We start from the raw sequence: 115,343 nt of genomic DNA, 5'->3' as shown, positions 1-115,343 counted from the left end.
ACAGTTTCAAGAGCGACGACACGAGCCAGTCCATGCGCTCGAGTTGTGTGTGGAGATTGCGGATGAATTCACTGCGTTTCGCATCACTCAACTCGCTGTCGCGAAGCAGATCCGCCATGACCATCATTGAGGTGAGCGGCGTTTTTAATTGATGGGAGATATCCGAAATGGCGTTCGTCAGTTTGCCTTTGTCTTCACTAAGCAGCGCACCGTGTTCCGACAGCATCTTCGTCACTTTGTAGATTTGGGTTTTGAGGAGGCTCAACTCGCCTTCCCGGTTGTCGCGCACATCGAGCTGGAAATCGCCGCTGCTGATTTTTTGCAGGAAGCCGGACAAACGCTCGATTTCCCGGTAGCGCCACCAGGTGAAAGCAATGGCTGTGGCACTGAGCAGTAGCGATACGCCGAGCACGAACCACGCGGCCGTAGTGGAAACGAAAATCGTTGAGAGAATCGTGCCGAGTGCGCTGATCGAGATGAGTATGACGAGCAACAAGCGGATTTCACGGTTGCGCAGCATCGTCACTCACCCGCCTTATAGCCCATGCCGCGGACCGTTTTGATGAGTTCCGGGCGCACCGGATCGTCTTCTAATTTCTCGCGCAACCGTTTGATATAGACGGTCAAGGTGTTGTCGTTGACGAAATCGCCGCCGACGTCCCAGATGCGGTCGAGCAATTGAGCTCTCGTCAGCACTTGGCCTAAGTGATTGGCGAAAATGAGCAACAGGCGGTATTCAAGCGCTGTGAGGAGAATTTCAGTGCCCGCTTTATGGACTTTCCCGTCGGATGTATTGATGTGTACGTCTCCGAGTTCGACGACCGTTTTCGGCTGGGTCTGGCGCTGGTAGCGGCGCAGCACGGAATTGATGCGCGACAGCAGTTCACGCACGCGGAACGGCTTGGTGATGTAATCGTCCGCTCCCATGTCGAGCCCCATGACGACATTCACTTCGTCATCAAACGCCGTCAGGAAAATGACCGGGATGTCGCGTTTCTTTTTCACCAGCGCACATAAGTCATAGCCGCTGCCGTCTGGCAAGGACAGATCGAATAAGCAGAGATCGATTGTGCCGAGCTGTTGCTCGATCGCCGCCGTGGCGTCTTTGGCGGTATGACAGAGTAAGGTCGTAAAGCCTTCTTGTTCGAGAGAATATGTCAGGCCGGAAGCGATGGTCCGGTCGTCTTCGACTACGAGTATGTTCATCTGTATTCCCCTATCTTTTTTGAAATGAAAAAAGCCTGTACCGGTAGATTTGTTATCATCTACGATACAGGCTTTCGGTTTCATTGACTAGTTATTACAGATGACTCAAACGAAAAAGAAAGCTCCTCCAGTAAGTAGTGAAGGCAAAATGAAAATCAAAAACAAGCCTGAAAATGTATACAGCATATACTTGCTTCTGTCATGGCCCAGCCTTAATTCCCAAATGCCAAGTGTCACCAGATAAATGCCTACAAGCATGATGATTAACGAAAAGATGATTGCTAAGTCCATGTCGTTTCGCTCCCCGTTCTGATAGTATAGTTGAACCGCTGTTAGAGACTCTTGTTTCATTGTTCTTCATTTTCTTGTTCATCTTGCATGAGGAAATACGTAATCCCGATAGTCATGAAGACGATGCCCAATATCGGCGCTTGGTCACTAGTCAGGCTGATGACCCAAAAAACAACGCTCATGATGAGAAAGGTTATTCCGATACTCTTCATCGTCACACCCCTTTTTTGTTGGATTCGATGCTACTCGCTATTGTGTTATTCTACGCTTGGACTTGGAAAAAGTTTCATGTCGCACAAGAGGTCTGACGTCCGTCGAATTTAAGCTTGCACTTCGTAAACTCCTGTAGTAAGCTATTTGAAAAGCAATATCTATATGTATTACCCTCTGTATAACCTTAAGAATACGGCTTAAGGGTCTCTACCAGGAACCGCAAAATCCTGATTACAGAAAGCGAATCTTTCGTTTTCTGTAATCAGGATTTTTTTGTTTTCTGAGATTTTTGCTAAAGGCTTTCTAATCTAGACGGTCGTTTCTAAGTGGAATCTCCTCTTCAGCCGACATTCCGCAAAACCGCTGCGAAACCCTTGCTCCCACATTTACTGCGTAAATGCGTCGCAAATGAATTAGCTCAGCTAACCCTTCGCTAATTCATTTCCTGCGGGCGAGCGCCAAGCCTCCTCAGAAGCTTCGCTTCTTCCGGGGTCTCGGCTGTCTCGCTTTCCCGCGGGAGTCTCCGCAGTTTTGCTCCATATCTTATTCGCTAATAGCTATAGTGATCAAATCGACTCCATAGCAAGCATTCATTAAAAATGTATTTCACCAGTTAAAGTTTTATAAACGAAAGGAAGCGTATTGTTATGAATTTGAAAGTGTATATTTTAGCCCTCGCGACGGTTGCGGTCGGGCTTGTGGAATTGATCGTTGGCGGCATCTTGCCGACCATCGCCGAAGAATTTGGGGTCTCGTTAAGCGCAGCCGGTCAATTGATCACGTTGTTCGCCTTGATTTACGCAATCGCCGGGCCGGTCTTATTGGTAGCGACCAGCCGGTTTGAACGTAAGAAAGTATATTTGATTTCCTTGTTCATCTTTTTCCTCGGCAATATCATGACCTTCTTCAGCCCTGACTTCACGTGGATGGTCATCGCGCGCATCATTACGGCCGCGAGCACGGCACTCATTGTCGTGTTGTCCTTGACAATCGCTGCAAAAATCGTTGAGCCGCCTTACCGCGCGAAAGCAATCGGCCTGATCTTTATGGGCATCAGTTCGTCGCTCGTGCTCGGCGTGCCGCTTGGCATTTTGATCGCCGATGCATTCGGCTGGCGCGTCATCTTCCTCGCCATCGCCGCGTTGTCGGTCGGGTCGATGATCTTGATCGCGCTCTATATCCAGCCGATTCCAGGAGGCACACCGGTACCGCTCAAGCAGCAAGTCAAAGCGGTGGCCAGTTCCAAAATCGGTACGGCGCATCTGGCGACGATGTTTATGCTGGCGGGACATTATACGGTATACGCGTATTTCACGCCGTTTCTTGAGACGACCATGCAACTCAATCCTTTCTGGGTCAGCCTGTGTTACCTCATCTTCGGCATCGCGGCAGTGAGCGGCGGTGCAATCGGCGGCACGATGTCGGATGCGATCGGTTCGAAAAAAAGCATCGTGATCGTCATCTCGGCGTTTGCAACCGCTTTGTTCTTGCTGCCGTTTACGACCTTCTCACTGTTCGTATTCTTGCCGGTCATGGTCGTTTGGGCCGCGCTCAGCTGGGCACTCGCCCCACCGCAGCAAAGCTATTTGATCGAAACAGATCCCGAAACGTCCGATATCCAGCAAAGCTTCAATAACTCTGCGCTGCAAGTCGGTATCGCGCTAGGCTCCGCAATTGGTGGCTTCACTTTGACGCAAACCGGTTCGGTCACGAGCACTGCCTGGGTCGGCGCAGCCGTCGCACTCATCGCACTCGGCTGCGCAGTGTTCTCACTGACACGGCCGGTGATCTCGCGCAGCGTCCGTGGTTATAAAAACTCAGAAAGCCTGTAATGAAATAACGTATAGAACTCCTGTGGACAAACAAGCAGCTGCTATAGTAAATAAACTTTATTGACACAGATGACTTTTTTAATAACTTCACATACTAGATGATGGGAGTGGAAGCGGCGAACGAATGTGCGAAGTGAAACTGAGCACATTCGTTTGCGACGCATCTGCCTAGCAGATGTGGGAGCAACGTCCTTAAATTGACGCTTAAACGCAATAGTATAGCGAACTCCTATGGACAAGAAAGCGTCCGCTGAAATGGACATCATCCATCACTATAAAAACACAAAAGAGCTATCCCGAAATGTCATTTTCCATGACTTTCTGGGACAGCTCTTTTCCTATTCACGGAATCCCGCTTCACTCATCACTCTTACGTACGGCCCTTCCGGCAAAGCTTCTTCAAGACTGCGGATCAACTCCAGCAAATCGCGCGTGAACGCTTCGTACTCTTCAGGCGGCGATACGGCTTTCAATAGCTTGATGAGCGACGCCGTCGTGCCGTTTGTGACACTGCCCTTGTCTTGATGCAGTTCGCTTTCTAGTCTCGAAAGCTCGAGCGGCGAGCGCAAGCGGAACGGATACAGCACTTCTTCGTGCGCCGCCTTGTTGCGGAACGGGAACGCGATCGACAAGATCTCATCGAGTTCCTTGGCGCTCAATGAAATGCCGTGCACGCCGGTATCGTCGGCAAAATCCTGTGCGATACGCGCGCGTAAGTCTTGGTCGATGACCGTGTAGAAATTGGTGATCTGGCCGAGCGACAGGAAATTGACCAGCACCCATAGCGGCAAGTTCTTATGCTTCTCGTAAAACTCACGGAGTTCCGGATAGCGCACGCGGTGGCGCTTTTTATGGCTTTCGATCAAATTGTTCAAGGTCGCCGTGATGCGGTCGCGTTCGTGGAAATGCGCTTTGTCCGCACTATAGTTGGCGCTTTCCAAAAAGCTGTCGACGTCCGGAAAGCGTTCGGAAAAACGGTATGCCAGCTTGGACTTGATGCTGCGTTCGAACTTCAGCAATTCCCCGAGCACAAGCATGCGCAGCTTACGGTCGAATTGATAAAGCGCCAGAATGTGGCCGAAGCGGCTGCCCTGTTCGTACAGCTCTTCGCCGTATGGATTTTTCAGTTCGTCCCGTTCAAGGAATGGCTCTTTATAGCCGTCGATTAGCGCGTAATAATTGTCGCGCGACAAGACGCGTTTCGCCGCCGCCTCATCGTCGATAAGGAGTCCGCGGCTTTTTAAAATAGCGAGCTGCTCGTCGTGGGTCGCAAAACTTTTCATGTCCACATCTCCCCGTTTAGTCATTGCCGAATAACCGGTCGACGACGCCTGAGACATTGCTTTCGTCTTCCATCATGACCGCAATCGACATATTGCCGTCATTCGGGTCATACCCGGCGAACCAGCCCATATCCTCGCCGTCTACCGGCAGCGTTGCCGTTTTCCCGGCATAGCCATGGCCGTTTTCTGCCCCGTCTTCAACGAGAATGCTGCGCATCAATTCCGCTTGTGCTGCAGTGACGAGGTCTTGTTTCAAGGTTTCATGCTCAGCGTCTGTGAACAGGAGCGGTTTTTTCATTTCACCGTCCGCTAAAAACGTGCCGTACAAAAGTGCGGTGTGCAGCACGTTCATCCGCACTTGGCCTTCGCCGTTTGCGGCACTGGCAAGCTGGCCTTCCGATCCGAACTCGCCGTTTTCGGAAATGCGCGACGCGCTAAGCGGCAGCGGGTAATCGAACGACTGGCCGAAGCCAAGCTCGCTCAAGCCTTCGCGGAACGAATCATCCGGCATATTGGTCGCTTGGATGGCGAAATAAATGCTGTCTGAATGGACGACCGCTTTTTCCAAGTCGATCGGATTGCTGACGCCGGGGTTCGGTCGCGTGATGCGGAAATCATTCCACGATGGGAACTTCTGCCACGTCTCACCGGTAATGTCGATGCCTTCGCTCGGGTCAAGCGTGCCTTGCTTCACGGCAGCGGCTGCCGTGATCGGCTGCATGATATGTGACGGCGGATAGGCCGCAGCGGAGCGGTTAAAGAACGGCTCGCCCGGGTCGTCCGCCAGTGCACGGTAGACGCTGTCTTTAATGCCCGGAATAAAATCGTTCGGGTTGAAGCTTGGTGAACTGACCAATACATGCGTCTCGCCGGTATAAGGGTCGATTGCCGCGGCAGTGCCCGGCTCGCCCCCCATTTCACGGTATACTTGTCGCTGCAGGTCGGCATCGATCGTCAGCGCAATCGTCTCTCCTGCTGCAGCTGAATTGTCGATGGCGGTGATCGTTTCATTGACACTCGTTTTCTCGATAAAGATTTTGCCGCCGCGGTCGCCGCGCAACTCGCTTTCGAATAACGCTTCCAAACCTTCACGGCCAATGACAGCGTCCGGGCTATAGCCTTGGCCGCTGCGTTCTTCGAGTTGCTCGGCGGTAATCGATGCGATATAGCCGGTCAAATGCGCCAGCGATTCGCCGTACGGATATTCGCGCATTGTCACTTTGGTCCGTTTCGTGCCAGGAATCGCGAACAGCCGGTTGAGCGTGTCGCGGTCCGGGCGGATGGTTCCGAGCGGCACGTAATAATGCGGCTGGACCCATGGCTTGTCGAGTTCTGCGTCAATTTCTTCAGGCGTCAAATCGAGCAAGCCCGCGAGCCGCTCGGTTTGGTTTTGGCGGTCGAAATTGCCCGGCACGACGCCGATTTCATACGCTTCCGCATTGCCGGCGACGACGCGGCCGTTGCGGTCGACGATTTCACCGCGTTCGGTGTCGCTGATTTGGACGGAAATGTTATCGCCTTTTGACAAGTTCGGCAAGATGAACGATGGGTCCCATTCCGCGAACCATTGGCCTTCGCCGTCGATTTCTTCGTAAACGAAACTCATCGTGTTGTCGAAGGCCACTTCGCCCACGACGCTATCCATTGTGATGGTGAACGGAAAATCCGCCGGCTGTTCTCTTGGCCACTCTTCGCTTGCCGGTGCCCAATCGATTTGGCGGTTCGACAGCGCCAATTGCTCCTCAAGCTGTTCTTGCCAGTCGATGAACGTTTCCTCGCCGTATGCTTGTTGTGCCCGCTCTGTCAGAAATTCTTCGTACAGCGTTTCGTATTCGCCCGCTTGCCACAGCTCGACAAATTGCTCTGCTCGCGGCTCAGGCGACGCCACTTGTTGTTGCGTTTGCGGCTCTTCCGGCACCGCCGGCTCTGCTTCCTCTTCCGTACAACCGGCGAGCATGACGACCCCGAATCCGGCTATCCACAGCTTCCCTTTCCCCATAATGCATCCCTCCGTCTCAATCACCTTTTCTATCATCTTACCCTTAAACGGCTGCCTTCAATACGGAAATTTCATTCCAATTGAAACAAATCGCTGTCTTTTCCGTATACTTGATAGTAGAAAAGGAGGGCGCTTTATGTTCACCGAAATGAAATCGCGTTATTTGATTCTTTTTTCCATACTGGGCGTCATCGCGACTGCGCTCATCTTCACCTTGATCGGGGCCGACACGGTCACAATGGAAATCGCGGTGCAGCTTGCCTTTTATATTGTCGTGCCGTACTTTTTCTTTCATTATTATTGGACCCAAAATCCCGACTGGTCGTTCAGCGAAGTGATCACCACCAAAGGCGTCAAAACGTGGCTTCCCGGCATCGCCGGCATGGTCCTCGTGTCGATCGCGTTTTCACTGACGATGTTTTGGCTTCAGCTGGCCATCCTGTATCCGGTGTTCCCGTGGTTTGCGGAACTATTGCTCGAACCGGGTGAGATGCCGGGCGGGCTCGGCTATGAATTGTTCATGCTATTGACCCTCGTCGTGCTCGCGCCGGTCGTCGAAGAGTTCGTGTTCCGCGGCGTATTCTTGACGCGCTTTGCGGCGAAGACTTCGATGTGGGGCGGGATTTTGCTGTCGAGCTTGTTGTTCGGTTTGTTGCATCTCGACTTTGTCGGTTCGTTTTTGTTCGGTATCATCGCATCGCTCCTGTATTTGCGCACCGGCAATTTGCTGTTGCCGATTTTGTTCCACATGTTCAATAACGCCCTTGCCGCTTTGTCGGTGTATGTGCCGATCGGCTGGTTTGCTGCCATTGACTGGTTCCTCGTATCGAGCACAGCGGATATCCAAAGCAAAGCATTGGCCAATGTCATCGTGCTGATCATCAGTGCGCTGCTGACGGCGTGGATCATTTACCGGCTCGCTAAAGGGCTGGGCGAAAAAATGGCCGAGCGCACAAGGGATGTGCCGGTCGCTGATCAGGATTTCCGCTAACGCCCAAATTGTCGATGATCTGTCACGTCCCGTTCATATGCAGTTTATATTGACGCGTTATGATGAACATACGATCAACCGGGCATGCAGTTTTTGTTATGCTGCCCCAAGCTATAGGAGGATTTTCATGAACAGCACAACAGAAAAGAAATTCAACAACAAGCTCGAGAAAAAATGGAGTTTGCGCCTCATTCAAGTAGCGGCCATCTTCGGTTTTATCGGCACGTACATGGGCTCGCAAATGGCCGGCACGATGGACTACGCCTTACGCCCGATCCACGCACATATCCTGCTCGTCGGCTGGCTATCGGTATTCGCCTGGGGCATTTTCTACCGTTTGTATACGATCAAATACAAAAAGCTCGTCACGGCACACGGCATTCTGTCACTCGTCGGCGCCATAGGCTTAACGACGGGCATGTGGTTTTATAATTTAAACCCGTTCAATATGAATGACACATTCGTCCTCATTTACTTTATCGTCGGCGGCTCGATCTTGCTCATTGCGTTCGCCTTGTTTGCGGTCATTACGTTCTTCACGGAAAAAGATTATTGATGGAAATGTCTGGTTTAAAATCCAGGCATTTTTTCATTTCCCAGCGATGATGTAAATGCCGTATAATGGAAACATCGTTTAACGGAAGGGGAAATTGTATGACCCTAAAAAATATCATTCAAAAGCGCATGCTCGTGCTGATTGGCCTGATAGTGGCGGCCGTCTTGATCATCGCACTCGTGCAAACTTCAGATAGCGCCGAATCGGCTGAACTAGCGGTGACGGAGAGCCACGACAATATCACCTTAACGCCGGTGTACGAGTTGAACGGAAAAGCGCTGTTTTTCTTTATGCGTGGCAGCAGCGGCTTCGGGGCTGCAACAGCGACCGAAAACTGGTCTGGCTGGCGCTTGGAAACCAAAAGCGAAAGCTCGATTCCCTCGCTCAATGACCCGGATCGCATCGACAGCTATATGAGCAACGGCGACGGATTTATCTACGGCTTGTTCGACCCTTCGAATGACCGAAGCGTCCAAATCGGCGGCATGCCTGCCGATCAATTGCTGCTCGATGAACGCTTCCCGGAAGACATATTGGCAGAAGCCGGACTTACTGGCAAAGCGGTTTGGTTCACCGAAAACGCACCGGAAAACCGCCCGCTCCAACTGCAGCTGCTGGACGGAAACGGGCAGGAATTGCATTTACTGGAGATGTATTAATAAGAAAAAAGCCGTCAACTTGCAGATTTCCACTGCGGTTGACGGCTTTTTCATTCACTTTTCACGCTTTCTGTTTTTCCGATTGAGAAGCCTTCGAACAGACGGCCGCCGAATGGTTGTAAAATCCGGTCGACAAATGCGATGACGGGCTCGGTTTCGTCGTTTTTATAAAAGCGGTCGAACACGTCGACAAATTCATCGGCGAGTTGTTGGTCGTGTTCTTGCAGCGAGCGGATGACCCATTTGGACGAACCGATCCACTTCTGTTCGGTGCGCAAGATGAATTCACTCACCAAATCAGAAAGGGCATTGACGCAAAACATGCGCTCTCTCCGGTCTTCGCTGCCGCGCAAGTCATCCAGCACGTCGGTGATAAAATAGCGCTTCGTGCGGATCGTATCCTCCGTCCATTGTTGCGGCCCTGCTTCAAGCAGCGCTTTTGCTTCTAGTTGGATGTCTTCCATGATGCCGGTATCTTTTATGATGATTCCTTCACTGACCATGCGCGGCATGCTTGGTTTAGCGGCTTTCCGGTCATTTTCGAAAAAATGCTTGTATGAGTGTAAATTATAGACGAACACTTCGATTGGCCATCCGAATGCGACGATTGATTCGCGGTATGAATGCAATAGCGTTTCATCAAAGACGACGATATCCAAATCCGACGTGGCGGTTTCCTGCCCCCGCACGACACTTCCTGCAAGCAAGGCGCCCCGGCAATGGCGGAAATTAGTTTTGACAAATACGGTTGCCGCGTGGATCGGCTCTAAACGTTGTTTCATTTTTTATCCCCCGGCCTCTTTTTTCTTCTATGTATGCTCTTAGCATACCCTAACTTGAGCAATTAAGCGCATAAAAATACAGACACGCCAATTTTCTGCATGTCTGCACACATCAATTATTTAAATCGGCTAATGCCGAGCCCAGCAATGGGTAGCGGAACTGGAAGCCTTCCTTCTGCAATCGCTCGGGCAGCACCCAGCGGCTTTTCAAGATCAGTTCCGGCTCAGTGCGCAGCAATAACGCGCCTGTTTGGAGCATCCATTTGGCTGCCGGCAGCCCCGCGCGGCGATTCATCGACCCCCGCAGCGCCTTCATCCATTCTTTATTGGTGACAGGTGCTGGGGCCGCGGCATTGAATACGCCTTCGAGTTCATCCCGGTGCTGCATAAAACGCATGATGCGGTACAAGTCTTCGATGTGGATCCAGCTGAACATCTGGCGGCCGTTGCCCTGCTTGCCGCTGAGACGGTATTTGACGAGATTGCGGTATGGCTCCATGACTCCGCCATCCCCGAGCACGATGGCGATGCGCAGCGCCACTTGGCGCGTGTTCGGGAGTTCGAATGAAAACAAGCTGCGTTCCCATGCTTTCGCGACTTCGACAGAAAATCCGTGGCCGATCTCACCGTCCGTTTCTGTCATCGGACGGTCTTCGGCGTGGCGGTATATGGTCGCCGTACTGGCGTTGATCCAAAGTTCGGGAGGCTGGCTGCAATGTTCGATCGCACGGCCGAGTATTTCGGTCGTCACGGTGCGGGAATTGAAAATCTCACGTTTATTCGCTTCCGTATAGCGGCAATTGACCGATTTCCCGGCCAAATTGATTAGCAGCTTAGCTCCGTCCAAAACCCGACGGATGCCTTGCTCATCGCTCCACTGGATGTCGCCGTGTTGTCTCGATATGATATAAACCCTGTAACCAAGGCGTTCATATTTTTCTTTTAAATACGAACCGATAAACCCTGTGCCGCCTGCGATAACTGCTTTCTTACCCATATTTTTACCTCTTTTCGCCGTAATTCTATCATCTAAGACGACCCATCTATGGGAATAGTTGCAGTTTTTTAGGAAATCCCTTCCCAAGCAGAGGGGTCTGTTGAAACTGTTGCTTTTCGCGCTCTTCGAGTACACTTATTTTTATGCAATTGCTAAAATAAAGAAAGTGGGTGGACCGATTGAAGAAAAAGAAAGGCTTAACGTTTAAAGTGATCAGCGCTTTGATACTAGGTGCGCTCACAGGACTTCTTTTGAATTTATTCGCACCGGACGTATTCGCAGTATTGAATCCATACGTCTTTGTGCCGCTTGGCCAGATTTTCCTGGCACTCATCAGCATGCTGGTTGTGCCGCTCGTGTTCTTATCGATCGTGCTCGGAACAGCGGGTCTTGGCGATCCGGCGAAACTCGGCCGCATCGGTGTCAAGACGATCGGTTATTTTTTGGTGACAACAACGATTGCTATCACTATCGGGCTCGGCTTGTCTGCTGTCGTCCAACCGGGGGCAGCGGGTGATTTTGATATCGACGCGGCAACGTACAGCCCGGATGACGCGCCGACAATCGCGGATACGCTGCTAAACATCATCCCAAAAAATCCGCTTGAAGCGATGACCGAAGGCAATATGCTCCAGATCATCGTCTTTGCGGTATTTGTCGGCCTTGCCTTAACGGCGCTTGGCGACAAGACAAAAGGCATTTTGAAAATCGTCGAAGAAGGCAATGATGTGATGATGTATCTCGTCGGCCTCGTCATGCGCTTTGCTCCTTACGGCACGTTCGGTTTGATTGCCACAGCAATCGGCTCCCAAGGCCTCGCCGCCATTCAGGCGATGGGCTCGTATATGCTAGTCGTTATCGGCGCATTGTTGATTCATGCGGCGTTTACGTACGGCGGTACGGTTTACTTTTTCGCAAAAAAGAGCCCGATTTGGTTTTTCAAAACTTTCTTGCCTGCCATGACCGTTGCGTTCAGTACATCGAGCAGCACGGGCACGCTTCCGGTATCGATGGAAGTGGCGCAGCGTGATTTGAAAGTACCGAAGTCTGTCAGTTCATTCGTCCAGCCGTTAGGCGCGACGATCAATATGGACGGCACGGCAATCATGCAAGGGGCGGCGACGATGTTCATCGCCCAGGCATTCATGGTCGACTTGACGGTCGGACAGCTATTGACGGTCGTCTTGACGGCGGTTCTTGCGAGTATCGGGACAGCCGGTGTCCCAGGCGTTGGCTTGATCATGCTGGCGATGGTGTTGTCGAGTGTCGGATTGCCAGTCGAAGGCATCGGACTTGTACTCGGTATCGACCGTTTACTCGATATGTCGCGTACAGCGATCAATATTTCCGGAGATGCGGCTTGTGCCATGATGGTCGCGGAAACAGAGAAAAAGCACGGCTTGGAAGAAGTAGAAGAAGTTTACGTGCAACAACCAGAACGCGCATAACGGAAAAAGTCACTCGGCGATGTCGAGTGGCTTTTTTTGTGGAAATATTTTGTGCTATGAGACTGCGCTTCGGGCGGACGCTTGCCTAGGGGCGGGAATCGAGCCTCCTCGTCGCGCCAAAAACGCGCTCCTACGGGGTCTCTCAAACCCGCTGATCCCTCAGGCGTCGCCGCCCTATGCTCCGTCTCAAGAGTTATATTTGCGGGATTTTTCTTCATTCCCTCACACTAAGTAAATGAAGATATCTCTTTGTTAACACAATTGATGCCCAAGGTGAGCCCGTTAACTATTCATTATGATTTCAGTAGGGAAGTGAGTTCCCAACCTGTGGACGAAACCTACAAAGAAAGCACAACTTTAACAGCTTAGAATCAAAGAAAATGTAAAGCCGCCTAGCGCTCACGGGTGAGCCGACGCAATGAGACAAGTGGTTTTCTTGGCTCATTGTTAAAGGCCATCCCCAAGCAAGGCGGCGACTCCATTCGTGATGCTCCGAAAAAGGACATTCCATTTCCGCACATCCATTCCAACTCATTTCCCCACTATCCTTGCCTAGGGAAGCGATTTCCCAACCAACGGACGAAACCTACAAAGAAAGCACAACCTATACAGCTTAGAATCAATGAAAACGTAAAGCCGCCTAGCGCTCACGGGTGAGCCGAAGAAATAAGACAGCGGTTTTTGCTGGCTTATTTCGAAAGGCCATCCCTAAGCAAGGCGGCGGATAGCCAGTTGATGACAAAAACAAACAGCTTTCCATTTCCACACATCAATTCTAATTCTCTATTTAAATCGCCGTCCAACCGCCGTCGACTTTGATCGTTTCGCCGGTGACGAAATTCGATAGGTCGGATGCTAAATACAACACCGCGCCCGATGTGTCTCTCGGCTGTGACAACCCGTCGAGCAGGATGCGGCTGTTGACGTCATCTTTGAACGCTTGGTCCGCAAACTGCTTTTCCGTGAACTCGGTTTCGACGAACGTCGGCGCCACCGCATTGACGCGGATCCCCGACTTCGCCCACTCGACCGCCAGCGCTTTCGTCATCTGTACCATGCCGCCCTTGCTCGAACAATAAGCGGCACGCTTAATATAACCGACAAACGCCATTTGCGAAGCGATATTGATGATGCGGCCGCTGCTTTGTGCGAGCATGTATTTCGCCGCTGCCTGGCTGGCGAAAAAAGCGCTTTTCAAATTCAGATCAAGCACCGTGTCCCAGTCTTCTTCGGTCACATCCATCGCCGGTTTCGCGATATTGACGCCGGCGTTATTGACCAACACATCGATGCCGCCGAATTCTTCGGCGGCGGTGTCGATCAACTTCCGAACTTGTTCGATATCGCTTAAATCCCCTGACACCGCGATGCACTTCGGATTATGGATGTGCAATTGCTCGAGTGTATCATCAAGCGCTTCTTGGTCTCTGCCGGAAATGGCCACGTTCGCCCCGAGTTTTGCAAAAGTCAGCGCGATGTCTTTGCCGATGCCTTTGCTACCGCCGGTGACGACCACAGCCTGCCCTTTTAATTCGGAAAAATAACTGGTCATTCATTTCCCTCCTGTGCCAAATCGTTTTTCAAAAACTGGATCAAGGTTTTTTCGCGTTGTTGGTTGATGGCTTTTGACACCTCGGGCTCCCATGAATAAAACCCTTCTCCGGTTTTATCACCGAGCTTCTGCGCTTCCGCTAATTTGGATAAGGTTTCTCCGGAGCGTTGGTCGTTCGCAAGATCCTCGAACAAATAATTCGAAATGGCAGAGAACACGTCAAGCCCGCCCATGTCAGCGGTCATCAACGGCCCTGTCACCGGCAAGCGGCGGCCGATGCTGTAAGTGACCGCAGCATCGATGTCTTCTTTGCTGGCAGCTCCTGCATCAAGCAGCGCCTGTGCTTCGCGGAACAGCGCATATTGCAGGCGGTTGCCGATAAAGCCCGGCAATTCCTTGTTCAAAAGAATTGGCTTTTTCTTCATCGCGTGTAGCAAGGCCATCGTGCGATCGGTCGTCTGTTGATCGGTGTGTTCGCCGTTGACGACCTCGACCAAGGGAATGAGATGCCCCGGATTCCAAAAATGCGCGACAATGAAACGGTTCGGATGCTCCATGTCCGCCGCGAGCAGCGATGGCTTAAAGCCGGACGTATTGCTGGCGATGACGACGGACGGTTCGACCAAATTTTCCAGCTGCTTGTAGAGCTTTTTCTTCAGCTCCAACACTTCCGGAACGACTTCCAAAATGAAAGTCGCCTCCTTCACGGCTTGTTCGATCGAAGTCGTAAAGCGGATGCGTGTGCGGATTTTTTGAGCTTCTTGTTCATCGAATAACTCATTATCGGCCATCACCCCAAGTTTATCCGCCAAACCTTTGTCGGCGTTTTCGAGATCTTGGTCGTTGATGCCGTAAACCATAACGGCTTGGCCGGCCCAAGCTGCGGACAACGCGATCGAATGACCCATCGTTCCTGCCCCTAAAATTGAAAGCTTTTCCATTACTCCACCTCTTTTTTATTGTTTATACAAAGATACCCAACAACTCATTTGTTCAATTAGTTGTTGGGCATGGATTCTTAAAAGTTCTGCATTACTGTTTGCCGTATCTTCTCACTCTCAGCAATGCCTGTTCAGCATGTCCGGCAAAGTTCTCAAGCTGGCACAAACGCGCCGCGTATTCACCGATATAGGCACTGGCTTCAGGCGTCGTGACTTTCTGGTACGTGACGGTTTTGATGAACTTGCCGACCCACAGTCCGCCGGTATAACGGGCTGCGCCTTTTGTCGGTAAGGTATGGTTGGTGCCGATGACTTTGTCGCCGTATGCGACATTCGTCTCCGGCCCGAGGAACAGGCAACCGTAGTTGGTCATATGCTCAAGGAAATAATCAGGGTTCTCCGTCAAGATTTCCACGTGCTCGAATGCCAGGCGGTCTGCTTCGATGCGCGCTTCTTCGATGGAATCGACAAGCAGGATCTGCCCGTAATCTTCCCACGATACGCGTGCAATATCCGCAGTCGCCAAGGTTTCCAGCTGGCGCTCGATTTCTTTGACGGTTTCGTTGGCCAACTCTTCGGACGTCGTGATCAGTGCGCCAGGTGAAGTCGGGCCATGCTCGCCTTGTCCGAGGATGTCTGTGGCGACCATTTCCGCATCGGCCGTGTGATCGGCGACCACCAAAGTTTCAGTCGGACCTGCGAACAAGTCGATGCCGACACGGCCATACAATTGACGCTTCGCTTCTGCGACAAACGCATTGCCCGGTCCGACGATCATATCGACGGGTTCGACTGTTTCAGTGCCGAGCGCCATGGCTGCCATGGCTTGGATGCCGCCGAGCAAGTAGATTTCGTCCGCTCCTGCCAGTGACATCGCCGCGATTGTGGCGTGCGGGATTTCTCCGTTCATCGGCGGCGTGCACGCAATTACCCGTTTGACGCCAGCTACTTTCGCCGTCAACACGCTCATATGCGCTGAAGCGACCATTGGATAGCGGCCGCCCGGTACGTAGCAGCCGACACTGTTGACTGGAATGTTCTTATGCCCCAAAATGACGCCCGGAATATGCTCCACTTCGATGTCATTCATGGAATCAAGCTGCGCTTCGGCGAAGGCTTTGATGTTTTTCTGTGCGAATTTGATATCTTCGATGACACTATCCGGAACTTTGGAAACGATTTCATTTATTTCCGCATCAGATAGGCGGAACGATTCAGGTGCCCATTTATCGAATTTCTCGGACAGCTCACGCACCGCTCTATCTCCGCGCATTTCCACGTCTTTCAATGCATCTGCAACAATTTGCGATACTTTCGAATCGTTCGCGCTCACTTCTTCCTGTGATTTACCGGCTTTCAGTACTTTGACCATAACGGAATCCCTCCATATCGTTTTGTTTCGCACAATTACTCATTTTTTGAATACGTATGCAAAACACTCATTATCAACAACAATATTTTAATTTTTCCGCAAAGTCAATCATTTTCACGTGGTCGATCGTTCCACAAAACTGCCTTCCACTTCGACAGCTTGCGCCTGTCCTGTGTATTCGTCAATTTCCGAGAGTAAGTAATTTACCGTTTCATCGACCATTTCGTCGATTGGCTGTTCCCAGGTCGTCAGTTGATACGCTGGCCAAGATGCCATGTCGATATTGTCGAACCCGACCACTTTCACTTGTTCCGGAATCTTCACCCCGCTTTTGCGCAGTGCATCGATGACACCGAGCGCCATAATATCATTTGCAGCGAAAACAGCAGCCGGTGCGTCGCCTTCAGAAAGCATTCTTCGTGCCGTTTCATAGCCTCCATCGTAAGTGAAATCAGATGTGTATTTTTGGTAAGGAATGCCGCGCTGTTCGAGCACTTCTGCAAAACCTTGTTCGCGCTCACGGCTTGTCGAGGTGTCTTCATTTCCGGAAATATAGACCATTGGGCCTTCGCCGCGCGCTGTCAGAAACTCGGCGATCTTGCGGCTGGCGTTCAAGTTGTTGCAGCAGACCGAGTAAAAATCACTCGTCGTCAGCTTGCGGTTAAAGAACACGAGCGGGATGTGATTTGCCTTGAATGCTTCTGCGACATTCATCGACATCGTAGCGTCGGTGATGATGACGCCGGCGACGTTATAATTCAGCAAAGTTTCGATGTCTTCGTTCTGGATTTCATCGTTGTTCGTATGGACGAACAGGATGCTGTAACCGTATTTTTTAAATGAAGTGGTAAATTGTTTGAGGACTTGCGGATAAAACGGATTGTGAATGCCTTTCATAACGAGGCCGATGATTCGGGTGCTGTTGGTGATCAGGCTTCTAGCGTATTCGTTCGGTCGGTAACCGAGCTCTTGTGCGGCGGCAAGCACTTTTTGGCGCGTTTTTTCCGTCACTTTGGCTCCATCAAAAAACACTCGAGAAACCGAGGATTGGGAGACACCCGCGAGCTTTGCGACATCCTTGGCGTTAACGGTCGGTTTCATCTATGTTCACCCTTTTCACTTGATCTAGTAGGCTTTCAGATTACACCAAAGCTGTGTCTTTTGCATCTGTTTCAAAGCAAGATGGATCTCTTTCCATCCACTGCAATCGCTAACTATCCCTTCCCCCGTTTTCTTTTCTTTGAATGTTTATAAACAACAATTTCTAGAAATCGCTTCTGAATTGATGAAATATTTTGATATAATGGCTAGAAGTTTAGGGGGGTGAGCAGATGACATTCGGAATGGTTCTGGGGCTTATTTTGATTCCTGCAGCGATTTTAGCTTTAGGAATCGTGTTTTACTTTACGACCGGTCATTACGATCAGGAAGACAATTCATAAGGGATGGGAGGGCTTTGAAAAATGGTAGCGACAACGACTTGGGTTGTGCTGATTCTTTATTTTCTATTGTTAATCGGTATCGGATTTTATAGTTCGAAAAGAAGTTCCGGCGGTCTGACGGATTTCTTTCTAGCAGGGCGCGGACTGAACAAATGGACAGTTGCGCTGAGCGCGGTCAGTTCGGGGCGCAGTTCCTGGCTAATCTTAGGGGTTACAGGTACGGCATACATAGGTGGCCTGCAGGCGGTTTGGGCGCTGGCAGGATTTATCACAGTTGAAGTGTTCATGTTCTTCTTCTTGGCGCGCCGCTTCCGGCGGTTCAGCCAGAAATACAATGCGATCACCATTCCGGATATTCTGGAAAAACGCTTCGCGGACAAGACGCATCTATTGCGCATCGTCAGTGCACTCATTCTTGTGTTTTTCATGGTGGCTTATGTCGGCTCGCAAATTGTCGGCGGCGGCATCGCGTTTTCATCGACGCTCGGATTCTCGCAAACCGGCGGCATGTGGTTTATGGCTGGCATCCTGTTGTTCTATACAGTCGTCGGCGGATTCTTTGCGGTTAGCCGTACCGACGTGCTGCAAGCAGGGTTTATGATGTTCTCGCTCATTTTGCTGCCGTTGATCGCCATCACTAATCTTGGCGGCATCGGCGCGGTCTTTGAAATGATGCGGACGCAAGGTGCCGGTTTTGTAGATCCGTTCTACTTTAGCTTCGGCGCGATCATCGGTTTGCTTGGGATCGGTTTCGGCAGTCCTGGCAATCCGCAGATCATGGTTCGTTACATGTCCTTAAAAAATGTGAAAGAAATGCGCCAAGCCGCCCTCATTTCAACGTTTTGGAATGTCTTGATGGGCTGGGGCGCTGTCATGACGGGATTGTCAGCAAGAGTCTATTTCCCGGACGTCGAACTTTTGCCGAACGCCAACCAAGAAACAGCGTTCACCGCTCTCGGCGCGGAAGTATTGCCGCCGGTTTTATTCGGCGTCATGGTCGTAGCGGTTCTTGCGGCCATTATGTCGAGTGCTGACAGCCAGCTGCTAGTTGGAGCGTCGAGTTTAGTTCGGGACATTTATTCCGAAACACTCGGGCGTGGAAAAACCATTAGCAATGAACGGCTCGTCTGGTACAGCCGCTTGGCGATCGTCGTGATTATGGGACTCGCCATCGTGTTGGCCTTCCAAGCGACTGAACTGGTCTTTTGGATGGTGCTGTTCGCCTTCGGAGGGCTCGGTGCCTGCTTTGGCCCGGCATTGATTTTATCGTTTTACTGGAGAGGCTTGTCAAAAGCCGGCGTATTAAGCGGCATGATCGTCGGCTTGATCGTCGTCATTTTGGTCAAGCAACAGCCAGAATGGACATTGGCATTTTTGCCGAACATCCAGCAGCTATTGACGGATTATTTCTTCGGCATCACATATGAAGCCGTTCCTGCATTTCTCGCTTCACTAATTGTCACCATCGTCGTCAGCTTATTCACAAAGAAACCTGACTTCGCAGATGAAATGCTGGCAGACCTTGAGCTGGGGACTAAAAAGTAAATGAATTTTCCCAAGGCTAGAGGTTGAATGTTGGAGTGATGTGAATAGCTAACAGCTCACTAACTCCCCAATACTTGTCTAAGGAAGCGATTCCCCCTCCAGCGGATGCAAACTATAAAACCACTGACTACCTAGATTCACTAAATACAATGAAATCTAACAGCCGCCTAGCGCTCACGGGTGAGCCGAAGAAATAAGACAGCGGTCTTTGCTGGCTTATTTCGAAAGGCCATCCCTAAGCAAGGCGGCGTTTTTTTCGCGAAGCCCCTGAAAAACACCATCCCATTTCCGCACCCCATCACCAACTCACTCACCCATACTTGTCTAAGGAAGCGATTCCCCCTCAGCTGTCGAAAGCTACAATGGCAATCGAAATTTCTAATCATACAATTCAATGAAATCTAACAGCCGCCTAGCGCATACGGGTGAGCCGAAGAAATAAGACAGCGGTCTTTGCTGGCTTATTTCGAAAGGCCATCCCCAAGCAAGGCGGCGATTTTTTTCGCGAAGCCCCTGAAAAACACCATCCCATTTCCGCACCCCATCACCAACTCACCCCATACTTGTCTAAGGAAGCGATTCCCCCTCCACAAATCCACAAAAAAAACACCACAACCCAAAACATCGGTTGCGGTGCTTCGCTATTCATCGCGCTCGTTTTTCCGGAACACATCCCAGCTGCCATCTTGACGCTTGGCAAGGAGCACATCGGGATCTTCGTTGGTCCTGTAAATCTCTGCCCCTTCACTGAGGAAATTGGACGAAAAATCTGCGGCCGGCATCACTTCCGGCGGCGTCGAGCGTGTCACCGCACCTAGCCTCGCCGCTTCACTGAACTCGCTGCCTTTCAGTTCGCCTTCCCATAAATATTCCTCGCCTGACACAATCAAGATGCCGGCGTAAGAACCGGTTTGCTCCTTATTGGTAAACGTCTGTTCACCGCATGCGGCAAGCAACAACACAAGGCTCAGAAGGCCGATCGCTTTCATCACCTGGTTCATTCACATGCCCCCCTCTCTATTGTCCATTGGACGCTTGGTTCAGGAGTTTCGTTTCACACCCGAAGCAAACTTCCATCAGCCGTATTTTTTCTGATGCTCTTTTTTGCGCCGCAAATAATCTTCGTCTTCGCGGATCTCATCCCATTTCTTTTTGAAAATGGCGGCGGATTCCGCTTTGACTTCATCGATTTCGCGCTCCTTGATGGAACCGTCTTCGTTGTATTTGCGCCCGCCTTTATAATTCGTGTAGCGCCGGGCGCGTGTGTAGCCCATCTGGATAAATTTGCGCGCCATGTCCATGCCGACGAAATCATCTTTCTCCCGGTACTCCTCGAACATCTCGGACAATTTGTCGCATGACTCCTGTGCAATGTCCGGCGTCTTGAAACGCCAATGGGGCAGGATTTCGCTTTTGTACGGCTCGACCATCAACACGCCCTGCTCGCCTTTGCCGACGCGGTATAGTTCCGGGTTTTTCCGGAGGTCCAAGTTTTTATAATCCAAATCATAATCGAATGCCATCATGCATCGCTCCTTTGCTGGACTATACCCTGTCGGAACACTCGAAAAACGGCAGAAAAAAACCGCCGTGCAGGCGGGTTTCATCTACAGCATTAGGTGGTCGATGTGGAAAAGGCTTGAATGTCTTTGATGACGTCTTTTAAGATGTCGATCGATTTGATCGGGTCTCCCGCAAAGTCCATGCCGTGGTTGACGTTCGGCAATACATGCGCGTCGAGATGCCCGTTTTGCTCGAGCTGTTCCATGCGGGTGCGTTCGAAATATTGGTCTTTGTCGCCGATAAAACTGATGGCCGGGTTTTCACTTTGTTTCATCGCGTTAAAGACTTCTTCGTATTTCATGAGCGGCGTCAGCCAGACGACTTTCGCGTCTTTGAACACTTTGCGATCGAGTTCATTGGCCAGTGCGATGGTGCCGAGCGATTTACCGACGATGAAAAATCGTTCGTAAATGCTGCCCTTTAACGCTTGGTCGATAACGCGCTTGACGTCGAACTTGACCGCTTCCTCGATTTCAGCCATCGTGAACTGGTCATAGAACGGATTCATGTAATCGTAGTTGACGCGCAAAATATCGTATTCCTGTTCGAGCAGCAAGCGCTCCGTGTAATGGAATAACGGGCTTTTTGCTGTATAGCCGATGCCCGGCAAAAAAATCGCTAGTTTCCTCGTTTGGTCTTGATTGAATACGTGTGTGTAGTTGATGTTTTGGTCTTGGTACCCCTTGATGGTTCGGTTGATCGCTTTCATTTTTCCCACTCCTTTCCTAATAGTATAAAGTTTTTCCTGTAAAGTGGGTGTAAATTTTTTAAAGATTTAAAAAATCATCTTTCTTTTAGGTATTTCTGTTCTGTTATAATAAGTAAAAAACAAGAAGACGGAGGCGATCGCATGTGGAAAGGCATTCGCTGGACGGCATTTTCGGTCCTCATGGTCATCAGTATCCTGTTCGCCATCAAAGGTGTCGAAGTGTGGATGTTGCGCCATGCCACGGAGCCGGTCGCCATCCGGTTTTATTTATTCGAACTTAGCGAAGGCGTGCTGCCGGGCAACCTCGTATCATACGCAGTGGCATTTTTTGTTGCCGCGTTCATCACGGCTGTGGCTGCATTTGCGTTTATTGCCAAGCGGCTGTTCGGATTTCAATGACCACAAGAAAGAGGGATGACGATGGGTATGCATACCGAGAAAGACAAAATGCTGGCAGGGACGCTTTATAGAGCCGATGATCCAGTATTGGTGCGCGAGCGCTTGAACGCCAAGCGTTTGCTGCGCCTGTTCAATAAATCAGCGGAAATGGACGGCCAGGAACGTAAGCGCTATATGGCGCAATTGCTCGGATCGAGCGGCGACCATTTGTATATCGAGCCGAATTTCCGCTGCGATTATGGCTATAACATCCATGTCGGGCATCAATTTTTCGCGAATTTCGACTGCGTCTTCTTAGACGTCTGCGACATCCGCATCGGCGACAATTGCCTGGTCGGGCCTGGCGTCCACATCTACACAGCGACGCATCCGATTGATATTGACCAACGCCTCGCAGGACTCGAATACGGCAAAGCGGTGCGCATCGGCAACAACGTCTGGATCGGCGGGCGCGCTGTCATCAATCCCGGCGTGACGATTGGCGACAATGCGGTCATCGCCTCAGGTGCTGTCGTGACAAGAGACGTACCGGCGAACACGGTGGTCGGCGGCAATCCGGCCCGCTTCATCAAAAACGTTTAAAATCTTCATTGTTTAACGACAGGCCTTACAGGTAATAAGGCTTTAAAGGGCTGTTTCACACAGCCGCATGCTGGGGGGACAGTTCATGCCAAAAACTAGATGGTTTCTATTCCTATACAGCGTCGTACTCATATTGATTATTATGTATTTGGCCGTCCGCATGCCGTTTCTTCTGTATCCTTTTCGCGTCATCTTCTCGACCGTTGCCCCGACGATCATCGTTGGGGGAATCCTGTATTACATCTTCCGCCCGCTTGTCCGGTTGCTTGAAAAGCGTACGGGCCGCGTCACCGCCATCCTGTCGATTTTTATGATTTTTACGATCATCATGTTCTTTCTTGGCACTTGGCTCGGGCCGTTATTGGCCGATCAGGTCATGATGCTCGTCAATAACTTCCCGACCATCGTCGACCGTGTGCAGAACTGGATCGATATGGCGCTCGAAAGCGATTGGTGGGAGTATATCGAACAACAAGACGTCATGCCGGCGCTCCAGCCCTCGACATTGATGGATAATTTCTTTGCCACTTCCGCGGGCTTCGGCTCTACTTTTCTTGCCTTTCTCGGCAGCTTTTTCAGCTTGGTGTCGAAACTCGTCATCGTGCCGTTCGTGTTGTTTTTCCTATTGAAAGATGGCGAGCGTTTGCCTGACCGGTTCTTGAAGATTCTGCCGCAGGATTCGCGTGATGAAGGGCGCAAAATCTTGCAGGACATGGATGACAATTTGAGTGCCTATATTCAAGGACAGGCCATTGTCAGCTTGTTTGTCGGCGTGCTGAGCTTGATCGCTTATATGCTGCTTGGCTTGCAATATGCCGTCATCTTGGCTTTGGTCGCCCTGTTCACCAATTTGATCCCGTTTCTTGGGCCGTTCATCGGCGCTGTGCCGGTGCTTATTGTGGCTTTTTTCCAAGATCCGATCTTGGCGGTGTGGACGGCCATCGCGATCATCATCATCCAGCAATTGGAGAGCAATCTCATCTCGCCGAATGTCATGGGCCATAAACTTGAAGTCCATCCGGTCACCATCATCTTTCTGCTTTATATCGGGGGCAGTTTTGCCGGCATCGTCGGCATGATCCTGGTCATCCCGGTTTATGCTGTCGGCAAGGCCATCATGCAGAACGTTTATCGGCTAGCCCGTTTGAGGTTCCCGGCGCTGCGGTAAACGGCCTTTGCAACTCAATGCCACACGCATTTCTTTTTTATCTTCAGTCACCATTTACTGTGTTGACAGAACAAAACGGATTCGTTAAGATTAGCTCAATAGAATACCCGTAAAATTAGAAATAATAGCCATGTGCCACAAAAACTTGAGCAGGCAGCTAATGAATCGTTCATTGGCTGAATGAAAAAGTCGCGAAAGCCTTGGTTAAGATTACGATGAGACGGTATATTCCTATTCCTGTATTTCAAGCGGGAGCAGGCGTATGCCGTTTTTTTCTATATAAAGGAGAGTTGTTGGATGAATCACGTGAAATGGACAAAAGGATCACTTGAAGCCGAAATCAGCAAAACTTTGACGCAATGGGAAAAAGACTATTTGGGACGGGGTTCTGTTTCTGTAAAAACAGATATTCTCCGGGATATGCTGGTGGTTTCGCTAAGCGGGATATTGACCCCGGCAGAATATAAATTATGCACGACGAAAGAAGGCTTATTATCGGTCAAGCGGATCCGTTCGGATTTAGTGGAATCGGGCCGGGATCATCTACGGAGTGTTATCGGCGATCTGACGGGTGAAAAAGTAATCAGCTTCCACACGGATATCAGTACACATACAGGAGAACGCATCATGGTGTTTAGGTTGTCCGGCAATTTACAGGATAAACTGCACTAATAGTTTGGAAGACCTTCAGTACAGTGCAAACTCAGCTGCAGGTAAACCGGTCTGACTCATGCGCATCGATGATTTTTCATCGTGTGCAATTGAGGATGCCGGTTTTTTTATGCAGCAATTTACTACAAATAAAGATGCCAAAGGAGACCTGTTCACTATGTTCGATATCATCATTCAAAACCTCATCTCCCCTGTTGTATTGTTTTTTGTACTCGGGGTCCTTGCTGCTATTGTCAAATCCGACTTAAAATTCCCTCCCGGCTTGAGTGAAGCGCTGAGTATTTATTTGTTGGTGGCCATTGGGATCAAAGGAGGCATGGAGCTTTCCCATTATGAGCTCCATACTTTAATTAAGCCTATTCTCGGGACATTATTTTTAGGGTTTTCCATCCCCTTGCTTATCCTGGCAGTTCTTCGGTTCACGAAAATGGATTTCCATAACGCTATCGGCCTGGCGGCAACCTATGGTTCTGTCAGCATCGTTACATACGGGGCAGCCATTTCCTTTCTGGAGAAAAAAGCCATAAGCTACGAAGGTTTTATGAATGTGCTCGTGGTGCTGATGGAAAGTCCCGCTATATTCATCTCCCTTCTTTTGTTGCGGATAGCCCAAAAAACTAAAGACAATGAGCTCGGTTCGGTTCCTTCAAATCCGAGAAACGCCCATAACTTAGGATTTGCACATGGCTATATTGATCCGGAAGTCGTGCGGGATAGCCTCTTTGGAAAAAGCGTCTTGCTGCTGATGGGCAGTCTCATAATCGGATGGATTGTCGGCCATAATGCTGAATCGCTTGTCAAACCATTATTCATTGATTTATACGGAAGCATCTTGATCCTCTTCTTGCTGAATATGGGATTGATTGCAGGCGAGCGCCTTCCGGAAGTGCGTAAACACGGCTGGAAGATTATCTTATTCGGTCTTTGTGTGCCGCTCATAGCCGGAAGCCTCGGTGTCTTGGTAGGAGCTGTAGTCGGCTTATCGGTGGGCGGTATTGTGCTCATGGGCGTACTCGCAGGAAGCTCTTCTTATATCGCAGCTCCTGCAGCTCTAAGATCCTCGGTTCCTGAGGCGAACCCGTCGATATACCTTGGATTGTCGCTCGGCGTCACTTTTCCCTTCAACTTGATCGTCGGCATTCCGTTCTATTTCGCTTTAGCGCAATTCATTCACTAACAGATTCGATAATGGACATGGCCGCTGTTTTTTCTGTCATTCGCCTAGTTGCGCTGCGCCAACCCTGGGATCAAAAATTGATTGACAGGATTTGGTTTCCTACGCTAATATATGAGTTAACTAATATTAAAAATAAGTTAACTCATATGAAAAGGGGATTTGCCACGTGACAGAATCGAATGTGAAATTGAGAATGATGATTGTGACCGCCTTGTTTGCCGCCATTATAGGAGTGCTCGCGCAAGTGACGATTCCGTTGCCGCTCGTTCCGATTACCGGACAAACATTGGCAATCGGACTTGCTGCGACAATTCTTGGGGCTCGTTACGGAACGATGTCCATTTTGGTTTATTTGGGAATCGGCGCAGTCGGCATACCTGTCTTTGCCCAAATGTCGGGCGGCTTAGGCAGTTTATTCGGACCGACAGGCGGCTATTTATTCGGATTTATTCCGACCGCCTTTATTATCGGTTATTACCTCGAGAAGACCAGTTTCACAGTAATGAATGCGATCATCGCAAACATCATCGGCATGTTTGTCGCATTGATATTCGGAACGGTTTGGCTGAAGGTATTCGCTGAACTTACCTGGACAGGCGCATTTGTTGGCGGGTTCTTGCCGTTTCTGTTAGTCGGCGTCATTAAGGCTGTCCTTGCTGCATGGATTGGCATTTCGGTCCGAAACCGATTGAAATCAGCGAATCTTTTATATGTAAACGACAAGAAATCATTCGTGTCCTAATGCACAGGGAGTCTGTTTTCCGCATCGATATAAACATTTCTCATAACAGCAAAAAAAAACGATAATCAAAACGCTCAGGGCAAATATTCCCTGAGCGTTTTTTATTTGAATGAATGGGACTTTCTATAGACGCTGTTTCCTAATGATTCAACCTATTAGCAGTTATTTTAATCAATAAAGTATATTTATAGTATTAATTTGTAAGAAAATTCCTATTATTTTATACAAAGGTATCGATTCAACTATCTTACTCAGTTTACATAAAGTAAAATAGTGGTACATGGAATTAATGCCTCTCAGAATGATTGTTTGTCAATATCTACAGTTCGAGTGAAAAGCATATTTTTAGTTATCAAAGGAGTTCGGTTAGAGTGACTTACTTTTCGCGAAAAATGGGACATGACATATTAGGTTCTACAGCTCTTTTCGACTTGGTCCAAGACCCGGTCTTTTTGTTCGAAGACGACCAAGGTTCGTTTCGCAATATTTATGCCAATCCAGCCGCTTTAGCTTTGCTGCCGGACCAAGAATTGATCGGCAGCCGGATTGAAGAACTGCTATTGCCTGAACAAAGCCACAAAGCCCTCCAATATTTCCATTCAGCACAATCGACCCAAAGCTCTCTAGCGTTTATCGACGCCATTAAACTTCCGCAAGGAGAATTCACCGGAGAAACGACATTGCAGCCGCTGGTGACCGAAGACGGGCACTGCCATTATATTCTAGCGACCGTCAAAGACATGACCGCAAGCGTGCGTAAACAGCATGAGCTTGACCAGTCAGACGTTGAACATAACAAACTCAAATCGTTAATCCAGCTCAATGCCGATGCCATATTTGAAATGAACACGAATCAAGAGATCATCCAGGTCAATAAAACGGCTTGCCGAGCGACGGGAATGCGAGAAAACCAGCTGCTCGGACAATCGTTCCTGAGCTTAGTTGCTGCGAGTTCCTCCGAACAAGCGCAATCGCATATTAAGCAGGTGCTCACTGGGACGCCGGTAGAATTTGAGATGGGTATCGATAGCGGAGCCAAGCCGGCCACCTTGCTGACGAGCCTGACCCCTATCGTGATTGATAGCCGTGTCACGGGCTTTTTTGCCCATGCCAAAACCATGACTGAACAGAAACAAACAGAGCAGCGCTTGCAGCGTGATGTCCAGCGCTATAAATCGCTATTTGATAACCACCCTCATGGACTGTTCACTTTTGACCCGACCGGAAAACTCGAAAGCATCACTGCCTCGACAGAAAACATCACCGGCTACACACTCCAAGAATTGCAGGACGAAACATTATTGTCGGTCATCTTGCCTGAGGATATAGAAAAAGTACGGCGCCATTTTTACAAAACGATCCATCATAAGAAATCCGAGCGCTTTGAATTGTCATTCCGCCACAAAAACGGCCAGCTGATCGACCTGCAAGCGATCAACATCCCGATCATCGTGGACGGGGAATTGGCGGGAATCCACAGCATTGTCACCGATGTCACGAAGGCCAATTGCGCGCAAAAAACCTTGAACGAAACGATTGAAATGCTGGAAATTTTCTGGGAAAACTCCATCGACCCCATCTTTTCGATCGACACTAAGGGAGATATCTTAAAAGTGAACCCAGCCTTCGAAAAGACCTTTGGGTTTACGGAAAAAGAAATGGTCACGGGAAAAGGGACGATCATTCCGCCTAATATGAGGTTCGACCAAGACCAGATTGTGGAACGGATCTTGAACGGGGAAACGGTCAATTCCCATGATACGCTGCGCATCACCAAGTCAGGCGAGCAGCTGAACATCATTTCCTCTTATTCACTCGTCCGAAATGCGAACAAAGAAATCATCGGTTCGACCATCATCTACAAAAACGTGACAGAACTGAAAAAAGCTGAACGCGAGCTGCAGAAAAGCCAAGAGAAATACCGGCTGATCACGGAAAGTACGTTCGACATCATTACACTGATCAATTTGTCGGGCTCCATCGAATACGTTTCGCCTGCACATGAGAAACTGCTCGGCTATTCCGGCGACGTCCATATTGGAAGTCCCTTCACCCGGAATGTACATCCAGACGATGCATTCGAATTGATCGAGAGCGTGGCGTCATTGATGAATGGCGGTGAACCGGTGACTATTGAAGTCCGATTTGTCCATCAGGACGGCCATTCTATTTGGATGGAAGTTACGCCCACCCCCGTCATTGTGGGTAACGATGTGGTTCAATTGTTCACGATTGCCAGAGACATTACAGAGCGTCGGAAGCTTCAGCACGAAATCGCGAAAATGGCTTTTTATGACCATCTGTCGGGCATCCCGAACCGCCGGACATTTGACGACAAATTGCAAAAAGCGATCCAGCAAGCCGATGAATCCGGAAAGAAAGTCGGCGTCTTGATGCTCGACGGACGCAAGTTCAAACAAATCAACGATAGATTCGGCCATGATGCGGGTGACGCTGTCATCAAGGAAATGGCCCAACGACTCGAGTCCTGCCTCCGCCCGATCGACACACCTGCCCGTTTAGGCGGCGACGAAATGGGTGCTGTCTTCCCAGAACTCGATTCCGTGGAGCTGCTGGAAGAGACGGCGAAACGGATTTTGACATCATTTGAAACGCCGCTCCTGTTCAATGGATTTGAAATTGCCATAGGCGTGGGAATCGGGCTGGCCATCTACCCTGATGATGCCGCCAATGAAAAGCAATTGGTCAAATGCGCTGATACGGCGTTATATAAGGCGAAAGAATCCCAGTACAACGACTATCGGATTTATAGTTGATATGAATAACAGCGGACAGATTAAAAAACCTGAGAGGAAGCCATTCGGTGGTTTCTTCTCAGGTTTTTCGCCGTAAGATGACGAAACTCACTTAATATTGAGGCATGCTCCAACTGGAATTTCCGTTTACCTATCTGGGAATGGCCTATGAAATACTGGATAAAAATAGCCATTTTTGTTTAAGGATGGGGCCAGCCGGGGTATGTATCGTGAATACACTTAAAATAACAGATACAGAATATACTAGGAGGAATTTTTTAATGACTAGTGAAAAAATACTAATTACCGGTGCTGGCACTGGTTTTGGCAAAAATATTGCATTCAGCTTGGCAGAACAAGGCAAATCCGTAATCGCGGGTGTTGAAATCATTTCCCAGGTTTCTGCTTTGGAACAAGAAGCGAAAGAACGCGGCGTGTCGATGCAAATCGAGAAATTGGATGTCACGAACCCGAAAGACCGCGAAAAAGCTTGGACATGGGACATTGATGTCTTGGTGAACAATGCGGCAGTATCGGAAGGCGGATCGCTCGTCGATATCCCAGAAGAAAATCTGCGCCATCAATTCGAGGTCAATGTCTTCGGCCCGATCCTCTTGACGAAAGGTTTTGCGCGCCAACTGGTGGAAAAACGATCCGGCCGCATCGTCTTTGTCTCTTCTGTTTCCGGGCTGATGTCAGATCCATTGATGGGGCCTTATTGCGGAACGAAACATGCGACTGAAGCCTTCGCGGATTCCTTGAGCAAAGAGCTGCAGGAATTCAATGTGGAAGTGGCGACAATCAACCCAGGACCATATTTGACGGGCTTCAACGACCGCGAGTTTGAAACGTGGAAAAACTGGCAGTCTGATTCGGAAAACACAGTCTTCGACTACGAAAAGGCGGCTTTCCCATACGAACAATTCGACCCGAAAGAAGTTACCGAACCTTCGGTAAAAGTCATTCTCGGAGAGACCAAGCAATACCGCAACGTCATCCCGGAAAAAATGATTCCGCAAGTGAAGGAACGCATGGAAGACATGTGGAGCAAAACAACCGATGAAGGGCTTGGCGAACGCGACGAAACCGTCCAGAAATCATACGACATCGCACCAGGCACACCAGCCGAGTAATCTTTAGTTAATACTCTCTTTATCAAAAACGTCCTGAGATAGGCAAACTGCAGCTGCTTTGTTAGGCACAACTGACAATGCAGCTGCAGTTTTTTCTATGGCTAAATTTACTGTTGGAGCTGCGCTTAGCGCGCGCCAAGGGCATTCAAGTGATGCACAATCGAAACCCAATACAGACAAAACGAAAAAACATGAACCCAGTTGAATACCGGACTCATGTACACACAGTTGCTTTATTTTGACTAAGTTCTTCAGATAAGTCTTATTTGTTCATTTGCATGAAGAATTCTTCAAATGAATGCTCCCCTTGTGAAAATTGCATGACTATTAGATGGCGTCTGAAGCTTCCTGTTGTTCCTCCGTATGCCATTTCTTCTTTAATTGCTTGAACAGCTTGTACCCTGTGATGTATTGGTCATAATCGCACATCTCCCAATTGAATGTCTCTTGTACTTCCACTGATAGATAATTTTCCATGATAAACTCCTCTTTTCGTATAAGAATTTGGACGTTTTCTTGAATGTCGATTATTTGAATTCCTCACAACCTACTGCTGAAGCAACCGCATTTCCCTCGCTTGAAGACATTGAATACATCCGCCTTCACGTCGCGCTGAGCACTGCCCTTTCTCTTCCTTATACTCTTTATAGCCTTGTATGTACTCTTTGTAGCTTTGCTGGTGCCGTGTATTCACACGTGTCATCTTCATCGTTTTTTTCAACTCAACAGCCATTGTGCTCATCTCCATTTTCTTGGTTTTCTTGTTCATACCGATTGGATTTAATTGAAAATAAAATCGATTGGACGAAGTTACTGGGAATCTTTAATTCCATGGTTCAGGCGTACTAGCGTGAAGTTTCCTCTTGCTATTTTTCTGTTCTTGCTTGTATTTTATGCCATCTGTCTCTTTTCCACTGTGACATTTCTCACGCCTGAAGCGTGTTTCTGGAATATCGACAAACTTCAGACAAAAAATCGGCAATTGATAGAATTCTCAACTGATCGATTTAACACGCGATCCGCGCGAACCATGTCCGTCTCTTTTAGCACAGCCAATCTCTCCCGCTCCCCCATCCCCAACTCTGGCATTCGTAAATCTTTTGAAAAATAAGGATTCGAAAGTGGAGAGAATTTTTCTGTTACAATCAACTGAGAAAGAGCATTTGGCTCAACGAAAGCAAACGGATGTCCGGATTGGAGGGTTTCGATGTGAGGCGATTATTCAAAGATAAGACAGCGCTACAGCTCTCCTTGTTGGCGTTGCTAGTGCTCAGTTTTATCGGCTCCATGATTTTCATTAATTTCAATTATGGATTTTATGATGAACCGATCGCGAAAATTACAGAAGCAGCCAGCGAAGAATCGCAGCAGCTCTCGGATATATACGGCAATGAAGATGTGTTATACAGCCAGCGCTTAGAAGGCGAAATCCAGAACGGCGAATTCAAAGGGCAAACGATCGAGATTGCCAATGAATTCTCGGCATCGGGTGCGAACGACCATGAATACCGTATCGGGCAAGACCTCTTTGTTTTTATTGACGGTGCAGCAGAAAATGGTGCGGCGCTGACGGGCACGATCGACGATGTGAAGCGCGATAAATACGTGGTCGCATTGACATGGATATTCATTTTCGTCCTGCTCATCATCGGGAAAAAGCAAGGCTTCTATTCGATTGTCAGCTTAGCGCTCAATGCCTTGATCTTGTCCTACGCTTTGGATATATACATCCGGACGGAAAACGCCAACTTGCTGTTCATTGCAGGCATCAGCGTATTATTGTTCACCGTCACTTCCCTTTTGCTCGTCAACGGTTTGAACGAAAAAACCTATGCGGCGATCGTGTCGACGATTGTCGGGGTGTTCGTCGCGCTGTTGCTCGCGTCATTCGCCATCTGGGCATCCGGCGGCAATGGCTTGAACTACGAGGAAATGCAGTTTCTCTCCAGGCCCTATGAAGTTGTGTTCATGGCAGGGCTGTTCATCGGCTCGCTCGGCGCGGTGATGGACGTCGGCATCACGATGTCGGCATCGATTTTTACGCTATACGAAAAAGACCCGGACATTTCCATCGAAGCGATGAAAAGTTCAGGCATTGAAATCGGCAAAGATATTATGGGCACGATGACCAATATTTTGTTTTTCGTTTATATTAGCGGCTCGATCCCGATGCTGCTGCTGTATTTGGCGAATGGCGCCGGCTGGCCGTTTTCGTTTTCGATCAATTTGTCTTTGGAAATCGCCCGCGCGCTTGCAGGTGGCCTGGGCATCGTGCTGACCATCCCGATCGGCATCTATACATCGATTTTCTTCGTTAAGAGAAAGAGGGCGGCGCAATGAATGTACTCATCCTATTAGCCGTCATGTTGTGTATGGCCATGGTGATGATCGGGGGAAAAAAGGGAGCGGTCTCCTTTCTCAGCTTGTTCATCAACTTTTTGATCTTGTTGTTCACGGTTTTCATGATGTCCAATCCGGACAATGACCCGATCTTGTGGGTCATCATCGCGTGTGTCGCCATCAGCTGCGTCAATTTGTTTTTCATCAATGGCATCAACAACACAACGATTGCTGCGTTTTTATCGACAGTGATTACGATGATTGTGCTGTTGTTTTTCATCGTCATCACGACCGATTTGACGATGATCAATGGCTTCGGCGAAGAGGAAATCGATGAACTGAGCATGTTCTCACTGTTTATCGGCATCAGCTTTGTCGAACTGGCCGCAGTGGTCATCATCATCAGTACGATCGGCGCGATCACCGATATCGCCATTTCGATCACGTCTCCGATGCGTGAAGTCCATTTGCACAATCCCGGCATCAGCCGCCGCGAACTCGTTCACGCCGGTTTCGCCATCGGCCGCGACTTGCTCGGCACAAGCACGAACACTTTGTTCTTCGCTTTTTTTGGCAGCTACTTAGGCTTATTGATTTGGTTCAAAGATTTGTCCTACTCGCTCGGCAACATCGTCAATTCCAAAGTGTTCACCGCCGAAATGATCACCATCCTATGTGCCGGTATCGGCATTGCGCTAGTCATCCCGATTGCGTCGTGGATCACTGCGTATTTGCTGACACGAAAAAGCTCTTCGGTGAAATGAATTGGGCGTGTTTCACTAGTTCTTTTCATGAGAGAGTGCAAGTTTGCATAGTAGAATAACTAAAAGCCAGGCGGACTAATTCGCGTCCTCCTGGCTTTTTTATTGGTTTTATTTCGAAACTCGCAATCCAAAAACTATTTGCTATTTCGTCTCTTGTTCTTCACTTCCTGTTCATCCGGCCAATCCAATTTAACGACGGCAAAGCCCAGTTTCATCAACAGCAATAGCATGGCTCCTACCCCGACAATGAGATACATCATCGTAAACACTTTGCTGATGGTCGTATCCGGGACGAGACCCGTATCGACGCCTGTTGGAATCAGGCTGACCAGCGCAAAGTAAAAGGAATCAAACAGTGACCATCCTTCTAGTTGGTAATAGAACAATGTTCCCGAAACCAAAATGAGGCTCAACGTAAATAACAAGGTTTTAAACAACGGTTCTTTTCCGATCCGGAAAATGGCAGACAAAAGCCGTTTTAAAGTCAAGAATAGTGAAATCATCTTTTCGCCCCCCTTTCTTCAATTTAAAAAGCGATCTACCTGTTTTCTAAATAGTATATATGAAATCCAGTCGAATAGATGAAACATGCCATCAAAAAATGCATGCAGTTAATTTGCCGCTTATATTCACGCCGCCATTTTTCGTCTTCAAAACACAAAAAAACGCTCAGAGGCACGCCTCCAAGCGTTTTTGTCTAGTCAATTATGTGCGATGGCCTCAAAAGTGACGGCACGCTCAGCGTTTTTCGGGTATTGCCCGTATTCGTAATTGGACGAGACGATGATGTCTTCAAAGTTTTGGCTGCCGAGCAAGAGCTTGAACTCTTCGACGCCATACCAACGCATCGGAAAGCGTTCGAGTTCGGTTTGGATCAGCTTGCCGCCTTGCCATTTTTCGTATCGGTTATGCGACACGGAATACTGCTTGATCCAATCGACTTCGACCGTCTTGCTCTCGAGCGTGATCACTTCGCCTTTTTTCGTCTGCCACGTCCGCGTTTTCGGCCGGTCGATTTCAAAGCCTTGCGGGACGTACAAATCAATCAGCAAACGGCCGCCCGGTGCGAGATGCTTGCGGAAGTTCTTCAGCGCTTTGATCGCCTGCTCGCGTCCGGCTAATAGCTGAAATGTGCCGGCCGGCAAAATGATGGCATCGTATTGCACATCGATGCGGAACGTTTCCATGTCCGCTTCGAACAGCTTCGGGTGCAAGCCGCGTTCTTTGCAATGGGCGCGGCAAATATCAAGCATTTCCGCTGAACTGTCAAAGCCGTCGATATGCAACCCGTCTTCAATCAGCGGCACGAGCAAGCGCCCGGTGCCGGAGGCGGGCTCTAGAATGCGCCCTTCACTTCCGGCGAGGCGCTCCCGGTAGAATTCCACATCGCCGAACGATTTGCCGATCGGCTTATCCAGGTCGTACACTTCCGCAGACAACGAACTATAATAGCTGAGCATGACATCCCCCTCTTTCGTTTAAGAAAGTATGAACAAGCCGACAAGTGCTACGATCAAGTTCGGCAAGGCAAACAATACCAAGTTTCTTACTTTGCCGTTGCGAGCCTGTTGTGCACGGCGGCGCTCTGAACTGGTGTTGAACGATGAATTCACTTGCTTGCCTGCCGTGACGGACGTAACGACCGCCCAGACAAGTGCGATTACCGCAACCGCTCCGCCGATCGGGAACAATAGCGACCAGTCATTCGCCAGAAAACCGATCAACGCGATAAGGCCTGCAACCACAAGGCCGATTAGAAGATGCTTCATAAGTAGTATTCCTCCTGAGATTCTAGTTTCCTTTATATTTTACTAAACGAACAAGCTTGTGGGAAACTTTGCGGCAAAAAAATTCCGCCATCGTTTCGGGAAGTTCATTTTCTGTCCGATGATGCCCATTCCGATTGCAGCATGCCATAGACGACGCTGTCGACTAAATGGTCATAGAGCCATTCGCCTTGGCGGATCGTGCCTTCTTCTATGTAGCCGAGGCGCTTGGGGATGGCGCGGCTTTTTTCATTGCCTATAGCTGCGCGGATTTCGACCTTGTTCAGTCCCTGCTCCGTCAATGCGTAATCGGTCAATGCCGCTGCCACACGCGTCATGATGCCCTTGCCTTGGTAGTTTTCATCCAGCCAATAGCCGATATAAGCGGTTTTTTTCGCTTGGTTGATTTCGTTGAATCCTGCGATGCCCACCAATTTCCCTTTGTACACGATGGCGCAATTGAGGCTCTTGCCGAGCGCGAAGTCGCCGAGTGCGTGAGCGATGAAGTTTTTCGTATCATCAATCGTTATCGTAAAGTCGAGCCACGGCAGCCATTCACGCAAACCGCTCCGAGAACGGTCCGTGAGTTCGAAAATACGCTCAGCATCGCTCCGTTCCACCAATTTCAATGACACTTCTTCATCTATGTTGTGGACGAACATCCAAAATCCCCCTTTGATTGAAATTACTATCTAGCGTATCACAATGTGCGGCCGGTGAAACCAATGATTTCCAAATCCATGAAACGTTTTTTCCGGCCTTTTTGTAGTACACTGAAGGCAAAACAAGCGAACGGAGTGAGCGCTCATGTCCGGGCTCTTTATTGTCCTCATCCCCTTGATGGTCGTACTGATCGTCCTATGCCTCGTATTGTTTTACGTCCGCCACAAACCGCATCAACTGCCGCCGCCTCATCACGAAGCGCAGCTGTTGAAAGAGCAGTATACTCGCGGGGAACTATCGGAAGAAGAATACCGCAAACGCGTGCAGGAATTGGGCTGCAAGCCTGCTGTCAGCGACACCGACGATTCCCCACCGTAAACGATTGTTTAATTTCCTGTAGGCCGGGAATTTCAGAGAGTAGTGAACGACACTAAATTACGGGAGGTTTTACACGATGGTCGAACATGCGAAACACGCAGAACTATCGAACACACTCTACGAATGCATGGTGGCGTGCAATCATTGCTTTGATGCTTGCCTACAGGAAGATGACGTCAAGATGATGGCCGAGTGCATCCGGCTTGACCGGGAATGCGCGGACATGTGTAGTTATTTGATGCAAGCGGTTGAGCGCAATTCACCGTTCGTTTCAGAGCTTGCAAAAGTTTGCGCCGCGATTTGCGAAGCGTGCGGCAACGAATGCAAAAACCACGATCATGACCACTGCCAGAAATGCGCGGAAGCGTGCTTCAAATGCGCAGAAGCGTGCAAGCAAGTGGCGTAAGTTGTTATGCGCCCGGCCGTTATGCCGGGCTTTTTTTCATGGAAGAAAAGGGGTGGAATTTTGGCGAAACGCATTTTGGTCATCGGCGCAGGCATCGGTGGCCTGACGGCAGGCTCATTATTGGCAAAAGAAGGCTACGATGTTTTAGTGCTTGAAGCAGCGACAGAACTTGGCGGCTGTGCCGGCAAATACAAGCGTTATCCATATTTGTTTCCGGTCGGTGCGACGCTTGGCATGGGGCTCGAGCCCGGCGGCATCCACGAGCGGGTGTTCCGCCATCTCGGCAAACCACTCGACATCGAACCGCTCGATCGCGTCATGGACATGGTCCATCCGACAGGCGTGTTCACTTTCCATAAAGACCGCACCACGCATGTCGAGCAATTGGCTGCGCACTTCCCCGAACACCGGGCATCGATTTTATCGTTTTACGCAGAACTGTACCACACAGCGCGCATTACACGGACATTGATGGGCCCGCTCCCTGCCTTGCCGCCTCAAAACGCGCGGGAATGGGCTGCACTCACCGCTGCGCTGCGGCCGAAGCATATGCGCTTATTGCCGCATTTCCATCAAACGCTCGGACAGCGTTTGAAAAAACACGGGCTTCACGAGCTCCACGCGTTTCGCCATGTGCTCGACGGTTTGCTGATCGACAGTATGCAAACAACGAGTGAAGACGTGTCGTATTTGCTTTCGGCAGTGGCACTCGATATTTACCACGAAGGCGCCTATTACGTGCCCGGTGGCTTGTACCGCTTTGCAGAAGTCATGGCGCAAAGCATTAAAGAAAACGGCGGCCACGTGAAAAAGCCGCGTACCGTCCAAACGCTCGATTACCGCAATGGCCTGTGGTATGCGACCGACCAGCGCGGCAATTCCTACGAAGCAGATGCGGTCGTTTTCAACGCGCCGATCCAGTTGTTGCCGCAACTGCTGCCGTCGCCATTGCATCGCCAGTTGAAGCGTCCCTTAAGGGAAGGCATCGAGACCCCGACATGGACGACATTGACTTTGTATTTGGCGGTCGATACCGCCAAACTCGAGGCTCCGCTCCCGGAATTCCGCCAGCTATCGAGCGGTGAGGCGATGGACGAAGGACATCATTTTTTCATGTCGGCATCGCGCCCCGACGACCGCTTGAGAGCACCGGCCGGCTTTCAGACCGTGACCGTTTCGACCCATTCGAACCCGAATTACTGGCAGACGCCAGAAGATTACGAAGCGATGCGCACACAACTGTCCGAGCGCATGCTCGCATTAATCGAACAAGCTGTCCCGGGCTTTCGCAACGCGGTCGTCCATTCGGAAAGCGGCGCTCCGCTCGCCTGGAAACGCTATACCGGACGACCCAATGGCTATGTCGGAGGATTCGCGCAAACACCAGGCGCCGCATTGTTCAATGCCATTTCGCACCATAGCGGATTGCCTGAGCTTTACGTCTGCGGCGACCACATCTTCCCCGGCGGCGGAACCATCGGCGCGGCTGCAAGCGGCATCCACTGCGCGCGCTCCGTTTCCGGTAAAGCACTGCTAACATAAAAAATGCCCAGCCTTTAGCAGGCTGGGCGTTTTTTTAGAGTGTTGAAGAAGTCTATAATCCGCTGAACATCAAAAAATAGTAGTCGCTATTCTGCATCAAAAATCAATGATCTGTCTAAGTATTTGGAGAAGCGTTCGCTCGACTCCTGTGGGACTAGCGGGTTTGAGAGACCCCGCAGGAACAAAGTGACGAGGAGGCTCGATTCCCGCCCCACGGAAAGCGAGCGATAAGCTTCGGAAAATACGATTTTCTGGAGTTTATCGACATCCTGAAAAAATGCCCAGCCTTTAGCAGGCTGGGCATTTTTTATGTGTCGCGATGGACTCTATAGAACAAGATAACATCCTCCACTTTCTAGCTTATTGCACTTGTCCCGCGTCCAGAATCTTCGTCCAGTCGCTTCCTGCATCCTGCGTCAACCACGCGTGGCCTTGTGCAGTATAGATTGCTAATTGTTCTGTATTTGCCGGATGCTGCGCTATATAAATAACGCCATCTTCTGTCATCTCCGGCAGCGCTATGTCTTGTTGTTCCCCGGAAAGCGCACGCTTCACCAGTTTCGCTTCACCGTCGTATGTCGCATAAAACAGCGCATCTTCGCTAAAGAATGCAGCTGTTCCAAATTCACCTTCTGTAATGGTCGAAAAACTCTCCCCGCCGTCTTCGGACAAAAAGATTCCTTCATTCGACACGGCGGCGATCATCTCGGAATCGTCCGGATGCATCGCCAAATAAGTCACCGTTCCAGCGATCCCGTCCGCAGCGGCTGGCTGCCACGATTCGCCGGCATCGTCGCTGCGGTAAAAGCCAGTTTCCATTTCGGAATTCGGCTGCGGCGCAAAGACGAACAAGTTTCCGCTATTGTAACCAACTGCCATTTCATGGAAATCGGTCTCTCCTTCAAATCCAAGGTCATCAAAATTCGCTCCGCCGTCTGCACTGCGTTTGATGCCGAGCGGGTTTTCCATATCCGACTGCATGTCCGGATGACCTGAAGTCACAAATCCTTCTGCCGTCGCGTTAAATCCCATAAAATCATGGAATTGGTCCGCGATTTCTGTCCACGCTCCGTCCCGGTGGATTTTCAATCCGTGATGCGAAGCAAAATACAAACCGCCGTTTTCTTCGATATATCCCATGCCATGGACATGGTCCATCGACCCGTCAAATGGCACTTCGAGTTCCATTGCTGCACTATCTACCGCTGTTTCCGTTTGTTCTGTCGTTTCCGCTGCCTCTTGCGATTCTTCGCCATCCTGTTGAACAGTTTCTGCTCCGCAAGCCGAGACGATCAACCCGGCTGCCATTACCGGCCATAACCAGTTCTTTTTCATTGCTCAATCTTCCTTTCTAGATGTATCTGCCATAGTTTCATGGTACCAAAATATTGACGAATACTTAATCAAAACGACCGATTCAAGCAAATTCGTACATGTCACGCCAATATTCAGGGTATACTATAGAAACGACTATTTTACGGAAGAGGGAATTCAATGATTAGAAAACGAGTCCTGTTCGTAAGCATCGTCCTTGCGATAGTATTCAGTTTAGGGGCTTGCTTTGACGGAATCGGAGAAGACACTACCCAACCGGAGTATTCGGCGCTGCCGGACGAGAACGCGCAGACTGAACAAGCGGACATGGTTGGGGATCATCAAGAGATGAACCATTCATCCGGCGAAGTTCCAGACGATTTGGAGGAAGCGGCGAATCCGGCTTATCCAGTCGATAGTACAGCTACCATTCAAGCAGATCACATGCCGGGCATGGACGGGGCTACAGCGACCATCGGCGGTGCTTATGAAACAACTGCCTATAGCGTCAGCTACACACCGGTAAACGGCGGCGAAGCAGTCGAAAACCATAGATGGATCATTCACGAAGAGCTGCAAGATGCACAAGCTTATCCTTATGCAGAAGGAGCAGCTGTAAATCTCGATGCCGAGCATATGCCGGGCATGAAAGGCGCCAGCGCAGCGGTTGACTCTGTCCAACAAACGACCGTCTACATGGTCGATTTCCTAGACACTGAAACCGGTGAGGAAATCACCAATCACCAATGGGTAACTGAAAACGAACTGTCACCATAACAAAAACGCCTTGGATCTCGATCCAAGGCGTTTTTTCATTTTTTGAAAAAAGCGATCTCGCCACGGCACAAGGTCAAATCGACCGCCAACTGCGGCGAAAGCATCACTATATCCGCATCCATGCCTTTGGCGATGCGGCCTTTTTTGGACAAGCCGAGTGATTGTGCTGCATTGTAAGAACTCATGCTCACCAATTCCGGCAAGCCGCAAATGGAGATGAGCTGGAACTTAGGTGCTGATAAGGGGGAGCTTTCTTGGTGGATTGCGTCCGCTGGTCGGTAAATCGCTTCTTTGGAATTGGATCGGGATGCGATGAGCTAGAAGTTGTGTGCGGAAGTATTTCTTCTCTATTTGAGTATCCTGAATGGTTTCTCCGCCTTGCTTTGGGTTGGCCTTTGGCAGCAAGCCAGGAAATGCACCTGTCTCACTGCGTCGGCTCACCCGTGAACGCTAGGCGGCTTTTCGTTTTCTTTGACTTGAGTTTGTTTAGGATGAGCTTTCTTTGAAGTTTTGTCCACTGTTTGGGGAATCGCTTCTTTGGAATTGTATCGGGATGCGATGAGCTAGAAGTTGTGTGCGGAAGTAATTCTTCTCTATATGAGCATCCTGAATGCTTTCGCCGCCTTGCTTTGGGTTGGCCTTTGGCAGCAAGCCAGGAAATGCGCCTGTCTCACTGCGTCGGCTCACCCGTGAACGCTAGGCGGCTTGTCGTTTTCTTTGACTTGAGTTTGTTTAGGATGAGCTTTCTTTGAAGTTTATATCCGCTGGTTGGGGAATCGCTTCCCTAGCAGAGCGTCCTAAATTGAAAACGAAATTTCCTGGTTCAGTAAATAGTGAGCACATTTTTGACATTTCTAATTTTCGCTAGTACTTCAACAAGAGATATTGCTGACCACAGTGAAATGACGCTGTCACAAACTACTTTGAGAAGTTGTAAACACATACCAACTACTCTAAATCTAGAGACGGAGTGGAAGGGGCCGACGCCTGGGGGACCGCGCGGGCTGGCGAAACAAATGTGCCGCGCCCTTTGCGGCACATTGGCTCAACACCCGCCCCCCGGCAAGCGTGCCACTAAAGGGCAGTCTCACAGCGCAAGCCATTTTAAGATGAAAATTTAGGGAGCTCTTTCCTTGCTAATTAGTAAACCCCAAGGAAACTACTCAACACCTAAAAAAGCCGCCGAGAAAATTCTCGGCGGCTCATTTTGATCTATCAAGCTGTTTTCGGCGTTTGATTTTCTTTGCGTGCGTTGAAATAGTTCAATGCGAAAATCCCTAGCACAATCGCCAGTCCGATTGTGTCCGTCAATGGCTCAGGGAAGATCGTCATCAATGCGCCGACGCCAAGCAGAATCCGCGTCACGACATTCATGCGCGTTTTAAAGTAACCCTCTGCACAAGCGCTCAGAGCGATGATTCCGATAATCGCCGTCACCGTGATCAACAAAATATCGAATATCGGCGGCAAGGCGAACTCTGTTGCATTGACCGCGATATCCGTCGTATCGATCATCAGCATCGCTGGATTATACACAAACAGGTACGGAATGATGAACCCGGCAATCGCGAGCTTCAATGCGTTGAAGCCGGTGCGCATCGGATCCCCTCCGGAAACACCAGCGCCCGCAAAGGCGGCCAGCGCGACAGGAGGCGTGATATTCGCGAAAATCCCGAAATAGAACACGAACAAATGTGCAACGAGAACCGGAATACCGAACTCGGCAAGTGCCGGTGCTGTCATTGTCGCTGTAATGATATACGCCGGGATGGACGGCAAGCCCATGCCAAGGACGATCGATGCGATCATCGTCAAGAACAAGGTGAAGAACAGTGAACCTGCACCGAATGCTGTGATGGCAGATGTCATAACTGTACCGAAGCTCGTCAAGCTGACGACGCCGATGATGATGCCGACGACCGCACAGGCGATCATGACGGAAAGCGATTGGCGTGCGCCGTTTTCCATTGCTTCCAAGATGTCACGAGGGCCCATGCGCGTCGATTTGCGGAATGCCGCAACAACGACTGTCAAGACGATCGTATAGAATGCCGCGTAGGCAATCGGCATGCCTGTATAAAGCATGAACACGAGGCCGACGATCGGCAGCAGCAAATGGCCTTTTTCTTTCAATACTTCTTTTGTGCGCGGCAAGTCGGCTTTCGGTATGCCTTTTAAATTATCTTTGCCGGCACGGAAATGCACTTGCATGATGACGCCGAGGAAATACAGGACCGCTGGAAGGAGCGCAGCAAGTGCGATCGTTCCGTAGGAGATGCCTGTCGTTTCGGCCATGATGAAGGCACTCGCTCCCATGATCGGTGGCAAAATCTGACCGCCGACCGAGGCACTCGCTTCGACTGCACCGGCAAAGTTCCGGTGGTAGCCAATTTTTTTCATCAGCGGAATGGTGAAGGCACCGGTTCCGACAACGTTGGCGATGGCAGAACCGTTGATGCTTCCCATGAAGCCGGATGAAATGACCGCAACTTTGGCCGGCCCGCCTTGCTTGGATCCGGCAAGAGCCATCGCCAAGTCATTGAACAATTGCCCCATGCCGGATTTTGCGAGAAACGCACCGAACAGGATGAACAGGAAGATAAACTGCAGAGAAGCGGAAATCGCCGTCGAGTACAGCCCTTCCGTCTTCAAGTACAATTGGCCAAAAATATCACCAAGGTCGAACGGCCGTGTCATGAGCATATTCGGCATCCAGCCAAAGTGGCTGATGAACGGATACACTAAAAATACGAGCGCCAAAATCGGCAAGATGATGCCGGTGACGCGGCGGGCCGCTTCAAGAACGAGCACCACAGTCGCGATGGCCATGATGATGTCGAGCGTATTCGGAATCCCGCCGCGTGTCGTCATGATTGCTTGGTATTCAACGATCAAGTAGCCGGCGGTCCCTAAACTGAAGAGAAACAAGAGCCAATCGTAAAATGGAATGCGCGTCCGGTCTTGCTTTTTGAATGACGGATAGATGAGGTATACTAGCCCCATCCCGACCGCTACGTGGATCGAACGTGCCTGAAGTGCCGGTAGCGGGTTGAATGTCACCCATAAGTGAAAAATCGAGTAGGCGATCGCAATCGCCGCGATAAGAAAGACGAAATTGCGGTTGCGCAGCTTTCGGACCTTGGCATCCGTATCGTATTTCTCCAACACTTCCTGGTTGACGGATTTATCTTCCGAATGCGCCGAGATGCTTTCGGTATCCAAATCACGGTTGTCTTTGGTCATAATGTCTTCCCTCCCACATAGTTCCATAAATGAATGTATTCGACCGAAATCTGGAAAGTTTCGTAATCGTCGATTAGTGTAAATAATTGAATTTCACGGCCGCCGCTGCGAATCGTCGTTTGGGCATTTTCCGAGACGGTCAAATTCATGTTCTCCATCTCGCGGTCGATCTGCATATGGATGAATCCGTCATCGGACGGCAAAATGGTGCCATCCGACGGCACGCCGGCCCCGAATGTCTTGAAATGGGTTTCCGTCAATACGAGCGTTCCCCCGTCCCTTTCGTAAAACTCGCGCCATTCTTCTTTTTCGACCGAATGGATCCACGACAGTTCGAACGCCTTTTCCTTCAAATAAAACTGCTCACCTGCTGATTCGAATGAGATGACCGGCAGCTTTATTAGCAGGAAAAAAAGGAGCACCAACAAGAATGCCCCTCCTCCCAAAAGCTTATTGTTCACTGTAATAGCGTTCAGCACCTGGATGCAATGGCGCTACTAGGCCTTCTTGGGCTTCTTCTAGCGTAATGTCAGTCGCTGCCTGATGGGAATTCCCTAGAGTTTCGAGGTTATCGAAGAAAGTCTGCGTCAATTTATAAACATCGTCTTCGCTCATGTCCGAGTGTACAATCAATGCGTTCATGATCGCCGCTGTCGGCACGGCTTCTTCGTTGCCGTATGTGTCTGCAGGAATATCAAGTGCGACGAAATAGCTCTCGTCTTGTGCAATGTTTTCCACATCTTCAGGGTCTACAGATACCATGCGGATATCGAGTGTTTCAGACAATTCCAGAAGGGATGCGTTCGGCAATCCGCTCGTCAAGAATGCTGCGTCAAGTTGACCCGCGCGCAGGCCATCTGCCGCTTCAGCGTAGCCGAGGTAATCGACTTGGATATCGTCATATGTGATGCCGTGGCCTTCGAGGAGTGTACGGGCATTGACTTCAACGCCGGAGTTCTGGTCGCCGACTGCGATGCGCTTGCCCACTAGGTCATCAAAAGTTTCGATGCCGGAATCAGCTGTTGTGACGATTTGGACGTAGTTCGGGTAAAGTGCTGCGATTTGGCTGATTTTATCCGTCGGCTCCGTGAAGCTTTCCGTTCCGTCAACCGCTTGGCTGACGACATCGCTCATCGTGAATGCCATTTCGATTTTGTCTTCTTTCATTAAGTTGACGTTTTCAACAGATGCCCCTGTTGTTTGCGTACGGGAGTTAACGCCGTATTCGTTGCTATACACGTCCGCAAGCGTTGAACCGATGATGTTGTAAGGGCCGGATGCACCGCCCGTAGCAATCGTTACAATGTTCGTATCAAGGCCTTCACCGCCGCCCTCATCGCCCGATCCGCCTTCGTCACCGCCGCATGCAGCAAGTGTCATTGCGCCGGCAACTACAGCTGTGAAAGCGCTTAATTTATATTTATTCATATTGTTTCCTCCTCGTGGTTTTTTATCATTATAAAGGACATTTTCCTTAAATAAAAGGCAATATTGCATATTCTCTGTTTTTATAATATTTTCTGAATACTTATTCGCCTAAACTATCCCATTATCAGGGAAAATTTAAGAAATATTGACTGATAATGGATGTTTATTCAGTCATTGACAGCATTTCGCAAAGCGCGCGTACTTCACGAAAGCGCAAATGCCTCAGCCAATAATTGCACAGTCTTCATGCGATTGGCGTGTCCGGCGATATTCGGGATGATGGTGATTTCATCTGCCCCGAATTCCTCAGCGACCGTTTCAATCTGCTGCTTGACCTGCTCAGCCGTGCCGACGAGCAGACGGCTGCGGTTTCTCGCGACACGCTCTTTTTCGGAAGCGCTCAAGCGGCGCTGCCCTGCAGTCTCGACCGACGGGTAATAAGGCGGCTGGAAATCTGATTCGACGAACAGCAGCCACAAATCAAAGGCTTTGGCGAGCTGTTCTGCCTGTTCTTCCGTTTCGCCGACAACCGCAAAGACCGCCACCGACACATGCGCTTGGTCACGCAGGCCAGACGGGCGAAATGCTTCGCGGAAACGGTTGACGACTTCGATCCCCGCTTTTTCCGGACGCGCAAAATGGGCAAATGCATAGGCCATGCCACGCTCGGCTGCAAGTTGCGCTGAACCTTCGCCAGTGCCGAGCAGCCATAATTCGGGAGCGGTCTCGGTGATCGGCGTCGCCTTCAGCTTTTGGAAGCGGTGCTCGCTGTCGACATCATCGGTAAAGTATTTCTCCAAATCGATGAGCTGCTGCTCATAAGGTACGCGTCGGCCCTTTGATTCGTTCAATGCTTGATTGACCAGTCGGAAGCTCGGCGAACGCCCGACACCGAGATCGATGCGGTTCGGGTGCAACGCTTCGAGCAGCCGGAAGTTCTCCGCCACTTTATACGCGCTGTAATGCGGCAGCATGACACCGCCTGAGCCGATGCGGATGCGTTCGGTGAGTGTGGCCAGGTGCATCATGAGCATCTCCGGCGAACTGCCTGCGACTGAATAGACTTGATGGTGTTCGGCCACCCAATAACGTGTATAGCCCGAGCGGTCCGCGAGCTTCGCGAGCTCAGCGGTTGACGCAAGTGCCGAAGCGGCCGTTTCGCCTTCATCAATCGGCGAATAATCCAAAATGTTCAGGACGGTCATAAGTCCGCACCTCCTATTAATCTCTATTCTCCATCATACCACTCGAGCGCATAGAAAAAACGGACCGCTGATTTGACGTTGATTTTCAGATTATTGAAGAAGGAATGACTACTTAAAATCATCAAATAGCAGGTATCCTCACAGACTCAAAAATCAATGAAAAGGCTAAGTGGCTTGGAGAAGTGTCTGTCCGACTCCAGTGGATCAGCGAGACGACCGAGACCCCGCAAGGAGCGAAGCGGATGAGGAGGCTTGGGCGCGAGCCCACGGAAAGCGGGCAGTAAACTTCGGACAGCCACATTGACTTTAATTGTCCAATTTTAAAAAACGGACCAGGCTTCCCTGGTCCGTTTCCATTATTCTACATTGAAATAACGCGCATCCGGATGGGCGAAGACGATCGCCGATACCGATGCTTCCGGGTCCATCATAAATTCTTCGGTCAAGTGGACGCCAATGTCTTCCGGTTTGATGAGGCTGAACAGCTTGGCCTGATCTTCCAAGTTCGGACAGGCCGGGTAGCCGAATGAAAAGCGCTGTCCTTGATATTTCGCCGCAAAACGGTCGCGCATCGAAAAATCGGTGTTATCGGGGAAGCCCCATTGATCGCGGATTTCCTGATGGATGCGCTCGGCAAAGCCTTCTGCGAGTTCGAGCGCCGTTGCCTGCAGCGCATGGCTTTCCAGGAACTGCCCCGCTTCTTTCAAGCGCGTCGCTTCATTTCGCACGCCGTGCCCGGCTGTCACTTGCATGAACGCCACATAATCCATTTCGCCGCTGTCGGTCGATTTCAAATAGTCGGCGAGGCAGAGGAACGGCTCTTTTTGTTGGCGCGGGAACGTGAAGCGCTCGATTTCCGTCTTGGTGTCTTTCGGATCGTAGATGATGACGTCGTCGCCTTCGGACTGTGCCGGAAAGAACTGGTACATCCCTGCCGGCTTCAAAAAGCCCGACTGCAAGAAACGTGTCGCCAGTTCGTGCAGCTCGACTGCGCGTGCATCTCCTTGTGCCAAGGTTTTGTCGCTATAGCCGCGCAGCCCGAGGTGATGGCCGATCAGCGTGCGCATATTGACGTAAGGATATAAATGCGCCACTGAATAATCTTTCAGCACATGCCTGCGCAAATCGTTCGGCACATACACCGGTGCATCTTCCCGCACTGTTTTGACCGGCTTTTCCAAAATGGCGACAGTACCTTTTTCGGCGCGCGCTGCATCTTGTGCTTGGCGTTTTTCCTGCTGGGCACCAAGTTCTTCGAGCAGGACCGCTTTTCCGGCCCCGCTTTGCAGGCGGTTGGCAAGGTCAAGCCCTTGCATCGCGTCTTTGGCATAAATGACCGGGCCGTCGTATTCCGCGGCGATTTTCGTCTCAGTAAAGCGGCGCGATAAGGCGGCACCGCCGACCAGGATCGGCACGTCGATATCGGCTTCGCGGAAATCCTGCGCCGTCAGCACCATCTGCTTGGCGGATTTGACGAGCAGCCCCGACAAACCGATGATGTCCGGTTTTTCTTTGCGGATCACTTCAATCAATGCCGCCGGCGTCACTTTGATGCCGATGTCGATCACTTTAAAGCCGTTGTTCGACAAGATGATGTCGACCAAGTTTTTGCCGATGTCGTGGACATCGCCTTTGACGGTCGCAAGCACCACTTTGCCTTTTCCGCTATCGTCCGCTTTTTTCTCCATGAAGTTTTCCAAATGCGAGACGGCCGCTTTCATGACGCCCGCGCTTTGCAGCACTTCCGCAACGATCAATTGATTGTCGTTGAACAAGCGGCCGACTTCCGCCATGCCTTCCATGAGTGGTCCATTGATGATCTCCAGCGGGTCGCTGTACATTTCCCTCGCCAATTCGAGATCGGGAATGAGCCCTTCTTTCGTGCCTTCGAGAATATAATACGCCAGGCGCTCTGGAACGGTGTCCGGGATATCATCCGCTGTTTTCTCCTTTTTCTTATCGCGGTAAAAATCCGTAAAGTCCGCCAAGTTTTTATCGGTCGTTTCGAATAATAACTCTTCTGCCATCTTCACTTCGTCTTTCGGAATCGAGGCAAAGCGCTCGAGCTTCTCCGTATTGACGATCGCGTAATCGAGCCCCGCTTGCGTGCAATGGTATAAATACACCGCATTCAGCACTTCGCGGCCGACCGGCGGCAAGCCGAACGATACGTTCGACACACCGAGTATCGTCAATGCACGCGGCAATTTTTCCTTGATCAGGCGGATGCCTTCGACCGTTTCCACAGCCGAGCCGATATATTGTTCATCACCTGTGCCGACCGGGAAGACGAGCGGATCGAAGATGATGTCTTCCGGGGCGAGCCCCCATTTTTCCGTCAGCAATTGATACGAACGCTCGGCAATTTCAAGTTTGCGCTCGCGCGTCACCGCCATGCCGATTTCGTCGATTGTTCCGACAACGACTGCGGCGCCGTATTTTTGCACAAGCGGCATGACCGCCTCGAAACGCTCTTCCCCGTCTTCCAGGTTGATCGAATTGATGATCGCTTTCCCTTGTGAATACTTAAGCGCCACTTCGATAACGTCTTCATCGGTGGAATCGATGACCAGCGGCACTTTCACTTTTTTCACGACTTCCTGCATGAACGCTGCCATGTCGTCGAGTTCTTCGCGGTCCGGGTTGGCCAGGCAAATGTCGATGACGTGTGCGCCGTTCTTCACTTGCGCACGGGCGATTTCCGCGGCTTCTTCGAACTTTCCTTCTATAATGAGCCGTTTGAATTTACGCGAACCGATGACGTTCGTGCGTTCGCCGACAAACAGCGGGCGCATCGAATCGTCGTATTCGAGCACTTCGATGCCCGATATCGCATGGCCGTGGCTTGTTTCATTGCGCACGCGCGGCGCAAGCCCATCGACCGCTTCGCGCACTGCCGCAATATGCGCAGGCGTCGTGCCGCAACAGCCGCCGACGACATTGAGCCAGCCTTTTTCGGCAAAGCCGCGCAGTTTTTTGGACAAGGATTCCGGCGTTTCGTGGTAATGGCCTTCCTCGTCCGGCAGCCCGGCATTCGGGTAACAGCTGACGTAACCTGATGATAATTCGGACAATGAACGCAAATGGTCGGTCATGAATTCTGGGCCTGTCGCACAGTTTAAGCCGACAGAAAGCGGCTTGATATGCTCGATTGACACATAAAACGCTTCGATCGTCTGACCGGCGAGCGTCGTGCCCATCGGTTCGATCGTTCCGGAAATCATCACCGGAAGCTCTATCCCCGTTTCTTCGAACGCATCGCGTATCGCGATCGTCGCCGCTTTGACGTTAAGCATGTCCTGACTCGTTTCGAGCAGCAGCAAGTCTGCGCCTCCTTCAATCAGCGCTTTCGCCTGCACTTGAAAATCTTGCTTTAATTCATCAAACGTAATGCCGCCGGTCACCGACAAGGTTTTCGTCGTCGGCCCGAGTGCACCCGCTACAAAACGCGGCCATTCCGGCGTCGAGTATTTTGCCTGGCTGATCTTAGCGATTTCCACCGCTTTTTTATTGATTTCCGCTGCTCGGTCTCCGAGTCCATATTCGTCGAGGACGACCGGTGTGCCTCCGAATGTATTCGTGCAGATGATGTCGGCGCCTGCTTCTAGGTACGCATCATGGACCCCTTCTAGAACGTCAGGGCGGACGATGTTCAAATATTCGTTGCAGCCGTCATATTCCTCCCCGCCGAAATCTTCCGCGGATAGGTCCGCGTTCTGGATCATCGTTCCCATCGCTCCGTCGATGATCAAAATGCGCTTTTCTAGCTGTTGTTCAATGAGATGTTTTGACATATTGGCCATCGCTCGCTTTCTCTATATCTAGTTGGCGGATGTAGCGGATCAATTCGACCGTCATGTCATAGCGGACAAACGGTGTGATCAAATAAATGCCGTGGAACAATTCCGCCGCCGTGTCGATCAATTCTTTGGCGATTTGGATGCCTTCTGCCGTCGCCTTGTCTTTGTCTTCGCCGCATGCGCGCATGCGGTCGAGTGCATCTTCCGACAGCTTGATGCCCGGCACTTCGTTATGCAGGAAATCCGCGCTGCGAATGCTCGTCAGCGGCATGACCCCAAGGAAAATGGGCGTCTCCAGATGCTTCGTCGCTTCGTAGATTTCAATAATCTTCTCTTTCGTATACACCGGCTGTGAAATGAAATAATCCGCGCCCGCTTCGATTTTCTTCTCCAGCCGCTGGACGGCGCGTTCGACGACGCGGACATTCGGGTTGAACGCTGCTGCGACCGAGAAATTCGCTTTTTTGCGCAGCGGCTTGCCGGAGAACGAAATCCCTTCATTCAGCTGTTTGATCAACTGGATCAATTCCATGCTCGACACGTCGTAAACGCTTGTTGCGCCGGGGAAATCTCCGACTTTGGTCGGGTCGCCGGTGACAGCCAGAATATCGTGGATGCCGAGTGCATCCAGTCCCATCAAATGCGATTGCAAACCGATCAAATTGCGGTCGCGGCAAGTGATGTGCGCAAGAGGTCTGACGTCTTGCTTGTGTTTGATGATGGAACCCATCGCCATATTGCTGATGCGCGGCGAGGCCAGCGAATTGTCCGCCATGGTCAAGGCATCGATGCCTTCTGCGTCGAGTGCTTTCGAGCCTTCGAGGAATTTGTCAATGTCCAAATGGCGCGGCGTATCGAGTTCAACGATGATGGTCCGCTCGGTTTTCGCTTTTTCGTGCAAGGGTTTGTCTTTTAACGCCTCCGCTTCACGGATGACGATTGGCTTTTTCTCTTCGACTTTCTTTTCGGTAATCGGCTGCAGATGGCCGATGCGCTTTTTCACCGCTTCGATATGTTTCGGCGTCGTGCCGCAACAGCCGCCAATCAAACGCACACCTTCTTCGCGCAGCAAAAGTGCCGCGCGGCCGAAATAATCGGCATCTGATTCATAGACGATGCGGCCGTCTTCGATGTCTAGCAATGAAGCATTCGGATACGCCGACAAAAAAGCTTTTTTCGGCAGTTCGACGCCCTCGAACGCCTGTATGGTGTGGTGCGGGCCAAGCCGGCAATTGACCCCGACGATTTCTGCACCGAGCGCTTCGAGGCGGTGCAAGCCTTCGTTCAAGCTCATGCCGTTTTGCAAGACGCCCGGTTCGTGCATCGATAATTGCGCGATGAGCGGCGCATCGGTCAAAGTTTTCAAATGGCTGATGGTGGCGGCGAGTTCTTCAAAATCGTAGTAGGTTTCAAGCAGCAAACCGTCCGGGTCGCCCGATAATAAATGTTGCGCTTGCTGGTCGACCATGGCTATGATTTCGTCCAAGGTCGCATCGCTTTTGCGGATGCCGCGGATGCCGCCGATTGTGCCGACGACAAATTGCCCCCCGTCTTTGGCGGCTTTGTTGGCGATTGCGATAGCCGCTTTATTGATTGACTCGACTTGTCCTTCGAGGCCGTAGCGGGCGAGCTTATGTGCATTGGCGCCGTACGTGTTCGTTTGGATAATGTCCGCTCCGGCAGCGATATAATCGCGGTGGATCTTTTCGATCACTTCGGGGCGCTGGATATTCAATTCCTCGTTGCAGTATTCAATGCCGTAAGAGTACAAAAGCGTTCCCATGGCGCCGTCTGCCGTCAGCATCCGTTTGTTCAGTTCATCTAATAACATGTTTTGTCCTCCTCCGGTTTTGGTTTCTGCCTGTTGTCAAATTGCTTCGATATGAAACAAAAAAAGCCTTCCATGAAAAAGAAGGCTTTACGATATCGGACTCGTTCCTTTTCATCTGCCAGGCGCATGCCTGCTGGATTTAGCACCTGACCGCTAGCGGCTGGTTGCTGAAGCGTCATCGGGCCAGTCCCTCGACTTCTCTAGATAAGAATTCACTATGCAATTTTTAGTATTCCCACATGATACCCCCTGTGGTGAATCGGGTCAAGGTGATTAGTCAAAAAACAAAGAACTTTCTGTTACCTTTCCACTATTCTCACCAGGATGCCGGCACACTCGGGTTGATTTTCGCCCCGTCCACCGTAAATTTATACCAAGTGAACGGGCGTCCATCGATTATCCATGTAATATCGACGCGGCGCGGAATTTCGATGCCGTCGACCGTCTGCCAGTCATGCACTTCGGCAATGCACGGCAAGCGAACCGATTCTTCGTCCACTTCTTTATAGCGCATCGCACGCGCACGCTTTATGCGCCCTTGTTCATCAAACTCGAACGTTACTTTTGCGATCGATTCATTGTACGTCATTTCTGCATCCACTGAATGCGCAGTGCTTTTCGTAAATTTCACGTACGGGCTAAAGACGAGTCCCGGCAGCCACACCATCTCCATCAAAAACCGCTGCAGCGCCGACTCATTCAATTTGCCATCCGGCATCTGGCGGTTGATCGGCACCAGTCCTGCAAAACGGATACGCATGCCTGCTCGCCCGTCGCGGAAACTGTCAGATCCGGTCACTGATAAGCCATCCATTTTCATGCGCGCCTTCCAATAAAACGACGGCGGCTCGACAAAACTGTATTGCTCCGCTTTCGATTCGGCCCATTCTGTCTGCTCAGGCTTAGTCTTCATCCAACCCGTCTGCTTGATGTACACCGCCATCACTTGCTCACGACCGATCACGCCGATTTTCCCGAGCCATTTTGCCATCGGCTCCGGCAGCGCCTCCGCCATTTCCTGTGTGACGGCTCCGGCAAGGCGGACTTCCGGCCACGTCGGCTTTTCTTCCGCTGTTAAATTTTTGTACTTACGATACGCCCCAAACACGCCAACCATACTAAGCGACAACCCAAGAACCGGCCATATGCGTTTCATGTGCTATACCCCTTTCCGTTTTGACTGTGCTTTTGCACCACTCGTTCCTGACTATAGCTTTCGACACGAGATCATTTATCCCTGCCAGAGCCAGCCAATAGAAAAAACGCCCCCACAAATCGCGGGAGCGTTTAAAATTAGGAAGCGTCATTTAAAGCCGGTTCAAGATGTTCTTTCAACGCTGGGCCTAAAGTTCTCGAGTACAGCGTCGTCAAATGGTGTTGATCACGGTAGACGAGCACATTGCCGATGACCGGCGGACAGTTTGTATCCGTACAGAAATATTCAGAGAGGTCGGCGAACGAGACGTTTTCCGGAATGCCTTGTGTATTTTCCCAAGGCACCACATCAGCCAGCGCTTTGTCGCGCGGCACGGAGCAGTTCGCCTGGCTCAAGTTTTCCAAACACTTTGTCGGGTCGACTTTCATGCGCGGATTGTCGCGCACCGCGAAAATGTCGGAGATTCCTTCGAAACGCTGCCATTTGTCGATATACCCTACAGGTACAGTATCCCCTTTACCGACTGTCGCAGTCGTAAAGATCGTGTCCGGCGGATCTTGCAGCAAATGCTGTTCCAAATTATCGTTCCACTCCATGCACGATTCGGTCAGCAGCTCACCGAAATCATCTGCAGTAAAACGGCACGCATCTTTGATGTATACATCGATGCGCATATTCAATTCTTCCGCAATTTCTTCGAGTGCCGGGAACCAATGCCCTGAATGCGAACCGCCAACGAGCGCCACGACATGTTCAGGGTTTTCCGTCACACCGAACGAACAGTCTTTAATATCGGTGCTTTTGCCGCCGTTTGTCGTGCAATCATCCTCACCGTAAAACGTCGGCAAGTCTTGTTTCGCTGTCAGGAAATCCGGCTGCACATCCGCACCTCTAGTCGGCTGGACGCCTTCTAGAACGGCGCGTGCGCCTGGATTGTCTTCTGTCGTAAAGCTGCCACCCGTGCTCGCTTGAACAAATACGCTCCATGACAAGCCGACGAGCAGCGCCGGCAACATCATCGCCACAAGCACTTTCGATAAACGCCTTTTCGACTGTTTGACCGGCAAATTGCGCACCGGCGCTTCCACGAGCCGGATCGTAATGACCGACAACACGAAAGTCAGCGCCAGGATGCTCAAACCGCCGAGTGCAGAAACCGTTTCCGTATTGAAATACGCATAATAGAACACCAGCAGCGGCCAATGCCATAAGTAAAATCCGTAGGAAATGCTGCCGAAATATTGGAACGGCTTCGAGCCGAGCAATTTTTGCACACCGAATGACTGGGCGTTTTCAGCAGCGATGATGACCAAGATCACCCCGCCGGTCGGCAGCAATGCCGCAAATCCCGGGAACACGGTCGACACCGGCAGCACCATCCCGGTAAACGCGATGATTGCAAGCCCTGCCCAGCCCATGATGAGATGAGTACGCCCCGAAAACTTCAAATACGGCAACACTAATGCCAATATCCCACCGAGGCTAAACTCCCAGACGCGCGCGAATGTATCGAAATATGCCCACGGCTGATTGACTGCGGTAATATACACCGAATAGCTGAGTGAAGCGATGAAAATGACCGACAACACCGCGAGCAATGTTTTGCGCACCGGTGTCTTCAGTATTTTCGTCGCCAGCAAATAAACGATCGTGATGACGATTGGCCATGTGACATAAAACTGGCCTTGAATCGACAGTGCCCAAAAATGCTGGAACGGGCTCGCCTCGTTGTTCTGCCCCAAATAATCGACTGCGCTATTGGCCAGCTGCCAGTTTTGGAAATAAAACATCGACGCGAACAATTCCGCAATCGTCTGGCGCCACGAGCTCATCGGCACCAGGAAGATCGAGACGATGGCAGATACCGCGATGACGGTAAATGCCAGCGGGAACAAGCGCTTAGCGAGCCCTAGTAAATTTTCTGTATAATTGATGCGGCCGTCGCGCATCATCCGTGCCAGCAATGATGTCGTAATCAAGTAGCCTGAGACGATGAAAAAGACGTCGACCCCGCCGGATACCGACCCAATCCAAATATGATAAATGGCCACAAGAAATGCGGCGACAGCACGGATGCCTTCTAACTCCGGGCGGAAGCGCTTTTCAGGCACTCGTAAATCTGCCATGTCTTTTCTCTCCACTTCTATTTCTTTCATATATACCATAACCAGATGTTTTAAAAGGCAATTTCTTGCTACATCATATTGTTATTAAAGAGGGATATTTTCAATCCATTTGCTAGTGTACCGCAAGCGCTTAAAAGTCTCAACAGGCCGTGCATAGTCAAAATATTCTTTGTTGCAAATAAAAAGCTTTGCCGCTTGGACGGCAAAGCTCTAGATTAAAATAGAAAGCTGAACATCAACCCGATATACATCGCGGCGACAAAGCCGACCCCGAAAAGAAACGACAGCCATTCCGGCAGTTTCTTGCGGTAGCCGAGCCATTGCAGGCCGAGGCATAACAAGCCGATCCCCATCAATAAAAATCCATCGATATTCGGCGTCCATACAGCATTGATCGGGATATACTGCGGCCCGATCAGCCATTCCGAAAACGGAGCGACGCCTTCTAAACGGAAAGTTTCGTTGATGTTGTGCGGTGGCGCCAGCTTGCTCATGAACGCGGTGATCAACAGCACGAGCACTAGCAGCCAACTTTCCACTTTGAGCCATGCATGGTTCGGGGCATCGCTCTTCGATAACAGCCCATTGATCAACGCTGCGAGCAATAGCGGCACAATGCTCAAATGCTTGAGCAATAATAATTGCCCATACGGCAGCACCCACGAACTTGCATAATCTTCAGGTGCGACAAAAAACAGCATGAGCCAAATGCCGGTGCCGATCAATACAACCATCATCGCGATGGAAAAAGGCGTAAACCAGCGCAGAAAGGCTCGCCAATTGTCGCCGTTTTTCATAAACCATGCGATGTGGATCAACACTCCCGCCCATAGCACGAGCGCCAGGAAATGGAGCGTGTGGCCTATTACACCTTGCCACTCGACAATCGATGCCGCATGGCTTGCATAGCCCACGTTCACCACACTAAGCACGAGCCAAAATGCCCGCATAGCAGCAGAACCATCGCGCCAGACGATGATAAACCATGCCAGCGCGATCAATACGCCGAATACATAGCTTTGCCCGGCACGGAATTGCACCACGACATCAACGGCTGCTTGTGACAGTCCGTATGCATCGGACAATAACAGCACGAGCTGGATAACAGGTGGAGCGAGCAGCACCGGCACAAGTGCGAGCGCGATCAGCAATAGCTTTTTTGGCACTTGGATGAGCGGTTTTCGCTCAGTTTTGATAAAACGCAGCACAACGTCCCCTGCTAAAAATGCCAACACGACATACAGCAAAAAATCCGACAGCGCGATGAACCAGCTCATCGTTTTTTACGCATCAATACAAAGGCACCGATCAACAACACGACCGCAAGCCCTGCGATGATGAGCGTGACATTGCTTCCCGACTGTTCTGTAGGAGTTGCCTGTTCACTAGCCGCCGCTTCTTCGCTAGCTTCCGTTTCCACAGCTTCAGACTGCTCCTCAGCCGCCTCGTCTGCAGCTTGTTGCTCAGCTTCCTGGTCTTCAGCTTCTGCGCTAGCTTGCTCGGTGACGCCGGCTTCGAGTTCAAACGCCATCGTCCCCTCGATCGGGTGGCCATCTTCACTTAATACGGCATATTCCACCACGTAAGAACCGTCCAACAATTCCTGTGCCGGTGTGCCGATCAATTGATCGTCCATGACCGCCACTTCACTGAAATCGACCGCTTCGCCGTCCATCGTCATGGTCATCGAGCTGCCTTGTTCAATCCCGGCACTGAAATCAAGTGCAATGGTGTCAAGCTGTTCGGTTACGACCTCCCCATCAGTTGGTGTCGAAGCTTCTAGCACGGAATGCGCCTGTGCCGTCATCGGCAAAATAAGAAATGCGCTAAGCAATAATAATGTTTTTTTCATGTCAATAATTCCTTCTTTCTCACTAGATCGGATTCGTTGGCGACTCCAATTCCTCCGCCAAACGCTCTTTTCAGCCTATTGGATTTTCCCAAAAGAAACAAGTGCGATGCCCTTGGATTTATGAAGTTTTCTCGAATTTTGACAGAAAAGGCGAAAAGCCCCGAGTGGATTCGGGGCTTTTCGATATACTCATAAACTCCTCACCGATTCTTGCGCCGTTGCTCCACGTTTTTGCAGCGCTTCAGCAAGCAAGCTGACGGAAATCATCGATACGAAACCAAGGATGGAACTGAAGAACATCGCCTGGAAAACGTGTTCGATGACTCCGGTTCCAGTCAGGATCATATAGCAGCCGGCTCCGCTGACGACGGAAGCGATGGCGCCGGATTTATTGGCGTGCTTCCACAAATAGCCGAGGCTGATCGGCGCCACGATGCCGCTGATGATGGCGGATGTGCCGAAATTCGTCAAAAGCGCCAAGGATTCCGGGCGGTTGATCGACATATAGAGCGACAATAGCCCGATAAAGATCAGCGAGATCTTGGACGCTCTCAACACTTTGCCGTCGAGTTCCTGTTCCGTCAAATTCTTGTGTTTATACAGCACCGGCACCGCCAGCACTTTGAACAAATCATTGCCGATGCTATTGGTGATGCCGAGATACAGGCTGTCGGTCGTCGACAGGATCGCCGAGATCAAGCCCATGACGAGCAGCGCGACGATGACGACCGGGAAGGCTTCCATAATATACGCCGGAATGGCACTGTCTGCAGAAGCGAGCCCCGGTAAGATGATACGCGCCGCAAGTCCTGCGAACACCGAGAAAATCGATAAGGTGAACAAGGAAATGCCGGCGGACAAAGTAAAGGTCCGCAAGTCTTCTTCTTTTTCCACGGTCAGCACTTTATTCATCAAATGCGGCAGCAGGACGAATGAAAACAGCAGCCACTGGATGCTCAAAATGGCAAATCCGCTGTAGAACGGCCCGCCGGTCGACAGCGGGGCGACAAGCGCCGGATCGATTGCCCGTAGTTCAGACTGCAAAGTGCCGAGCACATTCCAACCGCCGCCGATCGTCCACAGCAAGGAGACGAACAATAGGAGCGACACTGCGCCCATCGTGATTCCCTGGATGCCGTCGCTGACGATTTGCGCAAATGCACCGCCCAGGCTGACATAAACGACGGTGATGAAGACGCCGATTGCGATGCCCCATAAATAAGGGATGCCGATGACTGTCTCGAACATCGTCGCCAGTCCGACGTTTTGACCGACGATGTAGTAAACATTGAATAACACCAATAAGGCCACGAGCACTTGCAACACCTTGCTGTTGTAGCGGTTGCCGAGCCATTGGGGCATCGTCAAACTGCCGCCGTTTTTCTGGCCGTAGCGCCAAAAAGTTTTGGTGAACAGCAACAGCCCGAGCCAGGTGACCCCGAAGCAGCCGATCGTGTACCACAATGTCGACAAGCCATATGTATACGCCCAGCCCGGCACACCGAGGAATAGATTGGCACTGGCGTAAGATGCGCCGAAGCTGATGCCGACAATCGCGGGGCTCACTTTGCCTCTGGCAATCGCGAAACCTTTCATCGAACCGCTATGGGCAGCACCTTTTTTGCCAAGCCACGTGGTGAAAGCGAAATAGCCGACGAGCATAATGATGATCAGCGGCAAGAGCCATGAAGTTTCACCCTGCATTGCGCTCGCCTCCTTTGTTCGGTTTCGGGTATAGTTTGTTCCATAAAGTCAGCCCCGCTATCCAGAAGACAACGACGCCGATCCAATAAGCTGTCAGCATCCTCATTCCTCCTCTAGTTTTTGACTGTTTCGTGCAAGTGCTTGAAACTTCTGCCCGGATGATCTTCTTTCAAATGCGCTTGCCCGGTGCCATACACTTTCTCGCGGTATGTGCCTGGTGTGTATTCCGTTTGGACAAGCCCGCGCTCTTGCAATACCGGCACGACTAGTTCGACAAAGTCTTCGAAGCTTCCCGGTGCCAGCGTATAAGCCAAGTTAAAGCCATCGACGCCGGTTTCGTCTCTCCAGCGCTCGACTTCGTCCGCCACTTGTTCCGGCGTGCCGACTGCGACCGGCCCTCTTCCGCCGATGCCGACGAATGTCGCCAGTTCGCCGATCGTCCATTTTTTGTCCGGATCTGCACGCGTGAACACTTCAACCGCCGACTGCATGGCGTTGCTTTGGATGTATTCGAGCGTATCTTCGGGATCGTATCCGGAAAAATCGATGCCGGTCCAACCGCTCAAGAGCGCCAGTGCACCTTCATAGCTGACATGGCTTTTCAAGGTTTCGTATTTGTCCTGCGCTTGTTGTTCGGTCTTGCCGACAATCGCGGTGAACGTCGTATAAACCAATACGTCTTCCGGGTTGCGGCCGTTCGCACGGATACTTTCACGGAGTGCGTCGACTCCTTTTTTCACGACGGGAATCGTCGGGCCGGCCGTGAACACGGATTCGGCATGCTTAGAAGCGAATTCGCGGCCACGCGGCGAAGCGCCTGCCTGGAACAATACCGGTGTGCGCTGCGGCGACGGTTCGGATAAATGGGCACCCGGCACTTTAAAGTATGTGCCTTCGTGGCGGATGTCATGCACTTTCGCCGGGTCGGTGTACACTCGTGAACGCTTGTCGCGCACCACCGCCCCATCTTCCCAGCTGCCTTCCCATAATTTATAGCAGACGTCCAAGTATTCCGCTGCGAACTCATAACGTTCATCGTGGCTCATTTGATCATCCAAGCCGATATTGACTGCGGCGCTTTTCAAATAGGAAGTGACGACATTCCAGCCGATGCGCCCTTTTGTCAGATGATCCAAAGTCGACATGCGCCGCGCGAATGTGTACGGATGTTCGTGGCTGACGGATGCCGTGACCCCGAAACTCAAATGCTCCGTCACCGACGACATGAGCGGCACGACTAGCAGCGGATCATTGACAGGTGTCTGTACCGCGTTGCGCAATGCCGCGTCGCGTGTTCCGCCGTAGACATCATAAGTGCCGAGCACGTCGGCCAAGAACACCGCATCAAACTTCCCTTTTTCCAATAACTTCGCGAGTTCGATCCAATATTCACTGTCTTTGTACGTATGCGACCGGTCGTCCTCATGAAGCCACAATCCCGGCGATTGATGCCCGCCTGCACACACCATCTCAAAAGCGTTCAAATAAATCCGTTTCTTCGTCATCGTTAAATTCCTCCTTTTTAGAATCGCCAATTTCCGCAGCCCTCTTTGGAAAATAAAAAATAGCCCTCTTTTCTCATTAAACGAGAAAAGAGGGCTATTTGAAAATCAGGTCCGCTCTCTTATCTCCCAAGGAATCTCTCCTTGCTGGAAGTAGCACCTTCCTGATTAAATCAGGGGTTGCTGAAGCGTCGTAGGGCCAGTCCCTCGGCTTCTCTGGATAAGATTATTAAATTAATCCCTATCTTAATACTAGGAAATAGAGAAGTCAACCGAATCTCCAAAGTTTTTTGAATTCTTTTTTATTTCAACAAAAAATCTATCAGCAGAAAGCACAAAAAAAGCTTCCTGCCGGTGTGTAGAAATGGCAGGAAGCTTTTTCGGACGATGTATTTTTACTTGATGCGCAGTTCCGAATCTTTATCGAAGAAATGCACTTTGTTCATATCAAATGCCATGTCGATCGTCTCACCGGCCTGGACGCTGAAGCGGGCATCGACGCGGGCGACGAAATCCTGATTGTCGACGGACGAATAAAGCATGATTTCCGCTCCCATCAATTCCGCCACTTCGATGTCCGCACGGATTTTCGTATCCGGGGAATGATCCAGAAAGATCGGCTCGTCATGGATGTCTTCCGGACGGACGCCAAGTACCAATTCCTTGCCGTCATAATCCTGGTCGCGCAGGATTTTCAGCTTGTTGTCCGGCACGCGGACGCCGATCTCGCCCATTACGAAGCGGTCGCCTTCAAGACGGCCGTTGAAGAAGTTCATCGCAGGAGAGCCGATAAAGCCGCCGACGAAAATATTGTCCGGCTCGTCGTATACTTCTTTCGGCGAGCCGACTTGCTGGATAAAGCCGTCTTTCATGACGACAAGACGCGTCGCCATCGTCATTGCCTCTGTCTGATCGTGCGTGACATAGACGGTCGTTGTCTGCAATCGGCGGTGGAGCTTCTGGATTTCCGTGCGCATTTGGACACGCAGTTTGGCATCCAAGTTGGACAATGGCTCATCCATCAAGAAGACGTCCGCATCGCGGACAATCGCGCGGCCTAAAGCGACACGCTGTCGTTGGCCGCCCGATAAAGCTTTCGGTTTACGGTTCAAATAGTCTTGCAAGCCGAGGATGTTCGCTGCATTTTCCACGCGTGTCTTGATGTCGGCTTTCTTCATCTTGCTCAGCTTCAAACTGAACGCCATATTATCATAGACGTTCATATGCGGATAAAGGGCATAGTTCTGGAATACCATAGCGATGCCGCGGTCTTTCGGGGACACATCGTTGACCCGCTTGTCACCGATATAAAGGTCGCCTTCTGTAATGTCTTCAAGTCCTGCGATCATCCGCAGCGTCGTCGATTTTCCGCAGCCGGAAGGACCGACAAGCACAAGAAATTCCTTGTCACGGATTTCCAAGTTGAAATCTTGCACCGACACGACCCCTTTGTCGTATTCCTTTTTGACGTTCTTTAATGTTAAACTGCTCATTTGATACCCTCCCCAATGGTTTTTCGATTTTATACTGTTATTTCAGGCACGATCAATTCTTTTCCGCTTTCTACATAAAGCGCTTCGCCGTTGTGGATAAACTCGAGGCCTGGTCCTTCAACGAGCGTATAGACCGTCGCTTCACGCGTCTTGTAGATTTTCAGCACCCTAGCTTGATAGCGCAGATGGAATTTGAATGAATTCCATTCCGACGGCAGCACCGGAGACAGCGACAGGCCGTTTTCCTTGAGGCGCAGCCCTGCAAATCCGTAGACGATGCCTAGCCATGTGCCGCCCATATTCGCCATATGCAATCCGTCTTTGGTGTTTTTATGGGTGTTTTCCAAATCCAAAAGCGCCGTTTCATTGAAATAGCTATACGCTTTTTCCGAATAGCCGAGTTTGGAAGCCATGATGCTGTGAACACAAGACGAAAGGGAAGAATCATGTGTTGTAATTTCTTCGTAATAGTCATAGGAATTCTTGATCGTTTGCACGTCCTGCTCGTCTTCAAGCAGGAAATGCGCCAACACCGTATCGGCTTGCTTCAGCACTTGATGGCGGTACAAAGTCAACGGATGGTAATGAAGCAATAACGGAAACTTCTCACGCGGCGTTTTTTTCATGTCCCACCGCGCTTTTTGCAGAAAGCTGTCGTCTTGCGCATTGATCCCTAAAGTTTCATCGTACGGCAAATACATGTTTTCGCCTGCACTCTTCCATGCTTCCACTTCGTTTTCGGTCAATTCGAGACGGCTCGTCAACTGTCTTAGATGGTCGCCGTCCTGCTCTTCAAGCAAGCGATAGATCTTGGCTGCCCATAATAAATTATGCTTGGCCATGACATTCGTATAATAATTATTGTTGACGATGCACGTGTATTCATCCGGCCCCGTCACATCGTCTATACGGAACTGGCCGTTTTGCATATGCCCGGCATCTTCCCACAAGCGTGCCGTTTCGAATAATACTTCGGCCATATAGTTTTTCATAAAGGCTTCGTCTTTTGTGGCCAAATAAAATTGGATATAGCTGTACCCGATGTCTGCACTGATGTGGTATTGGGCGGTGCCGGCCGGGAAAAATGCGGAGCTTTCCGAACCGGTGATGGTGCGCCAAGGGAACAAGGCGCCCTTTTCATGCCCCAATTCTTTCGCGCGCTCTTTGGCATGGCCCAATGTCGAGTAGCGGTGCAGCAATAAGTTTTTCGCGATCATCGGATTGGTCATTAAGAACACCGGGAAAATGTAGATTTCCGTGTCCCAGAAATAATGCCCTTCGTATCCTTCGCCCGATAAGCCTTTCGCGGCAATATTGCTCGCCGTATCTTTGCCGACCGATTGCAGCAGCTGATACAAATTGAAACGGATGCCTTCTTGCACGCGCTGGTCGCCTTCGATTTCGATATCCGAGATCGCCCAGTAGTTGTCCAAATACGTTTTTTGTTCCGACAGCAATTGGTCAAAATTCTTATCGTGGACGCGGTGCAGCAGGACTTTTCCTTCGTCGATCAAATCTTCGCCGTGGCGCATCGTATCGGTGAAGACATTGAGCTTGGTGAAATGAACCGCGCCGTCGCCTTCGCATACATAGGTTTCTGTGATCGCGGCATCGCTCAGTTCGCTCGTGTATTCAAAGTTTTCCGCTCGCACAGTCGACGTCGACACACATGCCACTTCAAGCTTGGTCACATAAGTTTCCGCTTTGACGATCGAAAACGGCGATTCCTCGCTCACTTCTGTCACGCGCAGCCGTTTGGCATGGCCTGATGCCACGCGCGGATCTTCTTTATCGACATAGTTGGAGACATCGCCATTGATGGTGGAGACGATTTTCACCGTATGGACCGGTGTCAACGGTTCAATTTTAATGTCGAGTGCGAACAATTCCCTCGTGACGAAAGATACGACCCGCCTGAAATGGATCCTCACTTGCTTGCCGCCCGGAGACACCCAGTGGACATAGCGTTCTGCGAATCCAGCGTCCATATGCAAATTGCGTTCAAACGCCAGCACTTCCCCTTCGAACAAGGAAAAGCGTTCGTCGTCCAAATAAATGTCGACCGATTGCGCATCGATGACATTCAATAATTTTTGCTGTGTTTCCGGAAACCCGTATAATTTCTCGCCGTAGCTGATTTCCGTTTCGTCGTGAAACGCATTGATGTATGTTCCGCGGATCGATTTAAACCCGTCGGCATAGCCTTCTTCAAAATTTCCTCTGACCCCCAAATACCCGTTTCCTAAAGACAGCAGGCTTTCGTTGGTGAGTAAATTGTCGTTATCCAACTCGTACTTCGTTAATTTCCAGCTCATGTATGCCCTCCTTTCCCTTTTTTTGATTTCGCTTAAGCTTTTGGCTGATTGTGGAATCGTTCGATGATGTCTTGGAATACCAAGTCTTGCGTGTGGTCCACCCGGTAATGGGCATGGCCCAAATGAGCTTGTTCCCCGACAGCGACCGAGAACATGCCGGCGCTATTGATCGCATCGACTCCTGCCGCTGCGTCTTCAATGCCGATGCAGTTTTCATACGCGATTCCCAAAGCGTCTGCAGCATTCGTGAAGGTTTCCGGGTCCGGCTTGCCTTTTGTCACTTGTGCGGCATCCACTATGTAATCGAAATAATCGCTGAGTTCGAGCTTGTCCAAAATATGCGGTGCATTTTTGCTGGCAGAGCCAAGCGCGATTTTGATGCCGGCTTGCTTGTTGTCGTCCAATAAAGCCTCGATCCCCGGCAGGATATGGCCCGGGTTGATTTCTTCAATGAGTTCCAAGTAATAGCCGTTTTTCCGTGTGGCGAGTTCGAGCTTTTCCTCTGCGGACAATGAAGCCGCAGATTCGCCGAGCGCCAGTATGCGGTCGAGTGAATCCATGCGGCTGATGCCTTTGAGCTGCTCGTTGAACTGCCGATCAAACGTGATGCCGAGTTCTTCGGCGAGCTTTTTCCAAGCCAAAAAATGGAATTCCGCCGTATCGGTAATGACGCCATCGAGATCGTAAATAATAAGTTGTGGGGCATGTGCCATGAAGTTAAGTCCTTTCTGTTTAAATTAACAATTCATCTCCAAATATTCCGCAAAACCGCTACGATAAGCTTGGCGCTAAGCTCTGCGATTGAGCATCGCAAATGAATAAACTCAGATGAAAGAGCGTAAGGCGGCGACTCCTGTGGAAGCAGTGACGGAGCGACATGAGTCTATGCCCTGCCAGCTGCATGACCCACATCCTGTGGGCCCGAAAGCGTCCGCCTGGAGCGATTTCATCACTCTCTTTTACTATCTATCAATCTATAGCTCAGCTTATATTGCTAAAGTTTTTACGCTGTCGCGTTCGATCAGCTGATGCTCGACCCACACGTGCTGCTGTTTGTTTTTATGTTCTTTAATGTCTTGCAACAATTGCGCCGCCGTCCTGCCGATTTCGACAAAATCCTGGCGAATCGTTGTCAGTGCCGGCTGCGTATAGCTGCTGAACACCAGATCGTCGAAACCGGTGATCGAAACGTCTTGCGGGATTTGCAAGCCTGCTTCTTTGACTGCTTTCATGACGCCAATCGCCATCAAATCACTGAAACAAAGGAAGGCGGTTGGGCGATGCTGCTGCAAATATGCGGTGACGAGCTCATATGCTTTGTCTTCTGAGAAGCACGCGTCTACTACACCGACATCGTCAAGAGACATGCCGTATGCCTGCAGCGCTCGTTCGACGCCTTTCATCCGTTCTTTATTGACGTACGTCTCAGCTGTGCCGGTGATGAGGCAAATGTCTCGGTGATTTTTCTCCAGCAAATGCGTTGCGATTTCCTCGCCTGCTGCCGCGTTATCGATCGACACCGTCCCAATCAAGGAATTCGACGTATCGTTCATAATATCCAATACGACACAAGGCAAGCTCGTATCGATCAATTCCTTGTAATACTGGTCATCGGTCCGGATGCCCTGCAAAATGGCGCCGCCGATATTGCGCTCACGGCAATACTGGACATAGCTTTGCTGTTTTTGCTGCTGGGAATCAATGAGGTAAATGGATAACTCGAAACGGCTATCCGAAATCGCTTGGTAGACCCCTTTGAAAATATCGAACGCGTTATTGTCTTTTTCGTTGTCGTTGAGCACGCCCGAAGAAATCAAGCCGAAGGTCATCTGCTTTTTCGAAGACAGGTTTTTCGCGTTGATGTTCGGTGAATAGTTCAGTTCTTGTGCTACCGCCAAAACGCGCTGGCGGGTTTCTTCTTTGACATCTTTATAATTATTGAATGATTTTGAAACGACACTGACCGATACATTCGCTTTTTTCGCTACGTCTTTGATCGTCGCCACGTCCGGATTCACTTCCTCGAATATTGAAAAATAGTAAGCCTTGCTTCACGATGCCGTATTCGACGCCGCTTTTTCCGAAATTTTCACTGTCGCCTTATGGAATGCCGCAAATGACACGAATGCAATCAACGAACAAACCAGTAACGGAACCAGCCATAAGAGCTGAAAAACGCTGATCCACACCAGCACTGCGCTGCTCGCAAGAATAGCCAAACTCGTCAGCGGGCGCCCAGATGAAATGAAAAAGGCGTTTTTTATCCGCGCTTTGCTATTCATATCGTAATGGGCACTGATCGATAGGAAATTGACCGTCAAAATGAACATGCCCAAACCGATAATGAGAAACAGGAAAGCGACGCTGTTTTGTTCACTGTAAAAGTAGAAATAATTATAATACCAGACGAGCCAGGCCAGTGCGAAAATGGCCCCTGCTTTGACGTTGGATTTATAGTCTGATGTTAAATGGGAAATATACTTTTTGAATGTCGAAGAAAAGTCTTCCTCGACGATCCAACTCCGGACGACCGCAAATACCGCCGCCGTAGCCGGGAAAAACAAAAAGGTGACAAATAGCCATGCCGCTATGCCAAACCAAATCAGGCCGGCAGGATCGCCCATGTCAATCGCTACAAGCAGCGTAAAGAACGGCAAGCTCAAAACGAACCACATCAAATTGACAGCAGTCAGCCGCATCATCCATTCGCTTGCCGTATACAGAACGCCTGCGATTCCTTTCAGTTCCAGCATAATGACCCCTCCAACGGAAAAGGGCTTATTTGACTGCCCCTTCTCCAATTCCTTTAATAATGTATTTCTGCGCGATCATATAAAATATCACAACAGGGATGATGGTCAACGTCAACCCGGCCATCGCCATATTCCATTCAATGGTGAACTCACCGAAGAAGTAGAAGACGGATAGCGGAATGGTGCGCAAGCTCTTATCGATCAATGTCAAAGACGGCAACAGGAAGTCATTCCAGATCAAGATGACATTCAAAATTGCAACCGTTGCAGTGATCGGTGTCAAAATCGGGAAAATGATGCGCCAGAACACGCCGAACTTCGACGCGCCATCAATCGTCGCCGCTTCTTCCAAGGAAACCGGAATTGATTTGACGAAGCCATGGTACAAGAAGACCGACAAGGCTGCGTTGAATCCGATGTTCATGAAGATCAATCCGCTCAGCGAGTTGTACATCGGTATGCCGGTTTCTCTTGTGATACCGGTCACCAATTGCATGAGCGGCATCATGATTGTCTGGAACGGGATGAGCATCGTTGCGATCATCGTCATGAAGATCACTGTGCTGATCCAGTTGCCGGAACGGGCGAGCATCCAAGCCATCATGGAAGACAGGATGATGATGAAGACGACCGAGACGACGGTGACATACATGGAGTTCAGGAAAGCATTAAAGAAATCCATCCGCGCCATTGCCGCTTCGTAGAATTGCAAACTAAATTCTCTTGGAAAAGCCAAGGTATTTTCATACAGCTCTTGGCGGGACTTGAACGAGTTAACAAAGATGATATAGATGGGAGATAGGAATACGAGCGCCATCGATAACAGCAGGATCTCCTTCGACCATGTGCGTATGATCTTCATTACATTTCAACCTCCCGCTTTTTCGTAATATACACTTGGGTCATGGTGATTGCGGCGATGATGACAAAGAACACGATCGCTTTCGCTTGGCCGTAGCCGTAGTTCCCATAACCGAAGATTTCGTTATAGATGTTCATGGCAAACAATTCCGTCGCATTTGCCGGGCCGCCGCCTGTCAGCGACAAGTTGACGTCATAGATTTTAAAACCGTATGACAGCGTCAAAAACAAACTGATGGTAAATGCCGGCATCAATAGTGGTGCCGTGATGTTCATAAATCGCTGCCACTTGCTGGCACCGTCGATTTTCGCGGCTTCGACCAATTCGCCGGGAATGCCTTGAATACCTGCAATATAGACGATCATGACATAACCGGCCATTTGCCACGTAAAGACAAACACCAACGCAAACAATGCGAAGGTTTCATTATTCAGCCAGTTGAAGAAAATCGATTCCAATCCGGTGACTTCCCCTATCAAGGTGAAGACATCAAGGAACACAAACTGCCAGATGTAACCGAGGATCAACCCACCGATCAAATACGGCATGAACAACATCGTCCGCGCCAAGTTTGCCAGCTTGAGTTTTGATGTGACGAGAAGCGCAAATGCCAGCCCGACCACATTGACCGAGACGACGGACATGACCGTAAACAGCACCGTCAACCAAGCCGAACGAAGGAACCGTTCATCCTCGAGCAGTACCCTGAAATTTTCCAATCCGGTAAAGACCATCGGGTTCGCACCGATCCCATCCCAATCAAAAAATGCATAATAAATGCCGATCACAAAAGGAATTACTACTACTATGGTAAAAATGACTAATAACGGAACTGTAAACAACAGATACCAGCCGATATTTTTTCTATTCTTCACGTCCATCCCTACTTTCTTGTCGTTGCTGATTGAACTTCTATAGAAAAAGCAGAACACGCCAATCGAGGCGTGTTCTTATTTTTCAACAGACATGGTTGTTATTTGGCCGCATTCTGCCATGCAGATTCGAGCTGTTCAACCAATTGGTCGCCTGTCATGCTGTCGTCCACGAAGAAGCTTTCAGCTGCTGGCGTGAAGTCATTTGGAATCACATTGGCAGGATAGTAGTTATGTGACCAAGGAATCGTTTCGCCGCTGTTTGATGCTTCCAATACAGCTTGCGACAACGGATCCAAATCTCCAGCTTCGATATTCGTCATAGCCGGGATAAATCCGAAATCTTTGACGATGAATTGCTGGCCTGTTTCACTCGTGTGGAGCCAATCAAGAAATTCAAGCGCGCCATCGATCTCAGCTTGGTCTTTGTCCGAGTTCACAGCCCAGTTGCTGCCGACGCCAACTGCGAGCTGGTCGTTTCCTGCAAGCGGGAATGGTGCCATGCCGACTTCGAAATCAACTTCAAACTCATCGAGCATGCCGGATGCCCAGTTGCCTTGGTGGATCATTGCCGTTTTACCGGATGCAAAATCTCCGACTTGTGTGTCATACGTTGTGCTGAGCGGTGTTGGCGTGTTGGCTCGGATTGCTTCCATCGCTTCGCCGAACTCACCGAATTCCGGCGTATCCGTCAAGGACACTTCGCCGTTCGTCAATTGCTCCATAAACTCGACCGGGTTTTCCTGGACTGAGAATGGGTAGTTGCTGATATGGCCGATCAGGAAGTACGCTTCAGACGATAGCCCGAACCCGTTGATTCCTTCTGCATTGAATCCTTCCAAAGTGCTGACGAAAGAATCCATGTCCGCGATATCTTCCGGGTCGACCATTTCTTTGTTGTAGACGATGCCGAATCCTTCAACGCCGTAGGGGATGCCGACGACTTTATCGTCGAGTGCCAATTCCATGTCCGGCGCGATGTTTTCAACGATGGCTTCATTGCTCAAATCATACATATAAGATTCCAGGCGCTGTGCCACTTGTGCGTTCTCGACGCTGAAAATCGATGGCCCTGTTCCGTTATTCAAGCGAATCTGCAATTGTTGTGCATAGTCATCCCCAGTCGTCCCGATCACTTCCACGTCCACACCTGTTTCTTCCGTATAGGCTGCAGCTGCTGCTTCGAGTTGCTCAGATATTTCTACTTTGCTCTGGAAAATCGTAATGCCGTCGGCCGCTTCCCCTGACTCGCCATTCGACCCTTCTTCGCCCCCGCCGCATGCTGCGAGAACTGTCATCGATGCTGCAAATGTCATACCGGTAATTAATTTTTTGTTGAACGCCATGTGTGTTGCCTCCTTTGATTAGTGGAATGCTATAGCAAACAAAATGATTGCTCATTTTGGAACTATCTAAATTGAACCGATAAACTATATTTCTCGATATTCCGCAAAACCGCTACGCTTTCCTGTGGGCGAGCGCCAAGCCTCCTCAGAAGCTACGAAAACCGTGTGCTCCCACATCTGCACGGCAGATGCGTCGCAAATGAATTAGCTAAGCTAATTCATTTCCTGCGGGGTCTCGGCTATCTCGCTACCCCACGGGAGTCTCCGCAGTTTTGCTTCATATTTTTGAAAAGTCATCATACCAACATCGTTTAAGTATCAGATCTAATTCACTTATATTTCTTTAGTCCAATTTATATAACTTACTTATGTTGATGATAGCGACTGTTGGTGATTGAGCGGTATGTTCAGGCGCCGGTCGACTGTGTAGACCGTGCCGCCTGTTTCGAACTCGACTGGGCGGCCAGCGCTTGCTTCAATGTCCATCGACTCATGGGTCATATCAAGCTGCAGCGGCTGGCCTTGCCAGTAAACCGTAAAGCGCAGTCGCTGCCAGTTTTTCGGAAGCCGCGGGTTGATCCGCAGCTTGCCATCCGCGAGCCGGACGCCGGCAAAACCAAACACCGCCGATTTCCAAATGCCGCCGATCGACGCTGCATGTATGCCTTCATCCGAAGTTTTCATGTCCGGTCCCATATCGATGTCGCATGTTTGGCGGAACAATTTATACGCCAGCTCCCGCTCGCCGATATCGCTCGCCATGATCGCATGGGTCGCTAGGCTGAGCGAGGAGTCGTGGAGCGTGCGCGCCTCGTAATAACGGAAATTCGCCTTTTTGGCAGCTTCCGAAAAACGCCGATCGCCGCGCAGGAAAGTCTGGTCGATCAAATAAAACAATAAGAGCGTATCCGCTTGCTTCGTTACTTGGATGCCGTTGATTTGCTCTGCGTTGTAATCCCGGTAAATCGTCCGGACCTTGGTCTGGTTCTTGTATTTCGCAAGATCGATTTCCGTCAGCTGTAAATACGTATCATCCTGCGGAATCACAAGATCTTCAGCACGCGGTTCCGGCAAATACAGCCGTTCTGCTTTTTCTCGCCAATCCGCATAGTCGGCCTCTAAACCGAATGTTTCCCATAACTCTGTATGTTCTTGCGACAGCTTGTCGGCATAGCGCATCGCCAGTTTTAAATTGAAGTACGCCATATGGTTGGTGAAAGCGTTGTTGTTGATGTGTTCTTTGTATTCATCCGGGCCGATGACGTGATTGATGTGATACTGACGGTGCGCGTCGTTCCACTCCAACCGACTCGCCCAGAACTTCGCGGTTTCAAACACCATTTCATAGCCGCAGCGCTCCATAAATTGTCGGTCGCCGGTGATATTTTCGTATTGATAGACCGCAAACGCGATGTCCGCCGAAATATGCTGTTCGATAAAGCCCGACCAAATTTTCGTTTGCTCACCGGTGACGATATCAATATCGCCCCATACCGGCGTCACTTCGCCGTCGGTCGGCCACGCCATTTCCCATGGATACATTGCGCCTCGATAACCGTTGTCCTGCGCTTTTTTCCTTGCCCCCGCGAGACCATGATAGCGGTAGGTCAGCAACGATTTTGCCGCTTGCGGATTCGACAGGATGAAAAACGGCAAGATGAAGATTTCCGTATCCCAGAACGAATGCCCTTTATAGCCTTCGCCGCTCAGCGCCTTCGCACCGATGCCCATCTGTTCGTCGTGCGCCGGCATCATGGCGGTCAAATGATATAGCGAGAACCGTAAGGCGAGCTGATCGACCGCTTCACTGCTTTCAACTTCCACGTTATAGGCGCCCCACACTTTTTGCTGCCAAGCGCGGCGATGCACTTCGAATAATGCGTCATAACCGAGCACGTCGTGGCCTTTCAGCTGTCCGAGCGACTCTGCACGCAGTTGCTCGAGGCTATACGTGCCGGAATTCAGGTCCGAGTCTTTGCTCGTATGCACAGTCGACAGCTTTTCCACGACTAAGTGGTCGTGCGGGCGCAATTCGATGTCGTAGCTCATCCATGCTTTTCTGCGAGCCATGTCTTTGTCGGCTTGCGCGGTGATTTTCTCGCCATTGAGTTTTAATGCATGGACCGTGTTATGGACAAAGTCGATTGCGGATTCGTTGGTTGTTTGGACCAGCTGGATAAAGCGCCCATCCGCTATTCTCCGTTCGCCTTCTTTGAAATGCTGGACACCTGAATTGGTCATTTGGGCATTAATGCCGCTATCGATCGACAAAGCCACATCATGCGACAAGCTTTCCACTTCCATTTTCATTGCGATCAAGTGCAGCTCGTCAAAAGACACGAAACGGCTGAAGCGGAAGCGTAAAGTCTTGCCTTTAGGCGAGGTCCAATCGAACGAACGCGTCAGCTCGGCGTCTTTCATATTGAGTTGTTTTATGTAATCGTTTGTTTCTCCAAGTTCCAGCGAAAAGCGCTCTCCATCTACACGGATGTCGAGTCGGGTCACATTGGCTGCGTTCGGCAGCTCTGTCACTTCGTTGGCTTCCGCCTTATTGAATGTCCCGTTGATAAATAAGTTGCGCCTTTCCGCCAAATACGGTTCTTCGTTGTCTGAGCGGAGTCCCATATAGCCGTTTCCGAGCAGCATCACCGCTTCGCTTTTGCCGAGCGCATCGGCCGAAAAGGCGGTCTCTGCCAATAGCCAATCTTTGTATGAACCTTTGCCGAGCGAATAATTCATCATACGTTCCAGCCTCCTTTCATAGGTTTCGAAATGGTTTCCGAAAACGTTTTAGTTTTTCGCCAAAAAAGAAAGATGGGCTGTTCAGGTCTTGTTGGGACTGGTTGAATCACCTGTAAACCTTGCCATCTCTATGCTGACTGAAGTCGTATATGTATTTTTTTTCTGAATATTAAGCGCTTTCATTATAGTATAATTCCTGCATTTTTAATAGTCAAGGAAGACCCTTTTCGGAAAGCCTGCGAAAGACGATGTCGTCCCGCTTGAACTGGAGACAAAAAAGCGCCAATCCCCTGTATGGGAATCGGCGCTGTCTCTATTTGCAATGCATGACTCAAGGATTCACTCTGTCCCATAAACATCATCCTCCGAATGAAATCCATCTGCGATAATCGTATCTCTCAAGTTATCGTTGTTGACGGCAACTGGTTCGAGCAGCACGGCAGGCACTTCACTTTTTCCATTATTGATGCTTACGGTCGGATGGAACTCTTTATCTTGTGCAAGATGGACAGCAAGTGCCGCTACTTGCTCCGACAAGTCTTGAATCGGTTTATAGACCGTCATCATCTGGGTTCCATCGACAATGCGACGGACAGCCGCGAGTTCTGCATCTTGTCCCGCCACAGGAATGACCCCTGCAAGCCCTTGTGCTTCTAATGCCTCGATGGCTCCACCGGCAGTTGCATCGTTGGCGGAAATGACCGCATCAATTTGATTATCGTTGATTTCCAAGGCTTCCGCCATATGGGCAAATGCATATTCCGGATTCCAATCTTCTGTCCATTCGTCGTAGATGATCTTGATATCGCCGCGGTCGATTGCCGGCTGCAGAGCGTTGAAAACTCCTTTTTTCAACAAATGCGCATTATTGTCTGTCGGTGCACCCCCGATAAAGACATAATTGCCTTTCGGAACCAATTTCATCATCGCCTCGGCTTGCAGCTCACCCACTTTTTCATTGTCGAAGGAAACATACAAATCGATTTCCGCATTTTTCACTAAGCGGTCATAGGCGATGACTTTGATGCCTGCACCGTGTGCTTTATGGACAATCGCGGCAGTCGCTTCCGCGTTATGGGGAACGATGACCAAAAGATCGATGCCGTTTTGTATCATCTCTTCGGCTTGGGCAATTTGCAGCGCATCATCTCCATTTGCCGCTGCGATCTCCACTTCCAAGCCATGCGACTCAATCGCCGTTTCGAACAAGGCCTTGTCTTTCAACCAACGTTCTTCTTTTAAAGTATCCATCGCAAAACCAATTTTCAGCGGTGCCTCATCTGTGATCCAAATATCTTCTTCAACATCGGGGTTTTCTAGAGTCTCGACATTTTCCGTACAAGCAACGAGCAACCCCACGCCAACGAGCAGCAATAGCATCCTCTTCACCAGCTTCATGTCCCGATTCCTTCTACTGTTCCTGCATTCAGCACAGTTATGCGGTATTCAGTTGGAGATTGGTCATTCATTTTGCGGAACACTTTGCTGAAGTAATTCGGTTCATGATACCCGACTTCAAGCGCAATCGCCTTGAGGCTTATTTTCGGATCCGCCAAAAGCTTTTTCGCTTTTTCCATTCGGCATTGTGTCAGAAAGTCGATGTAGTTGATGCCGAGTTTCTCCTTGAACATCTTGCTGATATAAATCGGGCTTAAATCCACTTTGCGCGCCAGCACATCGAGCGAAATGTCTTCATGTGAATGCTCTGTAATGAATTGCTTGATTTTGTGGATTTTATCGAACTCCAACCGGACAGATTGAGCCATATAGGTTTTTTTCAAGCCCCGTATCAATTCGAGCGTTTCAGACATCAATTGCCGATAGTCCTTTGCCGCAAGCGCATAAAAAGGGGTCTCGGCTTGGATTCCGGCCTCGGCCATCACACGGTTTGTAAGCCATAGGAACTCAAGCGACCGCTGCTGCGCCCTCACCACATTTTCCCCCGCGTGTTCCAGCTGCCGGATAAGATGGAGCACCAGGCCTTCCACTGCTTCCCACTCCCCGATACGCACAAAATCAACCAGCCTCTTTTCCTGTTGTTTGATGAACACCGGCACCTCTGCTCGAGTAGGCTCGAGTTCCTCCGAATAAAACCGGTAGCGTGCAGGCACTTTGACATCGAGCATGGCAATGAGCGATTTCTGGTAGGAATTGCGGACTTCATCCAGCGACCCACAAAGGGTGCCGATGCCGACAAACCATCCATCTTTCTTGCCCGTGACCGCCAATATTCCGTTGGCTAATGCAATTGCTTGAGCGCGGAAAGATTGACCCGGGTTGCGAAAGACAATGAACGGCAATTGCTTGTCGTAGCATGCGCCTATCCAGACGGTATGATCCGTTCTAATTTGCTGTTTGATGTCCGCATACAAATGCTCAGCTCCTTCCGGAATAAGCACCGTCATGACGAATTTTTCATCTGCCGTCTGGGTTTCCAGCATCTCAACCAGCAAATCGATATGCATTTCATGGACATGGTCGAATAATAATTGAGTGACGATATCCGTCTCGACAATGCCCAATGCTTTTCGAAGCGCTTGTTGTTCCTGGTGGCGTTGAACCGATTCCTGTGTCTTTTGCTTCAGCTGCTTGAAAAGCTTGTCGGCCGTTTCAACGATTTCACTCGCCTTGCTCGGTTTCAGCAAATAATCTTTAACCCCCAGCTTAATGGCTTGCCGTGCATAGTCAAAGGTATCAAATGCCGTCATCATGACAAATTCAATTTCCTTATCCGTCTTTCTGATTTCTTCGATCGCTTCCAAGCCATTCATCGTAGGCATCATAATATCCATAAACACGACATCGGGCTTCCAATCAGCTGCAATTTCCACAGCCATCTTGCCATTTTTCGCCTGTTTGATTTCAATGTCCTGAAATGCATGCAACAGAATGGCTTGCATCCCATCCCGTTCAATCGGTTCATCATCAACGAGCAGAAGTTTAACCATAATTTTCAACCTCCATCACTTTTGGCAATTTCAAGATGATTTTTGTTCCGCTCCCGGGTGTGCTTTCAATTTCCACCACATCTTCGCGTCCATAGAATAATCGAAGCCGTTTGGCGACATTGGCGAACCCGATGCCTGTCGTATGCCCTTCACGCGGGTTGATACTGCCGGACAACAATTCCTCGATCGTGTCGGCCTCCATTCCCATGCCATTATCTTCAATTTCAATGACGATCGTTTCCACTAAATCTTTAATGCGGAACCAGATGTGGCCATCTTGCTCTTTCGGTTCAATTCCGTGGATCACCGCATTTTCAATGAGCGGCTGAAGCGTCAGGCTCGGCATTTGATAAGGCAGCACTGATCCGTCCAGGTCAACGCTAAACTCCAAACGGTCGCTGAAGCGGGCTTTTTGAATTTCCATATACTGCTTTAATACATAGGCCTCTTCTTCGAGTGTGACGGTATGGTCTAGACGCTTTAAATTGTAGCGCAGCAGGCTGGCAACGCTGACCAGCAAATCACTGGTATCTTGTGCACCATCCAAATAAGCTTTTTTCGATAAGGTATTCAATGTATTAAACAAGAAATGCGGGTTCACCTGACTTTGCAGATGGCGCATTTGGCTTTGCTGCAGCAGCAATTGGCTTTCCTGCAATTCACTTTCCACTTGCGCTTTTTGCTGGATCTCCAAAATGAGTTTATTGATATTGACCCGCATATGGTCGAAAGTTTTGGCCAAGAAAGAAATCTCGTCATTGGAGTTCACGCGGATGGGCTGGTCGAACCGTCCTTTCGCCAATTCGTTTGCCGCTTTGGTCAATTGATGCACGGGCTTGGTGATGCCCAGCGAAAACAAATAAGTGAACAATAACAGCAGAACGCTCGTCAGCGACAGTAGCAACACGCCCATCGTATTCAGTTCTTGCGACTGGATGATGATGTCACGGTAAAACCGTTCATAGGTTCTAAGCTCGGAATTGAATATCGATAAAGTCATTTCGGAAATATAGATGGAAATCCGATTGGCTTCCGTAAATTCAGCCAAGGCAGTTTCGCGTTCACCTTGTTCGCTGAACGCAATGGACCGGTCGACGGTTTCCATAAAGCTCCCGATCATATTGCTGTAATTGGTCAATGTAAATTCGTTCTCGGCATTGCGCAACTCGAAGAGAGATGCCTGGGCCTCGCCGAGCCTCTTTCGGCTTGCTTCTAATCTATTGGCGGTACGCCCTGTCGGTTCACTCAAATAGCCATTTAGATTTGTCACCGTCTCCTGGCTCGCGTCGGTCACTTCATGCATCTGCAAATAGCGTTGGAGGATGTCATTGTATTGGTCCTGCGTTTTTTGGTTATAAAAGGTCAATGCCAACCAGATGGTAAACATCATGACGATCACGACACCGGCGAGCATCCAAATCTTTTTCTGGATTGTATTCACGGCGTTCCGCCCTTTCCTTCTACAACACGGATGTCGGTAATATAGCCTTCAGAGTCGAGCGGAACCACTTCATTGCGCAGCCATTGCATCATCACTTCCACACTCTTTTGCCCCATCTGTTCCGGCGATTGTTCGATGAGGGCATCCAGTTTTCCTTCCATCAATAGATCCGAGGCATTAGCCCCGTCATCAAAAGAATACATATAAAACGGCCCCAGTTTGGTGCGCCGGCTGATTTCCTGCATCACAGCACCCGCCTGGCGGACGTTGAGCGCAATGAACGCATCGACGTTTGGGTGTTTATTGAGTGCTTGCTGCGCTGCAGACGCCGCCTCTTCATCAGAAGATCCGCTTTCCACATATACAGAGCGGATGTCCGGATGGTTTTCGAGGCCGTCTTCCATCCCCTCCAAGCGGAGGCGCTGGCTGTAATCGAGATCGAAATCGCCAAGCACTACCAGTTCCCCTTGTTCGCCCATATCACCGACTAATTGCTCGACCAGCATTTTTCCCGCTTCGTAATGATCTGAGCCCACATAGGTTTTGCGCAGGCTTTTTTCGACCGGTACATCATTTGCGACCGTGATAATCGGGATGCCGTAGGAAGCGGCTTTAATGCGCGTCAATTGCTGGAACTCTTCCGTATCAATCCCTTGGACTATGACGCCGTCCACTTTCGAATGAAGTGCAATTTCAACTTGCTTCAAAAAATCTTCCTGGTTATTACTATAGCTGCCCCATAATTCAAAGCCGACTTCCTCTTGTTCTGCCTGTTTGGCTGCACCTTCGCCTACCAATCGCCAAAACGGCGTATCCAGCTCCTGGGTGATCAACACGATGCGCAAGCCATCTTGCTCCGTTTTGACAGTTGAAGGCAATTCCCATTCGGAATGCAACACCTTATTCACAGATAAAATAGTAAAAAATCCGAGTACCGCGCATAGTGAGCAAAGGACAAAGATGACTTTTCTTTTCACATTTCGATCCCCTTTTTTGTGATTAAACTCTTTTCATCTTATCACCTGGCGGAAAATTCTCAATACTCTCAAAATATAAAGAAAGCACCTCCGATTTAGAAGGCGCTGTCGTGCAATTATAGAGATCGATTTATCCGCGTTGTTTGCGTGTCATTACATCAAAAATGACAGCTGCGGCCAAAACTCCCCCGCGAATCATATACTGATAGGAAATACCGACACCGAGCAAGTTCATGCCGCTCGACAAGGAAGCCATGACAATCGCCCCGATGATGGCACCGGTGACTTTACCGACGCCGCCGGCTGAAGAAACGCCACCGACATAAGCTGCCGCGATGGCATCCAGTTCGAACAAAGTTCCTGCCGTAGTGGTAGCAGACTGCAGGCGTGCCGTGAACAGGATACCGGATAATGCGGCAAGCATACCCATCGATCCGAAGACGATCATGGTGATTTTCGTGACATTGATGCCGCTCAAGTGAGCCGCTTCAGGGTTGCTGCCGACCGCATAAATATTGCGTCCGAGGACGGTTTTTGTCGATAGGAAATGATACACCACAACGACCAGCAGCATGATGACGACGGTCCATGAAAAGCCGTTGTACCCGGCGAGGACCCAAGTGATATAACCGATAATAAAAGAGACGAAGAGCAATTTAAAAATGAAAATCTGAAGGGATATCACATCAAACCCATACTTCACTTTGTTGCGGCGAGTTGATAGTTCACTGTAAATGTATAATGCGATGCCGATAAATCCGACCAGCAGCGACAGCAAATGCAACCCGTTCACTTCTACTAGCGAGGGGATAAAGCCGTTGCCAAGTGCGTTGAATAAATCATCGTTTACGATGATCGTGCCAGTGGATTCCGTGACATTCAATAAGGCCCCACGGAAAATCAGCATGCCGGCAAGCGTCGCCACAAAGGCTGGAATGCCGATTTTGGCGATTAAAAACCCGTTGAACAAGCCGATAATAATACCGAAAACCAGCACAATTGGGATGACGAGCCAGACCGACATGCCCATCTGCGTCAGGAAAATCGCTGCAACCGCACCAAGAAATCCAGCGACGAAGCCAACCGATAAATCGATGTGGCGGATCACGATGACCAGTGTCATTCCCACTGCAAGAACAGCAATATAGCCTGCCGAATCGAGCAGGTTGCTGATGTTGCGGGATGACATGAATAAACCGTCCGTCAGAACGGAAAATGTCAGCATGATGACAAACAATGCGATGTACATTCCGTAATCACGGATATTTGCTTTAATCAGGAATCTCGCTTCATTGATAAAACTCATTGGTCCATACCCCCTATTGCGTTGCCAGTTCCATAATGGCTTCTTGCGTCGTGCCTTCTCTAGATAATTCACCGGTGATCGAGCCTTCTGCCATGACGTAGATCCGGTCGCTCATGCCGATGATTTCGTTCAGTTCAGAAGAAATCATGATGATGCTCATGCCTTGCTTGATCAGTTCGTTCATGATCGTATAGATTTCAAATTTCGCCCCGACATCGATGCCACGGGTCGGTTCATCGAGAATGAGGATTTTCGGTCCTGTAAACAACCATTTGCCGAGCGACACTTTTTGCTGGTTGCCACCGCTTAACTTGCCGACTGCCAGTTCGAGTGAGCTCGTCTTGATGTGCAGCGATCTCCTGTAATCAGACCCTACTTTCACTTCCTCATTCAAATTGAGCACTCCGCTTTGGGAGATTCCTTTCAAATGGGCTGCCGTAATATTGTTTTTGATGTCATTGATCAAGAACAATCCATTGCCTTTACGGTCCTCGGTCACATAAGCGATGCCCGCTTTGATCGCGTCACTCGTATGCTTGAAGTGAACCGGCTTGCCATAGACCTTCATGCCACCTTGCAATTTATATTTTTTTGGATTTCCGAAAATGCTCAGCGCGAGTTCCGTGCGGCCGGACCCCATCAGTCCTGCAATTCCGACAATTTCGCCTTGCTTCACGTAGATATTCGCTTTTTTCACCATATCCCGGCCCAGTTGGGAATCATATGCTGACCAGTCATTCAACTCGAGCACCGTCTCGCCGAATTGATGATCCAAGCGCTTCGGGTAAATATCGGCGATTTCCCGGCCTACCATGTTTTTAATGATGACACTTTCGGAAATCTCGCCTTTATGGGCATCCAGCGTGCAAATGGTTTTTCCGTCTCTTAAAATCGTTGCTTTATCGGCAATGGAAATGACTTCTTTTAGTTTGTGGGAAATCATGATGCACGTAATGCCTTGTGATCTCAATTCCTTCAGAAGCTCCAATAAGTTTTCACTGTCATTTTCATTCAAGGCCGCGGTCGGCTCATCCAAAATCAGCAACTTGACTTCTTTACTGAGTGTTTTAGCAATTTCGACCAATTGCTGCTTGCCTACACCCAAATCTTTGATCAAGGTTTCAGGATCTACTTTCAACTTCACCTTTTTGAGCATTCTGGCTGCCTGGACAATCGTTTCATTCCAATCCACAAACGGGCCTTTTCTGATTTCGTTGCCGGCAAAAATGTTTTCATACACCGTCAGGTCAGGAAACAGCGCCAGCTCCTGATAAATGATGGCGATTCCAGCTTTGACGCTATCGTTGATTTCATTGAATTGCTGCACTTGCCCCTCGAAGACGATGTCTCCTTCATAGGTGCCATAAGGGTAGACACCACTGAGCACTTTCATGAGAGTCGATTTCCCGGCCCCATTTTCCCCGATCAAGCAGTGAATTTCTCCGCGTTCCACCTTGAAGTTCACATCATCCAAAGCCTTGGTTCCTGTGAATACTTTTGAAATGCCTTTCATTTCCAAAATATAGTCGCTCATTTCTTCGCCTCCCTTACGAAAACGCCAAGGAATGGAGAAATAGTGATAGAAAGTTCTATCACTATTCCTGTGTCCTATTGTTTTACTCGATTCCTGTAAACTCGCTTGCTTCATAATATTCGGTGTCGATCAATTCAGCTTTAACATTTTCTTTGTCGACCACAATGACGTCGGTCTGCTTCGCTTTTACTTCACCCGCACCATTATCGTAAGAACCAGTCGTCTCCGGGTCGTTGCCATCTAGAACATCAACCGCCATGCCCATTGCATCCTGTACGAGCGTGCGGACATCTTTGAAGACGGTCATCGATTGCTTCTCATCGATAATGTATTGGATGGAAGCTTTTTCAGCATCCTGTCCAGTGATCGTGTAATCCGTGATAGCTGAGTCTGATGCGAATACGTCTGCAATCGAACGGGCCGTGCCATCGTTCGGTGCCAGAATCGCCACATCGCCTTTCAAGTCTTCACTGACTGAAGTCAAATGCGTTTGAGCTTTGTTCTTCGATTCGTTTGAATCCCAGTTTGTCGTCACCTGGCCAATGATTTTGCTCAGTTGATTGCGATCCAATTCTTTTGTATCTTTCAAAGCTTCCGCTTCACTGGAGTTGGCGATTTTGAATGTGCCGTCAGCAATTTTCGGCTGTAACACTTCCCATGCTCCTTGGAAAAACAAGAATGCGTTATTATCTGAAGAAGCTCCTGCATACAAGTACAACGGAATATCCGAGCCTTCTGCGTTATCGATCAAATACTGGGCTTGCGCCGCGCCTACTGCCAATGAATCGAATGTGACGTAGTAGTCGATAGCGTCGGTGTCTGTAATCAAGCGGTCGTAAGCGATTACCGTGACGTCATCTGCTTTTGCTGCTTCCACTGCCGCAGCTGCTGCAGGGCCGTCATGCGGTGTAATGATCAACACTTTGATGCCTTTATTTAATAAAGCTTCGACGTTTTCTTTTTCTTTTGCCGATGAGCCTTGGCTGAATAAAATCTCAGTTGAATAATCCGAGTCTGCTAGTGCATCTTTAAAGCGCTGTTCATCCTGTACCCACCGTGGTTCATCTTTCGTTGGCAGCACAATTCCGACATCCACCCCAGAGCCTGAACCTGAACCCGCCGATCCTTCATCGCCGCATCCTGCAGCAATCAACGCAAACAATGCCAGGACCATCAGCAACATAAATCCTTTAGAATTCTTTTTCATATCGTTTTCCCCTCTCCCTTTGTCAATATAAGTAATTACTCCTTAAGTATAAATTCTGAAAACTTTAATGATAGCGCTTTCACTAGCACTCTTTTAACATCATCTGTACTTTTTTAACTTTTCGCTTTGAAGGCTGGACCGTCTCTTCACCATCTATATTCCCAAGCAATAAAAAAACGCCAATCCCCTATGCGGGAATTGGCGTTGTCATTCGTTATTGTTCCTGGCCGCGCGATGCTTTCGGCGGCTGGCATGTATCGCATTTACGCTGGTTGTTCTTGTTGAACTTCGTGAAGGTCTTCTCGAAGTTATTGCCGCATGCACATTTAAACAGCAGCTTTTGGGAGAACCCGTGATATTCCGTCGACAGCAGTTTGCTGTCGGAGTTGTTGTTGACGAATGTTCTGATTTTATCGATCGTCCATCGTTTATTCATAGTGTTGCACCTCCGTATTTTGTTCAGTGGAGGCTGTTCAGGCTTCCAATATATTAAGAAGAACATACAGTTATCTTAAGTTATCCATTATAGCATGGAATGCGTTCGTTTTAGAGAGAACTATTCGCCATTTTCTCCGACTCTGCAGTAGCTTGGAAATTATCGAGCAAAACGCGCACTTCCTCAGTCGTCTCGGTGTGCATCAAATCGTTTCGCAGCTCACCGGCACCACGCACGCCGCGCACGTAGATTTTGAAGAAACGGCGCAGCGGCTTGAATGAAATCGGCTCGGCTTCTGTCGAGTAGTGATCGTGAAGGTCCAGGTGCAGGCGCAACAGGTCGAATAGTTCCTGCGTGCTATGTTCTCTCGGCTCTTTTTCAAAAGCAAACGGGTTATGGAAAATCCCGCGACCGATCATGACGCCGTCGATGCCGTATTTTTCGGCAAGCTCCATGCCGGTTTGATAATCCGGAATATCACCGTTGATGGTGATCAAGGTATCCGGTGCGATCTCATCGCGCAATGCCTTGATCTCCGGGATCAACTCCCAATGGGCGGGCACTGCGCTCATTTCTTTTTTCGTACGCAAATGGATCGACAGATTGGCGATGTCCTGCTCCAAAATATGCGTCAGCCAGCCTCTCCACTCGTCGACGGACGTATAGCCGAGACGCGTCTTGACGCTGACAGGCAATCCGCCTGCTTTTGCAGCTTCGATGACTTCCGCCGCATTGTCCGGATAATTGATCATGCCGCTGCCTTTCCCTTTAGAAGCAACGTTCGGCACCGGGCATCCCATATTGATGTCGATGCCTTTAAAGCCTTGCTTAGCCATGCCAATGCTCATCTCGCGGAAATGCTCGGGTTTGTTGCCCCATATATGAGCGACCATCGGCTGTTCGTCTTCGGTGAACGTCAGACGGCCGCGCACGCTCAGTTGGCCTTCCGGATGGCAATAGCTTTCGGTATTCGTAAACTCCGTAAAAAACACATCCGGCCGTGCCGCTTTCGCTACGACGTGGCGAAACACCACGTTTGTGACATCTTCCATCGGCGCTAGGACAAAAAACGGTCGTGGCAAATCACGCCAAAAATTCTCTTTCATAGTTAACTTCCAATCCTTTCATTGCGGGATGAAACAATCTTTCATCCAAAAATTCACTATCATCTATAATGGAAATCCAACAATATCAAACGATTCAACATGTCTTAGCTTTTCTTAACCTTATACAGTTTACACGATTCCAGGCGCTGTGGAAAGGGAGGTGCTCTACTCCCGCCGGACAGGCAAAAGCCCTCGCCGCAATCCTAAGATTGCCTGGGAGGGCTGGATACACTATCTTCTGCTCGTTAAACCTTTCTATCATCCATCGGCCTTTATTAATAGAAGGTATAGCGGTTTTTCCCTGATTTTTTCGCTCGATACAATGCTTCGTCGGCTTGTTGAAGCAGCTCTTTCAATTCACAATCCACATCGGCAGGGTATTGGGCAATGCCGATGCTCGCCGAAAGTGGATAATCGGCCTCCCACTGGCTCAAGCTGCTGAGCAAGCGATCGGCCCATTCGCTCAATTCAGCTGCACTCGCTGGTTCGGTAAAATAAACCAGAAACTCATCTCCGCCGAGCCTCACCGCTAATGCATCTGAATGGCCTGCGATAAACCGCTGCAGCTTTGAGGCCACTTCTTTCAACACCACATCACCCGTATCGTGGCCATACAAATCATTGACCTTTTTGAAACCGTCCAGATCGAGGAAGAATATCGCGCCGCCAGCTTTTGAATGCTCTTCAAAAAAACGGGCAAGATAATGTCGATTGTACAGATCCGTCAGCGAATCCCTGTAAGCGAAGCGCTCAAGGTCGAGATAATAAGCGAACATCCGTACAAGGCGCTGTAATAAAGTGATGCTTTTTGTATCGAATTGGCTTTTTTCATCATTCACCGCGCACAAAGTGCCGAACCGTTCCCCGTTAATGAAGGAAATCGGCAGTCCCAAATACGAACGCACATTGGCCGCTTCCAGCTTTTCTTCAAACACCCCCAGCTCATGGCCATCTTTGACATCTTCATAGACCAATGGCTGCTTGGTCTTGAAATCCACACGGCTGCACAGCGAATCATCCAGATTCAAAACCAATCCTTCTGCTATAGGGATGGTTGTATCGTTCGGAGAATGCTTAAGAATCATTTGCTGGGCTTCACTGATGGAGCTTAAGTAAAACAATTGATCCGGCAAAATCTCTTTAGCCAAATCGATGACATCCTCCGCCAGCTCATCAAAATTCTTATACATTTCCAACTCCTGAAATGTCCCCATAATTAAGCACCTCAATTATTATCAGATTTCTTTTTTCAGTTGCTTGAAAAGATAAATTAATCGTTTTTATCAATAGCCAATATTTCTCTATATTTACTAAAGTTTAACATAAATAGCTAAGAGATGTTCGGCTAGTTGATACTGGCAGATTCCATGAAAAATGAAAAAAACCGATGGAGCGGCCATTGCCACATAGCTCCATCGGTTTTTTCATTTCTATCCTATTTTTAGTAACTGACCCAGCTCAATCCCGTCGTACCTTCGCCTGCATGCACACCTACGCATACACTCAACGGGACAACACTCACTTTTAATTCCGGAAACTCCTGCAAAAGCTCTTTTTTCCAGACTTCCGCATCCTCCGCATTATTGCAATGGATCGCCGCCACTTCCGGCACAGTGCCAGTTTCCATATCTTTGCGAAGCGCCGACATGACACTTTGTTTTGCACGCTTATTGGAACGGACTTTTTCTTTCATGACCGTTACCCCGTCGACAAAAGTGATGACCAGTTTAATGTTCAAAATATTGCTGATGAACGATTGAGTGCCGGACACACGCCCGCTTTTATGCAATTGGTTCAAACTTGATGGAATAAACGACAAATGCGCTTTTTCCGCCATCCCTTGAATTGTCGCCACCACTTTGTCAGCGTCTTGTCCTTCTGCAAACATTCGATCGCCGACTTCGATCATTTTCACCATCGGGAAAGAACCGATTTTCGAGTCGATCGGATATACTTTGAAATCCGACATCTCTGCAGCCGACTGCGCGCTGTCGAATGTGCCGGAAAGCCCGCTCGATAAATGCAGGGCAATCGCAAAATCATAACCTTCCGACTGTAATTTCTCATATAGTTCGAGCATCTCGCCAATGGCAGGCTGGGAAGTTTTCGGCGATACTTTCGCCAAACGCAATTTATCATAAAACTCTTCTTGTGTAAGATCGATTGATTCGCGGTAAGACCCTTCGTCAAAAACTACGCTAAGGGGCAGGACGTGCACATTATGTTGTTGAATAAAAGCTTCGTCTAGTTGTGCTGCTGTATCGGTAATCCAAGCTATTTTCTTCACTAAAAAATTCTCCTTTAACATACAAATTTCTCGTCTGAATCATTTGCTTACTTCACTTAACTTACGTGACGAATCTACACGGCACTAGTGACAGGTGTCACATATGGGAAAGTTTATGTAAGCGCCGACATAATTTGCACTTATCTATTCCAATAAATAGAATTCACTCATCTCAAAAGGCCGCCAATCCAATGAGGATTAGCGGCCTTTTAGCTTGTATCGCCGTTATTTCAAAACTTGTTCGTTCATTTTTTTCTCAGACTGGTTTCCAATCGCAAAGTCCGCAAGCGCCGGAATGAGCATATCTTCCATCGGTGGGTTGTGGAGTCCTGCCCGCACATCTCGGTAATAGCGCTGCAAGGGCGATTTTTCCGATAGGCTGTGTGCACCCGCCACCCGCATTGCCAAATCCACGATGTCGACCGCTGAATTCGTCACTGCGACTTTCACGGCTCCGAGTTCCGGCGCCATCTGCGAGCGCTGCTGCTCGTCCGACTCGTCCCATTGTTTCGCGACGGAATAAAGGAAATGCCGCGCCCGCTGCAACTCCAATTCGATTTGGCCGATTTTTTGCTTCACGTTCGGCAACTCGATGATCGGCCCGTTCAAGCTATTCGGCGAATAATCTTGCGCAAAACGGATCGCGTAATCCTGCGCTGCCTGGGCAATTCCGAGGTAGCACGCCGGAATGTGCAGCAGCCATCCCGCCGGCTGTTTTTTCCCGGGCACGCTGATTTCGACCAAGGCCTTTTCCTCAACTCGGACATTTGTCAACACCAAGTCATGGCTGCCGGTGCCGGTCATCGCCACGCTGTCCCAAGTTTCGTCGATCTCTACACCTTCAGCCGACCGCGGAATGAGGAAGTAGCCGACTTCACCGGTCTCTTCAATCACAGCGGTCACGTTGAAGTAATCCAACACTGGCGCCATCGACGTAAACGACTTGCGCCCGTCGATAACCCAAGCCCCACCTTCTTTTCTGGCTTTTGTAGACGGTTTTCCGCCTCTCGTCGGGCTGCCGGTCTGCTTTTCGGTCGCGCAATTATTGATCAACGCACCACGGGCTTTGATATCGTCGAACAAGGCCACAAGCACCGATTCGTCCCATTTACCGGTCTCGCCTAAATCTTGAACGATGCCCATATGCCAGCCAATCGACAAACCGGTCGACCCGTCCGCACGGCTGATCGCTTCCTGGTAGCGCAGCATCTCCGACAAGGAAATCCCCGCTCCGCCGTATGCTTTCGGAATCGTCAACGCCGGATAATTGATTGCTTTCAGTTCGTTGAAATTTTCGAATGGAAAATTTCGTTCCAAGTCGTTGCGCGCCGCCCGCTCCGTAAAAGGCGCGACGGTTTCGTTCAATATGTCCATGCGTTCTTCAAATGTTTTCGCTTTTAGGATATCCATCATTCTTCACCTTTCTCCTATCTATTGCGTCCATTCCTCCGTCAAAATAAAGCCGTCGTACTGCTCATTCGACTCGATATATTCCTGGAATTCCTCGGATTCGTAAGCTTCTTTCAAATCTTTCGCCCACTCGGTATCCGCATTTTCTTCCTCGATCGTCACCACGATGCGGTGCTGTTCCGGCGTGTTCTCGATTTTCAAGGCATCGGTAATCTTGCGGTCCGGCGCATTGGCAATATAATTGCCGTTAACGACGCCAAAGTCGATGTCCTGCAGCGACACCAGGATTTGCGCCGGGTCCAAGACTTTCAAGTCCAAGTCATAATCAGCGCTTTCCACTGCGTTCAAATTAAAATCCGTCACGCCTGCGCCGTCCGACACCGTCACCCAGCCCAATTCTTCCAAGATACGCACTGCGCGCTCCTGATTGACCGGATCATTCGGCAAGCCGACAGTCGAGCCGTCCTTCACCTCATCCAAAGATTGATGATGCTCGGAATACAAGCCTTGAGGCGCACTTGGCACAAACGCGATGCCCGTCATGCCCATGCCCAGTTCCTCGTTGATCCCTTCCATATACGCCGTGCTCTGGAAAATGCTCGCATCGATCGAGCCTTCCTGCATCGCCGGGTTCAACTGCATGTTTTGGGAAAAAGTTGTTGTATCCACTTTATACCCCTTCTCCTCCAAAATAGGCAAAATCCCTTCCTTGAATTGCTGCTCATACGTCCCGACGCCAAAGCCGACACGCACTTCTTTCTTGTCTTCCCCAGAAGCTTCCCCGCTATCGCCACATGCTGCAAGTAATAAACCCGAAATCCCGAGCACTCCGATCCACTGTTTGTTCATCTGCCATCTCTCCTTAGTCTTTTTCATTTTGAATGAAATGCTATCAACTTGCGGCCCAATAGAAAAAGCCCCTCTTCATAAAAAGAAGAGAGACTCACCGTCCGGCTCTTCTCATCTCTCAAATGCATAGCAGCACCTGCTGGATTTGGCACAGTTTCAAATTGGACATCCAATCTGTTCCGCTGCCGAAGCTTCAAAGGGCCAGTCCCTCCACTTCTCTGGATAAGAAATTATGTACTCAGTGTTAATGCCGAGTAATTTGATATGATTAATACAATAGCAGAGCTTTGATTTTATGGCAATAGCTTGTTTAGAGATCAATTCATTAAAAAACTCCTTTTCACAGAGTAGAAAGAGTTTTACGCTGTCGAGAAAGTTAAGAAGTCGTATTTTCCGAAGCTTATCGCTCGCTTTCCGTGGGCTCGCGCCCAAGCCTCCTCAGTCGCGGTGCGCCTTGCGGGGTCTCGGTCGTCTCGCTGATCCACTGGAGTCGAGCGAACGCTTCTCCAAATACTAAAATAATCCATTGATTTTGATTGTAGAAAAGGTGATCACCTTTTCGATTCATTGTGGATCACGGAATTCATCCGCCTATACAGCATACCCAGCCTGAAGAGATTCTATTAGATATATAATTATTATCATTACTTCTTATCACTTTGCTAGGAGGAAAATAGTGTATAATTTTCATTTAAGAACTCTCATAATTCCAAATACTTCAAGAAATTTCTAGTTTATAAAATGCTTTTTCTCCCACTTCAAGAGCCAGCACAATTTCATGAGAGTTTCATTGTTACTGTACACTTACTACATTCATTTCAATGGAGGGATTCACATGAAGCACACAGTTATCACAGGCGCCAGCTCAGGAATCGGATATGAAGCTGCACTGGCTTTCGCAGCACGCGGCAAAAACCTTATTCTTGTGGCAAGAAGGGAAAACGAGCTCAATAATCTTAAAGAGAGCATTCAACGTATGAACCCGGATCTGGACGTCATCATCAAGAGGGCAGACCTATCTGAAAGTGAGCAAGTCCATACGCTATACGAAAGTCTTAAAGAATACGATATTGAAACCTTTGTTAACAACGCCGGCTTCGGAAACAGTGCAACTGTCGCTGAACAGGATGTAAATAAAACCGAAAAAATGCTGCGCGTAAATGTAGAAGCACTCACCACGCTTTCCACTCTTTATGCACACGACTATACTGACCGGGAAGGCGCGCAGCTCATCAACGTATCATCTGACTTAGGCTACAGAATCGTGCCAAATGCCGTTACATATGCTGCGACCAAGTTTTACGTGAGCGCATTTACAGAAGGACTTGCCCAGGAATTGCAGGATAACGGTGCACTCATGAAAGTAAAAATACTCGCGCCATCTATGACCGAAACCGAATTCGTGAAAACTGCACGGGAACTTGATGACTTCAGCTATAGCGACAATGTGCAGAAGTTCCACACCGCAAAAGAGATGGCACAGTTTATGCTGGAGCTTTATGATAGTGAGCAGGTTCTCGGGAAGGTGAATAGTGAGAGCTATGAGTTTGAGTTGATGGATCCGGTTTTTCAGTATACTTCGAGGAAGTAGGATCCCTATAGTTCCAATATCAAAAAAATCCCTTCTCACACAATGTGAGAAGGGATTTTTCTAAATGGGCTGATGACTTACATCATGCCGCCCATTGAAGAGTGGCTATTATAGCCTTGTATGGTGTATTGAAAACCTTGTTATATAGAAGGTTTTCATTTTTTATTCGCATAGCTTTTTATAGAAAATCATTTCATTGTTGCCGGATTGTTGCCTTTTGAAATAGTTCGCTGAAAGTTTTGTTGTCAATTTTCTCTCTAATAACCTCTAACAAATTAACTGTTTTAAAATCATCGTATCGCGATGGAAGAACCCTTTTGTGTTCTTTCAATGATATCAACACTTTAGTTACTTTAATGTTATCATTTTTGTTTGATTTATATCTGGATAAAGTGTCATCTATATAAATCATATAATTAATTTTTTTCAAGAAGTTTTTCCCGGAGTCTTTAGTAGGATACCCCCCTTTTAAAGCATTAATGTGGTTATCAAGAGTTGCTTTGCATTCTATCAATTTGATTTCCACACCTTTTTCATGCACTTTAACTACATCGATCAAACAGCCTTGACCAGCAAAAGACTTTTCTATAAGTTTCTTTCTCTTATGTTGGAAAATAGGTTCATGATAAATCTTACTTTCAGTATCTTTTTCTAAATGAACAGTTAAATACTCTAGCAGTTCACCTCTAAAACTGTGGAATTCTCTTAACCCTTTACTGTAAATCTTATAAATGTTATTTGTTATAACATTTTTAGTTCTTGAAATCACAGAAACTTCGCTATTAATTTCAGCTTCCTCAATAAACGAATCTAATTCTTCTAAGAACATATTTTTAGGAATCGTTCTTGTTAAGTCTATTTCTTGCAGAAAAGAAACTATACCTTCGATAAGTATTGGAAAATGTTCTTTAGTTGCTAATTTCTTTTTGTGCATGTTGAAGTATCTAAAAGGAGATTTATTACTCAATTCCTCAAAGCTTGTCACATTGACATTTTTAATTCTTAAATTAGAAAACTTTTCATTCCTCTTTTTGCGCATTTTCTAAAAACCCATATGGAATATTTAATGGTGGTATTCCCACTTCATTAGAAAAGTCTAGAAGACCTTTGTTAAAATAAGGTTCTAACCATCTCATTACTATATTTTCTAGCTCAGGCGAATTTTCCATGTCTGTTTTAAAAAACAGTTTATAATCCGCTATAAAAAACCCATCAGCCTCTTCTTTTGTTATTTCTTTAGGATCATCCGTATTTTCATCTTCTACTAGCAATATACTAATATTCAATGTAGCATTTCTCAAATCTTTTTTTTCTTTATGAGTTGCTAACATCATTGCAACTTTTATATGAACTTCCGCACCTTCTGCTAATTTTTCAGGGTTGTGGCATCCATAATTCAAACTTGGAACTTTCACTTCTATGACTTCAAAATTCATATCTTTATCTCCTATCAAAACTATATATTTCATCTTCAAAGCTTGATTTCTCACTATTGCTATTCGACATACTCTTTAAAAATTTCAAATCAAGCTTATATCCATTATCCATTTCTTTAATAAACTCGTTTTCTTTTACTGAATTTCTGTCTAAATCACTATAAATGTTACTATAAAATTCTTCCAATAAATTAAGTGTAGTTCCTAAAGTATTCGCGTCTAAATATTTTAAATGTCTTTGAACTCGTTTAAATTTAACATCAAATAATTTTTTTATTTTATCTTCTTTTAGATTTCTTTGATTAAGCTTATGATTAATCATTTTCTTTTTACTATTTTTTACTGATAAAAAGAATACTTCATCAGTATCTTCTTTGACAAAAACAATATCATCTAATTTGTCAAAGTCAGTCCAACTTTCTGAAATACCCAGATTATACAAATCTTCAGCACAATCTTTTAGATTAGAATAAAGATTTTCCAGCTTATTATATTCTTCGATAAGTAAATGATTTTGCTTTTGTTCTAAATGAAACCGAGCGTAGGCCATTTTGCATTCCCCTCTCCTTTTATGCAAAAATGCTCATTTTATTAAAATTAGTAGTTATATTTTCGCTACCTTAGCACATTTATTGCCATTATATTATTCTATCTTATTGCTTAGCATATTGTATAGCGCGAATACTTTACAGTTAAAACAATCTGTGTTAAGCATCTTTGTTTTCATAGTGTATAGTTTGTAACATACCTTAAAAGCTATATAACCTAACTAGAAGCTATTTAAGCTACATACTTAACACAAAACATACTAAGAATATAACGATTCATAAAACCTATTCAGAATCAATTTGAGAGCATTCTTTTTTAAAAAATAAATTTCGAATTTTTTCATTACCACTCTTCCATGATTTGCTGCATCGCTGTTAAACTCTGCTCGTAAAACCAAAACCGCTTGCCTTTCCCCTTCCGGCGTTCCAGCAACTTCATGCGTGGATCGCGCAGAAACTCTTCTTCGAGAAACGTTTTGCCCATGCACGTGCGTTTGGCCATCTCGTTTATGTCCCACAAGAATAAAGTTTCCTGGATGGCCTTGTCGATTCGTTCATTGACCTGTTTGCGGATTTCTTCCTGGTCCACATCTACTTTCACCTCTATAAACGCCAAGTAATTGCCTCCTCTCTATAGAGCGTAGTTCTTTCTTTGTATCTTCGATTCCTTTGAATAAATAAAAAAAACAGCCAAGTTAATGGCTGCTCTCTCCTTTAATACGTTCTCCCCTTTCTGCCGCTATCTTTCATGGCATTCCGATCGTTGTTGATTTTTTCAACCGGTTTCGCTACACCTTCAGCCAACACATCATAGTTAGGTGTAACCATAGCCACTTGCGTAGGCTGTGGATTCGTAAGCAACGCTTGTAGTAACGCAACCTGTTGTTTCAGCAGGTTAATGATTTCATTATCTTTGCTTGGTGAAGGGTTCGGCAATTGATTAGGACGCGTGATCCCGCCACCACTCTTGCCACCGGACATTAATTTCTTCCCGGCAATCGCCATTAATTTCATAGCATCCGAGCGTCGTGATTTGTGCATCGGAATTGTGATTTCTTCGCGGTTCTTCTCGCTGATTCTCACAAGCTGGTCCGTCTTTGTAATGCCGCCTGTTTCCAGTCCGGCCGGGTTAATATTTATTCCATTTCTGCGTACCTCGTAATGAAGGTGAGGGCCCGTCGAACGTCCTGTGGAACCGACTGTACCGACTGCTTGCCCCTTTTTAACCGCTTGGCCAACACTGACCAAATTTCGCTGATTGTGCTGATACAGGCGGTCCATAATGCCGGATTGAACACGGACAAAGTTACCGCGTATTGCATGGAACCCTGCTTGAATGACTTTGCCGGCTGCCTGTGCAGGGATTAACGTACCCGCACGCGCTCCCCAGTCATCGCCTTGGTGCATCTGTCCGATGCCGGTAACAGGGTTAATACGGAAGCCTCGGCGTGATGTAAGCGTAAATGCAGAGCCGAAGCCATGACCACTGCCTGCCATCGTGCCAGATTCATCGATACTGCTTTTCAGGAAGCCTAAGGCACCTGTTTTTACCTTATCGAATGCACCTTTTGCCATATCGCCCACAAGCGAACCACCATTTGGCTTTTTAATTCCTAAGAGCGAGAGTGCCGTATCGAGAAGTTTCCCTGGATTCGACACGTGATCCCATACGTTGAACGCCGCATCTTTAATCGCGCTGCCTGCCGCTTTCGTGCCTTCCCACGCTGCACTGCCGAAGTTTTTAATCCCTTGCCATAAGCCTGTGCCGCTTTCGTAATGAGGAATCTCGCCAAGCAACTCGCGTGTTTTCTTCGCTGAGAGCACCTGTGTGCCTTTCGGCAGGTTCACCATTGTATCAATCGCTGGGCTTAATCCAAGCTCGCCACTAGGCGTCTGAATCAATTCTCGACCGGCATTCAATCCTCGCCCGTCTCCTACAATGGCAGGACCGCCTGGATGTGCATGAGTGCCGTTTGCGTATTGTGGAACTGTCCATAAGTCGACCTTCCCAGCCTTACCCACACCAATCTTATCGAGAACCCAGTTGATGCCAGTAATTACGCCATTCACGCCTTTACCCAGCGTCGAAGCTAAATTATTAATGACTTTCGTTACACCACTCTTAACTTTCGACGCCATTGAGCCGATACCATCACCGATTCGTTTCGGCAGAGCCTTCGCTGCATTAACAATATCCGTAAAGCGATTTTTAACGGAGTCGAAGATCTGACGGAAAGCGGTGGAAGTCGATGTTCTCATCGTGCTCCAGGCGGTTGTGACATTCCTTAGAACAGTCGTAACCGATGTTGAGAACAATGTCTTCATGCTCGTCCACATCGTGGAGAATACGCCACTGAACGATTTCACGAACAGTCTGGCTCCTCCGAGGACCTTCCCGAAGAAGGACAGCTGGACAAAGTTCCAAATGAACTGCACAGCGCCTGAGAACATCTGCTTGACGCCTTCCCACATCTTCTTGAAGTCTCCACTGAATAACCCGGCAAAGACCTTCACGCCGCCCATGATGACATTTAAGGCACCATTGATGACACCCTTGATATTGCCCCAGACGGAGCGGATAATAGCTAAAACTGCGGGCATAACGAATTGAATGACAGCCATGATTCCTTTCATGATTGAAGCCGTGACCTTGCTGATATTCGACAGAGCCGACAAAATAACTACGCTGTTTTCCGACCAGAATTTTTGTATCGTGCTCAGTTGATTCTTAAAGAATCCTGTAACGGCCGCTATAGCTGGTTTTATCATCGTGAGCCCCGTAGTAGCCAGTTCCTTCACTCGTTGAATGAGTGCCTGGACGCCTGTTCGGAACGTCTCTGAGTTGCGGTAGAGTGGAATGAAGCCGGCCGTCAATGCCGCAATCACTGCGATAGTTAAGCCTACTGGACCTGTTAGGGCAGCGACGGCTAAACGCAGGTACTTAAACCAGCCTCCCGCCTCTTTTACTTTAAGCAGGAACGGTGCAAGTGTAATCATCGCCCCACCAAACATGCTAATCATTGAACCAACCACCACAAGAACCGGACCGATGGCTGCAGCGATACCGCCAAAGACAAGGATGGATTTTTGCGTTTTATCCGAGAAGTTTTCAAATCGCTCTGCCATCTTACTCATCGCATCGATCAATGGCGGCAAATATTTCTTAGTCAAATCAAGCAAGATTGTTCCAATCGGTTCAAGTGCGGCCATTGAATTGTTTTTCAGTAATGTAAACTGGTCAGCTAGTGACATCGTATCTTCTGCAGCTGAACCTATGGTTTCACCTGAACTGTCGAGTGTTGACAACAATTCATCAACGCTTAGATTCCCATCTCTGATGGCTTTAGCCATTTCGGGGCCGGCCTTCTTACCGAACAGTTCCATTGCCAAGCTTGTAGATTCACTTTCGGTTCCAGCGTTTTCGATATCAGAGATTAGACCAGGAAGCACTTTAGCTGGATCTTCTCCTGCAGCTGCTAGATTTTGCAGGCCCTTCTTCAATCCAGTAAGCATCACTTCGCTATTCACACCGGACTTTTCCCAGTGGCCAAGTAGTGCGGCGCTCTCTTCAATGTTGTAACCAAGCGTTTGGAAGGTTTCGCCGTTCGTGTCTAATAATCCGGTCAATTCACTGACGCCGATACCTGTCGTCTGTGCAACCTTCCACAGATAGTCCATCGTATCGCCGCTATCTTCCATCTCAACTCCCCATGTACCAAATGTACGTGTCATATCCGCAATGGATGTGTTGACATCTTCACCAGTCACCCGCGAAAGGTCTAAAAATTGCTTAGTCATTTTTTCCAACGGTTCACCGGTTAATCCAGTGCGGGTATTAATATCAGCAAGTGCATTCGACACGGTTTCCGCATCTTCCGGAACGCTCTTGAATACCGATTTAAAGCTGGTTTCCAAATCTTCCAGCGCATCACCAGTAGCGCCTGTGCCTGCACGAATGTTCTTTGATGCTTTGTCGAATTCGTTTGCTGAAGAAAATGCAGCTACACCAATACCAACAAGTGGGGCCGTAATGCCTTTTGTTAAATTGGTTCCGACATTTTTCATGCCGTCCCCGACTGACTTCATTTTATTGCCCATGTTTTCCATGGCTTTACTGAGTTTTCCTAACCGGCTCTCAGCAATCTCTTGCTCTTTCTGGAACGCTTTGAATTCTTCGGTGACGCCTTCTACATAGCGATTCAAGTTGTTCAGTGAGGCTGCTTCCTTGTTGTAAATGCCTGCTGCTTTATCGGCTTGCGTGGAGCCTTCGCCGTGGATTTTTACCATCTTTTCATACTCGTCTTTAGCGTTTTGGACTGCGACTTTTTGGAGATCCAGTCTCTTATTCAAGCCTTTGAGTTGTGTTTCATACTTTTTGACGGATACTTCATTTCTATCAAATGCCGACATATTGGCTTTCATCTCGCTGTTAACTCCAGCAAGCTTCCGCTTAAGTTCAGACATCCCTTTGTCTATACCAAGCGTGTCAAGGCCCAAGCCAATCGACAAACCCTCAATTCTTTCTGCCATCTTCTCACCTTCTTTTGTGTAAGCTCACGCTTGTGGAAGATGGCTAAAAAAAAAGAAGCCCCTAACCACAAACGTGGCAGGACTTCTTGAGTCTCTAATTTCAGCGGGGTTCTGGACCCTCTATTATTTGATTACGTAATGATTGTAATGGCCACATTTGTGGCATTTGATTTCGGCTTTCTTTTCTATTTTCGCAAGAAGCTTATTACAATTTGCACACCGAGCTTCAGCGAGTTCTTGCTTTTCGGCTTTTTGAGTCAAATGGCAGCACCTCCCCTCGTGGATCTAAATCCATTTCTTCGATAACGTGATCAATCGCCTTTGACGCCATTGGTAAGACTTCGCGAACATCAAAGCCATTTTCTAATTCTTCTAATGTGAATTGATGACCAAAAACTGCGCAAAGGAATGGATAATGTTCAGTGAAAATGTACTCCGGGTCTCGTCTTTCATCAAAGTCATTAGACAGTTTCAGCGTTTTTTGCAGCACGCTGCCCGTCACCATTTTTGGTGCTGTGAATTTCTTCTCTTTTCCGTTGATATTTAAACGAATAACAAGTTTTTTCATCCTTCGTCCATTCCCTTCTTTACTTATCTTCTTCTTTGAAAAAATCTTCAAATGGATCATGCGGTTTATTGCTTGCTGGAACAACGAGCTTCATTCGGCTGTCGATTGTCATACCTAGCTGCGAGGCAATCAATCGAATCTCTGAACTGGATTTCACCAATGCGCTAAATGCGGGATTCGCCTTTCTGGATTCCCCATCCACCAAACCGTGGTTATCCAAGTCTTTCGAAGCTTCTAAATAGAGCGAGTAGAATCGGCAATACAGCGCGACAAGGGTTTGATCCAGTGAAGCAATCGGCAGCTTTTCGAGTAATGGTACGATTCTCTCGTATTCTAGTCTACCCGCGGCATCTAGCCACTCCGGCGCTTCGGTTTCTATGCCTTCGAATTTTTTTAAAGCCTCTTCCTTGGCTAATCTTTTTTCAAGCTCTTCTTTCGTGAAATTGGACTTGTTTAGCTCTGTTAAAACGTGTTTTCTGGCCATTTTCAGACCTCCTTTCTGTGTTTGTTAAATTGAAAATCTCGAAAAACGGAAAAAATCACTAAATTAGTTCCACGCCGGTCCTAATCGATTTCAAAACCGAGGGGGTAAAAGGGTGGGGGGGCCTCATTTAAAAGGAACCCCGAGTTTCAAAATCGATAATCAGCGCGATGCCTACCAGGCTTGCTCCTGTGGCCAATAATCCAAGCGGGATACTGAACTGATAGACGGCCACGTTCATCAAGAGAATGCCTAGAAGGAACAGGATAGGCTTTAGCAATTCAAACATTTTATCGGCTTTATTATTCATTCAGTTCGCTCTCACGTACACCAAGCATATGTGCGAAATTAACACCAATCTTTTTCAGTTGGAACACTTCTTCTTCTCCGTAGTTACGCAACGCTTCAACTTGCTCAAGAAGTTTTACCACTTCCTTGTCTGGGTTGTGGTATCGATGCTTCTTAGAATTGTAGAAGACCAGAGTTGTTGGGTCCGGTTCTTCATGCCAGAAAACAAGGTATGGATTTAGTATGCGTCTGATTTCTTTTTTCAAATTCATTGCTTCTCTATTCGCATGTTCGAAGTGAGCCGAACCATGGACATTCATGCTTGAGTAATCCAGCCCCCGTTCTTTAAGCTCTCCCTGGAATGCAAACGTAAAGTCATTATGCTTCTGGATGCTCGCCATATGTTTCTTGACTGATGCACGATCCACTTCTGATAAGCGTGGTGCGGATCCTAATTTCTTCTGCAGCTCAGCTTCTGCCAACTGCCGTCTTTCCCCATACTGTTTACGCATCCGTTGGTCTTGTTTAATCTCATCGATTTTGTACTTCATCATTTGCCGACACTCCCTGTTTTGTATTTGTCGTTTCTCATTTCCAATTGCATAATCAAATCAATACGTTCCTCTATTTCTTTTTGTGGCAAGCCGATAGCCTTCAACTTCAATTTCTCCTGCTCTTTTCTGTGAAGGTAATACGGGTCTGTTTCCCGTTGCTCCAGCAATTCTTTTTTAGACCTCACAGTAACAATGCGGCGTTCTGGTTCTTTCACGTTTAACTCCTCCTCTGCCTTATTTAGTTGCATAGTATTCACGACTTTGTTTCATCGTGTATTCCATTTGAGTAAGCTGCACAATCTCCCCATCGATTAAGTACGGATGCCGGCGCGGCGACTTCCTACGCAGCTCCGGAAACTTCCTGCACATTTCCTGATACTCTTCACGCACCTCTTCTTCGGCACCCTTCTCACGAGCGTTCTCCATGCTCTCCCAGGCACGGGATGCAGAGCGGAATAAGAAGGTTAAATCCCGATGCGTAACCTCTTGGCCTAGCTCAAAATGATTCTCAAGCAGTTGTGCTGTCTGCTCGTCGATTGTCTGTAAGAACGCTCGCCACCGAGAGTATTTCTCTTTCAGTTTGATGATTCGTAAATCATAGGCCTGCTTAGCATCTAAGATTTCGAGCGCTTGCGTATCAGTAGCCGGCGATTGGCCGGGTGGATCAGAGCCATCGTTGTATCGATAGCCGTAGTAGCGAATATCTGAGTATAGCTCCTGGAAGTAATCGGTTCGCTCCCATTCCATCTTGAGCGCTTCTTGCATGGCTTTTGCGTTCTGCAGCATATTCCAGACGGATAGTTGCTGGGTTTCGTTCATGTGATCACCTCCTGCGTGTTGGGTGCTTCCTGTTACCAACGCGGTAGTTTAGCCGGGTCAATGTTGTTCAGCTTCCGCGACAATGTGAATGTCCAGTTCAGATGCTGTTCATCCTTTGGAGTGAAACCAGCGTTTAACATCGCGCCTTTGAACACGCCATTCGATATATAAAACCCAGTGGGAGACTTCTCGAATATATGCTTTAGTCGATATGACGTAGGTGAATTATAAGACTTGATTTTATAAGGCAAGAGCGTATTCACAATCCATCCACTTAACATCATTTTTTCGAATAGATAGAGTTTTTCGTACTCTGTCGGTCTGTTTATTTCAAGGTCTCTTTGATTTTTTGCGACTATGACCATTCTAGGTCCTCCTCTGAAAATGTAATTTGTAATTGTGCATGTAATAGCTGAATCCCTTACGCACGTTGACTTTCGCCACCTCGATTACTTATTACATAATTTTAGAAATATATACAGGCACTCTATGGTTAGCGTATATCTTTAACTTTTTGAAACTTTAAGAAATGATGTAATATGTAATGAATTGTTCTGAAACCCATACAGCTCTAAGGCTAGTAGGTATTACATTTTTCATTACATATTACATTTTTAGTTCACTTCCTCTTATAGCCTCTTTGGGTCTTGCCTTTCATTAAAACTGGTTTACTTTCCCAGTCTTCGCGGTTATCCATGTACAATTTAATTTTCTTAGCTTGCGAATTGGCGTTTCTATCTTTTGCATCTAATCCGAGCATATAAGCGATTTCCTTCGCGGTAGTCTTGTTAATTGCGCTAGCACCCGATACAGAACGTCCTCGCTGGGAGTTTTCGAATTGGTATCTCTTTTCGTCCATATTCATAGAATCCCAATTCTCCGGTACTTTCATTTCTAGAAAGTCATTAATGCTAATGAAAAATAGGCTTTCTTCTGTCGCTTGATTGCGGTACTCCTCGGCAGCTTCAAGATCCGCTTCCACATCCAAGAACAGTTTTTCCCCTTCCTTATACCTTAGAAATGCTTCTGCCCATATCTGTTGAATTGTTTCATCGTCTAATTTGAAAATGTCCAACTCCGCAGAGTTTTTTAAAGGTATAGGAAAAAAACGCCTGTTGCCTGTTAAATCGTTTAGAAACTCGCTATTATTAGTTGTTCCAATAAAGACGCAAGTCCGGTAATATTTCTGTGGAATCACACTGTATGGCAAGCGAATTTTATCGAACTTTGCGCTAATAAAAGACTTCACTTTTTCAGTTTCAGTGCTATTGAAACTGGCCAGCTCACCAAGCTCGATAATCCAAGATCCAATTAGTAGCTGATAATCATCTTTTGATTTCCCTAGAGAGGCAAGACTGTCCACGAAAAATCCCCCTCCAAGCTTGCTCGCTAGTGTGCTTTTTCCCACTCCCTGCTTGCCTTGCAAAACCGGCACCATCTCCATTTTTACTCCGGGCTCATAAATACGAGCTACTGCTCCCGCGAGCCATTTTCTAGCGACTGCACGTGAGTATGCATTATCATCAGCTCCGAGGTAATCTATAAAGAGACTGTCTGCCCTAGGTTTTCCATCCCATACCTTTGATTCAATATGTTGCTTTATAGGATGATACGAGTTCTTTTCTCTAGCGATAGAACTCACCATCTGGAGGATGTCTTCTTTTGTGAATGTCAGGGAATACTCTCTGTCTACCGAAAGTCGAAGATCAACGATGAACTCGTCAGTAATAGGATGCATATTCACTGTTATTTCTTGAGCGAATTCATCAAAGCCGATTCCTTTGACTTGAGGGGTTAAGAGCAACATCAACCTTAAATTTGATAACGTCTTTTTTATTGCTCCGTCTTTATTTAGCACAAAATCTAACGGCTTTTTCGTGGTACTTCCTTTTTGTTCTCTCGCCTTTTCAATCACTTCTTGGACTTCCGGTGGAATAGAGTATTTTTGTTCATCTTGAAAATTCTCTTTTCTGATTTCAGTCATATTCAATACGTATCTCACCTCCTGACTTGTTGAGTTCTTTATTTAAAATACTTATGAACGTTCTAGCTAATTCTGCATCGGCCATCGGCGGATTATTCATTCCACGATTCCATCCGTTTATCAGTAGAAACGCAATTTCGGGATCCAGACCTTTTCGCAGAAGATAACCGGTCAACGATGCTGCAGAATGATTGCGCTGGCCGTCTCCTACCCCTGACAGGATAGTTGTCCAGTGACTTACAGGTTTGGCTGTCGGTTTACTACCTGCATTGGCTTGTATTAAAGCTAAAAGCCATTCAGGAGCATCTTGTATAGCTGTTTCCAACGGGTGACTTGATACTTCCCACTCATACCGTTTACCACTGATGTGCATAGATGGAGAGCCAACTATATATCCGCCTTCTCCCCGGATATCTAGGCCTTTAGCTATTTGGCTCGCTTGGTTTTGAATACCTTCTCTATAGGTGAAAAGATAATGAGTTCCGTTCGATCCTGTTATAGCTTGAACGGTATCGGGCAATTCACCATAGGAATCGATTAGTTGTTCTAGTGATTCCGGACCATCGTCCTTCGTGTCCACATCCAGCACCCAGAAACCACTCGCCGCCCCAGTTGCAATACCGATATTCGCATTCGGCCATAGTGTCCAGAAATGGCGAATTTTTTGGGTATCGCTAGTGGCTGCCTTCAAACCATGTTCTATTAATCCTTTTTTCCAGCGGGGATGTTTCCCTGGATTCTTGCAGTCCGCTTTCCCACAGCTACACTGTCCGTTTTCGATTGAGTGTAAGGGAAATACTTTAAAGTTCAGTCGCTGGGCATAGCCTAGTGCTGCGCGAAGCATTTTAGAATCATTATTTATATTGTTATCTGACGATTTTTTTGGTAAACTTGATTTATCCGATGTAGTTGTCATATCTGGAGGTTCACAGCCTTCCGCAACTGCTCAATTGTTACAGTTTTTAACTAAATGTTTTATTCACTAGCCTTTTCGCATTCCCGTGCGAAGGGCTTTTTTTTGTTTCAGTGACCAATTGATAAAATCCATTTTCATCCCCTGAAGATAAGTAGATTGATAATGAATCATCGCTTGATCCCACGTAAGTGATTGCTTAGCTTCACCGTTTTCTAATCTTTCAAGATATGTTGTTGAAATTCCTAAGCGTTCCGAAAGGATAACTGGATGGACGCCGCCGATAATCCGCGCTTCTTTCAGCGACAAACATTTTTCTGTTGGTACACATTTCTCGTACCCTTCGGCTATTAGCTTTTTAAGTTTAAGGACACCTGACTTAAAACACTCGAAATCTTCTTTAATCTCCTCGGCGCTTCTTGCTTGGTAATTTATTCCATGTTGTTCATTACCTTTGGCCACCATTGTGCCCAGGTATGCAGCTCCGACTTCTTCAATTTCCAAGGCAAAAGTAATTCCCTCTTCGATTGCTTTGTTTACTGTCAAATGTTTTACTGTCATTTTTTCCAGCTCCTTAGTTTGTAATTGAAATCATCAAGAATGCCATAATGCAAAGTGCCGCGAAATGTGTTCCATAAAACCACAGTGCATCCTCCCAGGGGACTATTTCGTTTCCGAAGAAAAATGAATTGAGATTCTTCATTTTTTAGTCCTCCGGTACCTAAGGACATCGCCGCCATTCTTTTTAACTTCTCCCGTATAAACTTTCATGTACTCTTTGACTTCCTGAACCGGGAAAATCCAACGACTGCCTACTCTCAAATGTGGAAAGTCTTCATCGATCAGCAGATTATTCACGATTGTGTTCCAAGACATCCCTAAGTAGTGGCATAACTCTTTGGAAGAGAAGAAGAAAACTTCTTGCTCTATCGATTCGAGACGTTCCTCTATTTTTGACAGATAGAGTTGCTTCAATGCATTTTCATCAATTTGAATTTGGAACATTCAATTTCACCCCCCCTCTATTGTAATTCATGATTTACACTTACGTTAAAAAAAATCTCATTTGGACTTTTTTTCAAAACCTTCGAAAGAGCTACTATGGTTTTGATAGTTGGATTACTTTCTCCATTTTCAATTTTACTAATAGTCATCCTGCTAACTTTTGATCTTCTGGATAATTCAGCAATAGACATTCCAATTTCTATACGAATATCTTTCAAGTTATTGTAATTCATGAATACCACCTCCTTGAATACAGTGTAAATTATAACTTGTATTTTTGTCAACCAAGAATTACAATTAAATCAAATAAACTTTTAGAAGGGGCGCTATTAATGAATGAGTTAAGCAAATATCTAAAAGAGTTACGAAAAACAAAGGAAAAATCTATTAGAAAAGCTGCAGAAGAAGCTAAGATTAGTCATACTTATTTAAGCACCTTAGAAAAAGGTTATGACCCCCGAACTAACAATGTGAGAAAGCCCACTCCTGAAATCCTTAGAAAACTATCTTATTATTACGACGTTCCATTTATAAAACTTATGGATTTAGCTGGATATACTCAGCAAGAACACAATGAATTATCTTTAATAGAAGCTTTTGGAGAATCTACTCCTTTCGGTTTAGCACATCCTCCGAAAAAGAAACAACTTGATTTATATTCAATCCTTGTAATGAATGCTGATGTATATTACAAAGAAACTTTATTCAACGAAAAAGATAAAGCATTCTTATTAGATTTTTTAGAAAGAACCTTCTCAAAAGAGAAAAAGGAGTGATTAACCCATGGCCCACTTCCGCGAAAAAAACGGCTCCTGGGAATACATCGTTAGCGCCGGCAAGGATCCAGTCACTCAGAAGTACACTAAAATAAGAAAGTCTGGATTCCGCACCAAGACAGCTGCTAAGAACGAAGCGCGCCGGATTGAAGAGGAATTGAAGCAAGGCACATACGTAAAGGAATCCAGCACCACATTCAGCGCCTTTGTGGACCAATGGCTTGCCCACTATGAAAAACGTGCCAAAGTAAGCAGCGTGAGAGCTCGTAGAATTGCCGCTAAGCGCCTCTTGGACGTGTGGGAGCATTATCCTGTCAGCAGCATTACCCTCTCCATGTACCAGCAAAGAATGGATGACTTAAGCCTTCAGTTTAGTGAAAACTATATAGATAGTATTCACAGCACTGGCCGCATGATTTTCAACCACGCCCACAAGCTGCAGCTGATTAAAGTGAACCCGACGCAGCATTTCGAAAAACCTCGGATGAAGAAAGATGTTGTGGAAGAGGAATATGAAGAAATCGAAAACTTCTTCGATCGCGAAGAACTAACGGAATTTCTCTTGTTAACTCGAAAATCCGGATTACGCGGTGACTTAGTTTTATTTACTACATTGGCCTATTCGGGTTTACGCATTGGGGAATTATTAGCTTTGAAAGAATCGGACATCAACTTTGCTACGAATGAGATCAGCATCACGAAAACCTACTACAATCCTTCAAACAACAAAAAAACCTTCCAGCTGCTTACCCCCAAGACTAAAGGGTCCACCAGAAAGTTTGATTTAGATCCGTTCGTTATTGGGATGATCAAAGACAATCTCAGACAACAAAAAGAATTGAAGATGAAAAACCGCAAGATTTATAAGGACTACGGCTTCTTGTTTGCAGATGAAGAAGGTTACCCGCCATCCATTAAGAAAGTGGCCATTCGCTTGCAGCGTCTGATGAAGCTCTTCGATTCGAATAAGCACATCACTCCCCACAGCTTCCGGCATACAAATATCTCCCTATTGATTGAAGCGAACGTACCGATTGGAGAAATTCAACGCAGAGTTGGCCATACGGACATTAACACCACAATGAATATTTACACGCACATGACGAGAAATACTAAAGCAGAAGCTTCTCAATTGTTCAGCAATCACCTATCCTCTTTGACCGAGAAATTGCAGTAAATTGTTGCCGTGAAAATCCATTGTTGCCCAATTGTTGCCCAAAACAAAAAGAAAACTCCCGAAACCCTGTAATAACAAGGTTCGGGAGTTCTTTTTACATCATGCCGCCCATGCCGCCCATATCAGGCATGCCGCCGCCTTGTCCTGCTGGTTCCGGGATGTCTGCGACGACTGCTTCCGTCGTTAGGAACATCGCGGCTACAGAGGCTGCGTTTTGAAGCGCTGAGCGCGTCACTTTCGTTGGATCGACGATGCCTTGTTCAAGCATGTTGACCCATTCGCCTGTTGCTGCGTTGAAGCCGATGCCGACTTCTTCGGATTTCAGGCGGTGAACGATGATCGAGCCTTCAAGGCCTGCGTTCGTTGCGATTTGGCGTACAGGCTCTTCAAGTGCACGAAGCACGATGTTGATGCCTGTCGCGACGTCGCCTTCTTGCTGCGCCGCCACTTCCGCTACTTGGTTGTAAACGTTGATGAGTGCTGTACCGCCGCCTGCGACGATGCCTTCTTCAACCGCTGCACGCGTTGCGTTCAATGCATCTTCAATGCGCAATTTGCGCTCTTTCAATTCTGTTTCAGTTGCTGCGCCGACTTTGATGACTGCCACTCCGCCAGCAAGTTTCGCTAAGCGCTCCTGCAGTTTTTCGCGGTCGAACTCAGAAGTAGTTTCCTCAAGCTGGCTACGGATCTGCGCCACGCGCGCAATGATTTTCTCCGAATCGCCGTTGCCTTCAACGATGGTCGTGTTGTCTTTCGAAACAACGACTTTCGCAGCGCGGCCAAGCTGGGAGATGTTCGCGGATTTCAAGTCAAGACCGAGGTCTTCTGTGATTACTTCAGCGCCAGTGAGTGCTGCAATGTCTTCAAGCATCGCTTTTCTGCGGTCGCCGAATCCAGGAGCTTTAACAGCCACTGCGTTGAATGTGCCGCGCAATTTATTGACGACAAGTGTTGCCAACGCTTCGCCTTCAACATCTTCAGAGATGATGAGGAGCGGTTTGCTTTGCTGAACGACTTGTTCGAGCACTGGAAGGATTTCTTGGATGTTGCCGATTTTCTTGTCCGTGACAAGGATGAACGGATTTTCCAGAACCGCTTCCATTTTATCGGAATCCGTCACCATGTAAGGAGACTGGTAGCCGCGGTCGAATTGCATCCCTTCAACGACATCGAGTTCCGTCGTGAAGCCGCGTGATTCTTCCAATGTGATGACGCCGTCGTTACCGACACGCTCCATCGCTTCTGCGATCAATTTGCCGACTTCCTCGTCGCCCGAAGAAATAGCCGCTACTTGTGAAATCGATTCTTTGTCTTCGATTTGCTGGGAAATCGATTGTAATCCAGTAACAGCGCTTTCCACTGCCATCTCGATTCCGCGGCGGATGCCGACAGGGTTGGCGCCAGCTGTGACGTTTTTCAAGCCTTCACGGATCATCGCTTGCGCAAGGACCGTTGCAGTTGTCGTACCGTCACCGGCGATGTCGTTTGTTTTGGAAGCAACTTCCGCCACCAATTTCGCGCCCATGTTTTCAAAAGCGTTTTCCAGTTCGATTTCTTTGGCGATCGTTACGCCGTCGTTCGTAATAAGCGGCGTGCCGAATTTCTTCTCAAGCACAACATTGCGCCCTTTTGGCCCAAGTGTCACTTTGACCGCGTCCGCTAATTTATCTACACCTTGCAGCATCAAGCTGCGTGCATCTTCACTGAACTTAATTTCTTTTGCCATGATTCGGTTCCTCCTATTGGTAAGAATTTATGGTTGATTAACCGACAATCGCAAGAATGTCGTTTTCACGTAAGATCAAGTATTCTTTGCCTTCGTATTTCAATTCGGTACCCGCGTATTTCGCAAAAACGACACGGTCCCCTTCGGCTACGTCCAGCTCTGTGCGCTGTCCATTTTCACGGATAAGTCCATTGCCCACCGCAATCACTTTGCCTTCCTGCGGCTTTTCCTGCGCCGATCCCGGCAAGACGATTCCGCTAGATGTCTTTTCTTCCTTTTCGACGAGCTCAATGATGACACGATCTCCTAATGGTCTTAACAATTGAAACACCCTCCTTGAATTAACTAGATTATTCTCTTAGCACTCTCTAAGCTTGAGTGCTAACACATAGATAAGTTTAATAAAATCTTCAGTCAATTGCAAGCAGAAACCCTGACTCACTTTGAATTCTTTGCGGGATTTTCCGTTAAGCCCTACAATAAAAGAAGCACTTGCACAGAAAGGAATATGACTACATGACCTCAACTTACAAAAGCTCAATAACGGGCAAGCCGAAAGGGCGCAAGCGCAAACATATGCGCACGCCGCTTCTCGTCCTGCTGGTCTTTATCGCCGTGCAGCTATTGCCGATTTTCTTCGTCGGCCCGACGCTCGGCTATTTCCGCGACCAAGGGCTCGATGACGCAACAGCGCGCGCCTCGACTTCCGGCTGGCTGATCTTCCTGACGATGGGCATCGGCTTTCTCGTTACGATGCTGCTCATTATGCGCGACCGCAATTTCTTCAATATATGGAAAGGCCAAAAATCAAGTATGGCTGCAGCAATCGCTTGGGGCATCTTCGGCTTTCTTCTATTAATTATCGGCCAATCGATCGCCGCCATGATCGAAATGGCAATCGGCATCGACCCAGGCTCTGAAAATACCCAGACGCTCGTGCGCATCGCTGAAGTCGTCCCATATGCGATTATCGCCGTCGTCTTCTTCGGACCGGTCCTAGAAGAGCTCGTCTTCCGCAGAGTCGTCTTCGGCTCGTTGAACCAAACGATGAACTTCTGGTTCGCCACAGCGATATCCGCACTGGCCTTCGCGCTCGTCCATATGGAATTCACGCACCTCTTGCTCTACTTCACCACCGGCTTGATCCTGGCAGCTCTCTACCAGAAAACAAAGCGCATAATCACACCAATCATCGCGCACATCCTGCTCAACGGCTACGTTATGCTCATCCAACTCAATATGGACAAAATCGAAAACTTCCTGAAACAAATGGAAAACTTGCAATAACCTAAAACCGCCGCTCACTTGTTTGAGCGGCGGTTTTCATGCCCGTTAGCACGAGGCTGCTTTATGATTTCGTTGTTTTGAAGATGAGCAATTGAAACCGCTTCTTCATGTTTCATCCGTGTTTTGGCATGCGTTTATTTGGTAGAGGATGATTGGAGTTGGAAGAGGCTTGTGCAACTGAGACATGGTTGATTGAAGCATCCTGTTATATGTCGCAGCCTCGCTTAGGGTTGAGCTTTCGCAATAAGCCAAGAAGACCACTTGTCTCATTGCTTCGCTTCGCCCTTAAGCGCGAGGCTGTTTTTACATTTCATTGAGAGATGCACGTGTAGATGCAACATCTTTCGGGCTAGCACTGGTTAGCTAGCCCGTGACTTAACTGATGAGAGGGCGATAGAATGGATGAAAAAATTCTGCACATTTGATTGATTACTAATTCCACTAGCCGATACGTTTCGAAAAGGCAGAAGCTATTTACATAAACCTAGTTAAGAAAGTGATGAAATATTTATTCTGCTCTCAAGCTAGCGACGGAGCGGAAGGGGCTGACGCCTGTGGCACCTAGCGGGCTGGCGAGACAAAGGCGGTGCTCTTCCCGCCTTGGCTCAACACCCGCACCACGGCAAGCAGCCCCTGCAGCGCAGTCGAATAGCGCCAGCTATTACTATCTTTTCTTTTCTTTTCTTTTCTCTTCTCTTTTTTATATCACTAGCTCAGCATCTGTAGGAAAGCAACAAAAAACCTTCCACCCTTATTTCGGTGGAAGGTCTTCTGTCTGTTCTTCGATCGCCTGCTGCTGTTCTGCCCGCAGAAACTTGCGGTAGCCGATGCGTGCAATCACCAAGCTGAATTCATACAACAAAATCAGCGGCAAAGTCACAATCAAATGCGACACGACATCAGGCGGCGTAATGAACGCGGCAATCGTCACCAGCGCCAAATACGCATACTTGCGATACTTCGTCATCTGCATCGGCGTCAAAATCCCGAGACGCGTCAAAAACAGCATCAACACCGGCAGCTGGAAAATAAAGCCGAACGGCAAAGTAATTTGGAACAAGAACTGGAAATACTCATTGATCCCGATCGTTTCTTGAATCTCCAAACTTTCCGAAATATTGAGCATAAATCCGATTACGTAAGGAAACAAGATCAAATACGAAAACGCGATGCCCCCGATAAACAGCGACAAAGAAAACGGGATATAGCTGAGCGTCACTTTCCGCTCCCGCTCATGAAGCCCAGGGCTGATAAATGCCCAAAACTGGTACATGATCAATGGCGATGTAATGATCAGCGCCAATATCATCATCACTTGCATGTAAATCTTGATCGGGTCGGTAATGCGGAACGCATTCAGCGTCAAATTCCGCGCCTCTTCACTGAACTGTAAATAGCGGATCAATGGCTCGGCTAAGAAAAATCCCGCAATGAGCGCCAACAGAAAGAAAACGACTATCAAGGTCAGCCGTTTTCTAAGTTCACCTATATGTTCAACTACTGTCATTTCATTTTGTTGAGTCATCGGACAAACATCCTATCAGGTTACTTGTGCTCGTCTTTCTTGTCTAATTGATCTTTCTTCGCTGTTTCAACTTTTTTGTCATCTTCGTCGTCGTCAGCCAATCCTTTTGTCGCGTTTTTGAATTCACGCAATGAAGAACCGAATGCTTTACCTAGTTCCGGCAATTTTTTCGGGCCGAAAATCAGCAATGCGACAATCCCGATGATGATTAAACTTAGTGGACCTGGAGCCATATAAGACACCTCCTGTAGTATGGTTATAGTGTAACTGAAACGCGGGCTTTTGGCTATTTCCAAAGGCCGTTCAAATGTGAAGGTTTTATGTTAATCATGCTTGATCTGGTAGATCAAAGTTTGCAGCTCGACAGATAAATCGATCGTCTGGACACGGATATGATCAGGCACCGAAATGCGCACCGGCGTAAAATTGAGTATGCCTTTGATGTCCGTCTGCGCAAGCCGGTCAGTCACTTCCTGCGCCGAACGCGAAGGTACCGTCAAGATAACGACTTCAACGCCATACTCCTTGATCTTCGCTTCGATCAAGTCCGGATGATACGTATCGATGCCGCTGATTTTCTGTCCTTCAATCGGGCTGTTCGTATCGAAGGCAAGAATGATCTTCGTGTTGTGGTTGCGGTGGAAATTGTATTTCAAAAATGCGCTGCCGAGGCTGCCGACACCGATCAAGGCGACATTGGTCGCTTCATCCTGGTCGAGCGTCTTGCGGAAAAACGCCAGCAGTTCCTGTACATCATAGCCATAACCTTTTTTGCCGAGCGCACCAAGATGCGAAAAGTCGCGGCGTATCGTAGCCGAGTCGATTTTCATCGCTTCGCTCAACTCTTGTGAGGAAATGCGTTTCTGTCCGGCATTGGCGAAATTCTGGAGAAACCGGTAATAAAGAGGCAAGCGCTTCGTTGTCGCCTGCGGGATTTTCGGTGATTCGTCAAGCATGTGATCGCTTCCTTCTGAACTGTTGTCAAATCGTATCAATCTTACATGACAAGCCTACATATGTAAAGGCTGGCTCGATTGCGAAGCTACTCTCCATCAGCTACACTTAAAGAGAATAGAGGTGACCCTAATGATCGTATTGCAAGTAAATCAAATCCATAAATCATTTGGTGCCGAAGAGATCCTCTCAGGCGCCAAACTTGAAGTCCAGCACCGCGACCGCGTGGCTCTTGTCGGGCGCAACGGTGCCGGAAAATCCACGCTGCTGAAAATCATCGCCGGGGAAATGTCCTATGACAGCGGCGATATAACGATGCCGAAAGATTTGTCGATCGGCTACTTGGAACAACAAAGCGACTTGAACTCAGATGCCACCGTTTGGCAGGAAATGATGAAGATCTTTGCCCATTTCCGCGACCAGGAAGCCAAGCTGCGCCAGCTCGAAGCCGCGATGGCGGATCCGGATGTCTATAATGATTCCGAACGCAACGCCAAAGTCATGCAGGAGTATGATGTGCTACAGACCAACTTCAAAGACGCCGGCGGTTATCAATTCGAAGCCGATACGCGCGCAGTCCTTCATGGCATGAAGTTTTATCCGGAAGACTACGAAAAGAAAATCACTTCCCTGTCAGGCGGGCAAAAAACCCGACTCATGCTTGCGAAGCATCTGCTTGCCAAACCGCAGCTGCTCATACTCGATGAGCCGACCAACCATTTGGACATCGAGACATTAAGCTGGCTTGAGAATTTCTTGAAAAACTATCCCGGAGCTTTGCTCATCGTCTCTCATGACCGCTACTTCCTCGATCAAGTCGTCACACTCGTCTACGAAGTGTCACGAAAAAAAGTCCGCAAATATACAGGGAACTACAGCCGCTATTTGAGCGAAAAAGCAAAGCAATATGAACTCGACCGCAAACATTACGAAAAAGAGCAAGACGAAAAAGCCAAACTGGAAGATTACGTCGCACGCAACCTGGTCCGCGCGTCCACCACCAAAATGGCACAAAGCAGACGCCGCGTGCTCGAGAAAACCGATTGGATGGACGCTCCTGAAGGCGACGAAAAATCCGCGCGCTTCGGCTTTGAAATCAAAAAACAAAGCGGTAACGATGTTTTGAACATCCAATCCTTATCTGTCGGTTATGGCGACCACGCCGTGTCGAAAAACGTCTCATTAAAACTATATCGTACTGAAAGCCTGGCACTTGTCGGCCCGAACGGTGTCGGCAAATCGACGCTGCTCAAGACCATCATGAAAGAACTGCCTGCACTCGCTGGCGACATCCATTACGGCACGGGCATCCAGTTCGGCTATTACGACCAGGAGCAAGCCAATTTGAAAGGCAACAAGCTGGTGCTCAACGAATTATGGGACGACTACCCGCAAGTAAATGAAAAGGACATCCGCGGCGTTCTCGGCCGCTTCCTGTTCACCGGGGACGACGTCTTGAAACCAGTCTCGACTTTATCCGGCGGCGAGAAAGCCCGCGTCGCACTGGCTAAATTGATGATGCAAAAAGCCAACGTCCTGCTCCTCGATGAGCCGACCAACCATTTGGACCTTGATAGCAAAGAGGTACTGGAGAACGCATTGATTGATTACCCCGGCACGTTGCTGTTCGTTTCGCACGATCGCTATTTTATGAACCGGATCGCAACAAAAGTAGTCGAGTTATCAGCTGATGGCACGACCGAATACTTAGGCGATTACGATTACTATGTTGAGAAAAAACTCGAAACCGAAGAGCTCGCAGCACTCGATGCCTTGGAAGCCCAAGCTAAGCTGCCGGAATCCACAGTGAGCAGTTCAACTTCGCAAATCGACAAAGAAGCCAAAAAATTGGAGCGCCAATTGCTGCGGAAAAATACCGAAATCGAGCAAACGATGGAAACGCTCGATGAAGAAATCGCCGCTTTAGAAGAACAACTATGCGAGCCTGATATTTTCCAAGACCATGAACGCGTGATGCCCTTGCAAGCGCGTCTTGAAGAACTAAACCAAGCCCACGAGCGAGCCATGAGCGACTGGCTGGAACTCCAAGAACAGCTCGAAGAAATAAATCCGTAAACCGCATACTGGGTATGCGGTTTTTTCTTTGTCTACATATAGGTCAATACCATTTAGGAAAATATACATTTCCACAGATTTGTGCACAACAACGATGCGATAATATCAACTGTCAACATAGTTACACACATTATCCACAAGGCATTTTTATTTTATACACATAGTTTTCCACCTCATAACCCACAATATATAGAAAATCCACTGTTTATTGACTGGTTATAAACAGGTTATTCACAAATTGTGCATAAGTACAAATGTTCTCTATTGACAGAAAATACATATCCATGTCCTTGTAATATTTGGATCTTTCCATAAAAAAAGCAACCATATCGCAATTCCGGAAGAATTACGATATGGTTGCTGTTTAGATCCACGAACTCAAAGGCATACCTGGGCGGCCGTTCATTGCCATATTTCCGGTCAATCCTTTTTCATACATAACAGTACCCGCCGCTGCGATCATTGCAGCATTATCCGTACAAAGCGGAAGCGGTGGAATGTAAAATGGCAAACCTTCTTTCTCAAAAGCCTCTGTAAGTGATTTGCGAAGGCCTTTATTCGCCGCCACGCCTCCCGCTGCGATGACTTGTTTGACACCGAATTCCTTTGCGGCACGCACAGTCTTTTCCGTCACCACTTCCACAACGCTGTTTTGAAACCCAGCAGCGACAGCTTCCGGCATAGGGCTCTCCCCGCGCTGCTTCAAATTGTGCATATAGTTCAGCACCGACGACTTTAAGCCACTAAAGCTGAAATCATAAGAACCTTCTTCAAGCCAGACACGCGGAAAATCGACTGCTGTTGTACTATCTTGTGCCAAGCGGTCTATGTGCGGACCGCCAGGATAAGGCAGATTCAAGGTGCGCGCCACCTTATCGTAAGCTTCTCCCGCCGCATCATCGCGCGTCTCGCCAATCACTGTAAAGTCGCCGTGTTCTTGCATGACAATCAATTCTGTATGGCCGCCTGAAATGACCAATGCCAAAAGAGGGAACTCCATTTCCTGCTCTAAACGATTCGCATAAATATGACCTGCGATATGGTGTACACCGACTAGCGGCAAACTATGCGCAAAGGCAAACGCCTTCGCAGCATTAACGCCGACAAGAAGGGCCCCCACAAGCCCAGGACCTTCAGTAACCGCTACTGCTGATAGCTTATCCGCCGTCAGGTTTGCCTGTTGAAGCGCTTCTTCAATCACAATGGTGATTTGCTCTACATGATGTCTGGAAGCGATTTCCGGCACCACACCGCCAAAACGCTTGTGGCTTTCGATTTGCGAAGCGACGACGTTCGAGATAATCTCGGTTCCGTTTTTCACGACAGAAGCCGCCGTCTCATCACAACTCGTTTCTATTCCTAATACATATTTGTCTTCATTCATCAAAATTCACCCACATAACTATGGCATCTTCTTGGTTATCCGTATAATAGCCTTTTCGGATGCCTCCATTTTGAAATCCTAGTTTTTTGTATAAATTGATTGCAACAATATTGCTGACACGCGCTTCTAATGTCATAAGCTTGGCCCCTTGCGCTTTTGCCGAATCGATAGCCGCCTTCATCAAGGCTTCACCCAGCTTTTTACCTCGCTGTGATGGCGATATCGCGATATTTGTAATATGCGCCTCATCCATGACAAGCCACATGCCGCAATACCCGACGATCGCTTCTTCGGTCTCTGCCACCACATAATAAGCAAACTCATTCTTTACCATTTCCTGCTCGAACGCTTCTTTGGTCCAAGCAAGCGTAAACGATTCTTTTTCAATTTTATAAACCTCGTCCACATCATGCAGCGTCATTTTTCGAAATGTCACTTGTTCGCTCATTGGCTTTCGCCTTTATCAGGTTTCACCAGATTGGCTTCGGCTTCTGTAATACGCTGATATTCCGGGACCGTGTGATGAACGTCTTGTTCTGGTTCACCTGCTGCCAAAGCAATCAAATTCGCCGCACGCGGAAGCCGATTTTGCATCGGGGCAAACCGAGCCTGATCTCCCACTATTTCTTCGATCAATGGGCGGTGAATCTCAAGATCTATCCCAGTAAACAAGACTGTGCGATCATAAGCGCGAATTTGCTCCAAAAATGTTTTGAAATCACTGTGCTGGTCTGGCACAATCGCCTCTAACGTTTCTCCATCATAAAGTGCGGTAAAGGCCGTTCCCCGTCTGGCATCCATTACGGGACAAATCAAACCATTAAATCCTAGCCCATTTGCAGCCAGTACTTTCAAACTCGATACTGTAACAAGTGGAATTTTTAATGACCAGGCCAAGGTTTTCGCGATTGTCAGTCCGATGCGTACGCCTGTATAAGAACCAGGACCTTCTGCTGTAACGATTCGGGTCAAGTCGCCTGGGACCACCTTCGCTTTTTTCATTATTTCTTCCACTGCAGGCATCGCTGTCAGTGAATGATTAATTTTCAAGTTATGGGTTTCTTCTATTAATACTGCATCGTCTTTCACCAAAGCTACAGCCAAAGGTGAATTTGACGTATCAATTCCTAAAATCATCGCATTAGCTCCCTGCATAGGTTTTCATAGCGTGCACCTCGCGGCTGAAATTCCACTTCGCGCCCCTCTTCAGACAAGCGACGGATTATGATTCCTAAGCGCTCACCCGGTAAATAATCTTCAATAAATTGAGCCCATTCAATTACCGATACAGCTTCTTCTGCGAACAATTCATCAAATCCAATATCCTCATCGCTGTTTTCCAAGCGATAGACATCGAAATGATTTAACTGAAGTGTACCTTCGTATTGTTTAAGTATAGTAAATGTTGGACTGTTGACTGTGCGCTCGATGCCAAGTCCTTTTGCCAATCCTTTGGTGAATGTTGTTTTGCCAGCACCAAGATCTCCTTCAAGCGTAACAATATCTCGAGGCTGCAATAGCCCAGCTAAACGCATCGCCAGTTGTTCTGTTTCTCTAGGCGATTTCACTTGAATAATAAAGCTCATATTTCTTCACCTCGTTTGATTCTTTCCATAGTTTAGCGGATAGGGCGCTTCAAATCAAAATATATTGTTTCCATAGAAAAAGAGCACAGCGGGTTCGCTGTGCTCAGTTTTGGGAATGACGGTCCCGACCGGGATCGAACCGGCGATCTCCTGCGTGACAGGCAGGCATGTTAACCGCTACACCACGGGACCAAAATTATAAGACCAGCGACGTCCTACTCTCACAGGGGGAGACCCCCAACTACCATCGGCGCAAAAGAGCTTAACTTCCGTGTTCGGGATGGGAACGGGTGTGGCCTCTTTGCCATCATCACTGGACCTATTGAGCTTGTTCGCTCAAAACTGGATAAATCGACATTGTGAAACGCAATCAAATTTTGGTTAAGTCCTCGATCGATTAGTATTCGTCAGCTGCACGTGTCGCCACGCTTCCACCCCGAACCT

The 115,343-nt window shown here is 48.4% G+C and carries 108 protein-coding genes, 1 tRNA gene, 1 rRNA gene and 4 riboswitches (1 of these 114 running past the window's edge); of the genes, 25 read left to right on the top strand and 85 right to left on the bottom strand.

Features of this window, described 5'->3' with window-relative positions; all coding sequences use genetic code 11:
• The 4 genes from ACFO5U_RS14955 to ACFO5U_RS14940 form a co-directional block, all read right to left on the bottom strand.
• On the bottom strand, positions 1–520 hold the 5' portion of the coding sequence (locus tag ACFO5U_RS14955; RefSeq protein WP_377279881.1) for a sensor histidine kinase. 485 nt of this gene lie to the left of the window's left edge; only the first 520 of its 1,005 coding nucleotides appear in the window; its start codon is at positions 518–520; its stop codon lies beyond the left edge, outside the window.
• A gap of 2 nt (positions 521–522) precedes the next feature.
• Positions 523–1,206, bottom strand: coding sequence for a response regulator transcription factor (locus tag ACFO5U_RS14950; RefSeq protein ID WP_377279880.1), 684 nt, complete (start codon positions 1,204–1,206; stop codon positions 523–525).
• Positions 1,207–1,311: 105 nt separating this feature from the next.
• Positions 1,312–1,497 carry a hypothetical protein gene (locus ACFO5U_RS14945; protein ID WP_377279879.1) on the bottom strand — a complete coding sequence of 62 codons (186 nt, stop codon included), beginning with the start codon at positions 1,495–1,497 and terminating at the stop codon, positions 1,312–1,314.
• Positions 1,498–1,553: 56 nt separating this feature from the next.
• Positions 1,554–1,709: a hypothetical protein gene (locus ACFO5U_RS14940; protein ID WP_377279878.1), complete on the bottom strand. Its 156-nt coding sequence runs from the start codon at positions 1,707–1,709 to the stop codon at positions 1,554–1,556.
• A 155-nt stretch (positions 1,710–1,864) separates the two neighbouring features.
• Positions 1,865–1,964: riboswitch (purine riboswitch) on the top strand.
• A 393-nt stretch (positions 1,965–2,357) separates the two neighbouring features.
• Between ACFO5U_RS14940 and ACFO5U_RS14935 the strand changes: the two genes are divergently transcribed.
• A complete protein-coding gene (locus ACFO5U_RS14935; RefSeq protein ID WP_377279877.1) occupies positions 2,358–3,542 on the top strand; it encodes an MFS transporter in 1,185 nt (394 codons plus the stop codon).
• 338 nt (positions 3,543–3,880) lie between these two features.
• Here the strand turns inward: ACFO5U_RS14935 and ACFO5U_RS14930 are convergent, their stop codons facing one another.
• Together ACFO5U_RS14930 and ACFO5U_RS14925 are read right to left on the bottom strand one after the other, a co-directional pair.
• Positions 3,881–4,825, bottom strand: coding sequence for an Abi family protein (locus ACFO5U_RS14930; RefSeq protein ID WP_377279876.1), 945 nt, complete (start codon positions 4,823–4,825; stop codon positions 3,881–3,883).
• Positions 4,826–4,841: 16 nt separating this feature from the next.
• Positions 4,842–6,824: a penicillin-binding transpeptidase domain-containing protein gene (locus ACFO5U_RS14925; RefSeq protein WP_377279875.1), complete on the bottom strand. Its 1,983-nt coding sequence runs from the start codon at positions 6,822–6,824 to the stop codon at positions 4,842–4,844.
• Positions 6,825–6,960: 136 nt separating this feature from the next.
• Here ACFO5U_RS14925 and ACFO5U_RS14920 point away from each other — a divergent pair, with 136 nt between their 5' ends.
• The 3 genes from ACFO5U_RS14920 (at position 6,961) to ACFO5U_RS14910 (ending at position 9,030) form a co-directional block, all read left to right on the top strand.
• Entirely contained in the window at positions 6,961–7,815 is an 855-nt protein-coding gene (locus tag ACFO5U_RS14920; protein ID WP_377279874.1) for a CPBP family intramembrane glutamic endopeptidase, read from the top strand.
• Between the two features lie 127 nt (positions 7,816–7,942).
• A complete protein-coding gene (locus tag ACFO5U_RS14915; RefSeq protein WP_377279873.1) occupies positions 7,943–8,371 on the top strand; it encodes a hypothetical protein in 429 nt (142 codons plus the stop codon).
• 98 nt (positions 8,372–8,469) lie between these two features.
• Complete coding sequence (locus ACFO5U_RS14910) at positions 8,470–9,030, top strand: hypothetical protein (protein ID WP_377279872.1); 561 nt, start codon at positions 8,470–8,472, stop codon at positions 9,028–9,030.
• A gap of 50 nt (positions 9,031–9,080) precedes the next feature.
• On the opposite strand, the gene ACFO5U_RS14905 is transcribed toward ACFO5U_RS14910, so the two are convergent.
• Positions 9,081–9,812 (bottom strand): nucleotidyltransferase domain-containing protein, encoded by a 732-nt coding sequence (locus tag ACFO5U_RS14905; protein ID WP_377279871.1) that lies wholly within the window; start codon positions 9,810–9,812, stop codon positions 9,081–9,083.
• A gap of 112 nt (positions 9,813–9,924) precedes the next feature.
• Positions 9,925–10,809 carry a TIGR01777 family oxidoreductase gene (locus ACFO5U_RS14900; RefSeq protein WP_377279870.1) on the bottom strand — a complete coding sequence of 295 codons (885 nt, stop codon included), beginning with the start codon at positions 10,807–10,809 and terminating at the stop codon, positions 9,925–9,927.
• Between the two features lie 179 nt (positions 10,810–10,988).
• Here ACFO5U_RS14900 and ACFO5U_RS14895 point away from each other — a divergent pair, with 179 nt between their 5' ends.
• On the top strand, positions 10,989–12,257 hold the full coding sequence (locus tag ACFO5U_RS14895; RefSeq protein WP_377279869.1) for a dicarboxylate/amino acid:cation symporter: 1,269 nt from the start codon (positions 10,989–10,991) through the stop codon (positions 12,255–12,257).
• Positions 12,258–13,044: 787 nt separating this feature from the next.
• On the opposite strand, the gene ACFO5U_RS14890 is transcribed toward ACFO5U_RS14895, so the two are convergent.
• The 4 genes from ACFO5U_RS14890 to ACFO5U_RS14875 all read right to left on the bottom strand — a co-directional run bounded on the left by ACFO5U_RS14890 (position 13,045) and on the right by ACFO5U_RS14875 (position 17,223).
• On the bottom strand, positions 13,045–13,809 hold the full coding sequence (locus tag ACFO5U_RS14890) for an SDR family NAD(P)-dependent oxidoreductase (protein ID WP_377279868.1): 765 nt from the start codon (positions 13,807–13,809) through the stop codon (positions 13,045–13,047).
• The gene (locus ACFO5U_RS14885; protein ID WP_377279867.1) at positions 13,806–14,750 is read right to left on the bottom strand and encodes a 3-hydroxyacyl-CoA dehydrogenase family protein; all 945 of its coding nucleotides are present in this window, start codon (positions 14,748–14,750) and stop codon (positions 13,806–13,808) included. Before ACFO5U_RS14885 ends, ACFO5U_RS14890 begins: the two co-directional genes overlap by 4 nt.
• Before the next feature lie 91 nt (positions 14,751–14,841).
• Positions 14,842–16,122 (bottom strand): histidinol dehydrogenase, encoded by a 1,281-nt coding sequence (gene hisD, locus ACFO5U_RS14880; RefSeq protein WP_377279866.1) that lies wholly within the window; start codon positions 16,120–16,122, stop codon positions 14,842–14,844.
• 114 nt (positions 16,123–16,236) lie between these two features.
• Positions 16,237–17,223, bottom strand: a complete 987-nt coding sequence (locus ACFO5U_RS14875; RefSeq protein ID WP_377279865.1) for a LacI family DNA-binding transcriptional regulator — start codon at positions 17,221–17,223, stop codon at positions 16,237–16,239.
• A gap of 362 nt (positions 17,224–17,585) precedes the next feature.
• Between ACFO5U_RS14875 and ACFO5U_RS14870 the strand changes: the two genes are divergently transcribed.
• Positions 17,586–19,109, top strand: coding sequence for a sodium/proline symporter (locus tag ACFO5U_RS14870; protein WP_377279864.1), 1,524 nt, complete (start codon positions 17,586–17,588; stop codon positions 19,107–19,109).
• A 641-nt stretch (positions 19,110–19,750) separates the two neighbouring features.
• On the opposite strand, the gene ACFO5U_RS14865 is transcribed toward ACFO5U_RS14870, so the two are convergent.
• From ACFO5U_RS14865 to ACFO5U_RS14855, 3 genes are all read right to left on the bottom strand, one after another.
• Entirely contained in the window at positions 19,751–20,110 is a 360-nt protein-coding gene (locus ACFO5U_RS14865) for a hypothetical protein (RefSeq protein ID WP_377279863.1), read from the bottom strand.
• 75 nt (positions 20,111–20,185) lie between these two features.
• Positions 20,186–20,632 carry a DUF4385 domain-containing protein gene (locus tag ACFO5U_RS14860; RefSeq protein WP_377280147.1) on the bottom strand — a complete coding sequence of 149 codons (447 nt, stop codon included), beginning with the start codon at positions 20,630–20,632 and terminating at the stop codon, positions 20,186–20,188.
• A gap of 92 nt (positions 20,633–20,724) precedes the next feature.
• The gene (locus tag ACFO5U_RS14855) at positions 20,725–21,381 is read right to left on the bottom strand and encodes an alpha/beta family hydrolase (RefSeq protein ID WP_377279862.1); all 657 of its coding nucleotides are present in this window, start codon (positions 21,379–21,381) and stop codon (positions 20,725–20,727) included.
• Between the two features lie 141 nt (positions 21,382–21,522).
• On the opposite strand from ACFO5U_RS14855, the gene ACFO5U_RS14850 reads away from it, so the two are divergent.
• The 8 genes from ACFO5U_RS14850 (at position 21,523) to ACFO5U_RS14815 (ending at position 30,010) form a co-directional block, all read left to right on the top strand.
• Positions 21,523–21,780 (top strand): hypothetical protein, encoded by a 258-nt coding sequence (locus tag ACFO5U_RS14850; RefSeq protein ID WP_377279861.1) that lies wholly within the window; start codon positions 21,523–21,525, stop codon positions 21,778–21,780.
• A 27-nt stretch (positions 21,781–21,807) separates the two neighbouring features.
• Positions 21,808–22,362, top strand: coding sequence for a maltose acetyltransferase domain-containing protein (locus tag ACFO5U_RS14845; protein ID WP_377280146.1), 555 nt, complete (start codon positions 21,808–21,810; stop codon positions 22,360–22,362).
• Positions 22,363–22,447: 85 nt separating this feature from the next.
• Positions 22,448–23,530, top strand: coding sequence for an AI-2E family transporter (locus ACFO5U_RS14840; protein ID WP_377279860.1), 1,083 nt, complete (start codon positions 22,448–22,450; stop codon positions 23,528–23,530).
• Between the two features lie 297 nt (positions 23,531–23,827).
• Entirely contained in the window at positions 23,828–24,202 is a 375-nt protein-coding gene (locus ACFO5U_RS14835; protein WP_377279859.1) for a Na-translocating system protein MpsC family protein, read from the top strand.
• Positions 24,203–24,359: 157 nt separating this feature from the next.
• Complete coding sequence (locus tag ACFO5U_RS14830) at positions 24,360–25,379, top strand: sodium-dependent bicarbonate transport family permease (protein ID WP_377280145.1); 1,020 nt, start codon at positions 24,360–24,362, stop codon at positions 25,377–25,379.
• 166 nt (positions 25,380–25,545) lie between these two features.
• Positions 25,546–26,121, top strand: a complete 576-nt coding sequence (locus ACFO5U_RS14825; protein WP_377279858.1) for a biotin transporter BioY — start codon at positions 25,546–25,548, stop codon at positions 26,119–26,121.
• 371 nt (positions 26,122–26,492) lie between these two features.
• Positions 26,493–28,898 carry a sensor domain-containing protein gene (locus ACFO5U_RS14820; RefSeq protein ID WP_377279857.1) on the top strand — a complete coding sequence of 802 codons (2,406 nt, stop codon included), beginning with the start codon at positions 26,493–26,495 and terminating at the stop codon, positions 28,896–28,898.
• Positions 28,899–29,158: 260 nt separating this feature from the next.
• Positions 29,159–30,010, top strand: coding sequence for an SDR family oxidoreductase (locus ACFO5U_RS14815; RefSeq protein ID WP_377279856.1), 852 nt, complete (start codon positions 29,159–29,161; stop codon positions 30,008–30,010).
• Between the two features lie 327 nt (positions 30,011–30,337).
• Here ACFO5U_RS14815 and ACFO5U_RS14810 read toward each other — a convergent pair whose 3' ends face one another.
• Positions 30,338–30,487 (bottom strand): hypothetical protein, encoded by a 150-nt coding sequence (locus ACFO5U_RS14810; protein ID WP_377279855.1) that lies wholly within the window; start codon positions 30,485–30,487, stop codon positions 30,338–30,340.
• A 732-nt stretch (positions 30,488–31,219) separates the two neighbouring features.
• On the opposite strand from ACFO5U_RS14810, the gene ACFO5U_RS14805 reads away from it, so the two are divergent.
• Entirely contained in the window at positions 31,220–32,350 is a 1,131-nt protein-coding gene (locus ACFO5U_RS14805) for a YibE/F family protein (RefSeq protein WP_377279854.1), read from the top strand.
• Positions 32,347–33,114 (top strand): YibE/F family protein, encoded by a 768-nt coding sequence (locus ACFO5U_RS14800; RefSeq protein WP_377279853.1) that lies wholly within the window; start codon positions 32,347–32,349, stop codon positions 33,112–33,114. Before ACFO5U_RS14805 ends, ACFO5U_RS14800 begins: the two co-directional genes overlap by 4 nt.
• Before the next feature lie 134 nt (positions 33,115–33,248).
• On the opposite strand, the gene ACFO5U_RS14795 is transcribed toward ACFO5U_RS14800, so the two are convergent.
• From ACFO5U_RS14795 to ACFO5U_RS14780, 4 genes are all read right to left on the bottom strand, one after another.
• Complete coding sequence (locus tag ACFO5U_RS14795; protein WP_377279852.1) at positions 33,249–33,617, bottom strand: ion channel; 369 nt, start codon at positions 33,615–33,617, stop codon at positions 33,249–33,251.
• Between the two features lie 198 nt (positions 33,618–33,815).
• Entirely contained in the window at positions 33,816–34,574 is a 759-nt protein-coding gene (locus ACFO5U_RS14790; protein ID WP_377279851.1) for a class I SAM-dependent methyltransferase, read from the bottom strand.
• An 18-nt stretch (positions 34,575–34,592) separates the two neighbouring features.
• The gene (locus tag ACFO5U_RS14785; protein ID WP_377279850.1) at positions 34,593–34,883 is read right to left on the bottom strand and encodes a DUF5316 family protein; all 291 of its coding nucleotides are present in this window, start codon (positions 34,881–34,883) and stop codon (positions 34,593–34,595) included.
• A gap of 104 nt (positions 34,884–34,987) precedes the next feature.
• Complete coding sequence (locus ACFO5U_RS14780; RefSeq protein ID WP_377279849.1) at positions 34,988–35,542, bottom strand: GNAT family N-acetyltransferase; 555 nt, start codon at positions 35,540–35,542, stop codon at positions 34,988–34,990.
• Between the two features lie 145 nt (positions 35,543–35,687).
• Between ACFO5U_RS14780 and ACFO5U_RS14775 the strand changes: the two genes are divergently transcribed.
• From ACFO5U_RS14775 to ACFO5U_RS14765, 3 genes are all read left to right on the top strand, one after another.
• Entirely contained in the window at positions 35,688–35,921 is a 234-nt protein-coding gene (locus ACFO5U_RS14775) for an SHOCT domain-containing protein (protein WP_377279848.1), read from the top strand.
• Positions 35,922–35,997: 76 nt separating this feature from the next.
• Positions 35,998–36,327, top strand: coding sequence for a four-helix bundle copper-binding protein (locus ACFO5U_RS14770; protein WP_377279847.1), 330 nt, complete (start codon positions 35,998–36,000; stop codon positions 36,325–36,327).
• A gap of 60 nt (positions 36,328–36,387) precedes the next feature.
• A complete protein-coding gene (locus ACFO5U_RS14765) occupies positions 36,388–37,869 on the top strand; it encodes a phytoene desaturase family protein (protein ID WP_377279846.1) in 1,482 nt (493 codons plus the stop codon).
• Between the two features lie 360 nt (positions 37,870–38,229).
• On the opposite strand, the gene ACFO5U_RS14760 is transcribed toward ACFO5U_RS14765, so the two are convergent.
• Positions 38,230–39,204 carry a F510_1955 family glycosylhydrolase gene (locus tag ACFO5U_RS14760; protein WP_377279845.1) on the bottom strand — a complete coding sequence of 325 codons (975 nt, stop codon included), beginning with the start codon at positions 39,202–39,204 and terminating at the stop codon, positions 38,230–38,232.
• A gap of 159 nt (positions 39,205–39,363) precedes the next feature.
• Between ACFO5U_RS14760 and ACFO5U_RS14755 the strand changes: the two genes are divergently transcribed.
• Complete coding sequence (locus tag ACFO5U_RS14755) at positions 39,364–39,960, top strand: YdhK family protein (RefSeq protein WP_377279844.1); 597 nt, start codon at positions 39,364–39,366, stop codon at positions 39,958–39,960.
• 35 nt (positions 39,961–39,995) lie between these two features.
• Here ACFO5U_RS14755 and ACFO5U_RS14750 read toward each other — a convergent pair whose 3' ends face one another.
• From ACFO5U_RS14750 to ACFO5U_RS14580, 35 genes are all read right to left on the bottom strand, one after another.
• The gene (locus ACFO5U_RS14750; protein WP_377279843.1) at positions 39,996–40,145 is read right to left on the bottom strand and encodes an amidohydrolase family protein; all 150 of its coding nucleotides are present in this window, start codon (positions 40,143–40,145) and stop codon (positions 39,996–39,998) included.
• A 1,030-nt stretch (positions 40,146–41,175) separates the two neighbouring features.
• Positions 41,176–43,203: a TRAP transporter permease gene (locus ACFO5U_RS14745; RefSeq protein ID WP_377279842.1), complete on the bottom strand. Its 2,028-nt coding sequence runs from the start codon at positions 43,201–43,203 to the stop codon at positions 41,176–41,178.
• Complete coding sequence (locus tag ACFO5U_RS14740) at positions 43,200–43,625, bottom strand: DUF1850 domain-containing protein (RefSeq protein ID WP_377280144.1); 426 nt, start codon at positions 43,623–43,625, stop codon at positions 43,200–43,202. Before ACFO5U_RS14740 ends, ACFO5U_RS14745 begins: the two co-directional genes overlap by 4 nt.
• Positions 43,626–43,653: 28 nt before the next feature.
• Complete coding sequence (locus ACFO5U_RS14735; protein ID WP_377279841.1) at positions 43,654–44,631, bottom strand: TAXI family TRAP transporter solute-binding subunit; 978 nt, start codon at positions 44,629–44,631, stop codon at positions 43,654–43,656.
• Positions 44,632–44,834: 203 nt separating this feature from the next.
• Entirely contained in the window at positions 44,835–45,836 is a 1,002-nt protein-coding gene (locus tag ACFO5U_RS14730; protein WP_377279840.1) for an LLM class flavin-dependent oxidoreductase, read from the bottom strand.
• 356 nt (positions 45,837–46,192) lie between these two features.
• The gene (metH, locus tag ACFO5U_RS14725) at positions 46,193–49,630 is read right to left on the bottom strand and encodes a methionine synthase (RefSeq protein ID WP_377280143.1); all 3,438 of its coding nucleotides are present in this window, start codon (positions 49,628–49,630) and stop codon (positions 46,193–46,195) included.
• Positions 49,611–51,467, bottom strand: a complete 1,857-nt coding sequence (locus ACFO5U_RS14720; RefSeq protein ID WP_377279839.1) for a bifunctional homocysteine S-methyltransferase/methylenetetrahydrofolate reductase — start codon at positions 51,465–51,467, stop codon at positions 49,611–49,613. The genes metH and ACFO5U_RS14720 overlap by 20 nt, the downstream gene beginning before the upstream one ends.
• Before the next feature lie 108 nt (positions 51,468–51,575).
• Positions 51,576–51,678, bottom strand: a riboswitch (SAM riboswitch).
• Positions 51,679–51,783: 105 nt separating this feature from the next.
• Positions 51,784–52,623, bottom strand: a complete 840-nt coding sequence (locus ACFO5U_RS14715; RefSeq protein ID WP_377279838.1) for a DUF6920 family protein — start codon at positions 52,621–52,623, stop codon at positions 51,784–51,786.
• Positions 52,624–52,760: 137 nt separating this feature from the next.
• Positions 52,761–54,749 carry an acyltransferase family protein gene (locus tag ACFO5U_RS14710; protein ID WP_377279837.1) on the bottom strand — a complete coding sequence of 663 codons (1,989 nt, stop codon included), beginning with the start codon at positions 54,747–54,749 and terminating at the stop codon, positions 52,761–52,763.
• 215 nt (positions 54,750–54,964) lie between these two features.
• Complete coding sequence (locus ACFO5U_RS14705; RefSeq protein WP_377279836.1) at positions 54,965–56,026, bottom strand: copper resistance D family protein; 1,062 nt, start codon at positions 56,024–56,026, stop codon at positions 54,965–54,967.
• A complete protein-coding gene (locus tag ACFO5U_RS14700) occupies positions 56,023–56,601 on the bottom strand; it encodes a copper resistance CopC family protein (protein ID WP_377279835.1) in 579 nt (192 codons plus the stop codon). Before ACFO5U_RS14700 ends, ACFO5U_RS14705 begins: the two co-directional genes overlap by 4 nt.
• A 189-nt stretch (positions 56,602–56,790) precedes the next feature.
• Complete coding sequence (locus ACFO5U_RS14695; protein ID WP_377279834.1) at positions 56,791–58,305, bottom strand: sodium:solute symporter family transporter; 1,515 nt, start codon at positions 58,303–58,305, stop codon at positions 56,791–56,793.
• A 113-nt stretch (positions 58,306–58,418) separates the two neighbouring features.
• Complete coding sequence (locus ACFO5U_RS14690) at positions 58,419–59,810, bottom strand: LLM class flavin-dependent oxidoreductase (protein ID WP_377279833.1); 1,392 nt, start codon at positions 59,808–59,810, stop codon at positions 58,419–58,421.
• 116 nt (positions 59,811–59,926) lie between these two features.
• A riboswitch (SAM riboswitch) is annotated at positions 59,927–60,034 on the bottom strand.
• 168 nt (positions 60,035–60,202) lie between these two features.
• Positions 60,203–61,300, bottom strand: a complete 1,098-nt coding sequence (locus tag ACFO5U_RS14685; protein WP_377279832.1) for an ABC transporter ATP-binding protein — start codon at positions 61,298–61,300, stop codon at positions 60,203–60,205.
• Between the two features lie 29 nt (positions 61,301–61,329).
• The gene (locus ACFO5U_RS14680; protein WP_377279831.1) at positions 61,330–63,615 is read right to left on the bottom strand and encodes a glycoside hydrolase family 65 protein; all 2,286 of its coding nucleotides are present in this window, start codon (positions 63,613–63,615) and stop codon (positions 61,330–61,332) included.
• A 32-nt stretch (positions 63,616–63,647) separates the two neighbouring features.
• On the bottom strand, positions 63,648–64,328 hold the full coding sequence (gene pgmB / locus ACFO5U_RS14675) for a beta-phosphoglucomutase (RefSeq protein WP_377279830.1): 681 nt from the start codon (positions 64,326–64,328) through the stop codon (positions 63,648–63,650).
• A gap of 273 nt (positions 64,329–64,601) precedes the next feature.
• Positions 64,602–65,621: a LacI family DNA-binding transcriptional regulator gene (locus ACFO5U_RS14670; protein WP_377279829.1), complete on the bottom strand. Its 1,020-nt coding sequence runs from the start codon at positions 65,619–65,621 to the stop codon at positions 64,602–64,604.
• A 45-nt stretch (positions 65,622–65,666) separates the two neighbouring features.
• Complete coding sequence (locus ACFO5U_RS14665) at positions 65,667–66,368, bottom strand: YesL family protein (protein WP_377279828.1); 702 nt, start codon at positions 66,366–66,368, stop codon at positions 65,667–65,669.
• A gap of 25 nt (positions 66,369–66,393) precedes the next feature.
• The gene (locus tag ACFO5U_RS14660; protein ID WP_377279827.1) at positions 66,394–67,230 is read right to left on the bottom strand and encodes a carbohydrate ABC transporter permease; all 837 of its coding nucleotides are present in this window, start codon (positions 67,228–67,230) and stop codon (positions 66,394–66,396) included.
• Complete coding sequence (locus ACFO5U_RS14655; protein WP_377279826.1) at positions 67,230–68,111, bottom strand: carbohydrate ABC transporter permease; 882 nt, start codon at positions 68,109–68,111, stop codon at positions 67,230–67,232. The genes ACFO5U_RS14660 and ACFO5U_RS14655 overlap by 1 nt, the downstream gene beginning before the upstream one ends.
• A gap of 92 nt (positions 68,112–68,203) precedes the next feature.
• On the bottom strand, positions 68,204–69,448 hold the full coding sequence (locus ACFO5U_RS14650) for a sugar ABC transporter substrate-binding protein (RefSeq protein ID WP_377279825.1): 1,245 nt from the start codon (positions 69,446–69,448) through the stop codon (positions 68,204–68,206).
• Between the two features lie 366 nt (positions 69,449–69,814).
• The gene (locus ACFO5U_RS14645) at positions 69,815–72,190 is read right to left on the bottom strand and encodes a glycoside hydrolase family 65 protein (RefSeq protein WP_377279824.1); all 2,376 of its coding nucleotides are present in this window, start codon (positions 72,188–72,190) and stop codon (positions 69,815–69,817) included.
• Positions 72,191–72,529: 339 nt separating this feature from the next.
• Positions 72,530–73,588: a D-xylose ABC transporter substrate-binding protein gene (gene xylF, locus ACFO5U_RS14640; RefSeq protein ID WP_377279823.1), complete on the bottom strand. Its 1,059-nt coding sequence runs from the start codon at positions 73,586–73,588 to the stop codon at positions 72,530–72,532.
• The gene (locus ACFO5U_RS14635) at positions 73,585–75,138 is read right to left on the bottom strand and encodes a response regulator (protein WP_377279822.1); all 1,554 of its coding nucleotides are present in this window, start codon (positions 75,136–75,138) and stop codon (positions 73,585–73,587) included. The genes xylF and ACFO5U_RS14635 overlap by 4 nt, the downstream gene beginning before the upstream one ends.
• A complete protein-coding gene (locus ACFO5U_RS14630; RefSeq protein WP_377279821.1) occupies positions 75,131–76,579 on the bottom strand; it encodes a sensor histidine kinase in 1,449 nt (482 codons plus the stop codon). Before ACFO5U_RS14630 ends, ACFO5U_RS14635 begins: the two co-directional genes overlap by 8 nt.
• Positions 76,576–77,556, bottom strand: a complete 981-nt coding sequence (locus ACFO5U_RS14625; protein ID WP_377279820.1) for a sugar ABC transporter substrate-binding protein — start codon at positions 77,554–77,556, stop codon at positions 76,576–76,578. The genes ACFO5U_RS14630 and ACFO5U_RS14625 overlap by 4 nt, the downstream gene beginning before the upstream one ends.
• 130 nt (positions 77,557–77,686) lie before the next feature.
• Positions 77,687–78,862 carry a sugar ABC transporter permease gene (locus ACFO5U_RS14620; protein WP_377279819.1) on the bottom strand — a complete coding sequence of 392 codons (1,176 nt, stop codon included), beginning with the start codon at positions 78,860–78,862 and terminating at the stop codon, positions 77,687–77,689.
• Between the two features lie 13 nt (positions 78,863–78,875).
• Positions 78,876–80,396 (bottom strand): ATP-binding cassette domain-containing protein, encoded by a 1,521-nt coding sequence (locus ACFO5U_RS14615; RefSeq protein ID WP_377279818.1) that lies wholly within the window; start codon positions 80,394–80,396, stop codon positions 78,876–78,878.
• Between the two features lie 82 nt (positions 80,397–80,478).
• Positions 80,479–81,603, bottom strand: coding sequence for a sugar ABC transporter substrate-binding protein (locus ACFO5U_RS14610; RefSeq protein WP_377279817.1), 1,125 nt, complete (start codon positions 81,601–81,603; stop codon positions 80,479–80,481).
• 214 nt (positions 81,604–81,817) lie between these two features.
• The gene (locus ACFO5U_RS14605) at positions 81,818–82,039 is read right to left on the bottom strand and encodes a hypothetical protein (RefSeq protein WP_083388988.1); all 222 of its coding nucleotides are present in this window, start codon (positions 82,037–82,039) and stop codon (positions 81,818–81,820) included.
• Between the two features lie 110 nt (positions 82,040–82,149).
• Positions 82,150–83,145: a tRNA dihydrouridine synthase gene (locus ACFO5U_RS14600; RefSeq protein WP_377279816.1), complete on the bottom strand. Its 996-nt coding sequence runs from the start codon at positions 83,143–83,145 to the stop codon at positions 82,150–82,152.
• Positions 83,146–83,420: 275 nt separating this feature from the next.
• Positions 83,421–84,359: a sensor domain-containing diguanylate cyclase gene (locus ACFO5U_RS14595; RefSeq protein WP_377279815.1), complete on the bottom strand. Its 939-nt coding sequence runs from the start codon at positions 84,357–84,359 to the stop codon at positions 83,421–83,423.
• 227 nt (positions 84,360–84,586) lie between these two features.
• On the bottom strand, positions 84,587–85,432 hold the full coding sequence (locus ACFO5U_RS14590) for a DegV family protein (RefSeq protein ID WP_377279814.1): 846 nt from the start codon (positions 85,430–85,432) through the stop codon (positions 84,587–84,589).
• A 225-nt stretch (positions 85,433–85,657) separates the two neighbouring features.
• The gene (locus tag ACFO5U_RS14585) at positions 85,658–86,842 is read right to left on the bottom strand and encodes an acyl-CoA dehydrogenase family protein (RefSeq protein ID WP_377280142.1); all 1,185 of its coding nucleotides are present in this window, start codon (positions 86,840–86,842) and stop codon (positions 85,658–85,660) included.
• Between the two features lie 21 nt (positions 86,843–86,863).
• Positions 86,864–87,691 carry a MetQ/NlpA family ABC transporter substrate-binding protein gene (locus ACFO5U_RS14580; RefSeq protein WP_377279813.1) on the bottom strand — a complete coding sequence of 276 codons (828 nt, stop codon included), beginning with the start codon at positions 87,689–87,691 and terminating at the stop codon, positions 86,864–86,866.
• A 108-nt stretch (positions 87,692–87,799) separates the two neighbouring features.
• Positions 87,800–87,920, bottom strand: a riboswitch (SAM riboswitch).
• Positions 87,921–88,526: 606 nt separating this feature from the next.
• On the opposite strand from ACFO5U_RS14580, the gene ACFO5U_RS14575 reads away from it, so the two are divergent.
• Positions 88,527–89,282 (top strand): SDR family NAD(P)-dependent oxidoreductase, encoded by a 756-nt coding sequence (locus tag ACFO5U_RS14575; RefSeq protein WP_377279812.1) that lies wholly within the window; start codon positions 88,527–88,529, stop codon positions 89,280–89,282.
• A 193-nt stretch (positions 89,283–89,475) separates the two neighbouring features.
• Here ACFO5U_RS14575 and ACFO5U_RS14570 read toward each other — a convergent pair whose 3' ends face one another.
• From ACFO5U_RS14570 to ACFO5U_RS14485, 18 genes are all read right to left on the bottom strand, one after another.
• Positions 89,476–90,321, bottom strand: coding sequence for a hypothetical protein (locus ACFO5U_RS14570; RefSeq protein ID WP_377279811.1), 846 nt, complete (start codon positions 90,319–90,321; stop codon positions 89,476–89,478).
• Complete coding sequence (locus tag ACFO5U_RS14565; RefSeq protein ID WP_377279810.1) at positions 90,302–90,718, bottom strand: hypothetical protein; 417 nt, start codon at positions 90,716–90,718, stop codon at positions 90,302–90,304. Before ACFO5U_RS14565 ends, ACFO5U_RS14570 begins: the two co-directional genes overlap by 20 nt.
• A gap of 4 nt (positions 90,719–90,722) precedes the next feature.
• On the bottom strand, positions 90,723–91,268 hold the full coding sequence (locus ACFO5U_RS14560) for a hypothetical protein (protein ID WP_377279809.1): 546 nt from the start codon (positions 91,266–91,268) through the stop codon (positions 90,723–90,725).
• A gap of 341 nt (positions 91,269–91,609) precedes the next feature.
• A complete protein-coding gene (locus ACFO5U_RS14555) occupies positions 91,610–91,882 on the bottom strand; it encodes a hypothetical protein (RefSeq protein WP_377279808.1) in 273 nt (90 codons plus the stop codon).
• 98 nt (positions 91,883–91,980) lie between these two features.
• Positions 91,981–95,796, bottom strand: a complete 3,816-nt coding sequence (locus ACFO5U_RS14550; RefSeq protein ID WP_377279807.1) for a phage tail tape measure protein — start codon at positions 95,794–95,796, stop codon at positions 91,981–91,983.
• Between the two features lie 123 nt (positions 95,797–95,919).
• Positions 95,920–96,057, bottom strand: a complete 138-nt coding sequence (locus ACFO5U_RS14545; protein ID WP_377279806.1) for a Com family DNA-binding transcriptional regulator — start codon at positions 96,055–96,057, stop codon at positions 95,920–95,922.
• A complete protein-coding gene (gpG, locus tag ACFO5U_RS14540) occupies positions 96,023–96,364 on the bottom strand; it encodes a phage tail assembly chaperone G (protein ID WP_377279805.1) in 342 nt (113 codons plus the stop codon). The genes ACFO5U_RS14545 and gpG overlap by 35 nt, the downstream gene beginning before the upstream one ends.
• Positions 96,365–96,383: 19 nt before the next feature.
• Positions 96,384–96,848 (bottom strand): phage terminase small subunit P27 family, encoded by a 465-nt coding sequence (locus tag ACFO5U_RS14535; protein ID WP_377279804.1) that lies wholly within the window; start codon positions 96,846–96,848, stop codon positions 96,384–96,386.
• Positions 96,849–96,975: 127 nt separating this feature from the next.
• Positions 96,976–97,155 (bottom strand): hypothetical protein, encoded by a 180-nt coding sequence (locus tag ACFO5U_RS14530; RefSeq protein ID WP_377279803.1) that lies wholly within the window; start codon positions 97,153–97,155, stop codon positions 96,976–96,978.
• On the bottom strand, positions 97,148–97,687 hold the full coding sequence (locus ACFO5U_RS14525) for a hypothetical protein (RefSeq protein ID WP_377279802.1): 540 nt from the start codon (positions 97,685–97,687) through the stop codon (positions 97,148–97,150). The genes ACFO5U_RS14530 and ACFO5U_RS14525 overlap by 8 nt, the downstream gene beginning before the upstream one ends.
• Complete coding sequence (locus tag ACFO5U_RS14520) at positions 97,684–97,902, bottom strand: hypothetical protein (protein WP_377279801.1); 219 nt, start codon at positions 97,900–97,902, stop codon at positions 97,684–97,686. Before ACFO5U_RS14520 ends, ACFO5U_RS14525 begins: the two co-directional genes overlap by 4 nt.
• 19 nt (positions 97,903–97,921) lie before the next feature.
• Positions 97,922–98,506: a hypothetical protein gene (locus ACFO5U_RS14515; RefSeq protein WP_377279800.1), complete on the bottom strand. Its 585-nt coding sequence runs from the start codon at positions 98,504–98,506 to the stop codon at positions 97,922–97,924.
• Between the two features lie 32 nt (positions 98,507–98,538).
• Positions 98,539–98,871 (bottom strand): hypothetical protein, encoded by a 333-nt coding sequence (locus ACFO5U_RS14510; protein WP_377279799.1) that lies wholly within the window; start codon positions 98,869–98,871, stop codon positions 98,539–98,541.
• A 254-nt stretch (positions 98,872–99,125) separates the two neighbouring features.
• Complete coding sequence (locus ACFO5U_RS14505; protein WP_377280141.1) at positions 99,126–100,490, bottom strand: virulence-associated E family protein; 1,365 nt, start codon at positions 100,488–100,490, stop codon at positions 99,126–99,128.
• Positions 100,483–101,406, bottom strand: a complete 924-nt coding sequence (locus tag ACFO5U_RS14500; RefSeq protein ID WP_377279798.1) for a bifunctional DNA primase/polymerase — start codon at positions 101,404–101,406, stop codon at positions 100,483–100,485. The genes ACFO5U_RS14505 and ACFO5U_RS14500 overlap by 8 nt, the downstream gene beginning before the upstream one ends.
• Positions 101,407–101,472: 66 nt before the next feature.
• Positions 101,473–101,964 (bottom strand): hypothetical protein, encoded by a 492-nt coding sequence (locus ACFO5U_RS14495; RefSeq protein ID WP_377279797.1) that lies wholly within the window; start codon positions 101,962–101,964, stop codon positions 101,473–101,475.
• 138 nt (positions 101,965–102,102) lie between these two features.
• Positions 102,103–102,408 carry a helix-turn-helix domain-containing protein gene (locus ACFO5U_RS14490; RefSeq protein WP_377279796.1) on the bottom strand — a complete coding sequence of 102 codons (306 nt, stop codon included), beginning with the start codon at positions 102,406–102,408 and terminating at the stop codon, positions 102,103–102,105.
• 17 nt (positions 102,409–102,425) lie between these two features.
• On the bottom strand, positions 102,426–102,641 hold the full coding sequence (locus ACFO5U_RS14485; RefSeq protein ID WP_377279795.1) for a helix-turn-helix transcriptional regulator: 216 nt from the start codon (positions 102,639–102,641) through the stop codon (positions 102,426–102,428).
• Positions 102,642–102,740: 99 nt separating this feature from the next.
• Here ACFO5U_RS14485 and ACFO5U_RS14480 point away from each other — a divergent pair, with 99 nt between their 5' ends.
• Together ACFO5U_RS14480 and ACFO5U_RS14475 are read left to right on the top strand one after the other, a co-directional pair.
• A complete protein-coding gene (locus ACFO5U_RS14480; RefSeq protein ID WP_377279794.1) occupies positions 102,741–103,184 on the top strand; it encodes a helix-turn-helix domain-containing protein in 444 nt (147 codons plus the stop codon).
• A 7-nt stretch (positions 103,185–103,191) separates the two neighbouring features.
• Positions 103,192–104,361 (top strand): tyrosine-type recombinase/integrase, encoded by a 1,170-nt coding sequence (locus tag ACFO5U_RS14475; RefSeq protein ID WP_377279793.1) that lies wholly within the window; start codon positions 103,192–103,194, stop codon positions 104,359–104,361.
• A 94-nt stretch (positions 104,362–104,455) separates the two neighbouring features.
• On the opposite strand, the gene groL is transcribed toward ACFO5U_RS14475, so the two are convergent.
• Both groL and groES read right to left on the bottom strand, forming a co-directional pair.
• Positions 104,456–106,087: a chaperonin GroEL gene (gene groL, locus ACFO5U_RS14470; RefSeq protein ID WP_377279792.1), complete on the bottom strand. Its 1,632-nt coding sequence runs from the start codon at positions 106,085–106,087 to the stop codon at positions 104,456–104,458.
• Between the two features lie 37 nt (positions 106,088–106,124).
• Positions 106,125–106,409, bottom strand: a complete 285-nt coding sequence (groES, locus tag ACFO5U_RS14465) for a co-chaperone GroES (protein WP_377279791.1) — start codon at positions 106,407–106,409, stop codon at positions 106,125–106,127.
• A gap of 194 nt (positions 106,410–106,603) precedes the next feature.
• On the opposite strand from groES, the gene ACFO5U_RS14460 reads away from it, so the two are divergent.
• On the top strand, positions 106,604–107,374 hold the full coding sequence (locus ACFO5U_RS14460; protein WP_377279790.1) for a CPBP family intramembrane glutamic endopeptidase: 771 nt from the start codon (positions 106,604–106,606) through the stop codon (positions 107,372–107,374).
• Between the two features lie 751 nt (positions 107,375–108,125).
• On the opposite strand, the gene tatC is transcribed toward ACFO5U_RS14460, so the two are convergent.
• The 3 genes from tatC to ACFO5U_RS14445 form a co-directional block, all read right to left on the bottom strand.
• Positions 108,126–108,899: a twin-arginine translocase subunit TatC gene (gene tatC / locus ACFO5U_RS14455; RefSeq protein ID WP_377279789.1), complete on the bottom strand. Its 774-nt coding sequence runs from the start codon at positions 108,897–108,899 to the stop codon at positions 108,126–108,128.
• Positions 108,900–108,919: 20 nt separating this feature from the next.
• Positions 108,920–109,132 carry a twin-arginine translocase TatA/TatE family subunit gene (locus tag ACFO5U_RS14450; RefSeq protein WP_377279788.1) on the bottom strand — a complete coding sequence of 71 codons (213 nt, stop codon included), beginning with the start codon at positions 109,130–109,132 and terminating at the stop codon, positions 108,920–108,922.
• 90 nt (positions 109,133–109,222) lie between these two features.
• Complete coding sequence (locus ACFO5U_RS14445; RefSeq protein WP_377279787.1) at positions 109,223–109,855, bottom strand: redox-sensing transcriptional repressor Rex; 633 nt, start codon at positions 109,853–109,855, stop codon at positions 109,223–109,225.
• A gap of 130 nt (positions 109,856–109,985) precedes the next feature.
• On the opposite strand from ACFO5U_RS14445, the gene ACFO5U_RS14440 reads away from it, so the two are divergent.
• Positions 109,986–111,929, top strand: a complete 1,944-nt coding sequence (locus ACFO5U_RS14440) for an ABC-F family ATP-binding cassette domain-containing protein (RefSeq protein WP_377279786.1) — start codon at positions 109,986–109,988, stop codon at positions 111,927–111,929.
• A gap of 364 nt (positions 111,930–112,293) precedes the next feature.
• On the opposite strand, the gene tsaD is transcribed toward ACFO5U_RS14440, so the two are convergent.
• From tsaD to rrf, 6 genes are all read right to left on the bottom strand, one after another.
• On the bottom strand, positions 112,294–113,313 hold the full coding sequence (tsaD, locus tag ACFO5U_RS14435) for a tRNA (adenosine(37)-N6)-threonylcarbamoyltransferase complex transferase subunit TsaD (protein ID WP_377279785.1): 1,020 nt from the start codon (positions 113,311–113,313) through the stop codon (positions 112,294–112,296).
• Positions 113,306–113,761, bottom strand: coding sequence for a ribosomal protein S18-alanine N-acetyltransferase (rimI, locus tag ACFO5U_RS14430; protein WP_377279784.1), 456 nt, complete (start codon positions 113,759–113,761; stop codon positions 113,306–113,308). The genes tsaD and rimI overlap by 8 nt, the downstream gene beginning before the upstream one ends.
• A complete protein-coding gene (tsaB, locus tag ACFO5U_RS14425) occupies positions 113,758–114,450 on the bottom strand; it encodes a tRNA (adenosine(37)-N6)-threonylcarbamoyltransferase complex dimerization subunit type 1 TsaB (protein WP_377279783.1) in 693 nt (230 codons plus the stop codon). The genes rimI and tsaB overlap by 4 nt, the downstream gene beginning before the upstream one ends.
• Complete coding sequence (tsaE, locus tag ACFO5U_RS14420; protein WP_377279782.1) at positions 114,447–114,899, bottom strand: tRNA (adenosine(37)-N6)-threonylcarbamoyltransferase complex ATPase subunit type 1 TsaE; 453 nt, start codon at positions 114,897–114,899, stop codon at positions 114,447–114,449. Before tsaE ends, tsaB begins: the two co-directional genes overlap by 4 nt.
• Before the next feature lie 119 nt (positions 114,900–115,018).
• Positions 115,019–115,091 (bottom strand) — tRNA-Asp (locus ACFO5U_RS14415).
• 10 nt (positions 115,092–115,101) lie between these two features.
• Positions 115,102–115,217: ribosomal RNA gene (gene rrf, locus ACFO5U_RS14410) — 5S ribosomal RNA — on the bottom strand.
• Positions 115,218–115,343 lie beyond the last annotated feature (126 nt).

The sequence above is a fragment of the Planococcus dechangensis genome, assembly GCF_042654465.1.
Classification (GTDB): Bacteria; Bacillota; Bacilli; order Bacillales_A; family Planococcaceae; genus Planococcus; species Planococcus dechangensis.
This window is presented reverse-complemented; position numbering and strand designations above follow the sequence as displayed.

Bases quoted from the DNA above. Each gene is read 5' to 3' on its own strand.
- ACFO5U_RS14745 (WP_377279842.1), bottom strand. From the start codon at position 43,203: ATGACCAAAGACAACCGTGATTTGGATACCGAAAGCATCTCGGCGCAT.
- ACFO5U_RS14855 (WP_377279862.1), bottom strand. From the start codon at position 21,381: ATGAAAGCGATCAACCGAACCATCAAGGGGTACCAAGACCAAAACATC.
- ACFO5U_RS14870 (WP_377279864.1), top strand. From the start codon at position 17,586: ATGGTAGCGACAACGACTTGGGTTGTGCTGATTCTTTATTTTCTATTG.
- ACFO5U_RS14615 (WP_377279818.1), bottom strand. From the start codon at position 80,396: ATGAGCGACTATATTTTGGAAATGAAAGGCATTTCAAAAGTATTCACA.
- ACFO5U_RS14685 (WP_377279832.1), bottom strand. From the start codon at position 61,300: ATGAGCAGTTTAACATTAAAGAACGTCAAAAAGGAATACGACAAAGGG.
- tatC (WP_377279789.1), bottom strand. From the start codon at position 108,899: ATGACTCAACAAAATGAAATGACAGTAGTTGAACATATAGGTGAACTT.
- ACFO5U_RS14780 (WP_377279849.1), bottom strand. From the start codon at position 35,542: ATGTTCGTCCACAACATAGATGAAGAAGTGTCATTGAAATTGGTGGAA.
- tsaB (WP_377279783.1), bottom strand. From the start codon at position 114,450: ATGATTTTAGGAATTGATACGTCAAATTCACCTTTGGCTGTAGCTTTG.
- ACFO5U_RS14480 (WP_377279794.1), top strand. From the start codon at position 102,741: ATGAATGAGTTAAGCAAATATCTAAAAGAGTTACGAAAAACAAAGGAA.
- ACFO5U_RS14510 (WP_377279799.1), bottom strand. From the start codon at position 98,871: ATGGTCATAGTCGCAAAAAATCAAAGAGACCTTGAAATAAACAGACCG.
- ACFO5U_RS14810 (WP_377279855.1), bottom strand. From the start codon at position 30,487: ATGGAAAATTATCTATCAGTGGAAGTACAAGAGACATTCAATTGGGAG.
- ACFO5U_RS14835 (WP_377279859.1), top strand. From the start codon at position 23,828: ATGAATCACGTGAAATGGACAAAAGGATCACTTGAAGCCGAAATCAGC.
- ACFO5U_RS14550 (WP_377279807.1), bottom strand. From the start codon at position 95,796: ATGGCAGAAAGAATTGAGGGTTTGTCGATTGGCTTGGGCCTTGACACG.
- ACFO5U_RS14795 (WP_377279852.1), bottom strand. From the start codon at position 33,617: ATGATTTCACTATTCTTGACTTTAAAACGGCTTTTGTCTGCCATTTTC.
- ACFO5U_RS14705 (WP_377279836.1), bottom strand. From the start codon at position 56,026: ATGAGCTGGTTCATCGCGCTGTCGGATTTTTTGCTGTATGTCGTGTTG.
- ACFO5U_RS14450 (WP_377279788.1), bottom strand. From the start codon at position 109,132: ATGGCTCCAGGTCCACTAAGTTTAATCATCATCGGGATTGTCGCATTG.
- ACFO5U_RS14735 (WP_377279841.1), bottom strand. From the start codon at position 44,631: ATGAATAAATATAAATTAAGCGCTTTCACAGCTGTAGTTGCCGGCGCA.
- ACFO5U_RS14635 (WP_377279822.1), bottom strand. From the start codon at position 75,138: ATGGTTAAACTTCTGCTCGTTGATGATGAACCGATTGAACGGGATGGG.
- ACFO5U_RS14925 (WP_377279875.1), bottom strand. From the start codon at position 6,824: ATGGGGAAAGGGAAGCTGTGGATAGCCGGATTCGGGGTCGTCATGCTC.
- ACFO5U_RS14885 (WP_377279867.1), bottom strand. From the start codon at position 14,750: ATGGAAAAGCTTTCAATTTTAGGGGCAGGAACGATGGGTCATTCGATC.
- ACFO5U_RS14575 (WP_377279812.1), top strand. From the start codon at position 88,527: ATGAAGCACACAGTTATCACAGGCGCCAGCTCAGGAATCGGATATGAA.
- ACFO5U_RS14585 (WP_377280142.1), bottom strand. From the start codon at position 86,842: ATGGATATCCTAAAAGCGAAAACATTTGAAGAACGCATGGACATATTG.
- ACFO5U_RS14660 (WP_377279827.1), bottom strand. From the start codon at position 67,230: ATGAAGATCATACGCACATGGTCGAAGGAGATCCTGCTGTTATCGATG.
- gpG (WP_377279805.1), bottom strand. From the start codon at position 96,364: ATGAAAAAACTTGTTATTCGTTTAAATATCAACGGAAAAGAGAAGAAA.
- ACFO5U_RS14800 (WP_377279853.1), top strand. From the start codon at position 32,347: ATGAATGTACTCATCCTATTAGCCGTCATGTTGTGTATGGCCATGGTG.
- ACFO5U_RS14865 (WP_377279863.1), bottom strand. From the start codon at position 20,110: ATGAACCAGGTGATGAAAGCGATCGGCCTTCTGAGCCTTGTGTTGTTG.
- ACFO5U_RS14950 (WP_377279880.1), bottom strand. From the start codon at position 1,206: ATGAACATACTCGTAGTCGAAGACGACCGGACCATCGCTTCCGGCCTG.
- ACFO5U_RS14700 (WP_377279835.1), bottom strand. From the start codon at position 56,601: ATGAAAAAAACATTATTATTGCTTAGCGCATTTCTTATTTTGCCGATG.
- ACFO5U_RS14490 (WP_377279796.1), bottom strand. From the start codon at position 102,408: ATGTTCCAAATTCAAATTGATGAAAATGCATTGAAGCAACTCTATCTG.
- ACFO5U_RS14655 (WP_377279826.1), bottom strand. From the start codon at position 68,111: ATGGACGTGAAGAATAGAAAAAATATCGGCTGGTATCTGTTGTTTACA.
- ACFO5U_RS14755 (WP_377279844.1), top strand. From the start codon at position 39,364: ATGATTAGAAAACGAGTCCTGTTCGTAAGCATCGTCCTTGCGATAGTA.
- ACFO5U_RS14850 (WP_377279861.1), top strand. From the start codon at position 21,523: ATGTGGAAAGGCATTCGCTGGACGGCATTTTCGGTCCTCATGGTCATC.
- groL (WP_377279792.1), bottom strand. From the start codon at position 106,087: ATGGCAAAAGAAATTAAGTTCAGTGAAGATGCACGCAGCTTGATGCTG.
- ACFO5U_RS14775 (WP_377279848.1), top strand. From the start codon at position 35,688: ATGTCCGGGCTCTTTATTGTCCTCATCCCCTTGATGGTCGTACTGATC.
- ACFO5U_RS14565 (WP_377279810.1), bottom strand. From the start codon at position 90,718: ATGAATTTTGAAGTCATAGAAGTGAAAGTTCCAAGTTTGAATTATGGA.
- ACFO5U_RS14690 (WP_377279833.1), bottom strand. From the start codon at position 59,810: ATGACGAAGAAACGGATTTATTTGAACGCTTTTGAGATGGTGTGTGCA.
- tsaE (WP_377279782.1), bottom strand. From the start codon at position 114,899: ATGAGCTTTATTATTCAAGTGAAATCGCCTAGAGAAACAGAACAACTG.
- ACFO5U_RS14900 (WP_377279870.1), bottom strand. From the start codon at position 10,809: ATGGGTAAGAAAGCAGTTATCGCAGGCGGCACAGGGTTTATCGGTTCG.
- ACFO5U_RS14600 (WP_377279816.1), bottom strand. From the start codon at position 83,145: ATGAAAGAGAATTTTTGGCGTGATTTGCCACGACCGTTTTTTGTCCTA.
- ACFO5U_RS14720 (WP_377279839.1), bottom strand. From the start codon at position 51,467: ATGTTATTAGATGAACTGAACAAACGGATGCTGACGGCAGACGGCGCC.
- ACFO5U_RS14935 (WP_377279877.1), top strand. From the start codon at position 2,358: ATGAATTTGAAAGTGTATATTTTAGCCCTCGCGACGGTTGCGGTCGGG.
- ACFO5U_RS14505 (WP_377280141.1), bottom strand. From the start codon at position 100,490: ATGACTGAAATCAGAAAAGAGAATTTTCAAGATGAACAAAAATACTCT.
- ACFO5U_RS14940 (WP_377279878.1), bottom strand. From the start codon at position 1,709: ATGAAGAGTATCGGAATAACCTTTCTCATCATGAGCGTTGTTTTTTGG.
- ACFO5U_RS14665 (WP_377279828.1), bottom strand. From the start codon at position 66,368: ATGCTGGAACTGAAAGGAATCGCAGGCGTTCTGTATACGGCAAGCGAA.
- ACFO5U_RS14785 (WP_377279850.1), bottom strand. From the start codon at position 34,883: ATGAAGCATCTTCTAATCGGCCTTGTGGTTGCAGGCCTTATCGCGTTG.
- ACFO5U_RS14815 (WP_377279856.1), top strand. From the start codon at position 29,159: ATGACTAGTGAAAAAATACTAATTACCGGTGCTGGCACTGGTTTTGGC.
- ACFO5U_RS14840 (WP_377279860.1), top strand. From the start codon at position 22,448: ATGCCAAAAACTAGATGGTTTCTATTCCTATACAGCGTCGTACTCATA.
- ACFO5U_RS14500 (WP_377279798.1), bottom strand. From the start codon at position 101,406: ATGACAACTACATCGGATAAATCAAGTTTACCAAAAAAATCGTCAGAT.
- ACFO5U_RS14915 (WP_377279873.1), top strand. From the start codon at position 7,943: ATGAACAGCACAACAGAAAAGAAATTCAACAACAAGCTCGAGAAAAAA.
- ACFO5U_RS14860 (WP_377280147.1), bottom strand. From the start codon at position 20,632: ATGGCATTCGATTATGATTTGGATTATAAAAACTTGGACCTCCGGAAA.
- rimI (WP_377279784.1), bottom strand. From the start codon at position 113,761: ATGAGCGAACAAGTGACATTTCGAAAAATGACGCTGCATGATGTGGAC.
- ACFO5U_RS14645 (WP_377279824.1), bottom strand. From the start codon at position 72,190: ATGATGAATTATTCGCTCGGCAAAGGTTCATACAAAGATTGGCTATTG.
- ACFO5U_RS14445 (WP_377279787.1), bottom strand. From the start codon at position 109,855: ATGCTTGACGAATCACCGAAAATCCCGCAGGCGACAACGAAGCGCTTG.
- ACFO5U_RS14570 (WP_377279811.1), bottom strand. From the start codon at position 90,321: ATGCGCAAAAAGAGGAATGAAAAGTTTTCTAATTTAAGAATTAAAAAT.
- tsaD (WP_377279785.1), bottom strand. From the start codon at position 113,313: ATGAATGAAGACAAATATGTATTAGGAATAGAAACGAGTTGTGATGAG.
- ACFO5U_RS14485 (WP_377279795.1), bottom strand. From the start codon at position 102,641: ATGAATTACAATAACTTGAAAGATATTCGTATAGAAATTGGAATGTCT.
- hisD (WP_377279866.1), bottom strand. From the start codon at position 16,122: ATGGTCAAAGTACTGAAAGCCGGTAAATCACAGGAAGAAGTGAGCGCG.
- metH (WP_377280143.1), bottom strand. From the start codon at position 49,630: ATGTCAAAACATCTCATTGAACAACAGCTAGAAAAGCGCATTTTGATC.
- ACFO5U_RS14440 (WP_377279786.1), top strand. From the start codon at position 109,986: ATGATCGTATTGCAAGTAAATCAAATCCATAAATCATTTGGTGCCGAA.
- ACFO5U_RS14475 (WP_377279793.1), top strand. From the start codon at position 103,192: ATGGCCCACTTCCGCGAAAAAAACGGCTCCTGGGAATACATCGTTAGC.
- ACFO5U_RS14595 (WP_377279815.1), bottom strand. From the start codon at position 84,359: ATGGGGACATTTCAGGAGTTGGAAATGTATAAGAATTTTGATGAGCTG.
- ACFO5U_RS14920 (WP_377279874.1), top strand. From the start codon at position 6,961: ATGTTCACCGAAATGAAATCGCGTTATTTGATTCTTTTTTCCATACTG.
- ACFO5U_RS14760 (WP_377279845.1), bottom strand. From the start codon at position 39,204: ATGAAAAAGAACTGGTTATGGCCGGTAATGGCAGCCGGGTTGATCGTC.
- ACFO5U_RS14560 (WP_377279809.1), bottom strand. From the start codon at position 91,268: ATGGCCTACGCTCGGTTTCATTTAGAACAAAAGCAAAATCATTTACTT.
- ACFO5U_RS14610 (WP_377279817.1), bottom strand. From the start codon at position 81,603: ATGAAAAAGAATTCTAAAGGATTTATGTTGCTGATGGTCCTGGCATTG.
- ACFO5U_RS14830 (WP_377280145.1), top strand. From the start codon at position 24,360: ATGTTCGATATCATCATTCAAAACCTCATCTCCCCTGTTGTATTGTTT.
- pgmB (WP_377279830.1), bottom strand. From the start codon at position 64,328: ATGGCACATGCCCCACAACTTATTATTTACGATCTCGATGGCGTCATT.
- ACFO5U_RS14730 (WP_377279840.1), bottom strand. From the start codon at position 45,836: ATGACCGTCCTGAACATTTTGGATTATTCGCCGATTGATGAAGGCGAA.
- ACFO5U_RS14845 (WP_377280146.1), top strand. From the start codon at position 21,808: ATGCATACCGAGAAAGACAAAATGCTGGCAGGGACGCTTTATAGAGCC.
- ACFO5U_RS14495 (WP_377279797.1), bottom strand. From the start codon at position 101,964: ATGACAGTAAAACATTTGACAGTAAACAAAGCAATCGAAGAGGGAATT.
- ACFO5U_RS14910 (WP_377279872.1), top strand. From the start codon at position 8,470: ATGACCCTAAAAAATATCATTCAAAAGCGCATGCTCGTGCTGATTGGC.
- ACFO5U_RS14650 (WP_377279825.1), bottom strand. From the start codon at position 69,448: ATGGCGTTCAACAAAAAATTAATTACCGGTATGACATTTGCAGCATCG.
- ACFO5U_RS14680 (WP_377279831.1), bottom strand. From the start codon at position 63,615: ATGAGCTGGAAATTAACGAAGTACGAGTTGGATAACGACAATTTACTC.
- ACFO5U_RS14890 (WP_377279868.1), bottom strand. From the start codon at position 13,809: ATGACCAGTTATTTTTCCGAATTAAAAGGGCAGGCTGTGGTCGTCACC.
- ACFO5U_RS14715 (WP_377279838.1), bottom strand. From the start codon at position 52,623: ATGAAACGCATATGGCCGGTTCTTGGGTTGTCGCTTAGTATGGTTGGC.
- ACFO5U_RS14750 (WP_377279843.1), bottom strand. From the start codon at position 40,145: ATGAGTTCTTACAATGCAGCACAATCACTCGGCTTGTCCAAAAAAGGC.
- ACFO5U_RS14605 (WP_083388988.1), bottom strand. From the start codon at position 82,039: ATGAATAAACGATGGACGATCGATAAAATCAGAACATTCGTCAACAAC.
- ACFO5U_RS14875 (WP_377279865.1), bottom strand. From the start codon at position 17,223: ATGAAACCGACCGTTAACGCCAAGGATGTCGCAAAGCTCGCGGGTGTC.
- ACFO5U_RS14905 (WP_377279871.1), bottom strand. From the start codon at position 9,812: ATGAAACAACGTTTAGAGCCGATCCACGCGGCAACCGTATTTGTCAAA.
- ACFO5U_RS14770 (WP_377279847.1), top strand. From the start codon at position 35,998: ATGGTCGAACATGCGAAACACGCAGAACTATCGAACACACTCTACGAA.
- ACFO5U_RS14790 (WP_377279851.1), bottom strand. From the start codon at position 34,574: ATGCTCAGCTATTATAGTTCGTTGTCTGCGGAAGTGTACGACCTGGAT.
- xylF (WP_377279823.1), bottom strand. From the start codon at position 73,588: ATGAAGCTGGTGAAGAGGATGCTATTGCTGCTCGTTGGCGTGGGGTTG.
- ACFO5U_RS14695 (WP_377279834.1), bottom strand. From the start codon at position 58,305: ATGCAGGGTGAAACTTCATGGCTCTTGCCGCTGATCATCATTATGCTC.
- ACFO5U_RS14460 (WP_377279790.1), top strand. From the start codon at position 106,604: ATGACCTCAACTTACAAAAGCTCAATAACGGGCAAGCCGAAAGGGCGC.
- ACFO5U_RS14620 (WP_377279819.1), bottom strand. From the start codon at position 78,862: ATGAGTTTTATCAATGAAGCGAGATTCCTGATTAAAGCAAATATCCGT.
- ACFO5U_RS14945 (WP_377279879.1), bottom strand. From the start codon at position 1,497: ATGGACTTAGCAATCATCTTTTCGTTAATCATCATGCTTGTAGGCATT.
- ACFO5U_RS14525 (WP_377279802.1), bottom strand. From the start codon at position 97,687: ATGATGAAGTACAAAATCGATGAGATTAAACAAGACCAACGGATGCGT.
- ACFO5U_RS14530 (WP_377279803.1), bottom strand. From the start codon at position 97,155: ATGAATAATAAAGCCGATAAAATGTTTGAATTGCTAAAGCCTATCCTG.
- ACFO5U_RS14930 (WP_377279876.1), bottom strand. From the start codon at position 4,825: ATGAAAAGTTTTGCGACCCACGACGAGCAGCTCGCTATTTTAAAAAGC.
- ACFO5U_RS14515 (WP_377279800.1), bottom strand. From the start codon at position 98,506: ATGAACGAAACCCAGCAACTATCCGTCTGGAATATGCTGCAGAACGCA.
- ACFO5U_RS14710 (WP_377279837.1), bottom strand. From the start codon at position 54,749: ATGGCAGATTTACGAGTGCCTGAAAAGCGCTTCCGCCCGGAGTTAGAA.
- ACFO5U_RS14535 (WP_377279804.1), bottom strand. From the start codon at position 96,848: ATGGCCAGAAAACACGTTTTAACAGAGCTAAACAAGTCCAATTTCACG.
- ACFO5U_RS14580 (WP_377279813.1), bottom strand. From the start codon at position 87,691: ATGAACAAACAGTGGATCGGAGTGCTCGGGATTTCGGGTTTATTACTT.